At 69.9% G+C, this 108,774-nt stretch carries 113 protein-coding genes, 2 tRNA genes, 2 pseudogenes and 1 other annotated feature (2 of these 118 running past the window's edge); of the genes and pseudogenes, 61 read left to right on the top strand and 56 right to left on the bottom strand.

Going from position 1 to position 108,774, the window contains the following annotated elements; genetic code table 11:
* The 3 genes from DK427_RS08225 to DK427_RS08215 all read right to left on the bottom strand — a co-directional run.
* Positions 1–2,145 carry the 5' portion of a response regulator gene (locus DK427_RS08225; RefSeq protein ID WP_109950846.1) on the bottom strand. 264 nt of this gene lie to the left of the window's left edge, so 2,145 of the gene's 2,409 nt are visible here — the first part of the coding sequence; the start codon lies at positions 2,143–2,145; its stop codon lies off the left edge, out of view.
* Positions 2,146–2,220: 75 nt separating this feature from the next.
* Positions 2,221–3,078 carry an EamA family transporter RarD gene (gene rarD / locus DK427_RS08220; RefSeq protein WP_109950845.1) on the bottom strand — a complete coding sequence of 286 codons (858 nt, stop codon included), beginning with the start codon at positions 3,076–3,078 and terminating at the stop codon, positions 2,221–2,223.
* A 118-nt stretch (positions 3,079–3,196) separates the two neighbouring features.
* Positions 3,197–3,478: a hypothetical protein gene (locus DK427_RS08215; protein ID WP_109950844.1), complete on the bottom strand. Its 282-nt coding sequence runs from the start codon at positions 3,476–3,478 to the stop codon at positions 3,197–3,199.
* A gap of 91 nt (positions 3,479–3,569) precedes the next feature.
* On the opposite strand from DK427_RS08215, the gene DK427_RS26670 reads away from it, so the two are divergent.
* The 8 genes from DK427_RS26670 to DK427_RS08180 all read left to right on the top strand — a co-directional run bounded on the left by DK427_RS26670 (position 3,570) and on the right by DK427_RS08180 (position 11,628).
* A complete protein-coding gene (locus DK427_RS26670) occupies positions 3,570–3,734 on the top strand; it encodes a ribosome modulation factor (protein ID WP_204165288.1) in 165 nt (54 codons plus the stop codon).
* A gap of 807 nt (positions 3,735–4,541) precedes the next feature.
* Positions 4,542–4,895, top strand: coding sequence for a septal ring lytic transglycosylase RlpA family protein (locus tag DK427_RS08210; protein ID WP_109950843.1), 354 nt, complete (start codon positions 4,542–4,544; stop codon positions 4,893–4,895).
* A gap of 227 nt (positions 4,896–5,122) precedes the next feature.
* On the top strand, positions 5,123–5,437 hold the full coding sequence (locus tag DK427_RS08205; RefSeq protein WP_109950842.1) for a polyhydroxyalkanoic acid system family protein: 315 nt from the start codon (positions 5,123–5,125) through the stop codon (positions 5,435–5,437).
* 80 nt (positions 5,438–5,517) lie between these two features.
* A complete protein-coding gene (locus DK427_RS08200; RefSeq protein ID WP_109950841.1) occupies positions 5,518–5,730 on the top strand; it encodes a hypothetical protein in 213 nt (70 codons plus the stop codon).
* 63 nt (positions 5,731–5,793) lie between these two features.
* Positions 5,794–7,608, top strand: coding sequence for an ATP-binding cassette domain-containing protein (locus DK427_RS08195; RefSeq protein WP_109950840.1), 1,815 nt, complete (start codon positions 5,794–5,796; stop codon positions 7,606–7,608).
* Positions 7,609–7,686: 78 nt separating this feature from the next.
* Entirely contained in the window at positions 7,687–9,594 is a 1,908-nt protein-coding gene (locus DK427_RS08190; protein ID WP_109950839.1) for a hypothetical protein, read from the top strand.
* A 90-nt stretch (positions 9,595–9,684) separates the two neighbouring features.
* Entirely contained in the window at positions 9,685–9,954 is a 270-nt protein-coding gene (locus DK427_RS08185; RefSeq protein ID WP_109950838.1) for a hypothetical protein, read from the top strand.
* A gap of 73 nt (positions 9,955–10,027) precedes the next feature.
* Positions 10,028–10,083: a sequence feature (sul1 is cis-regulatory element that is thought to sense ions involved in sulfur or methionine metabolism; They are found in Alphaproteobacteria), on the top strand.
* Positions 10,084–10,146: 63 nt separating this feature from the next.
* A complete protein-coding gene (locus DK427_RS08180; RefSeq protein WP_109950837.1) occupies positions 10,147–11,628 on the top strand; it encodes a SulP family inorganic anion transporter in 1,482 nt (493 codons plus the stop codon).
* Positions 11,629–11,639: 11 nt separating this feature from the next.
* Here DK427_RS08180 and DK427_RS08175 read toward each other — a convergent pair whose 3' ends face one another.
* Positions 11,640–12,092 (bottom strand): OsmC family protein, encoded by a 453-nt coding sequence (locus tag DK427_RS08175; RefSeq protein WP_109950836.1) that lies wholly within the window; start codon positions 12,090–12,092, stop codon positions 11,640–11,642.
* A 200-nt stretch (positions 12,093–12,292) separates the two neighbouring features.
* On the opposite strand from DK427_RS08175, the gene DK427_RS08170 reads away from it, so the two are divergent.
* Entirely contained in the window at positions 12,293–12,667 is a 375-nt protein-coding gene (locus DK427_RS08170; protein ID WP_245930842.1) for a hypothetical protein, read from the top strand.
* Between the two features lie 158 nt (positions 12,668–12,825).
* Positions 12,826–14,238, top strand: a complete 1,413-nt coding sequence (locus DK427_RS08165) for a class II 3-deoxy-7-phosphoheptulonate synthase (protein WP_109950835.1) — start codon at positions 12,826–12,828, stop codon at positions 14,236–14,238.
* Positions 14,239–14,428: 190 nt separating this feature from the next.
* Here the strand turns inward: DK427_RS08165 and DK427_RS08160 are convergent, their stop codons facing one another.
* Positions 14,429–17,284 carry an EAL domain-containing protein gene (locus DK427_RS08160; protein ID WP_245930841.1) on the bottom strand — a complete coding sequence of 952 codons (2,856 nt, stop codon included), beginning with the start codon at positions 17,282–17,284 and terminating at the stop codon, positions 14,429–14,431.
* A 214-nt stretch (positions 17,285–17,498) separates the two neighbouring features.
* Here DK427_RS08160 and DK427_RS08155 point away from each other — a divergent pair, with 214 nt between their 5' ends.
* The 4 genes from DK427_RS08155 (at position 17,499) to DK427_RS08140 (ending at position 20,329) form a co-directional block, all read left to right on the top strand.
* Positions 17,499–17,855, top strand: a complete 357-nt coding sequence (locus DK427_RS08155) for a cupredoxin domain-containing protein (RefSeq protein ID WP_109950834.1) — start codon at positions 17,499–17,501, stop codon at positions 17,853–17,855.
* 348 nt (positions 17,856–18,203) lie between these two features.
* On the top strand, positions 18,204–18,515 hold the full coding sequence (locus tag DK427_RS08150) for an acyl carrier protein (protein WP_109950833.1): 312 nt from the start codon (positions 18,204–18,206) through the stop codon (positions 18,513–18,515).
* The gene (locus tag DK427_RS08145; RefSeq protein ID WP_109950832.1) at positions 18,512–19,702 is read left to right on the top strand and encodes a beta-ketoacyl-[acyl-carrier-protein] synthase family protein; all 1,191 of its coding nucleotides are present in this window, start codon (positions 18,512–18,514) and stop codon (positions 19,700–19,702) included. The genes DK427_RS08150 and DK427_RS08145 overlap by 4 nt, the downstream gene beginning before the upstream one ends.
* An 81-nt stretch (positions 19,703–19,783) precedes the next feature.
* A complete protein-coding gene (locus DK427_RS08140; RefSeq protein WP_109950831.1) occupies positions 19,784–20,329 on the top strand; it encodes a MaoC family dehydratase in 546 nt (181 codons plus the stop codon).
* A gap of 15 nt (positions 20,330–20,344) precedes the next feature.
* On the opposite strand, the gene DK427_RS08135 is transcribed toward DK427_RS08140, so the two are convergent.
* The gene (locus tag DK427_RS08135) at positions 20,345–21,619 is read right to left on the bottom strand and encodes an efflux RND transporter periplasmic adaptor subunit (protein WP_109950830.1); all 1,275 of its coding nucleotides are present in this window, start codon (positions 21,617–21,619) and stop codon (positions 20,345–20,347) included.
* A 179-nt stretch (positions 21,620–21,798) separates the two neighbouring features.
* Positions 21,799–21,873, bottom strand: a tRNA-Val gene (locus DK427_RS08130).
* A 219-nt stretch (positions 21,874–22,092) separates the two neighbouring features.
* Here DK427_RS08130 and DK427_RS08125 point away from each other — a divergent pair.
* From DK427_RS08125 to DK427_RS08115, 3 genes are all read left to right on the top strand, one after another.
* Positions 22,093–22,413 carry an Rdx family protein gene (locus DK427_RS08125; RefSeq protein ID WP_109950829.1) on the top strand — a complete coding sequence of 107 codons (321 nt, stop codon included), beginning with the start codon at positions 22,093–22,095 and terminating at the stop codon, positions 22,411–22,413.
* Positions 22,414–22,638: 225 nt separating this feature from the next.
* A complete protein-coding gene (locus tag DK427_RS08120; RefSeq protein ID WP_245930979.1) occupies positions 22,639–24,723 on the top strand; it encodes a sensor histidine kinase in 2,085 nt (694 codons plus the stop codon).
* A gap of 11 nt (positions 24,724–24,734) precedes the next feature.
* A complete protein-coding gene (locus DK427_RS08115; protein WP_109950827.1) occupies positions 24,735–25,589 on the top strand; it encodes an alpha/beta fold hydrolase in 855 nt (284 codons plus the stop codon).
* Positions 25,590–25,652: 63 nt separating this feature from the next.
* Here DK427_RS08115 and DK427_RS08110 read toward each other — a convergent pair whose 3' ends face one another.
* Positions 25,653–26,051 (bottom strand): DUF3775 domain-containing protein, encoded by a 399-nt coding sequence (locus tag DK427_RS08110; RefSeq protein ID WP_109950826.1) that lies wholly within the window; start codon positions 26,049–26,051, stop codon positions 25,653–25,655.
* Between the two features lie 305 nt (positions 26,052–26,356).
* Here DK427_RS08110 and DK427_RS08105 point away from each other — a divergent pair, with 305 nt between their 5' ends.
* The 5 genes from DK427_RS08105 (at position 26,357) to DK427_RS08085 (ending at position 31,593) form a co-directional block, all read left to right on the top strand.
* Positions 26,357–27,766, top strand: coding sequence for a hypothetical protein (locus DK427_RS08105; protein ID WP_245930840.1), 1,410 nt, complete (start codon positions 26,357–26,359; stop codon positions 27,764–27,766).
* A gap of 271 nt (positions 27,767–28,037) precedes the next feature.
* Positions 28,038–29,180 (top strand): GGDEF domain-containing protein, encoded by a 1,143-nt coding sequence (locus DK427_RS08100; protein ID WP_109950825.1) that lies wholly within the window; start codon positions 28,038–28,040, stop codon positions 29,178–29,180.
* A 29-nt stretch (positions 29,181–29,209) separates the two neighbouring features.
* On the top strand, positions 29,210–29,413 hold the full coding sequence (locus DK427_RS08095; protein ID WP_109950824.1) for a SlyX family protein: 204 nt from the start codon (positions 29,210–29,212) through the stop codon (positions 29,411–29,413).
* Positions 29,414–29,817: 404 nt separating this feature from the next.
* A complete protein-coding gene (locus DK427_RS08090) occupies positions 29,818–31,371 on the top strand; it encodes a 2-isopropylmalate synthase (protein WP_109950823.1) in 1,554 nt (517 codons plus the stop codon).
* A 146-nt stretch (positions 31,372–31,517) separates the two neighbouring features.
* Positions 31,518–31,593: transfer RNA gene (locus DK427_RS08085), tRNA-Lys, on the top strand.
* A gap of 95 nt (positions 31,594–31,688) precedes the next feature.
* Here the strand turns inward: DK427_RS08085 and DK427_RS08080 are convergent.
* The 3 genes from DK427_RS08080 to DK427_RS08070 are packed head-to-tail and all read right to left on the bottom strand — an operon-like array spanning position 31,689 to position 33,822.
* Complete coding sequence (locus DK427_RS08080; protein WP_109950822.1) at positions 31,689–32,171, bottom strand: GIY-YIG nuclease family protein; 483 nt, start codon at positions 32,169–32,171, stop codon at positions 31,689–31,691.
* The gene (locus tag DK427_RS08075; RefSeq protein ID WP_162559730.1) at positions 32,168–33,292 is read right to left on the bottom strand and encodes a site-specific integrase; all 1,125 of its coding nucleotides are present in this window, start codon (positions 33,290–33,292) and stop codon (positions 32,168–32,170) included. The genes DK427_RS08080 and DK427_RS08075 overlap by 4 nt, the downstream gene beginning before the upstream one ends.
* Positions 33,283–33,822 carry a hypothetical protein gene (locus tag DK427_RS08070; RefSeq protein ID WP_109950820.1) on the bottom strand — a complete coding sequence of 180 codons (540 nt, stop codon included), beginning with the start codon at positions 33,820–33,822 and terminating at the stop codon, positions 33,283–33,285. The genes DK427_RS08075 and DK427_RS08070 overlap by 10 nt, the downstream gene beginning before the upstream one ends.
* A gap of 218 nt (positions 33,823–34,040) precedes the next feature.
* Between DK427_RS08070 and DK427_RS08065 the strand changes: the two genes are divergently transcribed.
* Positions 34,041–34,361, top strand: coding sequence for a hypothetical protein (locus DK427_RS08065; protein ID WP_109950819.1), 321 nt, complete (start codon positions 34,041–34,043; stop codon positions 34,359–34,361).
* 14 nt (positions 34,362–34,375) lie between these two features.
* On the opposite strand, the gene DK427_RS08060 is transcribed toward DK427_RS08065, so the two are convergent.
* Together DK427_RS08060 and DK427_RS27000 are read right to left on the bottom strand one after the other, a co-directional pair.
* Positions 34,376–34,804 carry an HNH endonuclease gene (locus DK427_RS08060; RefSeq protein WP_109950818.1) on the bottom strand — a complete coding sequence of 143 codons (429 nt, stop codon included), beginning with the start codon at positions 34,802–34,804 and terminating at the stop codon, positions 34,376–34,378.
* Between the two features lie 3 nt (positions 34,805–34,807).
* Positions 34,808–35,035, bottom strand: coding sequence for a hypothetical protein (locus DK427_RS27000; protein WP_245930839.1), 228 nt, complete (start codon positions 35,033–35,035; stop codon positions 34,808–34,810).
* On the opposite strand from DK427_RS27000, the pseudogene DK427_RS27510 reads away from it, so the two are divergent.
* The 9 genes and pseudogenes from DK427_RS27510 to DK427_RS08020 all read left to right on the top strand — a co-directional run.
* Positions 35,036–35,143, top strand: a pseudogene (locus tag DK427_RS27510) (hypothetical protein); the annotation flags it as partial.
* A 4-nt stretch (positions 35,144–35,147) separates the two neighbouring features.
* A complete protein-coding gene (locus DK427_RS08050; RefSeq protein WP_109950817.1) occupies positions 35,148–36,209 on the top strand; it encodes a phage late control D family protein in 1,062 nt (353 codons plus the stop codon).
* Between the two features lie 86 nt (positions 36,210–36,295).
* Entirely contained in the window at positions 36,296–37,075 is a 780-nt protein-coding gene (locus tag DK427_RS08045) for a glycoside hydrolase family 19 protein (protein ID WP_109950816.1), read from the top strand.
* 3 nt (positions 37,076–37,078) lie between these two features.
* A complete protein-coding gene (locus DK427_RS08040; RefSeq protein ID WP_109950815.1) occupies positions 37,079–37,477 on the top strand; it encodes a 3TM-type holin in 399 nt (132 codons plus the stop codon).
* A gap of 124 nt (positions 37,478–37,601) precedes the next feature.
* Positions 37,602–38,198 (top strand): hypothetical protein, encoded by a 597-nt coding sequence (locus DK427_RS08035; RefSeq protein ID WP_109950814.1) that lies wholly within the window; start codon positions 37,602–37,604, stop codon positions 38,196–38,198.
* A complete protein-coding gene (locus tag DK427_RS08030; RefSeq protein WP_109950813.1) occupies positions 38,188–38,655 on the top strand; it encodes a hypothetical protein in 468 nt (155 codons plus the stop codon). Before DK427_RS08035 ends, DK427_RS08030 begins: the two co-directional genes overlap by 11 nt.
* A 4-nt stretch (positions 38,656–38,659) precedes the next feature.
* Positions 38,660–38,878, top strand: a complete 219-nt coding sequence (locus DK427_RS26145) for a hypothetical protein (protein WP_162559729.1) — start codon at positions 38,660–38,662, stop codon at positions 38,876–38,878.
* A complete protein-coding gene (locus DK427_RS26140; protein ID WP_162559728.1) occupies positions 38,868–39,074 on the top strand; it encodes a hypothetical protein in 207 nt (68 codons plus the stop codon). The genes DK427_RS26145 and DK427_RS26140 overlap by 11 nt, the downstream gene beginning before the upstream one ends.
* A gap of 570 nt (positions 39,075–39,644) precedes the next feature.
* On the top strand, positions 39,645–41,189 hold the full coding sequence (locus DK427_RS08020; RefSeq protein ID WP_109950811.1) for a DUF4214 domain-containing protein: 1,545 nt from the start codon (positions 39,645–39,647) through the stop codon (positions 41,187–41,189).
* Between the two features lie 291 nt (positions 41,190–41,480).
* Here DK427_RS08020 and DK427_RS08015 read toward each other — a convergent pair whose 3' ends face one another.
* Both DK427_RS08015 and DK427_RS08010 read right to left on the bottom strand, forming a co-directional pair.
* On the bottom strand, positions 41,481–41,732 hold the full coding sequence (locus DK427_RS08015; RefSeq protein WP_109950810.1) for a hypothetical protein: 252 nt from the start codon (positions 41,730–41,732) through the stop codon (positions 41,481–41,483).
* 15 nt (positions 41,733–41,747) lie between these two features.
* The gene (locus DK427_RS08010; protein WP_109950809.1) at positions 41,748–41,996 is read right to left on the bottom strand and encodes a DUF6894 family protein; all 249 of its coding nucleotides are present in this window, start codon (positions 41,994–41,996) and stop codon (positions 41,748–41,750) included.
* A 124-nt stretch (positions 41,997–42,120) separates the two neighbouring features.
* Here DK427_RS08010 and DK427_RS08005 point away from each other — a divergent pair, with 124 nt between their 5' ends.
* Together DK427_RS08005 and DK427_RS08000 are read left to right on the top strand one after the other, a co-directional pair.
* Positions 42,121–42,576: a LexA family protein gene (locus DK427_RS08005; protein ID WP_109950808.1), complete on the top strand. Its 456-nt coding sequence runs from the start codon at positions 42,121–42,123 to the stop codon at positions 42,574–42,576.
* On the top strand, positions 42,573–43,862 hold the full coding sequence (locus tag DK427_RS08000) for a Y-family DNA polymerase (RefSeq protein ID WP_109950807.1): 1,290 nt from the start codon (positions 42,573–42,575) through the stop codon (positions 43,860–43,862). Before DK427_RS08005 ends, DK427_RS08000 begins: the two co-directional genes overlap by 4 nt.
* Positions 43,863–43,882: 20 nt before the next feature.
* Here the strand turns inward: DK427_RS08000 and DK427_RS07995 are convergent, their stop codons facing one another.
* The 4 genes from DK427_RS07995 to DK427_RS07980 all read right to left on the bottom strand — a co-directional run bounded on the left by DK427_RS07995 (position 43,883) and on the right by DK427_RS07980 (position 45,101).
* Entirely contained in the window at positions 43,883–44,326 is a 444-nt protein-coding gene (locus tag DK427_RS07995) for a DMT family transporter (protein WP_109950806.1), read from the bottom strand.
* A gap of 87 nt (positions 44,327–44,413) precedes the next feature.
* Positions 44,414–44,623 (bottom strand): hypothetical protein, encoded by a 210-nt coding sequence (locus DK427_RS07990; RefSeq protein ID WP_109950805.1) that lies wholly within the window; start codon positions 44,621–44,623, stop codon positions 44,414–44,416.
* Entirely contained in the window at positions 44,620–44,829 is a 210-nt protein-coding gene (locus DK427_RS07985; protein WP_109950804.1) for a hypothetical protein, read from the bottom strand. The genes DK427_RS07990 and DK427_RS07985 overlap by 4 nt, the downstream gene beginning before the upstream one ends.
* A gap of 8 nt (positions 44,830–44,837) precedes the next feature.
* Positions 44,838–45,101 (bottom strand): hypothetical protein, encoded by a 264-nt coding sequence (locus DK427_RS07980; RefSeq protein ID WP_109950803.1) that lies wholly within the window; start codon positions 45,099–45,101, stop codon positions 44,838–44,840.
* A 146-nt stretch (positions 45,102–45,247) separates the two neighbouring features.
* Between DK427_RS07980 and DK427_RS07975 the strand changes: the two genes are divergently transcribed.
* The 3 genes from DK427_RS07975 (at position 45,248) to DK427_RS07970 (ending at position 50,620) form a co-directional block, all read left to right on the top strand.
* Positions 45,248–46,465, top strand: coding sequence for a flagellar hook protein FlgE (locus DK427_RS07975; protein WP_109950802.1), 1,218 nt, complete (start codon positions 45,248–45,250; stop codon positions 46,463–46,465).
* A gap of 255 nt (positions 46,466–46,720) precedes the next feature.
* A complete protein-coding gene (locus tag DK427_RS26135; protein WP_162559727.1) occupies positions 46,721–47,380 on the top strand; it encodes a hypothetical protein in 660 nt (219 codons plus the stop codon).
* A 279-nt stretch (positions 47,381–47,659) separates the two neighbouring features.
* Complete coding sequence (locus DK427_RS07970; protein WP_109950801.1) at positions 47,660–50,620, top strand: GAF domain-containing protein; 2,961 nt, start codon at positions 47,660–47,662, stop codon at positions 50,618–50,620.
* Positions 50,621–50,688: 68 nt separating this feature from the next.
* Here the strand turns inward: DK427_RS07970 and DK427_RS07965 are convergent, their stop codons facing one another.
* The 8 genes from DK427_RS07965 to DK427_RS07930 all read right to left on the bottom strand — a co-directional run bounded on the left by DK427_RS07965 (position 50,689) and on the right by DK427_RS07930 (position 57,157).
* A complete protein-coding gene (locus DK427_RS07965) occupies positions 50,689–51,063 on the bottom strand; it encodes a hypothetical protein (protein WP_245930838.1) in 375 nt (124 codons plus the stop codon).
* Between the two features lie 122 nt (positions 51,064–51,185).
* Positions 51,186–51,971 (bottom strand): N-acetylmuramoyl-L-alanine amidase, encoded by a 786-nt coding sequence (locus DK427_RS07960; RefSeq protein ID WP_162559726.1) that lies wholly within the window; start codon positions 51,969–51,971, stop codon positions 51,186–51,188.
* On the bottom strand, positions 51,965–52,378 hold the full coding sequence (locus DK427_RS27505; RefSeq protein WP_162559725.1) for a lysozyme inhibitor LprI family protein: 414 nt from the start codon (positions 52,376–52,378) through the stop codon (positions 51,965–51,967). The genes DK427_RS07960 and DK427_RS27505 overlap by 7 nt, the downstream gene beginning before the upstream one ends.
* 43 nt (positions 52,379–52,421) lie before the next feature.
* Complete coding sequence (locus tag DK427_RS07950) at positions 52,422–53,177, bottom strand: neutral zinc metallopeptidase (protein ID WP_245930837.1); 756 nt, start codon at positions 53,175–53,177, stop codon at positions 52,422–52,424.
* Positions 53,178–53,790: 613 nt separating this feature from the next.
* Positions 53,791–54,093: a hypothetical protein gene (locus tag DK427_RS07945; RefSeq protein WP_109950797.1), complete on the bottom strand. Its 303-nt coding sequence runs from the start codon at positions 54,091–54,093 to the stop codon at positions 53,791–53,793.
* Positions 54,093–54,563 carry a hypothetical protein gene (locus tag DK427_RS07940; RefSeq protein ID WP_162559724.1) on the bottom strand — a complete coding sequence of 157 codons (471 nt, stop codon included), beginning with the start codon at positions 54,561–54,563 and terminating at the stop codon, positions 54,093–54,095. Before DK427_RS07940 ends, DK427_RS07945 begins: the two co-directional genes overlap by 1 nt.
* Before the next feature lie 1,172 nt (positions 54,564–55,735).
* On the bottom strand, positions 55,736–56,059 hold the full coding sequence (locus DK427_RS07935; protein WP_109950795.1) for a winged helix-turn-helix transcriptional regulator: 324 nt from the start codon (positions 56,057–56,059) through the stop codon (positions 55,736–55,738).
* Positions 56,060–56,551: 492 nt separating this feature from the next.
* Positions 56,552–57,157 carry a recombinase family protein gene (locus DK427_RS07930; protein ID WP_109950794.1) on the bottom strand — a complete coding sequence of 202 codons (606 nt, stop codon included), beginning with the start codon at positions 57,155–57,157 and terminating at the stop codon, positions 56,552–56,554.
* A 152-nt stretch (positions 57,158–57,309) separates the two neighbouring features.
* On the opposite strand from DK427_RS07930, the gene DK427_RS26130 reads away from it, so the two are divergent.
* Complete coding sequence (locus DK427_RS26130) at positions 57,310–57,717, top strand: hypothetical protein (protein ID WP_162559723.1); 408 nt, start codon at positions 57,310–57,312, stop codon at positions 57,715–57,717.
* 113 nt (positions 57,718–57,830) lie between these two features.
* The gene (locus DK427_RS07925; RefSeq protein WP_109950793.1) at positions 57,831–58,415 is read left to right on the top strand and encodes a hypothetical protein; all 585 of its coding nucleotides are present in this window, start codon (positions 57,831–57,833) and stop codon (positions 58,413–58,415) included.
* 672 nt (positions 58,416–59,087) lie between these two features.
* Here DK427_RS07925 and DK427_RS07915 read toward each other — a convergent pair.
* Both DK427_RS07915 and DK427_RS07910 read right to left on the bottom strand, forming a co-directional pair.
* A protein-coding gene (locus tag DK427_RS07915) for an IS3 family transposase (protein ID WP_109950791.1) occupies positions 59,088–60,229 on the bottom strand; the annotation gives its coding sequence in 2 pieces (ribosomal slippage) (positions 59,088–59,962 and positions 59,962–60,229; 1,143 coding nt in all).
* A 235-nt stretch (positions 60,230–60,464) separates the two neighbouring features.
* A complete protein-coding gene (locus tag DK427_RS07910; protein WP_109950790.1) occupies positions 60,465–61,277 on the bottom strand; it encodes a tyrosine-type recombinase/integrase in 813 nt (270 codons plus the stop codon).
* Positions 61,278–61,716: 439 nt separating this feature from the next.
* Between DK427_RS07910 and DK427_RS07905 the strand changes: the two genes are divergently transcribed.
* Positions 61,717–63,078, top strand: coding sequence for an L-serine ammonia-lyase (locus DK427_RS07905; protein ID WP_109950789.1), 1,362 nt, complete (start codon positions 61,717–61,719; stop codon positions 63,076–63,078).
* Positions 63,079–63,098: 20 nt separating this feature from the next.
* Here DK427_RS07905 and DK427_RS07900 read toward each other — a convergent pair whose 3' ends face one another.
* Entirely contained in the window at positions 63,099–63,623 is a 525-nt protein-coding gene (locus tag DK427_RS07900) for a prolyl-tRNA synthetase associated domain-containing protein (protein WP_109950788.1), read from the bottom strand.
* A gap of 315 nt (positions 63,624–63,938) precedes the next feature.
* Here DK427_RS07900 and DK427_RS07895 point away from each other — a divergent pair, with 315 nt between their 5' ends.
* From DK427_RS07895 to DK427_RS07870, 6 genes are all read left to right on the top strand, one after another.
* Positions 63,939–64,739, top strand: coding sequence for a MetQ/NlpA family ABC transporter substrate-binding protein (locus tag DK427_RS07895; RefSeq protein WP_109950787.1), 801 nt, complete (start codon positions 63,939–63,941; stop codon positions 64,737–64,739).
* Positions 64,739–65,881: a methionine ABC transporter ATP-binding protein gene (locus tag DK427_RS07890; RefSeq protein WP_109950786.1), complete on the top strand. Its 1,143-nt coding sequence runs from the start codon at positions 64,739–64,741 to the stop codon at positions 65,879–65,881. The genes DK427_RS07895 and DK427_RS07890 overlap by 1 nt, the downstream gene beginning before the upstream one ends.
* A complete protein-coding gene (locus DK427_RS07885; protein ID WP_109950785.1) occupies positions 65,862–66,515 on the top strand; it encodes a methionine ABC transporter permease in 654 nt (217 codons plus the stop codon). Before DK427_RS07890 ends, DK427_RS07885 begins: the two co-directional genes overlap by 20 nt.
* A gap of 36 nt (positions 66,516–66,551) precedes the next feature.
* Positions 66,552–67,919 (top strand): LLM class flavin-dependent oxidoreductase, encoded by a 1,368-nt coding sequence (locus DK427_RS07880; protein ID WP_109950784.1) that lies wholly within the window; start codon positions 66,552–66,554, stop codon positions 67,917–67,919.
* A 36-nt stretch (positions 67,920–67,955) separates the two neighbouring features.
* Positions 67,956–69,080 (top strand): FMNH2-dependent alkanesulfonate monooxygenase, encoded by a 1,125-nt coding sequence (gene ssuD, locus DK427_RS07875; RefSeq protein ID WP_109950783.1) that lies wholly within the window; start codon positions 67,956–67,958, stop codon positions 69,078–69,080.
* Positions 69,081–69,174: 94 nt separating this feature from the next.
* Positions 69,175–69,384, top strand: a complete 210-nt coding sequence (locus tag DK427_RS07870) for a hypothetical protein (protein ID WP_245930836.1) — start codon at positions 69,175–69,177, stop codon at positions 69,382–69,384.
* A 138-nt stretch (positions 69,385–69,522) separates the two neighbouring features.
* Here the strand turns inward: DK427_RS07870 and DK427_RS07865 are convergent, their stop codons facing one another.
* Both DK427_RS07865 and DK427_RS07860 read right to left on the bottom strand, forming a co-directional pair.
* On the bottom strand, positions 69,523–70,974 hold the full coding sequence (locus DK427_RS07865) for a PepSY domain-containing protein (protein WP_109950782.1): 1,452 nt from the start codon (positions 70,972–70,974) through the stop codon (positions 69,523–69,525).
* Positions 70,975–71,041: 67 nt separating this feature from the next.
* Entirely contained in the window at positions 71,042–72,826 is a 1,785-nt protein-coding gene (locus DK427_RS07860) for a glucan ABC transporter ATP-binding protein/ permease (protein ID WP_109950781.1), read from the bottom strand.
* Positions 72,827–73,083: 257 nt separating this feature from the next.
* Between DK427_RS07860 and DK427_RS07855 the strand changes: the two genes are divergently transcribed.
* The 3 genes from DK427_RS07855 to DK427_RS07845 all read left to right on the top strand — a co-directional run bounded on the left by DK427_RS07855 (position 73,084) and on the right by DK427_RS07845 (position 75,826).
* Positions 73,084–73,857: a motility protein A gene (locus DK427_RS07855; RefSeq protein WP_109950780.1), complete on the top strand. Its 774-nt coding sequence runs from the start codon at positions 73,084–73,086 to the stop codon at positions 73,855–73,857.
* A 35-nt stretch (positions 73,858–73,892) separates the two neighbouring features.
* The gene (locus DK427_RS07850; RefSeq protein ID WP_109950779.1) at positions 73,893–74,723 is read left to right on the top strand and encodes an OmpA/MotB family protein; all 831 of its coding nucleotides are present in this window, start codon (positions 73,893–73,895) and stop codon (positions 74,721–74,723) included.
* Positions 74,724–74,836: 113 nt separating this feature from the next.
* Positions 74,837–75,826 (top strand): glycosyltransferase family protein, encoded by a 990-nt coding sequence (locus tag DK427_RS07845; protein ID WP_162559722.1) that lies wholly within the window; start codon positions 74,837–74,839, stop codon positions 75,824–75,826.
* Here DK427_RS07845 and DK427_RS07840 read toward each other — a convergent pair.
* The 3 genes from DK427_RS07840 to DK427_RS07830 form a co-directional block, all read right to left on the bottom strand.
* A complete protein-coding gene (locus DK427_RS07840; RefSeq protein ID WP_109950777.1) occupies positions 75,777–76,712 on the bottom strand; it encodes a TAXI family TRAP transporter solute-binding subunit in 936 nt (311 codons plus the stop codon). The two genes, DK427_RS07845 and DK427_RS07840, sit on opposite strands and share 50 nt — an antisense overlap.
* Before the next feature lie 72 nt (positions 76,713–76,784).
* Positions 76,785–77,279, bottom strand: coding sequence for a CAP domain-containing protein (locus DK427_RS07835; RefSeq protein WP_109950776.1), 495 nt, complete (start codon positions 77,277–77,279; stop codon positions 76,785–76,787).
* Between the two features lie 21 nt (positions 77,280–77,300).
* Positions 77,301–79,973 (bottom strand): DUF3772 domain-containing protein, encoded by a 2,673-nt coding sequence (locus tag DK427_RS07830; RefSeq protein ID WP_109954060.1) that lies wholly within the window; start codon positions 79,971–79,973, stop codon positions 77,301–77,303.
* Positions 79,974–80,588: 615 nt separating this feature from the next.
* Here DK427_RS07830 and DK427_RS07825 point away from each other — a divergent pair.
* Positions 80,589–81,137, top strand: a complete 549-nt coding sequence (locus DK427_RS07825) for an HNH endonuclease (RefSeq protein WP_109950775.1) — start codon at positions 80,589–80,591, stop codon at positions 81,135–81,137.
* A gap of 6 nt (positions 81,138–81,143) precedes the next feature.
* Here the strand turns inward: DK427_RS07825 and DK427_RS07820 are convergent, their stop codons facing one another.
* The 7 genes from DK427_RS07820 to DK427_RS07790 form a co-directional block, all read right to left on the bottom strand.
* Complete coding sequence (locus DK427_RS07820; RefSeq protein WP_109950774.1) at positions 81,144–81,401, bottom strand: hypothetical protein; 258 nt, start codon at positions 81,399–81,401, stop codon at positions 81,144–81,146.
* A 17-nt stretch (positions 81,402–81,418) separates the two neighbouring features.
* Positions 81,419–82,264, bottom strand: coding sequence for an outer membrane protein (locus tag DK427_RS07815; RefSeq protein WP_109950773.1), 846 nt, complete (start codon positions 82,262–82,264; stop codon positions 81,419–81,421).
* 170 nt (positions 82,265–82,434) lie between these two features.
* Complete coding sequence (locus DK427_RS07810) at positions 82,435–82,752, bottom strand: HPr family phosphocarrier protein (protein ID WP_109954059.1); 318 nt, start codon at positions 82,750–82,752, stop codon at positions 82,435–82,437.
* Positions 82,753–82,890: 138 nt separating this feature from the next.
* Positions 82,891–83,292, bottom strand: a complete 402-nt coding sequence (locus tag DK427_RS07805) for a PTS sugar transporter subunit IIA (RefSeq protein ID WP_109950772.1) — start codon at positions 83,290–83,292, stop codon at positions 82,891–82,893.
* A 140-nt stretch (positions 83,293–83,432) separates the two neighbouring features.
* Positions 83,433–83,954: an HPr kinase/phosphorylase gene (locus DK427_RS07800; protein ID WP_109950771.1), complete on the bottom strand. Its 522-nt coding sequence runs from the start codon at positions 83,952–83,954 to the stop codon at positions 83,433–83,435.
* Between the two features lie 4 nt (positions 83,955–83,958).
* Entirely contained in the window at positions 83,959–85,746 is a 1,788-nt protein-coding gene (locus DK427_RS07795; RefSeq protein ID WP_109950770.1) for a sensor histidine kinase, read from the bottom strand.
* A 50-nt stretch (positions 85,747–85,796) separates the two neighbouring features.
* Entirely contained in the window at positions 85,797–86,507 is a 711-nt protein-coding gene (locus DK427_RS07790; RefSeq protein ID WP_066925139.1) for a response regulator transcription factor, read from the bottom strand.
* Between the two features lie 315 nt (positions 86,508–86,822).
* Here DK427_RS07790 and DK427_RS07785 point away from each other — a divergent pair, with 315 nt between their 5' ends.
* The 4 genes from DK427_RS07785 to DK427_RS07770 all read left to right on the top strand — a co-directional run bounded on the left by DK427_RS07785 (position 86,823) and on the right by DK427_RS07770 (position 90,214).
* Complete coding sequence (locus DK427_RS07785) at positions 86,823–87,653, top strand: HugZ family pyridoxamine 5'-phosphate oxidase (RefSeq protein ID WP_109954058.1); 831 nt, start codon at positions 86,823–86,825, stop codon at positions 87,651–87,653.
* Positions 87,654–87,712: 59 nt separating this feature from the next.
* On the top strand, positions 87,713–87,913 hold the full coding sequence (locus DK427_RS07780; RefSeq protein ID WP_066923227.1) for a hypothetical protein: 201 nt from the start codon (positions 87,713–87,715) through the stop codon (positions 87,911–87,913).
* Positions 87,914–88,141: 228 nt separating this feature from the next.
* Positions 88,142–89,947: a translation elongation factor 4 gene (lepA, locus tag DK427_RS07775; RefSeq protein WP_109950769.1), complete on the top strand. Its 1,806-nt coding sequence runs from the start codon at positions 88,142–88,144 to the stop codon at positions 89,945–89,947.
* Between the two features lie 69 nt (positions 89,948–90,016).
* Positions 90,017–90,214, top strand: coding sequence for a nucleotidyltransferase family protein (locus tag DK427_RS07770; RefSeq protein ID WP_245930835.1), 198 nt, complete (start codon positions 90,017–90,019; stop codon positions 90,212–90,214).
* A 288-nt stretch (positions 90,215–90,502) separates the two neighbouring features.
* On the opposite strand, the gene panD is transcribed toward DK427_RS07770, so the two are convergent.
* On the bottom strand, positions 90,503–90,964 hold the full coding sequence (gene panD / locus DK427_RS07765; protein WP_109950767.1) for an aspartate 1-decarboxylase: 462 nt from the start codon (positions 90,962–90,964) through the stop codon (positions 90,503–90,505).
* A 174-nt stretch (positions 90,965–91,138) separates the two neighbouring features.
* On the opposite strand from panD, the gene DK427_RS07760 reads away from it, so the two are divergent.
* On the top strand, positions 91,139–94,189 hold the full coding sequence (locus DK427_RS07760) for an N-6 DNA methylase (RefSeq protein ID WP_109950766.1): 3,051 nt from the start codon (positions 91,139–91,141) through the stop codon (positions 94,187–94,189).
* 7 nt (positions 94,190–94,196) lie between these two features.
* On the opposite strand, the gene DK427_RS07755 is transcribed toward DK427_RS07760, so the two are convergent.
* Positions 94,197–94,505, bottom strand: coding sequence for a hypothetical protein (locus DK427_RS07755; protein WP_109950765.1), 309 nt, complete (start codon positions 94,503–94,505; stop codon positions 94,197–94,199).
* Positions 94,506–94,583: 78 nt separating this feature from the next.
* Positions 94,584–94,817: a hypothetical protein gene (locus DK427_RS07750; protein ID WP_109950764.1), complete on the bottom strand. Its 234-nt coding sequence runs from the start codon at positions 94,815–94,817 to the stop codon at positions 94,584–94,586.
* Between the two features lie 179 nt (positions 94,818–94,996).
* Here DK427_RS07750 and DK427_RS07745 point away from each other — a divergent pair, with 179 nt between their 5' ends.
* Together DK427_RS07745 and DK427_RS07740 are read left to right on the top strand one after the other, a co-directional pair.
* Positions 94,997–95,920, top strand: a complete 924-nt coding sequence (locus DK427_RS07745) for a methyltransferase domain-containing protein (RefSeq protein ID WP_109950763.1) — start codon at positions 94,997–94,999, stop codon at positions 95,918–95,920.
* Positions 95,917–96,276 carry a DUF427 domain-containing protein gene (locus DK427_RS07740; RefSeq protein ID WP_109950762.1) on the top strand — a complete coding sequence of 120 codons (360 nt, stop codon included), beginning with the start codon at positions 95,917–95,919 and terminating at the stop codon, positions 96,274–96,276. Before DK427_RS07745 ends, DK427_RS07740 begins: the two co-directional genes overlap by 4 nt.
* A gap of 16 nt (positions 96,277–96,292) precedes the next feature.
* Here the strand turns inward: DK427_RS07740 and DK427_RS07735 are convergent, their stop codons facing one another.
* From DK427_RS07735 to DK427_RS07725, 3 genes are read right to left on the bottom strand one after another with little or no spacing between them, the layout of a single operon-like run.
* The gene (locus tag DK427_RS07735) at positions 96,293–97,861 is read right to left on the bottom strand and encodes a DUF6880 family protein (protein ID WP_245930834.1); all 1,569 of its coding nucleotides are present in this window, start codon (positions 97,859–97,861) and stop codon (positions 96,293–96,295) included.
* 28 nt (positions 97,862–97,889) lie between these two features.
* Positions 97,890–98,129: a DUF2188 domain-containing protein gene (locus DK427_RS07730; RefSeq protein WP_109950761.1), complete on the bottom strand. Its 240-nt coding sequence runs from the start codon at positions 98,127–98,129 to the stop codon at positions 97,890–97,892.
* Between the two features lie 60 nt (positions 98,130–98,189).
* On the bottom strand, positions 98,190–98,417 hold the full coding sequence (locus DK427_RS07725; RefSeq protein ID WP_109950760.1) for a hypothetical protein: 228 nt from the start codon (positions 98,415–98,417) through the stop codon (positions 98,190–98,192).
* A 46-nt stretch (positions 98,418–98,463) separates the two neighbouring features.
* Here DK427_RS07725 and DK427_RS07720 point away from each other — a divergent pair, with 46 nt between their 5' ends.
* Positions 98,464–98,706, top strand: a complete 243-nt coding sequence (locus tag DK427_RS07720; protein WP_109950759.1) for a hypothetical protein — start codon at positions 98,464–98,466, stop codon at positions 98,704–98,706.
* A gap of 7 nt (positions 98,707–98,713) precedes the next feature.
* Here DK427_RS07720 and fabI read toward each other — a convergent pair whose 3' ends face one another.
* The 3 genes from fabI to fabA all read right to left on the bottom strand — a co-directional run bounded on the left by fabI (position 98,714) and on the right by fabA (position 101,833).
* A complete protein-coding gene (fabI, locus tag DK427_RS07715; RefSeq protein ID WP_109950758.1) occupies positions 98,714–99,544 on the bottom strand; it encodes an enoyl-ACP reductase FabI in 831 nt (276 codons plus the stop codon).
* 369 nt (positions 99,545–99,913) lie between these two features.
* Positions 99,914–101,140: a beta-ketoacyl-ACP synthase I gene (gene fabB / locus DK427_RS07710; RefSeq protein WP_109954056.1), complete on the bottom strand. Its 1,227-nt coding sequence runs from the start codon at positions 101,138–101,140 to the stop codon at positions 99,914–99,916.
* Positions 101,141–101,287: 147 nt separating this feature from the next.
* Complete coding sequence (fabA, locus tag DK427_RS07705) at positions 101,288–101,833, bottom strand: 3-hydroxyacyl-[acyl-carrier-protein] dehydratase FabA (RefSeq protein ID WP_109950757.1); 546 nt, start codon at positions 101,831–101,833, stop codon at positions 101,288–101,290.
* Between the two features lie 257 nt (positions 101,834–102,090).
* Here fabA and irr point away from each other — a divergent pair, with 257 nt between their 5' ends.
* On the top strand, positions 102,091–102,603 hold the full coding sequence (gene irr, locus DK427_RS07700) for a Fur family transcriptional regulator Irr (protein WP_109950756.1): 513 nt from the start codon (positions 102,091–102,093) through the stop codon (positions 102,601–102,603).
* A gap of 67 nt (positions 102,604–102,670) precedes the next feature.
* On the opposite strand, the gene DK427_RS07695 is transcribed toward irr, so the two are convergent.
* Positions 102,671–103,237: an SH3 domain-containing protein gene (locus DK427_RS07695; protein ID WP_109950755.1), complete on the bottom strand. Its 567-nt coding sequence runs from the start codon at positions 103,235–103,237 to the stop codon at positions 102,671–102,673.
* Between the two features lie 270 nt (positions 103,238–103,507).
* Between DK427_RS07695 and DK427_RS07690 the strand changes: the two genes are divergently transcribed.
* Positions 103,508–104,509 carry a 2-hydroxyacid dehydrogenase gene (locus DK427_RS07690; protein WP_109950754.1) on the top strand — a complete coding sequence of 334 codons (1,002 nt, stop codon included), beginning with the start codon at positions 103,508–103,510 and terminating at the stop codon, positions 104,507–104,509.
* A gap of 15 nt (positions 104,510–104,524) precedes the next feature.
* Here the strand turns inward: DK427_RS07690 and DK427_RS07685 are convergent.
* Positions 104,525–105,849: pseudogene (locus tag DK427_RS07685) on the bottom strand (flavin monoamine oxidase family protein).
* A gap of 137 nt (positions 105,850–105,986) precedes the next feature.
* Here DK427_RS07685 and DK427_RS07680 point away from each other — a divergent pair.
* Positions 105,987–106,712 carry a sulfate transporter family protein gene (locus DK427_RS07680; protein WP_109950753.1) on the top strand — a complete coding sequence of 242 codons (726 nt, stop codon included), beginning with the start codon at positions 105,987–105,989 and terminating at the stop codon, positions 106,710–106,712.
* On the opposite strand, the gene DK427_RS07675 is transcribed toward DK427_RS07680, so the two are convergent.
* The 3 genes from DK427_RS07675 to DK427_RS07665 form a co-directional block, all read right to left on the bottom strand.
* A complete protein-coding gene (locus DK427_RS07675; protein WP_109950752.1) occupies positions 106,709–107,899 on the bottom strand; it encodes a complex I NDUFA9 subunit family protein in 1,191 nt (396 codons plus the stop codon). The two genes, DK427_RS07680 and DK427_RS07675, sit on opposite strands and share 4 nt — an antisense overlap.
* A gap of 156 nt (positions 107,900–108,055) precedes the next feature.
* Positions 108,056–108,361, bottom strand: a complete 306-nt coding sequence (locus DK427_RS07670) for a plasmid stabilization protein (RefSeq protein WP_109950751.1) — start codon at positions 108,359–108,361, stop codon at positions 108,056–108,058.
* Between the two features lie 29 nt (positions 108,362–108,390).
* Positions 108,391–108,774: the end of a hybrid sensor histidine kinase/response regulator gene (locus DK427_RS07665; protein WP_109950750.1), read on the bottom strand. 1,239 nt of this gene lie beyond the right edge of the window; 384 of the gene's 1,623 nt are visible here — the last part of the coding sequence; the start codon falls outside the window, past its right edge — the gene reads right to left on this strand; it ends in the stop codon at positions 108,391–108,393.

Genomic DNA, 108,774 nt, shown 5'->3' with positions numbered 1-108,774 from the left:
CATCAGGTCGAGCAGGATCAGGTTCGGGCGCTCCGCGTCGATCCGGGCGAGCGCGCTGCGGCCGTTCTCCGCCTCGTCCACAGCCCAGCCGTCGCGCTGGAGGGTCCTGCGGAGGCGCTCGCGGGCGTCCGCGTCGTCGTCCACCACCAGCAGGCGGGCCTCGCGCCCCTCCGGCCGGTAGCGCTCCATCAGACCCTTCATCCGGTTCCAGTCGATCGGCTTGACGAAGTAGTCGGTGGCGCCGAGCGCCTGGCCCAGGCCCTGCTCGGCCACCACCGAGGTCATGATCACCGGGATGCCGGCCAGTTCCGGATCGCTGCGGACCGCGTGGAGCACGGCCCAGCCATCCATGCGCGGCATCTCGACGTCGAGCAGGATCGCCCGCGGCTTCAGGGCTCGGGCGAGCGTCAGCCCGGCCCGGCCGTCGTTTGCGGTGCGGACGCGAAACCCCTCGCGCTCCAGGAAGCGACCGAGAAGCTCCCGCGCGGCCGGGTCGTCGTCGACCAGCAGGATCACGTCGTGCTCCTCCTGCGCGCCGGCGGGCTCCGCCTGCGGCGCCTCGACAGGCGCGGCGATGTCCTCGGGCGCGAGCGTGGCCGGCAGCCGGATGGTGAAGGTGGAGCCCACATCCGGCTCGCTCTCGACCGCGACATCGCCTCCCATGGTGCGGCAGAAGGCACGGGTGATCGAGAGCCCGAGCCCAGTGCCGCCGAACTGGCGCGTGGTCGATTCGTCGGCCTGGGAGAAGCGCTCGAACAGGCGCCCGACCTGCTCGGCGCTCATGCCGATGCCGGTGTCCGCGACCGCGAAGGAGAGCCAGTCGGCCTCCTGCTCCCGGTGGCGGCGGACCGTGAGGGTGATCGCGCCGTCCTCCGTGAACTTCGCGGCGTTGCCGATGAGGTTCACGAGGCACTGGCGGATCTTGGTCTGGTCCTGATGCATCGTGCCGAGATCGGGCCCGAGATCGACCGCGAAGCGGTTGCGCTTCTTCTCGACGAGCGCCCCGATCGCGTCGGAAACGTCCGAGACCAGTTCCTCGACCCGGAAGGTCTCGGCCGAGGCGGTCATGCGACCGGCCTCGATCTTCGAGATGTCGAGGACGTCGTTGATCAGGCTCAAGAGGTGGCGGGCGTTCGCCTCGATCTTGCGCAGGTCCGGCAGCAGCTCGGACTGGCCGACATCCTCCAGCTCCTCGGCGAGCATCTCCGCGTAGCCGATCACCGCCGAGAGCGGCGTGCGCAGCTCGTGGCTCATGTTGGCGATGAACTGGCTCTTGGCGCGGTTGGCGGCCTCGGCCGATTGCCGCGCGCGCTCGATCTCGGCCTCGGCCTCCTTGCGGTCGGTGATGTCGACGTTGGTGCCGACCCATTCGCGGATCGCGCCCTCCTCGTCGAAGACCGGCACGCCGCGCACCTCCATGTGGCGCCACTGGCCGTCGTGGCGGCGCAGGCGGTACTCGACCGCGTAGGGCTTGCGCTCCTCGACCGAGCGGGCCCAGGTGTCGGCCGCGTGCGCGCGATCGTCCGGATGGACCGCGTCGACCCAGCCCCAGCCCTGGTAGGCCGCCTCGCCCTGGCCCGTATAGGCGCTCCAGCGCGGCTGCGGCGGCGTCAGCTCGCCGGTCGCGGTGGTGTTCCAGACCACCGCCGCGGAGGCGTCGACCAGCGCCCGGAAGCGCTCCTCGGAGTGGCGCAGGCGCTGCTCCGTGGCGCGTCGGCGCGAGATGTCGGTGTTGGTGCCGTACCAGCGCCGCACACGGCCGTCCGGACCGCGCAGCGGCATCGCCTGCGACAGGAACCAGCGGTACGTCCCGTCCCCGCCCCGCAGCGGGAAGGTGTCCTCCCAGGGCTCTCCGGCCGCGATCGCGGCCCGGTAGCGGTCGAGCACGCGGCCGATATGGTCGGGGTGGTGCACGTCGCGCCAGCCCCAGCCCTGCATCTCGGCCGGCGTCGTGCCGGTGTAGTCGTACCAGCGCCGGTTGTACCAGGCGATCGCGCCGTCGGCCCCGGCCATCCAGGCGAGTTGGGGCAGGGTCTCGGCCAGGGCGCGGTAGTCGGCCTCGCCGATGCCGTCCTGGCCGCTATCGGTCCCGTCCGTGCCGCCGATCGATTCCTCGGCCTGGCCGCCATCCTGGCGCTCGCTCATTCGGGGATCCGCACGCTGAAGCAACCCGCTCCATATAGGGCGAAGCGCGGGCCGGGGCGTTCCGGAAACCGCGGTTCAGGGCGCGCGGGCGGCGCGGCCCGTGCGGAAGGCGTCGAGGGCGTAGAGGCCGAGCGCCAGCCAGATCAGCGCCAGCATCACGATCCGCTGCGGCTCGACCTGCTCGCCGAAGACCAGCACGCTGAGAACCAGCAGGCATGTCGGGGCGATGTACTGCATCAGCCCGAGGGTCGCGAGGCGCAGGCGCTCGGCGGCGGCCGCGAACCAGATCAGCGGCAGCGCCGTGGTCACGCCCGTGAGCAGAAGCAGGCCGAGATCGCGCGGCGCGGGCGGGAGGAAGGGCTCCGGCGCCTGCCAGAGCCAGGCGGCGCAGAAGGGCGCCAGGATCAGCGTCTCGGCCAGCAGCCCCAGCGTCGGATCGACGCCCACCACCTTCCGGATCAGCCCGTAGAGCGCGAAGGTCACCGCGAGGGAGAGCGAGACCAGCGGCAGGTCTCCGGCCCAGACCACCGCGACCCCGACGCCGGAGGCCGCGATCGCGACGGCCACGAGCTGGATCGGGCGCAGGCGCTCGCCCAGCACCAGCCGGCCGAGCCCGACGCTGACCAGCGGGTTGATGTAGTAGCCGAGGCTGGCATCCAGCAGGTGGCCCGCCTGCACGGCCTGCAGGTAGAGCAGCCAGTTCACCGCGATCAGCAGGGCCGAGGCGACGAGGAGCGCGTGGCGCGGGCGAAGCGGGAACGGGTTGCGCAGGCGGGCGCGCCAGACGAGCACCAGCGCGCCGACGAAGAGGCCGGACCAGAGGATGCGCTCGGCCAGGATGTAGGCCGGGGTGAACTGCCCGAGCATCCGGAAATGCACCGGGACGACGAGGCCCCAGCTCAGATAGGCCGCGAGCGCGTAGAGGAAGCCCAAAGCACCTTCCCGAGTCACCTGCCCCCGCCCGCGAAGACCGGCGGGCCGGCGCCTCATAGACCCCGGGGTGCCGCGCCGTCAGGTGTGCGGGCGCACGCGGACGTGATCGGCGGGCGCCTCAGCGCCGGCCGGCGGGCAGGATGGGATCGCCGCGCATCAGGGCGTTGAGGCGCTCGGTGTCGAAGCCGCTCGGCACCTTGGGCGCCGCGACCTTCGGGGCGGCGGCGGGCTCGGCGGGCTTCGGCACGGCGATCGAGCCGGTGGCCGAGGGCTCCGGAACGGTGGCGCGCACCGCAGGGGGCGGCGCCATGTGACTCAGGCGGTCGGCGCTGACGAAGCCGACGACCAGGGCGCTGAGACCGACGACGCAGCCGCCGGTGAGGAGACGCAGGATACGCACGCGACAAATCCGATCACACCGGACGAGGCACCAGAACTAACCGGAGGCCGTTAACGAAGCGGAACCCAGAACCGAAGGAAGACACCTTTCCATGGACGCCAAAGCAACCGCGAGCGACAGCGCCTTCATCCAGGGCCGCAACGCCCGCCTCTACGGCAAGCCGGCCAGCGAATGTCCCTACACCGAGGGCACGGAGGAGCACGCCGCCTGGATGCAGGCCTACGAGGAGGCCACCGATAGCGAGGCGAACGGCTGAGGCGGAACCGTCCTCTCCCCTCGGCCGCGGCGACGGCCGAGGGCGTGCGGGCCGCTCGATCCGCCGTGCTTTCCGCGCTTCGGCGCCTGCCGGCCGTGCTGTGATGACGCCCGAACCGCGGGCTCGGTCACGCAGGAGCCGAAGCCGCGCAATCCCGGCAGGCCGTTAGCCTGCCGCCTCTCGATCGGCGCTCGAACCGCCGCGACGCGGCCCTCCCTCCGCGCGCCTCTCTTCCCTCGCCTTGCAGAATTCCGGTCACGGGTGCGACCGGCCGTGACGCCACCGTTAGCCGCGCGCGGCGGAAACCTTCTCCTGATCTGCGCGGACGACCCCGGCCCGCCACACCCGGCCGCCGAACGCCGACGCGCACGGCCGGACCCGAGGCGGCCTGCCTGGACGGACTACCCCTTGCGGGCACGAGTGGCGCCGCGCCCGGACGCGGCCTTGCCCGTCCGGGATGCACGCGACGGCCGCCGGCTTTCGAGCCATCCCCAACGAATGTTCCATCCGCGGCATCCCGTTCAGCGGGATGCAGGGTTTCGTCCTGCGCAGATCTCGAGGCCCGATAGGGAATTTTTCTGATCCCGGCGATTGTTTCCGAGCACTGACCTTGGACCGACCCAGGCACATCCTCGCAAGTGAAAGCCAAGTAAACAATACTTGCTTGCGCATTGCCTTAACGAAACCTGAACGCCTGTGTCCGTCACGCCCAAAATGTGCCGCCAATAGGGCAGCTCAGGCCTGCCTCATTTTGGCCGGGACCGGATTTGATTGGCGCCGCCGTCGCAAACAACAAAGGGAATGCGAATGGCCACGAAGCCTGTCTGCCGGACCGTCACAGCCATCCTCGGCACCGTCGCGGCGCTCGCCGCCAGCGTGCCGGCCTCCGCCCAGAGCGGAGCGGCCTCCTGGTACGGCAGCGGACATCGGACCGCGAACGGAGAACGCTTCAACCCCAACGGCATGACCGCCGCTCACCGCAGCCTGCCCTTCGGCACGCGGGTGCGGGTCGCCGACAAGCGCACCGGACGCTCCGTCGTCGTGCGGATCAACGATCGCGGCCCCTTCGTGCACGGGCGCATCATCGATCTCTCCCGCGGCTCGGCCCGAGCGCTCGGCATGGGCGGCACGACCTACGTCTCGCTCCAAGTCGTCAACTGAACGTCACGTCATCGATCGACGCTTCACGTCATCGATTGACACGTCGCGACCCGAGCGTCGGATCGATTTGACGCATGGACAATCACGGTCTCTCCGAGAGGCCCGCGTGCCGGCCCCATTCCCGTCCTTCGGTAGGGCCGGCACGCGCAGGCGCGGGCTTCATGCGCGGCGTTGCCGCGGGCGGCCCGCGCCCCCATCTGCGCCTCGTACAGCGAGGAGCGCGCGCGATGGCAAAACCCCTGATCGTCGATATCCCGCACGACCTCGGCCGCGAGGAAGCCCGCCGCCGGATCGAGACCGGCGTCGAGCAGGGCAAGGGCATGCTGGCGAAGAGCGGCGTCGCGATCGACCGCCTCGCCTGGACCGGCGACCGACTCGATTTCGGTCTCTCGGCGCTCGCCCAGAAAGTCGAGGGCGCGATCGATGTCGGGCAGGAGAGCGTGCGCGTCGAGGTGAAGCTGCCCTTCCTGCTCGCGATCTTCGCCGAGCGGATCCAGAAGTCGCTCGGCAAGGAAGGCACGCTGCTGCTGACCAAGAAGTAAGGGCGCGGAACCGCCCGCCGCCGCCTCCGTTAGCCGCGACACGCCGAGGCCCCTCGGCGGACCAGCGCAGGAGCGTGATCATGGCCAATCCCGGCGGCGTCCCCGAGGTGCCGGACCAGCCCGGTCCCCAGCCCGAGACGCCCTACGAGCCGCCGACCGTGCCGAGCCCCGGCCCCGGTCCGGAGATCCCCGGCAACACCCCGCCCGAGACGCCCGGCGGCCAGCCGACCGAGATCCCGGTCGTCGACCCCACCCCGTCCTCGCCGACCGGGCCGGCGAACCCGACCGCCTGAGCCCTCCCCGCCGGCGTCCCGCGGCGTTTGTGAAGGCCGGCGCGCGCTGTCATAAGCCCGCGCATGGCCGCCCCACCGCTCCTCACCCTCCAGGACATCGCGCTGACCTTCGGCGGCACGCCGCTGATCGAGCGCGCCGAGCTGACCATCGCGCCCGGCGAGCGCGCCTGCCTCGTCGGCCGCAACGGCTCGGGCAAGTCCACGCTGATGCGCATCGCCGCCGGCCTCGTCGAGGCCGATGCCGGCAAGCGCTTCGTCCAGCCCGGCACCACGATCCGCTACCTCGCGCAGGAGCCGGACTTCTCCGGTTTCGCGACGACGCTCGCCTTCGTGGAGGCGGGGCTAGCCCCCGGCGATGCCGGCCACCGCGCCCGCTACCTCTTGGAGAGCCTCGGCCTCACGGGCGAGGAGGATCCGACCAAGCTCTCCGGCGGCGAGGGCCGGCGCGCGGCGCTCGCCCAGGCGCTCGCGCCCGAGCCCGACGTGCTCCTGCTCGACGAGCCGACGAACCACCTCGACCTGCCGGCGATCGAGTGGTTGGAGGGCGAGTTGCGCGCGAGCCGCGCCGCTCTCGTGCTGATCAGCCACGACCGGCGCTTCCTCTCGGCGCTCTCGCGCGCCACCGTCTGGCTCGACCGCGGCGTGACGCGCCGCATCGACCAGGGCTTCTCCGGCTTCGAGGCGTGGCGCGACGCCTTCTTCGAGGAGGAGGAGCGCGACCGGCACAAGCTCGACCGCAAGATCGCCGCCGAGGAGGACTGGCTGCGCTACGGCGTCACCGCGCGGCGCAAGCGCAACGTGCGTCGGCTCGGGAACCTGCACGCCCTGCGGCAGGCGCGGCGCGAGGCGAGGCGCCCGGTCGGCAGCGTCAGCATGCAGGCGAGCGAGGCGGAGGGCTCCGGCACGCTGGTGATCGAGGCGCGCGAGATCACCAAGGCCTACGGCGCGCGCACGATCGTGGACCGGCTGTCGCTCCGCGTCACCCGCGGCGATAGGCTCGGCATCGTGGGCGCGAACGGGGCCGGCAAGACGACGCTGCTCAACCTGCTGATGGGCGGGCTCGCCCCCGATTCCGGCGCGGTGCGGCTCGGCACCAACCTGCAGCCGGTCATCCTCGACCAGGCACGGGCGAGCCTGGAGCCGACCCAGACGGTGAGCGACGTGCTCACGGGCGGGCGCGGCGATTCCGTCACCGTGAACGGCCAGAGCCGGCACGTGATCGGCTACCTCAAGGACTTCCTGTTCGCGCCCGAGCAGGCGCGCACGCCGGTCTCGGTGCTCTCCGGCGGCGAGCGCAACCGCCTGCTCATCGCGCGGGCGCTGGCCCAGCCCTCGAACCTCTTGGTGCTCGACGAGCCGACGAACGATCTCGATCTCGAGACTCTCGACCTGCTGCAGGAGATGCTGGACGACTACGCGGGCACGCTCCTCCTCGTCAGCCACGACCGCGACTTCCTCGACCGGGTTGTCGGCAGCGTGCTGGTCTCGGAGGGCGAGGGCCGTTGGGTCGAGTACGCGGGCGGCTACTCGGACATGATCGCCCAGCGAGGCGTCGGCGTGCAGGCCCGCACCACCGCGGGCCGCAAGGAGGCGAAGGCCGAGAAGGCCGAGCCGCGCGAGCGCGCCGCCCCCGCAGGCAAGCCGAAGCTCGGCTTCAAGGACCAGCACGAGCTGAAGACCCTGCCCGATCGCATGAGGAAGCTGGAGGCGGCAATCGCGCAGCTGCGCACGATCCTGGCCGATCCCGGCCTCTACGCCCGCGACCCCGCCCGCTTCGACAAGGCGAGCACGATGCTGGCCCAGGCCGAGACCGAGCTGGCGCAGGCCGAGGACCGCTGGCTGGAGCTGGAGATGCTGCGCGAGGCCGCCGGCGGCTGAGCGGCCGAACCGGCCTTCAAGATGCCGGAAAGTCGGGCTGAACTGACGTTTCCGCGCAGTGCTCCCGCGAGACCGCCCGTGCCGCTGCCCGATCGAAACACCCGCCTGCATCGCCTCGGCTGGCTCGCCGGCCTGCCGCTCCTCGCCCTTGCCTGGGGCGGGGCGACGCTTCTTGCCGCGCCCCGGATCGGCGAGCGGATCGAGGCGGAAGCGCGCGACGTCGCGCGTCTCACGGAAGACCGGGAGGGCGAGCCCTGGCTGCGGGTCGCCGCGCGGGGCCGCGATCTGGTGGCGCGGGGCGAGGCGCCGGGCGAGACCGAGCGCGCCGCCGTGCTGACGCGGCTGGCCGCCCTGCCGAGCCCGCGCCGAGTGGTCTCCGAGGTCGGCCTCGTGGAGACCGCCGCACCCTTCGTCTGGTCGGCTGAGCGGACCGGGATGGGCGTTGCGCTCTCGGGAAACCGCCCGGCTGAGATCGGACGCCGCGCCCTGGAAGCGACCGTTGTCGCCGCCCTGCCGGCCGGCGCCCGGCTCGACGACGAGGCCCGCGCCGCCCGGGGCGCCCCGCCGGATTTTCCCGCCGCCGCGGCCTATGCCGCCGCGAAGCTGTCGCGCCTTGCCCGCGGTGCCCGGGTCAGCCTCACCGACACGGTGATCTCGGCCTCCGGCGAGGCGGTGGACGTCGAGGCCTACGACGCGCTGCGCGCCGGCCTCGGCGAGCCGCCACGGGGCTACAGCATCGGGCGCATCGACATCCTGCCGCCGAGCGTGGCCGATTTCCGCTTCGCGATGGAGCGCCGGCCCGGCGGCGGCCTCGTGCTCACCGGTCACACGGTCTCGGAGACCGCGCGGGCCGAGATCCGCAAGGCGGCGACCGAGGCGGCGGGCGGTGCTTTCGTGGACGACCGTACGCGAACCGCGCGCGGCCTAGCCCCCGGGATCGACCCGCGGGCGCTCGTCGGGGCGATGCTGGCCCTCTCCGACCTCCTGCAGAGCGGGCGCGTCGCCTACGAGGGCGGCCGGGTCTCGGTCACGGGCGACGCCCTCGACGCGCAGGCTCTGGGCGAGGCAGAGGCCCTGATGCGCGTGCAGTTGCCGAAGGGCGTCGCGGCGGGCCCCGTCGCGCTCGCGGTGCGGCCGCTCTCGCCCTACCGGGTGAGCCTGCGCCGCGAGGCCGACAGCGTCGTGCTCGCGGGCCACCTGCCGGGCCCGGAGGCCCGCGAGCGGATCCTCGCGGCACTCCGCCCGCGCTTCTTCCGCGAGCGCGTCCTCGATCGCACCCGCTTGGCGGACGGCGCGCCGCCGAACCTCGTCGCCGCCCTGGAGGCGGCCGTGCCGGCGTTGGCGAACCTCGCCGAGGGCGAGGTCGCGGTGGCGGATGCGAGCCTCGTGCTCACCGGCGAGAGCCTCTACCGCGAGAGCGCCGCGCGCGTGGCCGAGAGCCTGCCCCGGGCGCTCCCCGCGGGCTGGACCGCCCGGGTCGCCGTGCAGCCGCGCGGGGCCGCGCCGCGGCGCGACGCCGAGTCCTGCCGCGCGGGCCTCGACCCCACCTGGAGCGAGCGCCTGCGCTTCGAGCCCGGCAGCACCGCCCTGACGGCGGCGATGTACCCCGTCCTCGACGCCGCCGCCGCCCTCGCCAGGACCTGCCCCACCCTGCGGCTCGCGGTGACGGGCCACGCCGACCCGCCGGGCGCCAAGCCGCCGAAGCCGCCGGAACCCGCGCCCGAGGCGAAGCCGGCCGAGGCGCTGGAGAAGGATCCGAAGGGCAAGTCGGCCAAGGGCAAGCCGCAGGCTGCGGCCAAGCCCGCGGCGAAACCCGCCGCGAAGCCCGAGCCGCCGCCCGAGCCCTCCGGCGAGGACCTCGCCCGGCTGCGTGCCCAGGTGCTGCTGGACTACCTGCTCCAGGCGGGCGCCGGCGCCGATCAGGTCGCGCTCGGCGACGGGCCGGCGGGCGAGCGCCGCAGCGCGGCCCTGGCTCCGAGACCCTGAACCGCCCGAGTGACCGACACCCTTGTTCCTGACACCTTGCGCCGGACGCGCCCGCGTGTTCAGCCGCGGGCCGCTGGGAGACGACGCCGCGTGATCGTTCTGTTGGCCGGCCTCTGGCCGGGACTGGCCGTGGCCCTCCTCCTCGGGCTCGGCATCGGCGCCCTCGCGGGCTGGCCGCAGGACCGCGCGATCCCGCTCGGTCTCGCCGCCGCCGCGGCGGGCCTCGGCGGGGTCACGGCCTCGGGGCTCGTCGCGGGGCCGCCCGGCCTCTGGCTGGAGAGCGGCGCGCTGATGCTCGCGGCCTACGCGGTGGGCTGCGCGCTCGGCGGCCTCGCGCGCCCCGGCCCGGACCAGGCCTGATGCCGCGTGGGCCAAGGCGTGTGGCTGGGACGTGTTGCGACGCAGCGAAACTCTGCTAGACGGGTGGCATCCGCCTGGACCCGGTGAAAGCCCGGGTGGCTCTTCCGGCCGCCGATCCGCCGGACCACGCAATCGAGACCTCCGGCAGACCCCACGCGGCGCGTGCGGGCCGTCGTCTCCTGCGGACATTCCATGACCCGTATCTCTGCTCACCCGCGCGCCGGCTTCACGCGCCTGCGCGCCGACATCCTCTCCGGCATCGTCGTCGCGCTCGCCCTGATCCCGGAGGCCATCGGCTTCTCGGTGATCGCCGGGGTCGACCCGAAGGTCGGCCTCTACGCCTCCGTCGTCATCGCCTGCGTGATCGCGTTCGCGGGCGGGCGGCCCGCCATGATCTCGGCCGCGACCGCGGCGACGGCGGTCGTGATGGTCGATCTCGTGCGCGACCACGGCGTCCAGTACCTGTTTGCCGCCACCATCCTGATGGGCGTGCTGCAGATCCTGGCGGGCCTCCTCAGGCTCGGGCGGCTGATGCGCTTCGTCTCGCGCTCCGTGATGACGGGCTTCGTCAACGCGCTCGCGATCCTGATCTTCCTGGCGCAGTTGCCCGAACTCACGGGCGTCACGCCCGCGACCTACGGGCTGATCGCGCTGGGGCTCGCCATCATCTACGGCTTCCCGCGCCTCACCCGGGCGGTGCCGGCCCCGCTCGTCGCGATCGCGGTGCTCACCGCAATCACCGCTCTGTTCGGCCTCGACGTCCGCACGGTCGCGCATCTCGGCGCCCTGCCCTCGGCCCTGCCGAGCTTCGCCCTGCCCGACGTGCCCCTGACCTTCGAGACCCTGCGCATCATCCTGCCCTTCGCGGCGACGCTGGCCGCGGTCGGCCTGCTGGAGAGCCTGCTCACGGCCCAGATCGTGGACGACATGACCGACACGCCGAGCGACAAGAACCGCGAGTGCGCCGGCCAGGGCGCGGCCAACATCGCCTCGGCCCTGTTCGGTGGCATGGGCGGCTGCGCGATGATCGGCCAATCGGTGATCAACGTCTCGTCGGGCGCGCGGGGGCGGCTCTCCACCTTCGTGGCGGGCAGCGTCCTGCTCGTCCTTCTGGTGGCGCTGCAGGACCTGCTGGCGATCGTGCCCGTGGCGGCGCTGACCGCCGTGATGATCATGGTCTCGCTGAACACCTTCCAGTGGCGCTCGCTCCTGTCGTTGCGCACCAACCCCCTGCCCTCCTCGGCCGTGATGCTGGCGACCGTGGCGGTCGTGGTCGCCACGAAGGACCTCGCCATCGGCGTCCTCGTGGGCGTGCTGCTCTCGGGCGTGTTCTTCGCCGGCAAGGTCTCGCGGCTCAGCCGCGTGACCTCCGACCTGTCGGCGGACGGGCGGGTGCGGACCTACCGTGTCACGGGCCAGATCTTCTTCGCCTCGGCCGGCGCCTTCGGCGACGCCATCGACGTGCTGGAGCCGGTCGAGCGCATCGTTATCGACGTGCACGCGGCGCATTTCTGGGACATCTCGGCTGTCGGCGCCCTCGACCGCGTGGTGACGAAGGCGCGCCGGCAGGGACGGCAGGTCACCGTGGTCGGCCTGAACGAGGCCAGCGCCACGCTGGTCGAGCGCTTCGGCACGCAGGACAAGGACGGGGTGCCGTCACAGCCGGCGCACTGAGGAGGCCGGGCTCAGGCCACCACCACCTCGGTCCTCACCGAATTCGCGATGAAGCACTCCGCATGCGCCTCGTGGTGGAGCCGGGCCAGCGTCTCGGCATCGGGTTCGGCGCCCGACCACACGATTTCCGGGCGCAGCGTCACCCGCGTCACCGCGCTTCGTCCGGGCGCAATCTCCGCCATCACGCCCTCCGCGCGGTCGCGGTAGGCGCTCACGGTGAGACCCGCCAGCCGGGCGCGGTGCAGGAAGGTCAGCATGTGGCAGCTCGACAGGGCCGCCACCAGCATCTCCTCGGGATCGACCGCCTCCGGCACCGCCCACTTGCCGACGACGTGGGGCGAGGCGGAACCAGCCACCTCGGCACCGCCGTCGAAGCGCAGGCTGTGGCCGCGCCCGTAGCGCCCCTTCGGGAAATCCTCGCCGGGCCGCAAGGCCCAGGCGATCTCGGCGCTGTGCGTCGACATGGTCGAATCTCGCTTTCATCCCGCCTCGGGTCCCCCGCGCGCTCGCAGCGTGACACCGGACACGGCAGGCGTTGGCTCTTGCGGCTTCGGGCATCGCGGGCGCCGTCGCTGCGGGAACCGGACCACGCGCGCGCCGCGTTCTGATCTTCGAGCAGGAGCCGATAGGCTTCCCCACCCGAAGACTGACATGGTGCAACCCGATGCTTCATCCTGACAACCAGTCCCCGCGGGAGCCGCGATCCCATCGGGGACTGCGGCCGCGCGCCGGCGGCCCGGCGGCCGCGCTGTTCCTCTCCGGCCTCGCCGTCGCGGCCGTCGCGCCCCTCGGCGCACGCTTCGTCGCGCCGGCCGCCGCCCAGTCGGCCGCGAGCCGGATCGACCAGCCCACCGCCGGGACGCTCCCGCCGGGCACCACCACCGTGAAGGACGCGCATCCCTACGCCCCTCACAAGCCGAACGACGGCGTCTCGGCGCCGCGCGCGCTCAAGCCCTCGACCGCCGTGGTCCCGGAGGACGGCGGCGGCCGCGTGAACCCGAAGGACCATCTTCCGAACGCGATGCGCCGGGGCGGCTGACCGGAGCGACCGCGCGCCTCCGCCCGGTATCGCCCGCGTGCGACGCCGGGCGGAGGCGCGCATCGAACACTCGCAAAGCCCTCCGAACCTCCCTATAAGCGCCGCTTCGCGCGAGGATTCGCGCCAGACGACGCCGCGAGGTGGCGGGAGTTACGATTATGGGCGAGCGTTCGACGTCAAAGACTTGGTCCCCCAAGGGCTGGTCCCCGAAGAGCTGGCGCGGCCTGCCGATTCAGCAGGTCCCGGCTTATCCGGATGCGACCGCGCTGAAGGCGGTCGAGGACCAGATCGCGAGCTTTCCGCCCCTCGTCTTTGCAGGTGAGGCCCGCAAGCTGAAGGCGTCGCTCGCGCGCGTCGCCGCGGGCGAAGCCTTCCTGCTCCAGGGCGGCGACTGCGCCGAGAGCTTCGACGAGCACTCCGCCGACAACATCCGCGACTTCTTCCGCGTCTTCCTGCAGATGGCGCTGGTGCTGACCTTCGCGGGCGGCTCCCCCGTGGTGAAGGTCGGGCGCATCGCGGGCCAGTTCGCCAAGCCGCGCTCCTCGCCGACCGAGACGCTCGACGGCGTCTCGCTGCCGAGCTACCGCGGCGACATCGTCAACGGCATCGGCTTCACGGACGAGGCCCGCGTGCCCGATCCGCGCCGCCAGCTCGAGGCCTACCGGCAGTCGGCGGCGACGCTGAACCTGCTGCGCGCCTTCGCGACCGGCGGCTACGCCAACCTCGACAACGCGCACCGCTGGATGCTGGGCTTCGTGAAGGACAGCCCTCAATCCTCGCGCTACCAGGACGTGGCCGGCCGGATGTCGGACGCGCTGCACTTCATGCAGGCGATCGGGATCAATCCCGAGACTCACCAGGAGGTGCGGACCACCGACTTCTACACCAGCCACGAGGCGCTGCTGCTCGGCTACGAGGAGGCGCTGACCCGCGTCGATTCGACGAGCGGCGACTGGTACGCCACCTCGGGCCACATGCTCTGGATCGGCGATCGCACCCGGCAGCCCGACCACGCGCATGTCGAGTACGCCCGCGGCATCAGGAACCCGATCGGCCTGAAGTGCGGCCCATCGATGACGGCCGAGGGGCTGATCGGCCTGATCGACCAGCTCAACCCCGAGAACGAGGCGGGGCGCCTCTCGCTGATCTGCCGCTTCGGCGCGGACAAGGTGGGCGAGCACCTGCCGCGGCTCGTCCGGGCAGTCGAGCGTGAGGGTCGCACCGTGACCTGGGTCTGCGACCCGATGCACGGCAACACCGTCGCGGCCGGGCGCTACAAGACGCGTCCGTTCGAGCGGGTGATGCAGGAGATCGAGGGCTTCTTCGGCGTGCACCGCGCGGAAGGGACGGTGGCGGGCGGCATCCACCTGGAGATGACCGGCAAGGACGTCACCGAGTGCACGGGCGGCGCCCGGGCACTGACGGCCGACGACCTGCAGGACCGCTACCACACCTACTGCGACCCGCGCCTCAACGCGGAGCAGGCGCTGGAGGTGGCGTTCCTGACGGCCGAGCTGATCAAGCGCGAGCGCGCCGAGATCGAGCGCCCCCGCCTCGACGCGGCCGAGTGATGCGACCGGCCGGCGACGGGTCTCGCCCGCCGCCGGCCCGGCTCAGCGCAGCCAACCGGTGAAGAAGTAGATCAGGAGGATGATCGGCAGCGGAATGCCGATCAGCCAGAGAAGACCACCTTTGAGCATCGCGGAACTCCTACAACTGCAAGCTGCACTCAACGGTGCGGCTCGCGGCAGGGTTCCCGATTCAGGCGATGGCACGGTGGATGGCGCCGTTCCAGCGCCGGATGACCGCCGGCACGTCCTCGACCGGCACGGGGCGGCTGAACAGGTAGCCCTGGACCTCGTCGCAGCCCTCGGCGCGCAACGTGGCGAGCTGCGCCTCGGTCTCCACGCCCTCGGCGGTCGTCGTCATGCCGAGGCTGTCGCCGAGCCCGATCACCGCACGCACGATGAAGTCGGTGCCGTTCGGGCCGCCGAGGTCGCGCACGAAGGATTGGTCGATCTTGATCTTGTCGAACGGGAACGAGCGCAAGTAGCTCAAGGACGAGTAGCCGGTCCCGAAATCGTCCATCGAGACCCGCACCCCTAAGCCCTTCAAGCTGTGCAGGATCGCGGTGGTCGCACCGGGATTGGCCACCAGCACGGACTCGGTGATTTCCAGTTCCAGGCGACGTCCCGGCAGGCCCGAGTTGCGCAGCGCGTCGCGCACCGCGGTCACGAGGCTCGCCGAGGTGAACTGCACCGCCGAGACGTTGACCGCAACCTTCAGCCCGTCCGGCCAGCGGCTCGCCTCGGCGCAGGCCCGGCGCAGCACCCACTCGCCGAGCGGCACGATGAGGCCGATCTCCTCGGCGACCGGGATGAACTCGGCCGGCGAGATTCGCCCGCGCACCGGATGGTTCCAGCGCAGCAGGGCCTCGAAGCCGCAGATCCGATCCGAGGCGAGGTCGTAGATCGGCTGGTAGTGCAGCTCGAAGGCCTCGGCGGCGAGCGCAGCGCGCAGGTCCTGCTCCAGCAGGCGCCGGGCCTGTATCTGGGCGTCCATCTCCGTCTCGAAGAAGCGGAAGGCGCCGCGCGCCTCGGCCTTGGCCCGATTGAGGGCCATGTCGGCGCTCTTGAGCAGCCGGTCGCAGCTCGACCCGTCGCTGGGCGCGAGCGCGATGCCGAGGGTGAGCCCGAGCGTGACGCCATGGTTCGACAGGCGGTAGGGCGCGCTCACCACGTCGAGGATGCGGCGGGCGAGGATGGCGGCCTCCTCCGGCCGCTCGACCCCGCGCTGAAGGATGGCGAACTCGTCCGCGCCGACGCGGGCGACGCCGTCGATCTCGCGCACGCAGGCCGAGAGGCGGTTGGCCACCGCCTGCAGCACCTCGTCCCCGACCGCGCGCCCGAGCGTGTCGTTGATCGGTCGGAAGCCGTCGATGTCGAGGGAGAACACCGCGAAACCGCCGCCGTCGCGGCCCGCCTGCGCCATCGCGGCATCCACCTGCTCGGCGAACTTCACCCGGTTCGGGAGACCGGTCAGGGCGTCGTGATGGGCCAGGAAGGCGATGCGCGCCTCGGCGCGGCGCTGCTCCGTCACGTCCTCGTAGGTGGCGACGAAGCCGCCCTCCTCCGTCTCGCGCGCCGCGATGGCGACGACGCGGCCGTTGCCGAGTTCCTGGAACAGGGTGCTAGCGAAGGCCCTGCGCGCCTGGCGCAGGATCTCGGTGACGCTGCGTCCCGGATGATTGCCGGCCTCGATGCTGCGGGCCACCACCTCGCCGGCCGTCATGCCGGGCACGATGGAATCGGGCGGCAGACCGTAGATCTCGCAGTAGCGGCGGTTCACCACCATAACGCGGCGATCGGAATCGTACAGGCACAGGCCCTGGGACATGTTGTCGAGGGCCGCGTCGAGACGGTTGTTCGTTGCCGTGAGCCGGTCCTCCTGCTCGCGCACCAGGCTGACATCGGTGCAGACGGCGACGAAGCCGCCGCTCTGCACGGCGCTGCGGCTGACCCGCAGGCGGCGGCCGTCGGGCAGGAGCGTCTCCCCGTCCTGGGAGAGGGCGCGGCTGTAATCCGCGGTCGGGGCCGCGCCCGGCCCCGGCATCAGGGCAGAGCCGTCTTGGATCGCGGTACCGAGACCCGAGAAGAAATCGAGTGCCTGCGCGTTGGCGAGGACGATGCGCCCCTGCCCGTCCACCACCACGATACCTTCGCGCGAGCTCTGGAGCGCGTCGGCGAGCAAGGTCTCGGCCGAGCGGCGCTGGCTGACCTCACGCTCCATCATGGTGTGGATGTTGTCGCGCATCTGCGCCATGGCGATGAGCAGGCGGCCGAGCTCGCCCCGGCCGCCTGCAGGAACCGCCACGTCGAGCTGACCCGCGGCGATGCGCTGGGCAACCGAGGAGGCCGCCGTCAGCGGGCCGACGATGCGCCGGTGCAGCAGCCAGGCCACGAATCCCGCGAGCACCAGCGCGGCACCTGTGGCGGCGGCGTTGAAGCGGATCTGCTCGTCGACGATGGTGCGGGCGGCCTGCCGGAAGGTGAAGCCGTCGCCGGCCGTGTAGTTGACTAGAAGCTCGATCTGCGCGTCGACGGCCGCGGCCTGACGGTCGAGGGCGGCCCAGGTCTCGCTGCGGCCGGCGCGCGGGCCCGGCGCGATGGCACGGCGCATTTCCTCCCAGGCGGCGACCGCCGTCTGCACGGACTCGCCGGCGCGCGCGGCCCGCTCCGACTGCGCGCGCTCGACCGCGATGGCGAGATCCTCGGCCAGAGCGGTGGCGAGGTCCGTGATCTCGCCGTCGAGGTTCGCGACCGTGGCGGGGTCCGCGACCAGGCTGCGCCGGACGAAGGCGGCGCGCATCTTGGCGAAGTCCGCCGCGGTGGCGCGCGCGTAGTTGATGGACATCAGCGACTCGTCATAGGTCCGATGGACGAGGTCGCCGACGCGCTGGATACCGCCGATGGCGTAGAGGCCGAGCGCTCCGGTGAGCAGGCTCATGGTGAGGAAGGCCAGCAGGATGCGGCCACGGATCGTCGCCGCAGCTCCCGTGATCCGCAGCCAAGCCCGCCCGCCGCGCGGCGGGCTCGTCGGCGGCCCTTGCCGTTCCACGTTCCGTTCCAAGGCAACCCTGCCGAGTTGATACCTGCTCGCCGTGCAGGTTCCGGCAGGATGCAAGGAAGATCTTAAGAGGCGATTAGCCTCGGCCGCGCCGTGACCTCGCACTCCGTCTCGTTCACAGCGCGCGGGATCGCAGCACGACAACACTTCATCAATCGCGCCTCGCCTATGCTATCGCTCCCGTCAGGTCTTGTCGGAAAACCGTATGCGCGCTCCGCTGCTCCCGCGCCGCCCCATCCTCGCGCTCGCCGCCGGCATGCTGACGGGCGCCCTCGCGACCGGTGCCCTCGCGGTGGTGGGACCGGAGGGTTACGTGGTGTCGCAGAAAGGGCGCGCCTTCCAGCCCGGCAGCCTCGTCGTCGGACGCGGCGACACAGTCACGATCGTCAACGACGACAGTGATCTGCTGCATCACGTCTACATCGAGTCCGAGGCCTTCACCTTCGATTCCGGCGATCAGGCACCTGGCAGCCGCACACCCGTCGTCTTCCGGAAGAGCGGGACCTTCCTGGTGCTCTGCGGCATACACCCGAAGATGAAGCTCCTGGTCCGGGTGAACTGAGCGGAACCCGCACGGTCCGGACAGGGTCGTGACCGGCGGCCCGGATACGGCGGATCCACGCGAAGCTGTTCGCGCGGCATGACGCCGATCCCCTCGCGCCGCGAACTCGGGCGCGCCAGCACCGCAGCAGAGCGGAACCTCGAGGGACCAAGACGCCGGAACGCGCCGAGGCCCTGGGCCCGTCGCCGCCATCGGCAGTCACCGCACGCCTCGAACGGCATTGCAACCGAGGGTTGATCGTTTACGTTTACTATGAATACTCTTCAACAGTCAAGATCAGACCGATCCCTTGCGGATCGTCCAGCGAATATTGAAGACTTATCTCGTTCTTCAGAGAGGAGATGTCACATGGCCGCTTCCGCCGCGATCCCCGCCGCCGCCCAGTTCGGCACTGCCGCCGGCGACACGGTCGTGTCCAGCGTCTTCGAGATCGCCAAGAAGTATCTCAAGGCGACCGACGCGACCTGGAACACCGAGACGCGTCTGGAGGAGGCTCAGATCGACTCCCTCGACTTCGTCGAACTGGTCTTCGAGATCGAGGATAAGTTCGGCATCGAGCTGAACTTCAATGCCAACGCGCAGCCGGTGAGCGAGATGACGTTCGGCAACGTCGTCGAGCTGATCCGGACCGCCCTGGCCCGCAAGGCCCGCACCGCGTGAGCGCCGTCGTCGTCTCCGGCCTCGGCGTCGCGGCCCCCTGCGGCCTTACCGTCGCGGATTTCTGGGCGAGCCTCGTGGCGGGCCGCCCCGCCTTCACGCCGGCGCGGGCGCTGCCGGATGCCGGCATCATCGCCGCCGAGATCCCGGAGAGCGCGGATTTCGCCGGCCTGCCGATCCCGGTGCCCGGGGCCTGCGACCGCAATGCCCTGCTGGCAGTCGCTGCCGCGCGCGCGGCCATGGCGGATGCCGGCCTGACGCCGGGCTCCGTGGCGCCTGAGCGCGTCGCCGTCGTGATCGGCAACGGCGGCGGCGGGCTCACGAGCCTCGATACCCAGTACGAGCGCCTGTTCGTGGAGAACAAGCGCCCCCACCCCTTCGCCGTTGTGCGGGCGATGGGCAGCTCCTCGGCGAGCTGGGTCTCCATCGCGTTCGGGGCGCAGGGCCCGTGCTTCGTGGTGGCGAGCGCCTGCGCATCCGGCACGCAGGCGATCGGCGTGGCGGCCCAGCTCGTGCGCGCCGGCGTCGTGGACGTGGCGATCACCGGGGGAACCGAGGCGCCGCTCTCGCGCGGCACGCTGCAGGCCTGGAACGGCATGAAAATCATGAGCCGCACGGGATGCCGTCCGTTCTCGCGCGACCGCGACGGTCTGGTCGTCGGCGAAGGGGCCGGCATCGTGATCCTGGAGCGCGAAGCGCATGCGCGGGCGCGCGGGCGCATCCCGCGGGTGGCGGTGGCGAGCCTGGGCGCGGGCGCGGATGCGGGCGACATCGTCGCCCCCTCGGCCGAGGGCATGGCCCGGGCGATGCGCGCCGCCCTGGCGGAGGCGGACCTCGCGCCAACCGACATCGCCTACGTCAACGCGCACGGCACCGGGACGCGGGCGAACGACCTCACCGAGGTCCAGGCCCTGCGCGCGGTCTTCGGGGCCACGCCGCCGCCGGTCTCCTCGACGAAGGCGGTGACCGGGCACGCACTCGGCGGGGCCGGCGGCCTGGAGGCCGTCGCGACCGTGCTGGCGATGACGCACGGGCTAGCGCCGCCGACCGCCCAGCTGACCGACCCCGACCCGGACCTCGACATCGACGCCATCCCGGTGGAGGCGCGCGCCATGCCGATCCCGGCGGCGATCTCGAACTCCTTCGCGTTCGGCGGGCTCAACGCGAGCCTCGTGCTCCGGCAGGTCTGAGACGGCTCCCGGATCGATCCAGGGAGCCGGGGCGATGCGAACCGCCGCCACGGCGGCGACAGCGAAGGGATACCCGCACCGATGACCGCGTCCCCCCTCCGTGGGCCCGATCCCGGACCTTGCGATCCCGCGCCCCCGGACGCGGCGGCGTTCCTCGCCGGGCTTCGGGCCCGGACCGGGACCGAGGTCGGGGCGTCCGCCTGGACGCTCGTGGACCAGGCGCGGATCGACCGCTTCGCCGAGGCCACTGGGGACCGCCAGTTCGTCCACGTCGATCCGGTGCGGGCGGCGACCGAGACGCCCTTCGGCGGAACGGTGGCGCACGGCTACCTCACGCTGTCGCTGCTCGGCGGCGCGGTCGGCGAGGTCCTACCGGCGCACCCTTGTGTGCGGGCCGTGCTGAACATGGCGGCCGACAAGGTGCGCTTCCTCGCCCCCGTCCGGGTGGACACGCGCGTCCGCGCGGTCTTCACCCTCACCGGGGTCAGCGCGCTGCCGGAGGGCAAGGCGGCGCTGCGGCTCGGGGCTGCGGTTCAGGCGGAGGGGGGCGAGCCGGGCAGGCCGGTTCTCACCGCGGAGCTGACCCTGATGCTCGTCCTGGACGAGACGGCAGGCGCCGACACATGACCGCCGAGCCAAGCCTCATCGCGTCGCCGCCTGCATGGGCCGGTCGCGCTCCGGCTCGTCGCCGCGCTCGTAGGGCTGGCCGTCGCGCAGGTCTGCCGGCGGGCTCAGCACCACGCGCTCGCGCCCGTCGAGGCCCTGATCAACCTCGATGGTCTGGCCGAAATCGCGCTTGACCCGGACGGTGCGCCACGCGACCCGCCCATCCTCACCGGCCAGCGCCACCTGCGTGCCGCGCTGGTTGAACACCAGCGCCTCGGACGGGAGGGTGACGCCCGGCTCGACCCGGGGGATCTGCAGCGTGACGTAAACGTAGAGGCCGGCCCGCAGCGCGCCGTCCGGGTTCGGCACGTCCACCTGCGTCGTCAGGGTGCGGGAGGCGGTGAGGAGCGCGACGGATGAGCGCTCGACCTCTCCGCGGAATGTGCGGTCGGGGATCTGCGGCACCCGGATCGCGGCCTCGACGCCGGGCTTCACGCCGACTGCCGCGTTCTGGGGGACGTTGACGCTGATGCGCAGCACGTCGTCCCGATCCATGCTGAGGAGCGGCGTGCCGCCGCCATCGGCCCGGACGAGATCGCCGACCTCGACGCTGCGGGCGGTGACCACGCCATCGAAGGGCGCGACCACGTCCTTGAACCCGGTGAGCGCCTTGAGGCGGTCGACGGTCGCCTCCTGGGCCTTCAGGTTCGCCTCAGCGACCTTCACACCGGCCTCGGCGGCGGCGAGGTTGGCGGTCTGGCTCAGCACGCTGGCCTGGGTGTTGTCGGCCGTCTGGCGCGAGGCCCATCCTTGCGTCGCCAGCGTCGAGGTGCGGCTGTTCGTGGCGTTGGCGAGGTTCACGTTGGCGCGGGCCTGATCGACCTGCGCCCTCGCCTGGAGCAGCTGCGCCCGCATCTGCCCAACCTGCGCCTCCGCCTGGGCGAGCTGCTGGTCGAGGTCGGGGGCGGCGATGCGCAGCAGCACGTCGCCGGCCCTCACCCGCGAGCCCAGATCGACCCGGCGCTCGGCGACGTAGCCGGTGGCGCGCGCCGCGATCGCCGCGCGGGCATAGGCCTGGATCTCGCCCGGCAGGGTCAGGTCCATCGGCTTGTCGGTGCGCGTCGCTGAGGCGGTGCGCAGCCGCGGCACGAAGCTCTTCACCTTGCGCTGGGTCTCGGCAGCGGCCTCAGCCCGGCGCCAGTGGCCGTAGCCGCCCCAGCCCACGAGCCCAAGCACCACGAGCCCCGCCAGCAGGAAGGGCCCCTTGCGCGGAGGGGGCGGGATATCGCGCGCGTCGCCGTGGGCCTTCATGATCCTCGGGCTCTCAGCGGCCGGTCGGGCACACGGTATACCGGGACGGCGGACGCGAACAGCGCGCCGCGGAGCCGCAGCGCGACGCGGAGGGAAAGCTGTGGGTGGCGGCCAGCACGATCATGAGCCCGCCTCTATCGGCGAGCGGTTTCCGCTTTGTGTCGACGCTGGAGAGAGAGTGGTGGACGGTGCAGGGATCGAACCTGCGACCTTTCCCGTGTGAAGGGAACGCACTACCGCTGTGCTAACCGTCCGTACCGGAGCCGTCGGCACCGGGGCCGAGGCTTGCCGGAGCCGCCGTGCGGCTCGGGTGGCGGCCTTCTAGGGCGCGACGGGCGGTGCCGTCAAGGCGTCTCGTGGTCTCGGCGTCTCGTGCCTCCGTGCGCCGCCCGCTTGCGCCTCCTTGCGCGGCCCGGCGGCGGTCGAGGCGTCCGGTGGTTGACAATCCGGTCGCCGCGAGGCGCATTCCCCGCATGGAGCCTCAGGAGACACCGGCGGTCGCCCTACCCGAGCCCCGCCCTGCGGGACCGCGCATCGCCATCACCTACTGCACCCGCTGCAACTGGCTGCTGCGGGCGGCCTGGATGGCGCAGGAGCTGCTGTCGACCTTCCGGGACGACCTCGGCGAGGTGGCCTTGGTCCCGGCGACGGGGGGCGCCTTCAGCATCGCGGTCGGCGAGGAGGTTGTGTGGGAGCGCGTGCGCGACGGGGGCTTCCCGGACGTCAAAGCCTTGAAGCAGCGCGTGCGCGACCGCCTCGACCCGGGTCGCGATCTCGGTCATATCGACCGCTGACCAACCGGCGGGGCCGGCAATGACACGTGAGGGCGGAACGCGAGCGATGCTGGCGCCGGTGAGCGGGCCTGACGCGCGGGGGCGTGCTTGAGCCCGGAGGCCGACCCGACCCCGGCGGCATCCGGGGATTCCTCCGCGGAGACGCCACCCCCGCGCCGGGCCTGGCTCGGGCGGCGGCTCGGCCGCAACGGATTCTCGACGCAGTTCTACCTCGTCGCGCTGGTCGTGGCGCTGATCGGGCCCGGCCTCCTGTTCACCGGGATCCTGCTGATGCGCTACGCCGCGGCCGAGCGCGCTCGTTTCGAGCAGGACGCGCGCGAGAACGTGCGCGGCATCGCCCTCTCGGTCGATCGCGACACCGCCGGCCTCGTCTCGGTGCTGCAGACGCTGGCCACCTCGCCGCGGCTCAAGGCCGGCGACTTCGAGGCCTTCGACGCGCAGGCGCGCCTCGTGCGCGACGCCATCGAGCTCGACATCGTGCTGCGGAAGCCGGACGGGCAGCAGCTCGTCAACACCGGCGTGAAACGCGGTGCGCCGCTACCCATGACCCCGATGCCCTTCGACGCCGAGGTCGCGAGCGGTAGCCAACGCGCGATGGTCTCGGGGTTCCTCGCCGGGGCGACGCCCGACCAGGCAGGCTACGCCGTGGCGGTGCCGGTGCAGGTTGACGGCGAGGTGACCTACATCCTGGGCTTCCGGGCGCCGCTCTCGCGGCTGCAGGGCATCCTCGCCCGCGAGGTGGTGGAGGGCTGGACCACCGGCATCTCCGACCGCGACCAGCGGGTGCTCGCCCGCCTGCCCGATCCCGCCGCCGTGGTGGGTCGCCCGCGGCTCGCCACGCTCCGCCAGGTGCAGAGCGACACGCCCGGCGTCTGGGAGGGCAAGGACCGTCAGCACCGGCCGGTGGTGGTGGTCGAGGCGCGCTCGCGGCTGACAGGCTGGACGGTCGGTGCCAGCATCCCCAAGAGTCTGGTCGACGCGCGCACCCGCCGCTGGACCTGGGCCTTCGGCGGCTTCGGGCTCCTCGTCCTCGCCACCTCCTCGCTGCTCGCCGTGAACCTCTGGTCGCGGGTCTCGCGGCCCCTGCGCCAGCTCGCTGCCTCCGGACCCGCCCTGGCGCGGGGGCAGGCCATCCCCCGCATCGCCTCGCCGGTGCACGAGATCCGCCGCCTCGGCGACGTCCTCTCGGACGCCTCTCTGCGCCTGCGCACCCGCGAGGCGGAGCGCGACCGGGCGCTCGACGAGACCCGGCGCGGCCTCTCGGCGCTGCGCGAGAGCGAGGCCCGCTTCCGCCACATGGCCGATTCCGCACCGGCCCTGATCTGGATGACGGACGAGCGGGCCGAGGTCAGCTTCGTCAACATGCATTTCGACCACCTCTTCGGCATCCCGGCGGCGGAACTCGCGGATGCCGGCTGGCACCGCATCGTCCACCCGGACGACCTCGAGAGCTTCTCCGCCACCTTCGCGGACGCCTTCGCGGCCCGTCAGACCTTCCGCACGGAGATGCGGGTGATCGACCGCGACGGGGCGACGCGCTGGCTGCGCTGCGAGGGCGTGCCGCGCCTCGACGATGCGGGCCGCTTCCTCGGCTACACCGGCTGCAACGTCGACATCACCGAAGCCAAGCTCGCCGAGGAGCACCTCTTGCTCCTGATCCACGAGCTGAACCACCGGGTGAAGAACACGCTCGCCACCGTGCAGTCGATCGCCAGCCAGTCCCTGCGCGGCCTCGACGGCCCGGCGGCGGACGCGGCGCGCGCGGCCTTCGAGGCGCGGCTGCTCGCGCTCGCCCGCGTCCACGACGTGCTCACCCGCGAGAGCTGGGAGGGCGCGGAACTCGGCACCGTGGTGGCCGACGCGATCCGCCCGCTCGACGCGAGCGAGCCCGGCCGCTCGCGCTTCGACGTGGAGGGGCCGCCCCTGCGCCTGCCGCCGCGGGTCGCCCTCTCGATCGCCATGGCGCTGCACGAGCTCGGCACCAACGCGGTCAAGTACGGCGCCCTGTCGAACGAGAGCGGACGCGTCTCCATCGCATGGTCGGTCGCGCGCGGGCCCGAGACCCGCCTGACCCTGCGCTGGTCCGAGAGCGGCGGCCCCCCGGTCACGAAGCCCACCCGCACCGGCTTCGGATCGCGCCTGATCGAGCGGGGACTGGCGCGCGAGCTCGCCGGCGAGGTGCAGCTCGCCTACGAGGCGGCGGGCGTCGTCTGCACCATCGCGGCGCCCGTGCCGCCGCCGAGCCTCCTGGAGCGCAAGGCGGGCGCGACGCCGCCGCCGCGCATCGCGCCGCTGCCGATGCCGGGGTGAGGAGACGGAGCATGGTGGAGACCGATTTCCGGACGATCGATCTGCCGGGCGCGCGCATCCACCTCGCCGAAGCAGGACCGGCTGGCGGGCCGCCCGTGATCCTGCTGCACGGCTTTCCGGAGTTCTGGTACGGCTGGCGCCACCAGATCGGCCCGCTCGCGGAAGCCGGCTTCCGGCTCGCGGTGCCGGACCAGCGCGGCTACAACCTGAGTTCCCGGCCGGAGGGGATCGCCGCCTACCACCTCGACCGGCTCGCCGCCGACGTCGCGGCGCTCGCCGATGCGCTGGGCCACGCCCGCTTCCGCCTCATCGGGCACGATTGGGGCGGGCTCGTCGCGTGGTGGGTGGCGAGCCTCTATCCCGACAGGGTCGAGCGGCTGGCGATCCTCAACGCGCCGCATCCCGGCATCGTCGGACCTTACGCCCGGCGCCATCCCGGGCAGTGGCTGCGCAGCCTCTACGTCGCCCTGTTCCAGATCCCCCGCCTGCCCGAGCGGCGGCTTCTGGCCGACGACGGCGCGGTGCTGCGGCGGGCGCTGGCCGACACCGCGCGGCCCGGCACCTTCACGGCCGCCGAACTCGACCGCTACGCCGAGGCCTGGGCACGACCCGGCGCCATGACGGCGATGCTGAACTGGTACCGGGCGCTGCGCCTGCCCCGGCGTCCCGCCCCCCGGGTGCGCGCCCCGACCCTAATCCTCTGGGGCCGGCGCGACCACGCCCTGCAATCCGGCCTCGCCGAGGCGAGCCTCGCGCTCTGCGACCGGGGGCGCGTCCAGTGGTTCCCCGGGGCAACCCACTGGCTCCAGCACGAGGAGCCGGCGGCGGTGAACGCCGCCCTGATCGCGTTCCTGCGCGCGGGCTGAGGAAGGCCGGCCTCCTGCCCGCGCGACCGGATCCGTCCGAGAGCCTCAACCCTCCGGCAGGTCTCAATCCTCCGGCAAATCCTGGGCGATCCCCAGCCGGTCGAGCCCCTCGGACAGCAGGTCGCTGGCGTTCGGAACGCCGAGCAGTTCGCGCGCGGCGCCCTCCCCTGCGGCCTCGCGGTCGCGGGCGAAGCGCACCGCGTCGGCCCACTCCTCCGGTTCCATGTCGCCGCGGCCGACATAGAGCAGGGCCAGGAGGTCGGCCCGCTCGTCGTCGTTGAGGCCGGCCAACACGTCGCGGATCTCCCGCTCGGTCTGGTCGTCGGTGCCGCCGACCAGCACGTCGGTGGCGCCGTCGTCGATCGCGTTCGAGCCCGAATCCGGGTCGGTCGGCCCCTCCTTCACCTCGACGGCCCTCAGGCGCACGATCATCTCGCTGACCTTGTCGACGGCGATATCCATTGAGCACTCCGATGCGGCGGGCCGCGCGGCCCTACTGACCAGCGACAACTTGCGAGGGGCGGCCCGGTTCGCGCGGCCGGGCGAGCCGGGCCGCCGGGGCTGCGTGCTCTGCCGGGCTTCCGGGCGCCCTGCGGCGCGTCCACAAGCTCTGCGGATCGCGATGCCGGTGCGGATCGTTAGAGGGCCGCCCCCGCGATCGGGACGCGGCGGCGCGGAGTGACGGCGGCAGGATGAGCGCATCGACAACAGAGATCACGATTCATCGGACGGGCAGGCCTGGCGGCCCGTCGGCGCGGCATCACGGCGTGCGCCTCGCAATCGCCCTGCTCCTCGGGACGGGCGCGCCCGCGCTGGCGCAGACGGCCGAGGGTTCGGCCCCGGCCTGCTTCCGCACCGGCGGCGGGGCGCTGGAGATCTGCCGGGACGGGTCCGAAGCGGAGGGCGTCTTCTGGGCACCGCCGGCCTGCGCCTTCGCCCGCGGCGTGCAGGTCCTGCGCCTCGCCAGCGGCAGCGCCGCCGGGCCCCTGCAGGTGATCTACCACGGCGAGACGCCCCCTGCGGCCCGCCGCGGGCGCGAGGCCTGCGCGGAGCGGCGGGCCACCGATCCGATGGATTCCGGCGCCGTGCACGCGGGCCGCGGCCTCGACCAACTCGCCACGACGATGCCGCCGGCCGAGCCCCGCCTGTGGGAGGCGCAGCCCGAGCCGCCCCGGCCCGCCGCCCGGCGGGGCCGGCGCGGGCGCGAGACGGCGGACGAGCCCGAGACCGAGTTCGGCGTCGCGGCCCGCAACCCGATCGCGGTGGCCGGCCGCGACTGGGCGGGCGAGGCCTATCACCACGTCTTCCTGATCTCGACGGTCGGCAGCGGCGACGCGGCGCGGCGGGTGCAGATCCAGGCGCGCACCACCGATTTCGAGAGCTTCGAGATCCGTGGCCGCGGCCCCGACGGCTCCGGCGTCGTCTGGACGCCCTTCGGCGCGGGGCAGGACAGGCGCCGCGGATCCGACGCGGGCACGGCCGCCATCCCCTCGGCCGTGATCGACGAGACCGGCCGCCCGGTCGTCGGCAACTGCGCCTCGGAGCGGCTGGACGCGCAGGGTCTCAGCGGCTCGATCAGCGTGATCGACCAGACCTACCACTACATCTACACCGACGCGATGCCGCAGGATTGCGGCGAGCCGTCGGCGCGGCGACGCACCGCGCTCTATCTCCGCACCGCCCGCGACCTCGGCGCCCCGCGGGTCTGGTCCGCGCCCCGCACCCTGATGGAGGGGCTGCCGCCCGGCATCCAGGTGCGGGCTGCCAGGGCCAAGGGCATGGACCGCTGGGTGCTCTCCTACAGCTGCCTCCGCCCGGCCAACGCCCCCGGCGGCCCGGTGCCCGATATCTGCGCGCAGTACAGCACCGACCTCTCGCCCGAGTCGCTCGGCGCCCTGAAGCTCTTCGCCGAGCCGGTCTCGGCCCAGCGCTCGCCAGCCTATCTGGGCCTGCGCTCCGGCGGCGACGGCAGCGGGCGTTACGGCCGGGTTGCGCATTACTGGATGACCGACCGCTACGGCAATCTCGACCTGCCGGGCTCTCTGTCGGCCAAGTCCGGCTTCCTCACCTGGCTGGATCGGCTCGCCCCGCGCCGGGACGGCAGCCGCGCCTCGGCCCTCTACGGTCGCCCCGTCTACTGGGCGACCTGGACGGTGCGGGCGGTCGCCCCGCGCTGACGCTGAGCCCGGCTCGCCACGACGAAGCATGCGCGGAGCATAGTCGTCCTCAACCCAAGTGAGTGCAGGCTGGAGAGAGCCCCGCAGCAGAGACGGGCCGGCGCTTTATCGCGGCTGAGCTTTGCTGTACGATCGGCTACATTGGTGATCCGTGCAGATGCAGCGGTTGCGGCCGTCGGTCCGGCTCGGTGCGGATGTGCGGCGCGGCGGACCCGCGAGGCCGGGTCGTCCGGCGTACCGATCGTCGTTCCGGGAGCAGGCACCGCCAGCGATGCAGCTCGACATCACGACCCTGCTGATCGTGACCTTCGTGCTGACCGTCATGGTCGGCATCCTGTTCCTGTTCGCGTGGCGCCAGCAGCGAGAGACCCCGGCCCTGCTGATCTGGGGGCTCGCCCATCTCCTCGGCGCGCTCGGCTCGGCCGGCCTCGCCCTGCGGGGCCTGATCCCGGATTCACTCTCGATCGTCCTCGCCAACGCCGCGATCCTCACCGGCTACGGCCTGATCTGGAGCGGCGTCGAGGCCTTCGAGGGGCGCCGCTTCCGGCCTCTCCTCGCCTTCGGCGGTGCGCTCGTCTGGCTCGCGCTCTGCTGCCTGCCCGCCTTCTACGCCGCGATCGGCGCGCGGGTGGTCGTCGCCTCGGCGCTTGCCGCCGCCTACTGCACGGCCAGCGCCCTCGCCCTCCGGGCGGGGCGCGCCGAACCCCTGCCCTCGCGCACCGTGACCGCGCTGGTGCTCGCCGCCTACGCCGCCTGCTACGCCCTGCGCATCCCGGCGGCGGTGCTGGTCCCCTTCCGGGAGACCCGAAACCCGCTCCAGTCCGGCTGGGTGACAGGCCTCTGCTTCGCCGCCATGCTGTTCACGCTCGCGATCGCCTTCGGCTTCATCGCCCTGGTGAAGGAGCGGGCCGAGCACCGGCAGCGGATCGCCGCCTCGACCGACGGGCTGACCGGCGTCGCCAACCGGCGCGCCTTCGTGGCCGAGGCCGAGGCGCGGCTCGCCCGCGGCGAGCCGGTCGCCCTGCTGCTGTTCGACCTCGATCACTTCAAGGCCGTCAACGACACGCACGGCCACGCGGTGGGGGATGCGGTGCTCGTCGCCTTCTGCGCGCTCGCCCGCGCGCTCATGCCCGAGGCCGTGATCGGCCGGCTCGGCGGCGAGGAATTCGCCTGCCTGATCGCCGACGACGGCCCGGCCGCGGTGCTCGCCCGGGCCGAGCGGGTGCGCGGCGCCTTCGCGGCGGTCGCCCTGCCGGAACTGCCCGAGTTGCGCCTCGCCGTCAGCGCCGGCGTCGCGCGGGCGGCGGGCGGGGCCTTCGACACGCTGATGCGCCGGGCCGACAACGCCCTCTACGCGGCCAAGCGCGCCGGCCGCGACCGCGTGGTGGCCGCTCCCCTGCCCCGCGCGGCGTGATAGACCCGGGCACGAAACCCGGAGACTGCATGAGCGACGAGGCCCGCCTCACCCGCCTCGAGATGCGCCTGAGCGAGCAGGACGCCACGATCGAGGACCTGAACCGCGTCGTCACCGAGCAGTGGCGCCTGATCGACCGCCTCACCCGGCAGGTCGCCGCCCTGCACGAGCAGGTGGAGACCGTGGCCGAGCGCGTGCCCCGTGGGCCGGAGCCGCCCCCGCCGCATTACTGAGACTGCGGAACGCTCGCGGGCCCCGGCCGATCTCCCGAAGCTTCCGCAGGGCTCCGCCCTGCACCCGCGAAAGGTCCCGGACCTTTCGAAACCGGGACTCGCTTGCCTTGTGGGCGCGCAGCGGATACCTGTGCCGGCTGATTGTGGGCGGCCCGTCGGGCCGCGATGCGGAGAGAGGCGAGCCTTGGCCGGAGCCGGCTCAGCAGCGTACGGGATCGGGCGGGCCGCCACGGCGGTCGTTCGCGCGCGCGCGCTTCTCGCCAGCCTTCTCCTTACCCGCCCCTGAGGGCCGTCCGGGCGCGCGCCTGGGCTCTCAGGGGATCGCACGACGCCTCCTCCGTTCAGGCTTCGGCCGCTCTCGACCGCACGGCGCGGCGGGCGGCCCGCGACAGGGTAGATTCTCCATGACCACGACCACCTCCGGCGCCCGCGACCGCGTCCTCATCTTCGACACCACCCTGCGCGACGGTGAGCAGTGCCCCGGCGCCACCATGACGCTCGACGAGAAGCTGGCGGTGGCCGAGCTCCTCGACACGATGGGCGTCGACATCATCGAGGCCGGCTTCCCGATCGCCTCGAACGGCGATTTCGAGGCGGTCGCCGAGATCGCCCGGCGCTCCAAGCGCGCGGTGATCGCGGGCCTCGCCCGCGCCATCCCCGCCGACATCGCCCGGGCCGGCGAGGCGGTGCGCCACGCGCGAGCCGGCCGGATCCACACCTTCGTCTCGACCTCGCCGATCCACCTCGCCCACCAGATGCGCAAGAGCGAGGACGAGGTCGTCGAGATCATCCTGAAGACGGTGGCGCAGGCCCGCGACCTCGTCGACGACGTCGAGTGGTCGGCCATGGACGCGACCCGCACCGGGATCGACTACCTGTGCCGCTGCGTTGAGGCGGCGATCAAGGCCGGCGCCACCACGATCAACCTGCCGGACACGGTGGGCTACGCCACGCCGTCCGAGTACCGCGCCATGTTCGCCGCCGTGCGCGAGCGCGTGCCGAACGCCGACAAGGCGGTCTTCTCAGTCCATTGCCACAACGACCTGGGGCTCGCCGTGGCCAACACGCTCGCGGGCCTGGAGGGCGGCGCGCGGCAGATCGAGTGCACCATCAACGGCATCGGCGAGCGGGCCGGCAACGCGGCGCTGGAGGAGGTCGTCATGGCGATCCGCACCCGCGGCGACGTGATGCCCTTCGAGACCGGCATCGAGTCCACGCTCCTGACCCGCGCCTCGAAGCTGGTGAGCCACGCCACGAACTTCCCCGTGCAGTTCAACAAGGCGATCGTCGGCCGCAACGCCTTCGCGCACGAGAGCGGCATCCACCAGGACGGCATGCTCAAGAACGCCGAGACCTACGAGATCATGACCCCGGCCTCGGTCGGCCTCGCCAAGACCTCGCTGGTGATGGGCAAGCATTCGGGCCGCGCCGCCTTCCGCTCGAAGCTCGGCGAACTCGGCCTGCACCTGACCGACAACCAGTTCCAAGACGTGTTCGAGCGCTTCAAGGCCTTGGCCGACCGCAAGAAGCACGTCTACGACGAGGACATCGAGGCGCTGGTGGACGAGAACCTCGCCACGGCCCACGACCGCATCCGCCTCGTCTCGCTCTCGGTGATCGCCGGCACGCACGGCCCGCAGCGCGCCACGCTGAAGATCATGGTCGACGGGCGCACCGTGACGGAGGAGGCCGACGGCAACGGGCCGGTGGACGCGGTGTTCAACGCCATCCACGCCCTCGTCCCGCACGAGGCGGTGCTGGAACTCTATCAGGTCCACGCCGTGACCGAGGGCACGGACGCGCAGGCCGAGGTCTCGGTGCGGCTGAAGGACGGCGAGCGCAGCGTCACGGCGCGCGGCGCCGACCCGGACACGCTGGTGGCCTCGGCCAAGGCCTATCTCTCGGCCCTGAACAAGCTCTCGGCGGCGGCCCGGCGGCTGCACGCACAGGCGATCTGACCGCGATCCGACCCCGAGCCGACCGCGGTGCACACATTTCCGGAAAAACCTGCGGCCCGGGGGTGGACAGCCCCCGGGCCGCTTGATATCAGCCCCTCCATCGACGGCGGACTTGGTGGCCGCCTCGCCATCGCTGAGAAGCGATCGGGCGCATAGCTCAGTTGGTAGAGCAGCTGACTCTTAATCAGCGGGTCCTAGGTTCGAACCCTAGTGCGCCCACCAAATATCTCTAATCGAAACAATCGGTTAGGAAGACACAGCCAAAAACATTGGAATCCGTTGGAGAAAGCGTTGGAACGCGTTGTTCGGCGCGTGTTCTACGCGGCCGATTGGATCGCGGCGGCTAGGCCGTCCGTGTAGCGGAACCACTCGCCCCGCACCCTCAGCTTCTTGAAGCGCGCGTGCCACAACCGCTCGTCGAGGGCCGTTCCGGACACGTGGCCGATGACCTCATAGCCCTGCGGGGTTGCGGTGGTGAACGCTTCGAGCCGGCGCTTGAGATTGTTCGTGAAGCCGATCTTCACGAGGTCGGCCGACCTGATAAAGTAGATGATTCCAAGCCGTTTGCTCCCAAGACCGCGCCGGCTCTCCCTTCGTTTCATCCAGTCGAGAAGCTCGGCCTGCAGCACGAGGCATCGCGTCCGGATCGTTTCGAGATCGGCGGAGGCCTTGTCGAGACCTGACCACAGCTGGACGGTTCGGGGCGTGAAGCCTTGGGCGGCTTTGGCCCGCGGGCACACCCAGTAGGCGACGACACCAGCTTTCCGCTGGCGCCACTCCAGATTGAGAGTTTCCCTCATCTCGCCCTCCTGCTCAGAACTCGCAGCTCAGCCACCTTTCTGGACTTCGACAGGGCATCCCGGTTGTAGCGGCTCGTCGTCACCGTGTTGGTGTGCGTTGCGGTCTTGCTGAGATGCGCGATGTCCGCCCCCGCGTCCGACCCTTCGGTGATGCCGCCTGCGCGGGCGTCCATGCACCACACCTCATCCGGCACGCCGGCCTCGCGTGCGCACTCGCGCCAGATCTCGCGGAAGTGGCGGGCGCGCCAGGGCCGGCCCGTCGTCTCGCAGACGATCATCGGGCCGATGCGCTTCAGCGCGGGCACGTGCGCCAGCTCGGCCACCACCATGGGCATGAGACTGAGATCGTGCTCGGCCGAGCGTCGGCCTCGGCTCTTCGAGGTCGGCTTGATCATGATGAGCGTGCGCGGATCGACATGTTCCCCCCAGCGCAGACCCGTACCCCAGACACGCCCCCGGTCGGTCAGCGCGCCCGCCGGATCGGCAGTCGCGTCGGCAACCCACTCGCCGATGACGTCCTTCTGCCGCAGCACTGCCTCGAACATCAGGGCGGTGGCCAGCGCGATCGAGGGCAGGCCGCGCTTGTGCGCGACGGCGCGCACAGCCTCGACCTGCTCCGGAGCGATGAAGGCCTCCCGCTGCGGCGCGGTCGCGAACTCCATGTCGTCCATGACGGACCGGAGCGCTCGCGCGTCGGCGATGTTGAGCACCTTGCCGAACTTCAGCACGATCCGAACCATCGTCATCAGGGCGTGGGCGAAGCGGATCCGCGGCTTGCCCCCTAGCTTGCTCGGCTTCGCGAACTCGCGGTGCCAGCGCAACAGATCCTCGCCTGTCACCCGATCGAGCCGCCGGGCGCCGACCCGCTTCGTCAGCACGCCGAGATTGTAAACGTAGCTCCGCCGTGTCTCGGCCGTGATGGCGTGGAACGGGCTCAGCTCGTGCACCTGGTAGAGGTCCATCAGGGACTTCAGCGTGCCGTCGTAGCGGGCCTTCGGCGGGTTGTGCTGGCCCGACAGCCACTCCTTCGCCTCGGCCTGCAATCGCCGGCAGGTCGAGGCCAGCGCCGCGCGCTCGGTCTTGTTCGGCTCGACCGCGTAGGCCTCGGAACTCAGTTGCACGGTCGCGGGCGTGAAACCCTGCCGTCGCGCCTCGGCCGGCGCGACCCAGACCGGCACGCGTCCATGTTTGCGCGTCCGCCATTCGCGTCGAGCGGGTAGGCCTCCAGCACGGTCCGGGCGGTCGCGCCGCGCGCCCGGCCGACCTCGGCGAGCAACAGCTCGCGCCACTGCCCGCAGGGCCGGCCCATCAGACCGAGCAGCACGAAGGTCGAGACCGGCGCGAGCCAGACATCGACCGAACCGCCGGGGATGAAGTGGCCCGCCATGACATGGCCGATCGCGGAGAGACACGCCTCGCGCTCGTGGCAGTCTTCCGGGAGCGCCGTGCCGACGACGAAGAAGCCCTGACGCTCCAGGATGACGGTGCGGCCGTCGTTGAGCGTGACGGAGACCTTCGCGCCGTGCGTCAGGAGGTCGAGCGCGATGTCCCGGCCGTGGGCGTCGGTCACGGCATGCTCGGCCAGGAAGGTGGCGAGCGTCACGGGCGTGAGGTCGGGGATGCGCACGAGGCAGTGAGAGACACCGTTCACGCGGGCAGCTCCGTGCTGCAGGGGGTGAGACGAGCGTGCGAAGCGGAGTGTTGAGAGCCTGGCGGGGTGCGAACCGCTGAGCGCCGAGGCCGAAGCCGGTATGCGCAGGCGCGTCCGGCCTGACCCGGTAGTTCCAACCGTTGAAGGTGTGCGGTTTTGATGCAGGAGCCCTGCCGCCCACCCCTGATTGTCTTGATAATGTACGAAAGCGGACGATCATGGTGGAAATGATGCCTCAAGCCAGGCGGCTTAAGTTTTCGGAGCTGGATGCTGACATCGATCCGCAGATCGCTGAGTCGGAGATTGCGTTCGACCTTCTTGAGGCTGTCGTTCGGTCTGTTACGGCCGTGATGCTTGATGCTGTGCCGGCCGAGGGACCACGGATTGTGACCCTGCTGCACACGGAAATTGTAGCTGCGGCGCGCCAGATTGAGGCCGCCCGCCCCGACTGGTCGCAACTCGGGATCGTCGCAGGAGCCGAGCGCCGCGTCTGCGCGATCCTCGAGGAACTCGGCGACGAGCAAAAGCCTCTCGCCTGAGGGGACGGCAAGCGTCACAGCGACCTCACGTCGATCACAGAGGGGTGGGAGAGGACGCGGCCGGTGCGCCGGCAGCGGGTGAGACCATCGAGGCCACGGCTGACGCCAGAGGCCTTGGAGCCGGGCATAGGGCGCTTCGGGGTGACGAAGCCGAGGCCGCGACGCTTCCGGCGCTTGGCCTTAGCCGTCAGGGCAAGGTCGCCCTCCGGACCGTGGGTCTTGGCGAGCGCACAGGCCCGGTGGACGATCGCGCGGTTGTCCGGATCGTTCGAGCCGCCGAGGCCGAGGGCGCGCATGTGCTCGTCGGTCAGGGCCTCGCCCTGGACCATGACGCGGCCGCAGAGCGGGCAGAGCCCCTGTTGCGCCTCGTAAAGCTCGAGCTTCTCGCTGTCGGTGAGCCGGGTGCGGGGCGTGGTGCCGACGTCGGTGCAGGCGAAGGCCACGGCTCACGCCTCCGCGCGGGCGTCTAGACGCCCGATGGCGACCTGAAGCTGGGTGACGATGTCCCGCGCCCGCTCGGCGAGCGCTGCCGCATTGGCCGGAGTGTCAGCCTCGAACTGCGCCTCGCGGGTCATCACCAGTCCGACCATGAGGTCGGAGGCGGTGTTGAGGGCGCGGTCGGCGTCGCGACGGCCGGTGCGGTCTACGAAGCGGACGGTGGCCTCGCCGACCACGGACCCATCCTGCCGGTCGGCACGAAGGTCGTGGTCGAGATCCCCGACGCCCGCTCCCCGGCCGCCGCGCGGGCCCGCCCCCTCATCACCCTCTGGTCGATGGAGTGAGCCGATGCCGCACACGGAGTTCTGGGTCTCGGTCAACGGCACCGAGATTTCGCGCACGCTGGCGCCGATCCTGATCTCCATGTCGATCACGGACAACGACGGCGGCGAGGCCGACAGCCTGGAGATCGAACTCGACGACGCCGGCGGCTCGATCGCGCTGCCGCCGACAGGCGCCCCGATCCAGGCCGGCATGATGCTCGTCGACGACGGCGGCGCGGCCGGCCCGCCCGTGATGTTCGAGGGCAAGGTCGATCGGCCGACCTCGACCCTCGCCCGCGGCGGCGGCCTGACGCTCCGGATCTCGGCCAAGTCCGTCGATCAGAAGGGCAAGCCGAAAGAGCGCCAGCACAGCCACCATGACAAGGGCAAGCTCTCGGCCGCCGCCAAGAAGTTCGGCGGGTCGGCGGGCCTGCAGGTCGAGGTGCAGGGCGACGACGTCGAACGGCCCTACTGGGCGATGCAGGGCGAGAGCTTCCTCGAATGGGGCATGCGCGTCGCCCAAGAGGCCGGCAAGACCTTCAAGGTGCGAGGCAGCCGGGCGATCTTCGCCGACCGCTCCGGCGGCCAGTCGGTCGGCGGGCGGGGGCTGGCCTCGGTCCGCGCCCATCGGGAATTCGATCCGGACGGCACCCGCATCGGCAACATCATCTCGGGCGATCTCAGCCCCGTCGATGACCGTCACAGCTGGTCGGAGTTCGAGGCGCGATACTACGACACCGAGGACGCCAAGTATAAGACCAAGACCGTCAAGGCCCGGCGCCGCCCGGGCAGCGCCACACACCGCGACCGCTTCACCCGAGCGGACGAGGGCGCCGCGCAGTCCCGCACCAAGTCCACCGGCGCCGAGGCCGAGCGCGAGCAGGGGGGCGGCACGGTCACCATCGACGGCGATCCGTCCGCGCAGGCCGAGGCCTCCTGCATCGTCTCGGGCGTGCGGCCCGGCATCGACGGGACCTACCGCATCAAGACCGCCCGGCACCGCCTGACCCGGCGCGAGGGCTACACGACCGAGCTGACGCTGGTGCAGCCCGGCGGCGAGGCCGGCAGCGACACCCGCAAGGGCTGAGCCCGGCCGCCTGGTCACGCACGCCCGTCAGCCTTCACCCCGCCCGCCCTCACCCGGCGGGCTTTCTCATGTCCGGAGCCCGACCCATGGCCACGTCCCCCGACGCGGGCGCCTTCGCGCGCCTCGACCGGGCGCGCTTCTTCGCGTCCATCCGCCCCCTGTTCGGCACGCTCTCGCTCGCGCAGGTCGCGGGCATCGAGCGCCTGCTCGACGCCTTCCTGGCCTACGCCTTCCTGCTCGACCGGCGGCATCTGGCCTACATCCTGGCGACCTCGTTCCACGAGACGGGCCAGCGCATGCAGCCCGTGCGCGAGGGCTTCGCCACCTCGACGGCGGACGCCATCGCCCGCCTAGACCGGGCCTTCGCCGCCGGCCGGCTCAAGTCGGTGAAGACGCCCTACTGGCGCGCCGGCTGGTTCGGGCGCGGCGACGTGCAGCTCACGCACGAGGCGAACTACCGCGCGATGGGCGCGCTCATCGGCCTCGACCTCGCGGGCAACCCGGATCTGGCACTCGACCCGGCGATCTCCGCCCGCATCCTGATCGAGGGCGTGACCCGCGGCGCCTCGACCCGCGGCGACTTCACGGGCCGCGCGCTCGAGGACTTCATCGCGGGCGCGCGCTGCGACTACGAGGGCGCGCGCCGCACCGTGAACGGCACGGACCGCGCCGCCGACATCGCCGGGTACGCCCGCCGCTTCGAGGCGGCGCTCACGGCCGGCGGCATGCCGCTCACCGCCGCCCGCCTGCCCGCGGCGCTCGGCGCGCCCGCGAGCCCGGCCGCGGTCGCCGCGCTCACCGCCCCGCCCACGGGTCTTGCCGGCCTCGTCTACGCCGTCCGTCGCAACATGCAGAAGGGGCTTTGAGCCATGGGCTTCCTCACGATCCTGCCCGCCCTCCTCTCGACGGTCGGGCCGATCCTGCAGCGGATCATCCCGGACGAGGGCCAGCGCGCCCAGGTGCAGGCCGAGCTGCAGCGCGCGGCGCTCGACCAGCAGTCCGACCTCAACAGGGCCATGGCCGAGGTGATGAAGGCGGACGCGGCCTCCGAGAGCCCGTGGGCCAGGAACGCCCGGCCCGCCACGGTGTTCTGGGCGCTCGCCATGATCACGTGGGTGGGCGTGATCTCGCCGATGCTCGGCCTCCAGGCCGAGGTGGTGGCGGCCCTCAAGGGCGTGCCGGCCGAGCTGTGGTCGCTCCTGTCCGTCGGGATCGGCGCCTACATGCTCGCCCGCTCCGTCGACAAATTCATCGACACGAAGAAGTAGGCCTGCCGCCGGCCGGACCGCGCTCTGGCCGGCGAGCGCCCCGTCTAGACGCTCCCGGTCGCGCCTGCCGGCTGCCCGTCTAGACGCCCTGCCTCCCCGCATTTCCCGCCCCTTGGGACGCCCCATGCACGCCGCACTGCCCGACCCGGCGCCGATGCCGCCCGGCTTCGGGCCCCGCGAGCCGGTCGACCGCTCGCCAGCCCTGGAAGCCGCCATGGTCCTGACCGTTCTGCGCCTGCACGCCAGCGCCCGCACCGTGCGCCCGCCGCTCTGGCGGCGCCTCTGGCGCGGCGTCATCGGCCACTTCCGGCTGCGATTCCCGGAATGGTGGGCGATGGGCGAGCTCCTGCTCTTCGGCTGGACGCTCTACTCGGCGGTGCCGGTCTTTGCCGTCTCGCCCAACATGACCGTGATGGCGGCGTGGATGAGCGAGGAGACCTGGGGTGAGTGCTTCCTGGCGGTCGCCGCGATCCGCTTCGCGGCCCTGGCCGTCAACGGCACCTTCCGGGGCTTCCGCTTCTCGCCCCACATCCGCGCGGCCTCGAGCTTTGTGGCGATCTTCCTCTGGCTGCAGGTGAGCTGGGCGATGCTCCTCTCCGGCGTCGGCGGCACGGGCCTGCGCACCTACGCCTGGGTGGCCGCGCTCGAACTCTTCAACTTCATCTGTGCGATCCGCGACACGGGCCGCGTCGAGGGCAGGAGAGCGGGCGATGCCGGGTGAGCTGACGGACTACATCGCCCAGCTCTCCCCCTCGGGCCAGTTGGTGGCCAACGTCGCGATCGGGCTCGGCATCGCCGCCTGGGGCGTGTGGCAGTACGTGTCGCAGCACCGGGCCGGCAAGGCCGCCGTCAAGGCGGAGAAGGGCGCGGAGGCGGGGCCGGTGGCCCTCCCGACCGAGCCCGGCCACGAGGCCTTCGACGCGCAGGACCTGCTCACCTCGGCCGCCGTCCTGCGCTTCCTCACCGCCCACGACACGATCGCCGCCCACATGGTGATCCAGTCGGAGGCGCTGAAGACGATCTCGGCCGCCGCCACCGTCTGGGCCAAGGCGCAGGAAGACGACTTTCAGGAGTGGCGCATCGCGGCCGCGGTCGAGCGGCGCTGGAACGAGCTGATCCGGCAGCGCGGCGCCCCGCCCGCGCCGCCCGGCGGCTGGGGCGGCGGATCGGGAGGATAGGCGCATGTCGGAGGCTCCATCACCCACGCCGCTCGCGGCCGACGAGGTTGACCTGCGCGCGGCCTTTGCGCGCCTGTGCGCGGCCGAGCCCGCGAGCGAGGCCGCGGGCGAGCCCTACGGTCAGGCGCTCGGCCGGGCGCTCGGCCGCTGCTTCGGCCGGCCGGCGCTCGCGCTGCGCGGAATCACCCCCGCCGACCCCGAAAGGACGCCCGATGCCGGATGACGCCGCCCTAGAACCCCCGATGCTCCCGCCCTGGATCGGCTGGCTGGAGGACGGGCGCGCCGCCCTGTTCTACACCGACCCGCGCGGCCAGCTCGTGCGCGTGCCCCTCGACCCGCTGGCGCTCGCGCGCCTCGGCCTGTCGATCGCCGAGGCGCAGGTGATGCTCGGCCGGGCCCGCCCAGCGCTGGGCGCCTAAACCTTTTTCGCGGCAGCTCGGGAACAACCGGCCAGCTCGTGGATTCCACGTTCCGAAGAGCCGGCCGGCACAACCCCCGCCGCTGCAGGCTCGAACCTTCGCCCGGTCGCGTGCGTGATGCCGCGACCGGGCTTTTTGCGCACAAAGTGGCCCTGGCGCGGCCCCTCGCATGTCACGCGACCTTTGCGCAGCCTCTGGCTGACTGTGCACCTTTGACAATACGCTTCAGTGAGCGATTGCCGGGGAACACGGCTTAGCGGGCGCCAAGCCGCCTGCAGCGTATTGACGATGCACATCTACAGAATGCCACTGCATTTCTGCGGAACGCTACCCGAATGATTGCAGCCACTTTACATATGAATATCAAAATAATTGGGAATTTCACGCGATACCGCCGGGACGAAAGATGCATTTACTCTGTTCTCCAGATCCAATTTTTTACCGTGGGCGCTGGGCAATGTAAGCAATCTGTCGCTCGGAACAATCAGTGGCAATGGGTTTCCCTTTGCATACTTTCCGGCTACCGTTTTGGCTGAAACCGATTTACTGATTCGGCCTCCGGATTCGCTCATGACTAAGACGCTTTACGCCGAAATCAAGTTCGTATCGCTGCATCAGAAGCGGCCTAGCGACTACGGAGCCAAGCTTACAGTCGATGGATATGCTGTAAGAGACAAGTATGGTTTGGAATTCGGGTACGGCGATCCAGGCGAGCCACGGGGCTACGATAACTTTGACTATGCAGAGTTCCAGATAACTGGCATCTATAACAAGTATCCCGGGTCTGTAAGGGAGACTTATGAAATCGAGTCCCTTAGCGGCGCGCCCGGGACAGGATGGTATTATAAATATTCTGGCTTTAGCGTGCCCGACGATTTTGCGATCCCTTTCGGACTGTCCAAAAGCTACACAACAACATCTGATATTCAACAAAAGACTATTAACGCAGATGGTTCATGGTCTTTTGATTGGCGAGTTGCGACATCCGACGTCGCCGGCTCAATTGTTACAACAGCGATCAACACAGGCTTAGAAGCAGCCTCACAATTCGCAGCAAAGAAACTAGTTCCGCAATATGCTGCGGCCATCGGAAACGCCGTCAGCCTTGGACTTACTCTATATGACATTCAAAAAAACGGTACCGATCTCATATCAAATCTCCTAACCAACTTCGAGACGATGGATCCCGGCACAGCCGACCGGCTGATCGATTCATATATCATTTCGACGTCGGGCAGCGTGACCGCAAAGTTGATGGAGCAGCTTGGGGTTGGCAATACCACCGCCTCATCGATCGTAGAGGCTTCCTATGAAACGTTGGGCATTGTGATCAAAAATATCAAGCCCAATGACAAAACATCTGGCACAGTAGAAATCGTAAAATCTTATGAATACAAACCTCAATACGACTCTAGTTCACAGATTTACATCGGTAGCAAAGGCAACGACTACCATATCGGAAGCCAGCAACGAGACGTGATGGGCGGCGGCGATGGGAACGACCTCTTCGACAGCGGTGGCGGGAATGACTTGATCGCAGGCGGCGCAGGAACCGACACAGCCGCTATGAGCGGATCGCGCAAGGAGTTTAAAGCAACTTCCTTCGTGACCCAGGATCAAAAGAGGGTTGTAACTATCACCGATAATGACCTCAATCGGAATGGTTCGGATACGTTGATAAATGTCGAGCGCGTTAAATTTTCAGATGGAACATTGGCTTTTGATATTGATGGCACTGCGGGGCAGGCCTACAGATTATATCAGGCTGCCTTGAACCGTTTACCTGATGCGGCCGGCCTTTCCTGGCACGTAAGCCGCGCAGACAGAGGCACGAGTTTACATGATGCGGCTGTGAACTTCCTTTCTTCACCCGAGTTTGCTCAACGCTACGGCGCAACACTGAGCGATCAGTCCTTCGTAACGGCGCTTTATGCCAACGTCCTCAAGCGAGCCCCGGATGCTGGCGGCCTAGCCTTCTGGCTAGGCCATCTCGCAGATCGCTCTTTCGATAGAGCAACCGTTCTTGCCGGTTTCTCGGAAAGTCCGGAAAACCATGCGAGAGTGGACCCAACGTTGACGTCCGGTATCCAGCTCGATTACAGTGTCTTCTGGTGATAAAACCCAAATAACGACTGATATAAATAATCATGCCTGCTCGGCGTAACGCCATGGCGGGCAATTCCATCTGCCTTGTTCGGGTTGTTTTCTCGCTGTGTCCTTTTGGGCCTCGGCCGGGCGCCTCCGAAGCAGGGTGCCGAAGCGCGCCAGGATGAGCCGGCGCTCGCGATAGGTTGGCGCGTCGTAGTCCGAGCGCCACGCGGCCAGGGTCTCTTCCAAGGTGCGGCCGCGCAGGTAGCCCTCCGCGGTCGCACGCCGCCTTTCGTCTGGCTCCCCCACGACGCCCCCTCAGCTCTGCAGGCTCTCGGCGAAATCGTCCGGCACCTCGCCGAACTGCCCGAGGATTGTCGCGCTCTCCAGTTCGCCCGTCTCGTCGTCGGCTACGATCCGGATGGCGGCCGTGCCGGGCATCCGGGCTGACATGGCTTGCGCCTTCTTCAGCGCTCCGCTCTCGGTCGAGGCGAGCTCCGGCCGGTCCGGCTTCAGCCGCTTCCGGTGGATGCTGAAGGTCTGCACCATGAAGCTCGTCTTCAGGGCCATGCTCTGGGTCCTCTCTCAGGCCGCCCGCAGTGCGGGGCCAGCTTCCGTGAACTTCAGGGTGAGCACGTGGCGGCCCGCGCCGTCGTGCACGTCCACGATCCAGGCCGACCAGTCGAGCCGGCCGGCCACCCGGTCCATGATCGCGCGCGCTGCCCGTGCGGCTTCCGCGCGCAGGTCGTCGCGGGCACGCAGGTACCGGCCTGCGTGATCGAGCACCGCGTGCTCGCCGTCGGTACAATGGAAGCGGTAAGTGCCGGGCTGCATTCGCCTTTCGCCTCATCATCCACACGTCTTCACAACCGCAGCGGAATCTGCGCGCGCTCGGATTGTGCTGCGTCGGCCAGCCGTGCTTGTTCTCTAAACGTTCTAGCAGGGGTGAGGCGCTGGCGTGAGTCTGCATCGGGTCGCAGAACTGCCGGACGACGGGTTGTCCACGGTGCGCGTGCCGCTGCTGGGACAGCGGCTCTGCGCCGGCTTCCCCTCGCCCGCCGACGACTTCATGGAGGGGGCGATCGAGCTGCCGCGCTGGCTGGTACCGAACCCACCCGCCACCTTCCTCTGGCAGATCAGCGGCGAGTCGATGCGCGGCGCCGGCATCTTCGACCGCGACCTCGCCTGTGTCGATCGCAGCCTGAAGGCGGGGCACGACAGCGTGGTGGTCGCGGTGGTCGCCGGGCAGATGTCGATCAAGCGGCTCGTCATCGAGGGCAACCGCGCGCGCCTCGCCTTTGACAACCCGGACCTGCCCGCCTTCGCGGTCGAGGATCTCGAGGAGGCTGCGATCTGGGGCGTGGTGCGCTTCACGATCCGCTGGCACTTGATCCGCGGGCGGCTCGGCCGATGAGCCGTGCCCTGGCGCTGATCGACGGCAACTCGTTCTACTGCTCGTGCGAGCGCGTGTTCGACCCGAAGCTCGCGGGCGTGCCCGTCATCGTGCTCTCCAACAACGACGGCTGCGCCATCGCCCGCACGGCCGAGGCCAAGGCGCTCGGCATCCGCATGGGCGAGCCCTTCTTCAAGATCCGGGAGATGTGCCGGGCCCAAGGCGTGCGGGTGTTCTCCTCGAACTATACGCTCTACGGCGACATGAGCGCCCGCACCAATGCGGTGTACCGGGACTTCTCACCCCGGGTGGAGATCTACTCGATCGACGAGAGCTTCCTCGATCTCTCCGATGTGCGAGCGGACCGGCGTGTCGAACTCGCCCGCGACCTGCGCGCCACCGTGCGCGCCTGGACCGGCATCCCGACCTGCGTCGGCATCGGCCCGACAAAGACGCTGGCCAAGCTCGCCAACCACATCGCCAAGACGGTGCCGGACCTGCAGGGCGTGTGCGATCTCACCGACCCAGTAGCCTACGATCACTGGCTCTGCCGGATCGGCGTCGAGGAAGTGTGGGGCATCGGCCGGGCCTCGCTGGTGAAGCTACAGGCGCTTGGCGTGGACACGGCGGCGGACCTGCGCGACCTCGACCCGCGGCCGGTGCGCAAGGCCATGACGGTGGTGGGCGAGCGCATCATCCACGAGCTGCGCGGGCTGGCCTGCCTGCCGCTCGAGCTGATGCCGGCCCAGCGCAAGGGCTGCGCCGTCACCCGCTCGTTCTCGCGCCGGATCACCGACCGGACCGAACTGGAGCAGGCGGTCTCGACGCATGCCACGCGCCTGGGTGAGAAGCTGCGCCGGGGCGGGCTCGCGACCAACCACGTCAGCGTCTTCTATCACACCAGCGAGCACGACCGCGGCGACCCGATGCGCTCGGTGTCCACCACCGTGACGCTGCCGGAGGCGACGAGCGACACGCTGGCGCTGATCAAGGCGGCGCTGCTGGGCGTCGCCAAGACCTGGCGCGAGCCAGGCGAGCGGCCCTGGCGCTATGCGAAGGCCGGGGTGATCACCACGGACCTGATGCGGCTGGAGGACAGCCCGCGGGCGCTGATCGGGCAGATGGACCGGGAGCGCTCCGGGCCGCTGATGGCGGCGATCGACGCCTGCAACGCGCGCTGGGGCGCAGGCGCCGTCGTGCCAGCGCGGGCCGGCGTGCTGGAGAAGCGGGACTGGAGCACGAAGTTTGAGATGCGGACCCCGCGCTACACCACGCAGGTGAGCGAGCTACCGGTCGCGGTGGCTTGAGCCTGGGGCGTAGGAGGCCGTCAGGATCTGGCAATCAGCGCGACCCCGCCAATCATCAGCAACCCGCCGAGGATGCGCGGAAGATTCGCGCTGTGCTGCTCGAAGCCGACCCAGCCGAAATGGTCGAGCGCAATTGAGGTGACGACACCGGCCGTCACCAACAGACCTGTGAACGCAGCCGCTCCGACCGTCTGCGCGACCAGAAGTTGTGTGGCGACGATGCCGCCTCCCAGAACGCCGCCGAACCACGCCCACCAGGGTATACGTGCCGCCTCCTCGTAGGTCGGCAGCGCGAGGCGACCCGACACCAAGCCGGCAACCAAGACCGTCAGGAAAGTCCCAAGGCCCACGACCAACCCGGCCGTGAGCGGCTGGGGAAGACCTTTGGCCAGCGCACCGTTCTGTCCTGGCTGGATCGCGTTGGCGATCCCTGCGAGGAGGACGATGGCGTAGAGATACCACATGTTGGGATCCGATCCGCACGACCACTTGCGGTAGAACGTGCGAATGGGTCCTCTGCCGCAAAGCGCCTCCGTGACGGATTGCCCGCCTCACGGCCAGCCGAACACCGCTCGCGACAGCCCGGCGAGGATCACGGCCCAGAGCGCCAGGCCGAGCGCGAGAGCGACCGCGAGTTGCAGCCATGTCGAGCGCGGACGGGTAAGACGACGAGGCTTCGCCGCTTCACGCGCATCAGCTTCGCGCAACGCGGCCTCGAACTGGTCGGCCGGCGTCGGCTTGTGGAACTCAGGCGGGATCACGCCTGGCTCAGGAGCGTGACGGCCGCCGTGATCTTGCCACCGCGGTCCTGCTGAACGGTGACGGTCCAGGGCCCGTCTTGCGTGACGACCTCGCCTACGATGCCGTGGCCGGACACGCGCTCGCCCACCGCGAACATGAACCGTGGCGGCAGTCCCGGCGCCGGGGTCATCTCGTCAACGGCCTCATCCTTCTTCGCCTTCGCCATGGTGCTCCTCACGCCTTCTCAGGCCGCCCCATCAGGATCGCGGTGCGCGCCATCGTGCGCCGCCACCCGGGCTTGGCCTCGGGATCGGCCAGAGCCTTCGCGGACGGCTCGTGCGCCTCGATGGCCGCGGCGAGGTCAAGCAGGTAGCCGCCGCCGATCGGGTACTGGCCCGTTTCCGGCTTCGCCAGCACCGCGTCGACCGCGGCGTTGATTTCGTCGTCGGTGACCTCGGCGGCCTTGCGGAGTTCGCCCGTGGTCTTGGGATCAGCCATACGATCTGACTAGCAGGCGCTCGGATTGATGACCACGTACGCCTTTCACCACGGCAGGACCAACCTAAGGGCGGGCAGCGGCACAGCCTGGCACAAGCTACCGGAGGCTGTGTGCAGCTGCCACGCGTGTCCAACGGGTTCCAAGTATGAGTCTCACCGGCGTGCTCCGCACCGGCGTCTCGGGCATGAACGCCCAGACCAACCGCATCTCGACGGTGGCGGAGAACATCCAGAACGCCTCGACCACGGGCTACAAGCGCACCGCGACGGAGTTCTCGTCGCTGCTGCTCGAATCCTCCGGCACCGGCAACTACAATTCGGGCGCGGTGGAGACCACGGTCCGGCGCAGCGTCGGCGAGCAGGGGCCGACGAGCTTCACCACCTCGGACACGGACCTCGCGATCAACGGCAACGGCTTCTTCCTGGTGCAGGACGGCAGCGGCAGCCAGTTCCTGACCCGCGCCGGCAACTTCGTGAAGGACGGCACCACCGGCAATCTCGTGAACGCGGGCGGCTTCACCCTGCTCGGCTACGCGCTCAATGCCGACGGCTCGCTGCCCGCCACCCCGAAGCTGACGGAGATCAAGTCGGGCGCGACGCAGCTGCAGGCGCGCCCGTCCAGCACCATGACCCTGCAGGGCAACCTGAAGGCCGGCTCCGCGACGGTCACCACGCCCAGCGCCACGAGCTTCACCACCAAGACGCCAGTCACGACCTACGACAGCCTCGGCAACAAGGTGACCCTCGACGTCGTCTTCTCGAAGGTGGCCGACACCGCCGCCGAGCCGAACAAGTGGTCGGTCAGCGTCTACACCCAGGACGCGACGCCCGCGCTCGTCGGGACCGCGAACACGATCAGCTTCGGGCCGACCGGCCAGATCACCGGCACCTCGACCTTCGCCCTTCCGGCGGACGGGAGCCGCCCGGCCCTGACGCTCGACCTCGGGGCGATGACCCAGCTCGCCCCCGACAACAGCCCGAAGGGCGTCGCGGACGGCTCGGCCCCGACCAGCAGCACGGGGGTGGCCTTCGGCGACGACGGCACGGTCTACACGATCTACGCCGACGGTACCCGCGCGGCGACCTACCGGGTCCCGGTCGCCGACGTCGGCAGCCCGGACCAGCTCCAGCCCCGGGCCGGCAATATCTTCGAGGCGACCTCGACCTCGGGCAACATCGAGCTCGGCTTCGCGATGCAGAACGGGCTAGGCACCATCAAGTCCAAGGCGCTGGAGCAGTCGAACGTCGATGTGGCCACGGAACTCACCACGATGATCGAGTCGCAATCGGTCTACACCGCCAATTCGAAGACGTTCATGGTCGGCAAGGAACTGTTAGACACCCTCATGCAGCTGAAGCGCTAGGGCCTCAGCCCTTGAACGCCCAGGTCAGTCCGATGTGGGAAGTCGTCTGGGATAATCCTAGCGAGTCGCCCTGATGACCTGGCCTCAAGCGAAGGTTGGTCGACGGATCAAGCGTCACTGCCTGCGATCGCTGGAGAATGTGCCCGCCGGCACAATGCCTGATGCCGGTCCACGGCAGCTTTCACCGAATGGCCACGATCAAGTCGGCAAGATCCGTACTTCCTCGTTCCTCTGCTGACCGAAATTGGACCTCGCATGGCTTTATTCTGGAAGGGAGATGATTATGGGAACAGCTGCAGCCTGCTCGGGGACTTCAGGCTACTAATTCTCGGTGAGTCGAACTACTCCGACGCACCTATCGGCACATATGACGATCAGATCACCCAAAACGTGATGAAACGCGTCCTCGCTGGTGAGAGATTCACCTTTTACAATAAACTTAGCCGACTGGTCGTGAACGGCGGCCAAACCTGGCTTACGCAAACTGAGTCAGTGAAGTTCTGGCAAAGTGTGGCCTTCTACAACTTCGTCCCCATGATCGCGGCGAATAAGCCCCGGCAGCGGCCACCTGCGCAGCTCTGGGTCGGCGATGCTCCTCGCCTATTCCTCGAGGTCGTCCGCGAGTTGCAGCCGGAGGGTATTCTCGTTTGTGGCAGCGACACCTGGCACCATTTACCGCCGGGTATCCCGAGCGATCGCCGGTATCAGTCGAGCGAACAGTGGTGGTCCACAAAAGAGTTCGACACGGGGGCGGAACATCCTGCGATAGCATTGCCGATACATCACCCGAGCAAGCCCGGTTGGAGCTACGGCCCCTGCGTGCCCATCCTCGATCAGCTCTTCGCGCTTGTTGCAGAGCTTCGGCGTCACTCTCGTCGTCCGCCCCTTTCGCTTCTGCCCATAGGTCGGGCTTGAGTCGTCGCTTCCCACGTGGTCTGCCAGCGACGGACGCATCCCGCGATCACGCTTGCGTGTATCCCGACTGTTGACGGGCAACCGCAAGGCCGCCCCGCATAAGACCGGGGCGCACCCCGAGATGTGATTCGTCTTTCATGTCAGGATGCACGCTCGTCCCTTGAATGCCCGGATCGGTTTGGGGGCAAGGACCGCTCAGGGTGGGGAGCCGTCATTGGGCAGGCGCCCGAAAGCCGACGTCTGGTTGCGCTTCGAAGCCTCGCCGTGCTCACTCGACCCATGAACGAACGTACGATCATCGCCGATCTCCAGCGTCGCCTCGCGTCGGCGGAGGCGTCTTTGTCGGAGAAAGCCGACATCGTCGCCCGAAAGCGTGCCGAAGACGCTCTCCGAGACAGCGAAGCCCGCCATCTAGAACTATTCGAACGCATGGCCGAGGGCTTCGCCGAGTTGGAGGCGGTGCGCGACGATGAAGGAAACCTGAAGGATTTCCGCCATCTAGCACGAAATCCAGCAAGCGCGCGCGTGACAGGACTTCTCGACGAACAGGTCCTTGGCCGCCTAGTCGGCGAGGTGCTACCGCCTGAGGATGCGCGCTATTGGATAGATGCTTATTCGCAGGTCTTCGTCTCTGGCAAACCCTCGCATTACGAGAACTTCATCCCGGCTTTAGATCGCTGGTTCGCCATCAACGTCACTCCCTTTGGGAGGAGTGGTGTTGGCGTGTTCTACGAAGACATCACGGAGCGCAAGCGCGCGGAGGCTGCGTTGCGCCAGAGCGAGGAGCGGCAGGCGTTCCTGCTCACACTCGGCGACGCGATGCGTGCCCAGACCAGCGCGAATGGCCTGATTGAGGCCGCAGCCCGCCTGATCGGCGAGCGGCTGGGCGCGTCGCGGATCATGTTCGCTGAGTTCGACGAGGCCAGAGGCATCGCCGACATCTTCTTCGGATGGTTCGCGGATGGCGCCAAGCCTTTCCCAACTGTCATGCGGCTTGAGGAGTACGAGGGACCAATCCTGAGTGATCTTCGCGCCGGACGGGTGGTGCGGATCGACGACACGTGCGACCCCGCGCTCGCACGCCCCGACCTGACGGCCATCGCCGAACTCGGTGTGATGGCGCTAATCAGCGTCCCCTTACTCGTTAGCGATCGGCTGCTGGTGAACGTGTCCGTTCATCAGGACACAGCGCGCTCTTGGACCGACGACGAGGTCGCGCTGGTGCAAGAGGTTTCGGAGCGACTTTGGGCCGACCTCGTGCGCGCGCGTGCCGAGGCGGCGCTGCGCAGGAGCGAGGAGCGTCAGGCGTTCCTGCTAAAGCTAAGCGATGCGCTGCGGCCACTCGCCGAGGCGGAAGAGATACAGGCGACTACGACGCGGCTCCTCGGTGCGCATCTGGGTGTCGACCGCGCGATGTACGGGGAGGTGACGGGCGAACCCGGCGCGGAAACAGGGGTGATCCGTGGCCAGTTTGTCCGGCGGGCGGCTGAGGGCCGCCCTGCACCAGCCCCCTTCCCGGATTACTTCACATTCGAGACTTTCGGCGCGGGTGTGATGGCGAGACGCTACAGCGGCGAAGGCCTCGCCGTTGCAGACGTGAATACCGACCCGGATTTCGCCCCGACCGAGCGCGTGGCTTGGGCCGGGGCTGGCGTTCAGGCGGCAATCGTCGCGCCGCTCATCAAGGGGGGCCGGTTGGTCGCCGAACTCGGCGTACACTCCCAGACATCGCGCACATGGACGGACGCCGAGATCTCGCTGGTGCGCGAGGTCGGCGAACGCACGTGGGCCGCGGCCGAACGCGCCCGTGCCGAGGCGGCGCTGCGCAAGAGCGAGGAGCGCTTTTCGCAGTTTGCCGCGTCGTCGTCTGACGTCCTCTGGATCAGGGACGTTGAGACCCTGGAGCTGGAGTTTCTGAGCGCGGCAGCCCGTGACATTTACGGCGTAAAGCCCGAGACCCTGCTCGGCGATCCCAAGCCCGGCATAGCCATGATCGTGCCGGACGATCGGCAGGACGTGTTCGACAACATCGCCCGGGTGCGCAACGGCGAGGCCGTGGTCCACGACTACCGCATTCAGCGCGCCGATGGCGCCTTCCGCTGGATGCGCAGTACCGGCTTCCCCCTGGTCGACGCTCAAGGCCATGTCGATAAGATCGGAGGCATCTCCGCCGACTTCACAGAGCGCAAGCTTCTCGCCGAGCATCAGGCCGTGCTGCTGGCCGAGCTTCAGCACCGCGTGCGCAACATCATGGCCCTGCTGCGCTCGATCACGAACCGGACCGGCGAGCGCGCCGAGAGCGTGCCGGAGTACCGCGACCTGATGATGGGCCGGTTGCTGGCCTTTGCCCGCGTCCAGGCGCTGCTCACCCGCGCCGCAAACGTCAGCGTCGGCGTCGCGACCATCGTGCGCGACGAGATCAGCGTGCAGGCTCAGCACGAGGGCCAGTACGTCCTCGATGGCCCCGACGTCGCCCTTGCGCCGAAGGCCGCCGAGGTGCTGACGCTGGCGATCCACGAGCTGGCGACCAATGCAGTGAAGTACGGAGCCCTCTCCGCTGCGGACGGCCGGGTCACGGTGCGCTGGTCGACCTTCGAGAAGCGCGGCGGGCCGTGGCTCGCCTTCGACTGGACCGAGGAAGGCGCCCCGGCACGGCCACAGCCCCCGGCCGATGCATCGCGACGCCGCGGCTTCGGTACGGAGCTGATCGAGGGGCGCATCCCCTACGAGTTGCGCGGCCGCGGCGAGGTCACGATCGAGCCGGGCGGCGCCCGCTGTCACCTGGAGTTCCCGCTTCAGGAGGGCGCCAGCATCCTGGATACGGGCGCCCCGCAGCGCGCGAGCGTGTTTGGAGGAGCGATCGACATGACGGGTGAACCGGACCTGACAGGCCGCCGCGTCCTGGTGGTCGAGGACGACTTCTACCTTGCCACCGACGCCGCGCGGGCGCTGCGCGGCGCCGGTGCGGAGGTGATGGGTCCGTGCGCGACCGAGGAGGACGCTCGGGTGCAACTCGACGAGCAGCGGCCTGACGTGGCGGTGGTCGACATCAACCTCGGGCCGGGCCCATCGTTCAAGCTGGCCGAGGCTCTGAAGGATCGCGGCATCCCGTTCGTGTTCATGACCGGCTACGACGCGGAGGTCATCCCGGCGGAGTTCGCGGGCGTGGAACGGTTGGAGAAGCCCCTTCAGCTTCGGCAGATCGTTGGTGCCGTCGCGAAGCTGACGATACCCGCGTAGCCCGGAAGCGGACCCTCCCAAGGTCTTAGAAGGGTCGCAAGCAGCGGTTCCGCCCCGGCGGCGCTGGATCAGCCCCTGAACGCCCAGATCGGGATGCCCCGCGGTTTGTGCGGCTTGTCCCGGCGGTAGGTCAGGTTCCCGTAGCGTATCGTCATCGCGTCGATCGCCTCGACCTGCCGACCGGTGAGCACCAGCGCGCCGCAATAGTCCGCGCGGCCCGTGCCAATCTGCGAGTGGATCCCGAACAGGTCGAGGTCGGTCCAGCCGAGGTCCGCCGCCTGCGCGCCGAACCGCTCCAGGAAGTCGATCATTGCGGCGTGCGTCTTCTGCCACGGCTCGCCGTAGAGGCCGGGGCACGGGCTCTTCGCCGGACTCAGGCTCTCGACGCCGGAGCGCCAGGTGTAGAGATCAGAGGTCGGGACGGGGGCAAGGTGCGCAGACATTCCGCCCCTCTGCCGGCTCGATCTTGCGCAGGCGTTACCTCGCGGACTGGCGCGAGCCGGGCGAGCGGCCGTGGGGCTACAGCAAGGCCGGCTTCATCACGATCGACTTAATGGGACTCGGTCTATCCACGCAGGCAGTATTCGTAAGCTGCTTCTGCAATGGATTTCGCCAGGATATTTCGACGCTCGGATCCGGACAGGGCCTCTTCCTCGTCCCGGTTCACTATTATACCCGCCTCTACTAACACGGCAGGGCTATTGGTCATCTTGAGGACGGCAAGGTTGTCATACCTATAAATTCCAAAATCTGCGCGGATAAACTGTCTATTCTCACCCGAAATTGGTTCGGCATGATGCTTTGAAAATGGAAGACCGTGGGATAATAATCTATCTGCGATTTTCTCTGCCAGGACAATACTCTGCATCGAACTGGCGTTTGAGGTAGATACCAATAGGGACCATCCATTGTATATATCACTGTACTTAAATGGGCGTCCATTATAGTTCCATGGCTTTTGGTAAGCACCGACTACCGAGTCGTGGTGTATGGAAATGACGAAGTCCGGCTTATACGAATTCAGCGACGCTACTCTGAAAGCTAAGTTTTCTCGTCCATCGAGTCGATTGACAAACAGGTTAACGAACCCCTTCGATCTCAAATGAAGGACAAGCACCTGAGACAAACTCTGATTGAATGAAAACTCCGTCTTTCCACGTGCGCTCGTCGCTCCTGGACTCATTGGAGTATGACCAACGTCAATCGCTATGCGGGCGGTGTTCAACTTGCATGATGCCAGCGCAAAAGATCCGGATGCGGCCAGTAGCACAGAAGCTAGGAGAATGGCGAGTGCAAACACTTTTTTGATCTTCTCCCATGAAGCAGTTTGTAGTACGGAAATGTTCAGCAAAGCCCAGGGAATCGCTTACAATCACTGCTCTCAGTGGGGGCTGGTGAGCGGCCTCCACCGCTTCCAGGTCGCTCTACTTCTGTTGTGTCCCTGTTTGGGGCTGACAGTAGCGACCGAAGTTCATTCACGCGAGACTTATAAATTATATTCAGACAGCCATGATTTTGGCCGCATGAATCTCTTTGCGCAATCCAGCGCTTTTGTTGATCTCTTATTCCCGGCAATGCCTTCAAATTGATATAAAGCTGATTGAGCGTCATGTCTAAACTTGAGAGGGACTTATTACCACATACTGTGAATTCGGCATCTGAACGAGCCAAAGAGCAATCGAAGCCCTGAGCTTGTGCCTCTTGATGCACTGCATAGATAACAATAAAAACACACGCTAAAAGCCACTGGCATCTCATCGCATACCCCAATACGGCGCTAACTTACAGTTGTAGAACCACTTTATCCACGTTTCACGTAGCTGATCCCTGCCTCAATTGCTTCCGAAAGTGTTTGACGCATATGAAAAGCTGAAGAAAATCCGGCTACTACGGCAGCTCCCCTTTCCTCGGCGGTTCCGTGGTGCTGAACGCTACCAAAACTATTATCGCCGATTGAATGCTGCATCGATGCAAATGCAGCGGCAGGGAAGTCCCGCGACTCTTTTTTTCTGATGCCGGCAAAGTAACCTGCGAGAAAATCTGCATGTAGCTCCAACTTTTTGACTCGATTGTCAGGTCCTACCAAACGTTGGCGTATTCCTGTTTTGAATTGGAGGATATGAGCAAATTCATGAGCGCAAACCGCCGCCACGCAGATGTGGGGATTTTCGGGACGATTCATAATGCTTTTGTAGAGCGAGCGACCAAAAATGACTGTTCCATCATCACGATTCCCGAACTTATCATGTGACGTGGCGTATGCGTTCTCTTCATCGAGTTCTTGGAAGGCAAAGCCAGGAAGAACCTCAAATAAGTCGCTGAGTCGAACGAGGGTTTTTGCGAGAGCGCGGTCGAAGCCCTTATCGCCAGAACTCAGGCTTCCATCCAAAGCCGATTTGTAGCCAAAGCGTGCTGAGCTACTAGCTATCAAGTTTCTAGCTTGTCTGCTTGGGAGCGTACAGCCAGCATAGAAATCGTTTGCTGAAGCTCCGAATCCATGCGCGGCACAGGCGCATATACCAGCAGCATTACCCAGAAATGATCGTCGACTGATCATACCGCCCAAGCCTCCTTGAGGCTCCCAGTTAACTGCGAGCGGATTTGATGTTCATTCGGAGCACAGATGTCAATGGATTCTTGCTGCCAATGCATGTGGTTCACTGCGCAGAAATTATCTCACGTCCGCGAGCAAGCCGCACGAGATCTTGTCGACATATGCAGCGCAATCCGAAGATCTCTGTCAGTCTAACGTCGGTTACGGGTGCAAAATATTTGAAATAGATTGATTTTAATCGTGTCTAGAGTCGCGCCTGCGGGTGTTGCGGGGAGGCGACGGCTGGAGCGTTGACGGATGAGGGAGCCTGCAATGCCGTGACCGTCGTCCGTTGATTTGCGCAAGCGCATCGTGGCTGCCGCGGCTGTCCGGTCGCTCGGCTCGCCCCTTCCTCCTCTTGGTCGGCCTTCTTCCGGCGACCACGCTTGGACGCCTCGGGCGAGAGGGCGGGCGTCTCGGGCTCAGCAACGGGCGCAGCAGCACCTCGGTTGCGACGCTGCTGACCTAAAGACTTTCAAAAAATGGCTGCGAGAGAAGCGGCCCTTTTTGATCATGAGGCAGCGCAGCGTAGGCGGGGATCGGCGCTTCCGGCGGGAGAAGGCCAGGACCTCGCCGCTCATGGGCAGCCCCACGATCGGGCGATTCGGGTGAACTCCGCGTAGCCCGCTGCCCCAGGCCGGCCGGACAGGGCCGAGACCGGCGTGCCGATCTGGCGCCCGACCTCGGCGAGCGGCACGGTGACGGTCTTCAGCTCGCTCAGACTTCCGATGCCCGGCACCCACGGACGCGCCACGTAGGCCGCGACAGTGCAGGCCTCGCCGTCGATGGCGGTGACCGTGCCCGTGATGCTGATGCAGCCGGACTCGAAGCGCTGGGGCTCGCGCACGTAGACGTCGACGCCGACCTCGATCCGCGGCATCAGACCCTCCCCGGGGTCATTGAGGCGTCGTCGGCGTACCAGCCGCACGCCTGCCCGAACCGACGGCGCATTACGGCGGGATCCTCGCCGTAGAGCTGCTCGCGGACGTGGGCGTGCACGTTCGGGTAGCGCCGCCAGTTCGCCTCGTGGTGCCAGAAGTCCCGCGGCACCTCCGCGTTGAGGTCGGCCAGATCGACGTCGTAGAACTGGACCGCCCGGCCGGGCGGACCGAACCCGCTGTCATCGAGCGTCACGGGATATCGGGCCGCGTCCCACGCGCCGATCGCCACGACGGTGAGCGTCCCAATGAAGGTCGGGGCCGGGTGCAGAGCAAGCCCCACGGAGGACACGAACTGCCGGACCCGCACGCAGGGTTCTCGCGGTGGCGTGAAGGCCGGAATGACGATGCGGGCGGCGGACGCTGCAGCCAGAAGGCCGAGGAACGAGTGGCGTGAGGCAACGGCTGACATGGAACCCTTCAGCAGAGACGTTGGCGGGGTGACTTCCAACGCTTCTCTTTGGGATCAATGGGTTGGCTGAGCCTCTTAATCAGCGGGTCCTAGGTTCGAACCCTAGTGCGCCCACCAAGACTTTCAAAGACTTAGGATGATCATGCGGACACGGCCAGAACGCCGTATCCGCACTATGTCCGCAGGGGTGAGAGGCGCTCCAGCCGCCCAACTTTTCCCACCGCTAGGCGGCTACAGCCTCGCAAGCTATGCCGAGAGATGCCAAGCGACGGCTAGACCGCATCGGGAGCACGATGACGGCGCGGCCAGTGCGAGTTCTGGCCTTGGCCATCCTCCACCTGTCGTCCTGATTGTCGGATGGGGTGCCGGCGTAGACATGTCCGTCAGCGACGTTCACGCACTGCGTGTTCAGGCATCGGTGGCACCCATAGTGGGCGAAGGGTATTGGGCCTTCTCCGATTAACAGGGCCAAGCGGTTGCTGGAAATCCGATGCCTTCGACCTTCCGCATCCTTCCAGGTCAGGATGGGGTACTTGGCCCGTAGCTTGCGGCCGTTCTTGCCGCGGAATTCCACACATCCAGAAGGCAATCTGACAAGGCGTCGGTGGTACTCTCGGACCGTCTTATCCGACACAAGGATCGCGTCTGGCACCTCTGGGTGATGCGCTAGCCGGTAGACCTTAAGGCTATCGAGGAAAGCACTGCCGGAGCCTTTTCTGTACTGGTACCTGTGGCGCCGACCTAGGTTGTTGGACATTGTCGCTCTCCATTGCCGCTCGGTGGGTGGCGAGGTGGTGCGCGAGTGCTGTCCGGATGACATCAGACACCGTTATGGCCCGGAGAGCGTTCCCGGGATCGGTCGCTGCCATCGTTTCAATTTCCCGCCTCATGGTGGCCGGCATGCGGAAGTTGACGTTCACGTACTCGGGCATGTGGCCTCCTACTAAACGGAAAGCGGCGTGCCCCTGGAGGAGCACGCCGCGATGGGTGGAGCGACGGACACGGTGGTTGCAACACCCCGCCGCCCCGGCCGGATAGTGGAGGGTAAGCCACCGGCCGGCATCTGAACGGGGCGGCAGACCCGGCCGAGGAAGCCCCGCCGCCCCCGCCAACTCCGGTGAGCACCACCTCCCGAAGCCGGCATCCCAAAAACTCTGCACCCGGGAGCAAAATTACGAACCGAGGAAGGTGTAGGACGCTACGGTCACAGAGGAGTTCACAGCTTCCAGGCGAGTGCCACCAAAAGCATCGGTGTGGCTCCGGACCAAGTTGCGGTCCCGAAGATCATTGATCGCGCGCCGGACAGGCTCCTCCGGCAGCTTCAAATCCCGCGCGATGGCTTCTGCACTTACCTGCGGAGAGCGGCGCAACAGCGACAGAATGCGATTTTCAATCTCGCCTCGGGCTCCGGGCTCCAAAATTGCAGACTTGCGGGAGCGTCCTTGACCATCATGTTTCAGCGATGGATGGATGTCATTCAGGATAAGCAAACTCATCTGTCAGCCCCTTATGTTGAGGCTGAACATACACGCATAGACTTGCATTGCAAGTGTAAAATGCTGTGTCTTTGACACGTAATCTAGGTGCAGCTATAAATTCTGATATGAATACTTTAATTTACTTGTGTATCAATGACTTACGCCAGACGCGTGGATGAGCGCGCTGCGGACGGTGGCTCATAGAATCGAGTTCGGGCACCGCATGGCCGGTCCACATCGCCAGCCATCGGGCAACGGCATCTCGCCAAGACACATCATGCCCAGCCGCTATCAGCACGGGCTCGGCCGGGTACGTCAGGGCGTGAAGCTCGGCCCATACGGTGCCAGGATCTAGCCGGGACAAGCGGGCTTGAAGCTCGGCAGCCGGCAGGGGCTTCCGGTGCCGGAGAGCGCGAGGGGCAAGTCGGTAGCACCGTGGCGTCCCGGCCGGCGCCGGGGTCAGGATGATGCGCCCAGGGCCAGCGTAGGTCGTGTGGTTGGCGGTGCGCATCACTCGCCCCCCTTCTCGCCAAGGAGCCGGTAGACGGAAGCCCGGCCGATCCCGAGCTTGGCAGCGATGGCACTGGCGCCGAGCCCTTCCGCCTGGAGCGCCCGGACCTGCGTGGCATCGATCGATGGGGGGCGCCCCTTGTACTTCCCTTCCTCCTTCGCCTTGGCGATGCCCTCCAGTTGGCGTTCCCGGCGGATGTTGGTCTCGAACTCGGCGAACACACCGAGCATGTCCAGGAACGCCTTGCCGGCCGCGGTGCTCGTGTCGATTGGCTGTTCGGTCGCCTTCAGGTGAGCGCCCTTCGCCTTCAGAGTGCGGACAATGTCCTGAAGGTCTCCGATCGAGCGGGCGAGCCGGTCAACGCGGGTGACCATCAGCGTGTCACCGGCCCGAATGAAATCCAGGAGCGTAACCAACTCGGTCCGGCCGTCCCGGCTCGTGCCGCTGCGCTTCTCGGCCCGCACGATCTCACAGCCGGCGGCCCGTAGCGCATCCTCTTGGATGGAGAGGTCTTGATCCGTCGTGGAGACGCGGGCGTAGCCGTACAGGTGGCCGGTCGGGGCTGCATCCGAGGCACTGACAGCGGTGCGGGGACGGACGGTCATTCGTTGCCTCGAATGTCTCGTTAGGATCTAGACCCTCGCAATCTGCTGCCTCGAAAATTCGAAGTCAACCCTTATGAGACGCGAAATGCGTCTCATGCCACTGCCTTGTCGGGGTTTACCCTATTGATACAAAAGGGCTGCCGGTTGGGTGGGTGTCCACCTTCGGGCAGATTTCTCCTTGGTGTCTTGAAACCATTGCCGACACCAACCGTTCATGGTGTGCAAACACCAATGAGAGCACTATGGCTTACATCAAGGCTGAAGACGTTCACTCCCCCAGGGGTGCCTGGACACTCCTCCACGTCCTCTATGACGGAGGACCCAGCACCACGGATGAGGGTGCTTGGTCCCTTGCTGTCGGACGGTGGTATGACAAGGTGAGGCTGGCCGCTCGTTGGAACGGGAATGACGAGGGTGGCTCTGCTGCTGGCAACCCGAGCGCCCGCGGCTTCCCGACCTGGTTCATCATGCCGCCGGAGTTTGAAGAGCCATTGCTGACCCAAAAGGTCGTTCCTGCTGACAAGCTGGCACTCGCGAAGGCGCTCCTCAGCAAGAAGTGACGGCGGCCTACACGAAGGGCGGGTCGAGTACCCGCCCCGCTCTGCGCAATCGGTTGCACTTCCCGGCGGAACTCGCCGGACGGCATACCTTCCGAGGCAGGGGGGGAGCGCGGATGACAGACGCAGCCCGGTTCTTCGACAAGCAGGTAGCACCCGAGTTCCGCCGCTTCATTGCGGCCGAAGGCGCACTCACCCAAGCGGCGTTACACGGCACGCCAGATGAGCTTGAGGCGGCGCGCGATGATGTGATGCAAGCTGCATGGAATGCTGCGACCAAGGCCCATCAGATGGGCGACTACGCATGGGCGGAGCAGCCACGCCCATCATGGATGCCGGCGAACCTCGCCGGCTTAGATCGGCTACGTGATTGGCTCCAGGCGAACCACTGCAAGATGCTCCGGGGCATCGCACAGCCCGACGACGTGCACCTGTTGGGTGATGTAGCTGATGCTTTCAAGCACGCAGTGCTAACGCAAGGGCGACGGGTACCCCGCCGGATCACATCGGCCGCGGCTACCGTCACCAGTTCCACCGGCTTCGGCAAAATGGCGTGGGGTGAAGGCAAGTTCGGCGGGGTGGAGCAGGTCATTGTGACCCTGAACGATGGGACCGAACGTGCCCTATCGTGCATCCTTCAGAACGTGGTCGATGCGTGGCGCGCCGCGATGGGCCGCCCGCTGCCTCCTATGGGAGAGTAGCCTTTTGCGCCCGGGTGCAAATTCCGGGACGCGGGCACTTAAGCACCATGGTGCTACGGTACGTTTTGACCGGCTTGGACGGTAATGCCTGCACTCTGGTGCTTTGGTACCGTGGTACTGAGGCACAGTGGTGCTGCCGCATCTTCGTGCTGAGATGCCAAGGTGCAAAGGCGCAACGGTGCGTTAACGCCAAGGTGGGATGGTGTCAGATTGCATCGGTGCGCCAGCACCATCGTGCGGAGATGTCATGGTGCGGGTGCAGCGGTATGAGTTGGGCGCCCTATCACGCACCTGCTAAGGTTGTTTTGTTATGATACGTCTGATCCGAGCCAGTAGCGCGAACGAGAATGCAGGGCAGAGCTGATGGTACCACAGCACAATCGTGTGCGAGGCACCCAAGAGCCTGGGCCAGTCGTCGCTGATATAGCTGCAGCCCTTAACGCGGTTGATTGGAGCTTCGCTGGCCGAAAGCGGCTGAGCGAACTTGAAGCCATTCACCCTTATCCCGCCAAATTCATTCCGGACATTCCAGGTACGCTCCTCGATATCCTGCCCATACCACCTGATACGGCCGTGCTAGATCCGTTTGTCGGGAGTGGCACAACCCTGGTTGAATGTCAGAGGCGCGGCATACTGACCTGACCGGTATTTTGGACCGAGCCAATTGAGAGGCTACTGCATGGCCGCTGCCATGGGTAGCCGGAAGGCCAGATCAGGGAAGCTGACAGGCGCGGGCGGCCGGTAGCCCAGGGACGAGTGCGGCCGGACGCGGTTGTAAGTGTTTTGCCACAGCCCGATCACGATCTGCGCTTCTCTCAATGAGTAGAAGATTTCCTGCCGTAGGCACTCATCGCGCAGCTTGCCGTTGAAGCTCTCACAGTACCCGTTCTCCCACGGCGAGCCGGGCGCAATGTACTGGATCTGGCAGCCTGCCTTGGCGACCCACTTGCGCAATGCCTTCGCGATCATCTCCGGACCATTGTCGCAACGGATGTGTTCCGGGATGCCGTGCAGGCACATCGCGTCGGCCAGCGCCTCGATCACGCCCAGGCTGTTGATGCGCCGAGCCACCTTCAGCGCCAGGCACGCCCGGCTGTGCTCATCGATCAGCGTCAGGATGCGCAAGCTCCGCCCGTCGTGGGTCTGAGCCTGCACGAAGTCGAAGCTCCAGACGTGATTGCGGCGGAGCGGCCGTAGGCGCACGCAGGACCCGTCGTTCAGCCAGAGGCGGCTGCGCGGGCGGTGCTTCTGCGGGACCTTCAGCCCCTCACGACGCCAGATACGCTGAACCCGATCTTTGCCCACCTGCCAGCCCGCTGCCTGCAGCAGGGCGGTGACGCGGCGGTAGCCATAGCGCCCGTACTCGGATGCCAGGGCGACGATGGCGCGGGTCAGCCCATCCTCGTCGGCCAACACGGTGGGCACGTAGCGCTGCGTGCCCCGATGCTGGCCGACGATCCGGCAGGCGTGACGTTCCGAGAGGCCGTACTTCTCTTGGATGCCGTCAACCGCCTGCCGGCGTCGCTCGGGGGCTACAAGTTTCCCGCCGCGACGTCCGCCAACACCTGCTTCTCCAAGGACAGGTCGGCCACAAGCCGCCGCAACCGAGCGTTCTCGCGCTCCAGATCCTTCATCTTCCGCGCCTGATCGACCTGCAGGCCGCCGTACTCTTTGCGCCAGCGGTAGTAGCTTTGCTCAGAGATCTCTGCCTCCTTGCACGCTAGCGCTAAGTTCTTGCCCTGCGCCGTCTGCACCTCGATCTGGCGCAGCTTCAGCACCACCTGCTCCGCGCTCGTCTTCTGTCCTCGTCGCATGTCCGACTCCTTCGGTCCTGGCTGATCCTCTCAATCAGCTCGGTCCAAAGCCAGCCGGTCACGTCACCTCCTTGCACGCTAGCGCTAAGTTCTTGCCCTGCGCCGTCTGCACCTCGATCTGGCGCAGCTTCAGCACCACCTGCTCCGCGCTCGTCTTCTGTCCTCGTCGCATGTCCGACTCCTTCGGTCCTGGCTGATCCTCTCAATCAGCTCGGTCCAAAGCCAGCCGGTCACGTCATGGCACCCGGTGCTCGCGCTTTTGCTTCGTATTCGTCTTTGGCTTGGTCCAGGCGCCCGCCTCTAAGTCAAAGTGCGCCCACTGCGCACTCAGCACCTCCATGCGGCGGGCTCCAGTGAAAAGGAGCAAACGGATGGCCGATGCGACGTTCTGATTGGCGTATCCGTCGAGCGCGTCAGCGAGACGCCCAAGCTCGATCCGGCTCAGGTATCGTGAGCGGGAATTCTCGGGGTTTCGATCGATGCCCTTCACAGGGTTATCCGTTCGGTAGCCCCACTTTACGGCGAGGCTGAACATCTTGCTCAGAAGAGCAACGACCCTGTTCGCTCGAAAGGGTGCACGCTTTGAAATGTCCCGGTGTAGCGTCTCAACATCCGAGTGACGCAGCAAAGCGACCTTCGTCGTGCCGAGCTTCGGCTTGATGATCTTTTCGATGGCGGACAGATCGTCTCGCTGAGAGGCCGGGCGTTTCTTTGGCAGATGGCGCAATATGTAGAGGTCGCAAAGCTCGGCGATGTTTGGGCTGGCCCGCTCTTCATCCCTCGCGGTCATGGGATCGTGCCCCATGTCGATTTTGCGCTTTAACGCCTCGGCTTCTTTCCGAGCGGCGGTGGCCGACCATTCCGGGTAGGAGCCGATTGTGAGGCGGCGCTCGCGACCAGCGGAGCGATAGTTGAGGATGAACGCGCGGGCTCCCCCTGCCGTCAGCCGCAGGCCGAACCCTTTCAGATCGGCATCATAGACAATCCGCGAACCCGTCTCAGGCCGGGGTGCTGACTTGACGAAGGTCTCAGTTATCCGTTGCACCATGCAACCCGCCGCCTTCGTGTCCGCACTGTGTCCGCACTGTGTCCGCACTGTGTCCGCACATCTGCGGACTTCGACCAAGCGTCAGCGTACACGAATGTCAGCCAATGGCAACATTAACCTCCTGCTTCGAAACGCGTTTTTCGCCCAACCTACTGACCTTTCTAGCGATTGGAGCAAGCTTCGCCACGTACTCTTCAGCGGGTCCTAGGTTCGAACCCTAGTGCGCCCACCAAAACTTCCAAGATCATCTCAGCGTTCGGGACAGTACGGTCACACGCCGTCCCCGGCTGATCCCGTGACCGCATCATCCGACGATCCGCCGCGCCGGCCCGGTTCCGTGCTACGGTGTCGCGTGCCGGCTTCCCCATTTGGGCCAGCGCGCGCCTTGCTGGCGAAGGCCTGCCGCGGAGTGGGGCTCGGCGGAGGGAACCACCGCGCGATGATCAGCGCCTTCGACCTGTTCAAGATCGGGATCGGCCCGTCCAGCTCGCACACGATCGGCCCGATGGTCGCCGCGCGCCGTTTCCGCGAGCGGGTCGCGGCCCGGCCCACGGGCACGGTCGTGCGGGTGGACGCGGAGATCTACGGCTCGCTCGCCTGGACCGGGCGCGGCCACGGCACGGACACGGCGATCTTCCTCGGGCTGCTCGGGCACGACCCGGCGACCGTCGATCCGGACCGTGTCCCGGACTATGTCCGGGCACTCGCTGAGACCGGCGACGTCGGCCTGCCCGGGATCGCCTTCGATCCCGAGCACGACCTCGTCTTCAACTTTACCGAGATCCTGGCGCGCCACACCAACGGCATGCGCTTCCGCGCGCACGGCGCCGCCGGCGCGCTGGTCGACGAGATGGTCTGCTACTCGGTCGGCGGCGGCTTCGTGGAGGAGGCGGGCGCCGCCGAGGAGGCCGGGATCGAGGCTGTCGCGGTGCCCCATCCCTTCGAGAGCGGGGCCGACCTGCTGCGGATCTGCGCCGGGACCGGCCTGACGATCGCGCAGGTCCAGATGGCCAACGAACGCGCGCTTCGGTCCGAGGCGGAGATCGACGCCGGGCTCGATGCCATCCGCGACGCGATGCTCGCCTGCATCGCGCGGGGCCTGCGCATGGAGGGCGAGCTGCCCGGCGGCCTGAAGGTGCGCCGCCGGGCGCGCCGCCTGCACGAGGCCCTGGAGGCGGCCCGGCGCGGCGCCAACGACCGGCCCGCCCACGAGATCATGGACTGGATCAGCCTGTTCGCGCTGGCGGTCAACGAGGAGAACGCCTCGGGCGGGCGTGTCGTCACCGCGCCGACCAACGGGGCCGCCGGCATCGTGCCGGCGGTGCTGCGCTACGGCGTCGACTTCTGCCCCGGCTGGTCGGAGGCGCACGGGCGCGCCTACCTTCTGACGGCCACCGCGGTCGGCGGGCTGATCAAGCGCCGCGCCTCGATCTCCGGCGCCGAGGTCGGCTGCCAGGGCGAGGTCGGCTCGGCGGCCGCCATGGCGGCGGCAGGGCTCGCCGCGGTGCTGGGCGGGGACGCCCGCCAGGTCGAGAACGCCGCCGAGATCGCGATGGAACACCATCTCGGCATGACCTGCGACCCGATCGGCGGGCTGGTGCAGATCCCCTGCATCGAGCGCAACGCCTTCGGGGCCAACAAGGCGGTCGCCGCCGCCTCCCTGGCGCTGCGGGGCGACGGCGTCCACTTCGTCACCCTCGACGAGGTCATCGAGACGATGCGCCAAACCGGCCACGACATGCAGGCGAAGTACAAGGAAACCTCGCTCGGCGGCCTCGCCGTCAACGTCGCGGCCTGCTGAGGCGGATTCCGGCCGCGCCCTCAGGCGGCCGGCGTGCCCGCGGGTGCCGTGTCCGGCAGCGCGAAGGCGACGGGCTCGTGGCCCGCCGCGCGCAGGACGTCGAGCAGGTCGCCCGGGACGAGGTTGAGGGTGCGCGTGCTCACCAGCGGGTGCACGTTCACCAGGGTCTGCGCCAGCAGGCTGTCCTGGATGAAGACCCGCACGCTGCCCGGCGCGGCGTTGAGAGCGGCCAGCGGCGAGACGGCGCCGCCCGCGACGCCGAGCTGCTCGTGCAGCGCCTCGGCACTCGCGAAGGACAGGCCGCCGCGGGCACCGAGCACGGACCGGAACGCCTTGAGATCGACCCGCGCGTCGTGGCGGAGCGTGACGAGGAAGTACGTCCGCTTCCCGTCGCGGAGAAACAGGTTCTTAGTGTGGGCGCCCGCGATGTCGCCGCAGGCCGCCAGCATCGCCTCGACGGTCGGGACCGGCGGGTGCTCGTAGAGCCTGTAGGTGATGCCGCGGGCTTGCAGCCGGGCCAGCAGGTCGTCGGAACTCAGGGGCATGGATCGTCTCGCGGGTGGATCGCGACGCCGTCCGGAGGACAGGCCACGATCTCGGTGCTGAGCCTGTACCCGCGGTGGGAGCCGGAACGAAGTTTCCTCCATGCCGCGGCGCGAGAGGTCGTTTTCACCCGACATCTCGGATCTTTGGAATGTCGGGCCAGGATCGTTCGCTCTAGCATGGCATAAGTATCGATCCTCGCTCTACAGGTCCGCTCGTCTCCAGATCGGGCGATGTGCACGATCGGGCGCGCCCGGATCGATGCGCCCTGCCGACAGGCCGGCTCCGCCGAGCCGCCAGACCTACGAGTTCCACAGATGCGTGTTCCAAGACTGATCGCCGTCGCCGCCCTGGTGCTCGGCGGGTTCGCCGCGCGGGCGGAGAGCCTGACGGTCGGCGTGGTGCCGGGCGCCTACGCGGATGCGGTCAACGTCGCGGCGCAGGAGGCCAAGGCGAAGGGCCTCGACGTGAAGGTGGTCGAGTTCAGCGACTGGACGACGCCCAACGTCGCGCTCGACGCCGGCGACATCGACGTGAACTTCTTCCAGCACCGCCCCTTCATGGAGAATACCGAGAAGCAGAAGGGCTACGATTTCGAGATCGTCGGCGCCGGGATCCTGCAGAATCTCGGCCTCTACTCCCTGAAGCACAAGAGCCTCGACCAGATCCCGGTCGGCGGGCGCGTCGCGATCGCCAACGATCCGGTGAACCAGGGCCGCGGCCTGCTGCTGCTCCAGAAGGCAGGGCTGATCAAACTGAAGGACGGCGTCGGCTTCCTCGGCACCCTCGACGACATCACCGAAAACCCGAAAAAGCTGAAATTCACCGAGGTCGAGGGTCCGCAGCTCGTGCGCGTCACCGGCGACGTCGACCTCGCGCAGGGCTACCCGCACTTCATCGTCGCGGCCAAGGCCTTCGATCCGAAGAGCGGCCTGATCTATTCCGGTATCGAGGACAAGCTCTTCGCGGTGAGCTTCGTCACCAAGGCCAAGCGCAAGGACGACCCGACGATCGCCAAGTTCGTCGCGCTCTTTCAAGGATCGGATGCGGTGAAGGCGCAGATCCACAGGTCCTTCGCCGACAGCGACAAGCTCTACCTGCTGGCGTGGCTCAACTGATGCCCGGCCTCGCCTTCGACAGTCTCCGCGACGCCGGCGCCTGGATCGCCCGCAGCGGTCCGGCCGCCCGTCACACGACGATCGATCGGGCTGCCGGTGAGGACATCCGCCCGGCCGCCGGCACCGTGCGGTTCGAGGGGGTCTCGAAGATCTACCATGCCGCCTCGGGTGCGGTACGGGCGCTGGATGGCATCGACCTCGCGATCCCCGCTGGCGCGATCTTCGGCATCATCGGCCGCTCGGGGGCCGGCAAGTCGAGCCTGCTGCGCACCGTGAACCGGCTGGAGCAGCCGAGCGCCGGCCGGGTGCTGATCGACGGTGAGCCGATCGGGGCGCTGGACGCGGCCGGGCTCGTGGCGCTGCGGCGGCGCATCGGCATGATCTTCCAGCACTTCAACCTGCTCTCGGCCAAGACCGTGCGGCAGAACGTGGCGTTGCCGCTCGCCGTGGCCGGGGTGCCGCGCGCCGAGATCGGGCGGCGGGTGGAGGAGGCCCTGCGCCTCGTCGGGCTGGAGGACAAGGCGGAGGCCTATCCCTCGCGCCTCTCGGGCGGGCAGAAGCAGCGGGTCGGCATCGCCCGCGCGCTCGTCAGCCGTCCGGAGATCCTGCTCTGCGACGAGGCGACCTCGGCGCTGGACCCCGAGACGACGCTCCAGATCCTCTCCCTGCTCCGCGACATCAACCGCCGCCTCGGGATCACCATCGTGCTGATCACCCACGAGATGAGCGTGATCCGCGAGATCTGCACCGACGTGGTGGTGCTGGACCAGGGCCGCGCCGTCGAGACCGGGCCGGTCTGGCGCGTCTTCGGGGCCCCGGAGCATCCGGCGACCCGCGCGCTCCTCGAACCGCTGACCCGCGGCCTGCCCGAGGACCTCGCGGCCCGGCTGCGCCCGGCGCCCGCGCCGGGGGCGCAGGCCCTGCTGCGGATCACCTGCGCGGGCGAGGCCCCCGACCTCTCGGCGCTGACGGCGGCCGCGGGCGCGCCGGTGCGCCTGCTCCAGGCCGGCATCGAGCGGATCCAGGGCCGCGCGGTCGGCCGGATGCTGGTCTGCGTCGCGGGCACCGAGCCGGCGGAGCGCCTCGCCGCGCTCGACGGGATCACGATCGAGAGGATCGGCTATGTCGCCGCAGATGATTGACCGCCTCTCCCAAGCCTGCCTCGACACGCTCTTCATGGTTGGCGTCTCGGCGGGCATCGCCGTGCTGGCGGGGCTCCCGCTCGCGCTCTTCCTCGTCACCTCGGGGCCGGGCGGCATCTTCCCGGCGCCGCGGGCGAACCGGGTGGTCGGAACCCTCGTCAACGGCTTCCGGGCGGTGCCCTTCATCGTGCTGCTGGTGGCGCTGATCCCGTTCACCCGGCTCGTCGCCGGCACCACGATCGGCGTCTGGGCGGCGATCGTGCCGCTCTCGGTCAGCGCTACGCCGTTCTTCGCCCGGATCGCCGAGGTATCGTTGCGCGAGGTCGATGCGGGGCTGATCGAGGCTGCGCAGTCGATCGGCTGCCGCCGCCGCCACATCCTCCTCCACGTCCTGCTGCCCGAGGCGCTGCCGGGCATCCTCGGCGGGCTCACCATCACCGTCGTCTCGATGATCGGCGCCTCCGCCATGGCGGGCGCGGTCGGCGCCGGCGGGCTCGGCGATGTCGCCATCCGCTACGGCTACCAGCGCTTCGACACCACCGTGATGCTGGCGGTGATCGCGATCCTGATCGCGCTCGTCTGCCTCGTGCAGTTCGCGGGCGACAGCGCCGTGCGGCGCCTGCGCGCCCGCTGACGAACGGCGCGCACCCGCTTGCTCTCCAGGGGACCGATGACGAAGCAGATCCTCCTCAACGCGTTCAACATGGCTTGCATCGGCCACATCAACCACGGGCTCTGGACCCATCCGCGCGACCGCTCGACCGCCTACAACACGCTCGCCTACTGGACCGACCAGGCGAAGCTCCTGGAGCGCGGCCTGTTCGACGGGCTGTTCATCGCCGACATCATCGGCGTCTACGACATCTACGGCGGGGACATCGACGTGACCGCGCGCGAGGCCGTGCAGCTGCCCGTCAACGACCCGACCGTGCTGGTCTCCGCCATGGCGGCGGTGACGGAGCACCTGGGCTTCGGCATCACCGTCAACGTGCACACCGAGGCGCCCTCGACCTTCGCCCGGCGCTTCTCGACCCTCGACCACCTGACGGGCGGCCGCATCGGCTGGAACATCGTGACCGGCTATCTCGAGAGTGCCCATCGCGGCCAGGGCAGCGGCGCGCTTCCCACCCACGACCGGCGCTACGACTACGCCGAGGAGTATCTGGAGGTGCTCTACCGGCTCTGGGAGGGGAGCTGGGACGACGCGGCGGTGCGGCGCGATCCCGCCGCCCGCGTCTTCGCCGACCCCACCCGCATCCGCCCGGTCGCGCATCGCGGGGAGTTCTTCGAGGTCGCGGGCTACCATCTCTGCGAGCCCTCTCCCCAGCGCACGCCGGTGCTCTACCAGGCCGGCGCCTCGGGCCGCGGCCGGGCGTTCGCGGGCCGCCACGCCGAGTGCGTGTTCATCTCCGCACGCGACCGCGCGAGCGCCCGCGAGGCCGCCCGCGCCGTGCGGGCCGAGGCCGCGGCGGCCGGCCGGAACCCCGAGGACGTGAAGGTCTTCGTCGGCATCGCGATCATCCCGGGGCGGACGAAGGCGGAGGCCGAGGACAAGCGCGCCGAGTACCTGCGCTACGCCAGCCCCGAGGCGGGGCTGGCGCACTTCTCCGCCTCGACCGGCATCGACTTCGCCGCCTACGGCCTCGACGACCCGATCCCCTACGCGCCCGGCAATGCCATCCAGTCCGCGACCTCCGCGGCGGCCAAGCGCGGTCTGACCAAACGCGACCTGCTCGCCGAACTCGGGCTCGGCGGGCGCTACGCCGTGCTCACGGGGGACGCCGCCACGGTCGCCGACGAATTGCAGGCCTGGATCGAGGAGGGCGAGATCGACGGGTTCAACCTCAGCCGCATCGTCGTGCCGGAGAGCTTCGAGGACTTCATCGCCCTCGTGATCCCGGAGCTTCAGGACCGCGGGCTCTACAAGACCGCCTACGCGGAGGGCTCGCTGCGCCAAAAGCTCTTCGCTGCGGGGGACCGCCTGCCGGCTCGCCACGCTGCCAGCGCCTTCCGCTCCGGTGCCGCCCCGGCGGCCTGACGAACACGCCCAGGAAAGCCCCCACCAGGACAACCCATGGCCTACGACGTCTTCTGGTTCCTGCCGACCTCCGGCGATACGCGCTATCTCGGCACGTCCGACTCCGGCCGGGCGCCCAGCAACGCCTATATCCGGCAGATCGCCGAGACCGCGGACCGGCTCGGCTACGACGGGTTGCTGATTCCCACCGGCGCCTCCTGCACCGATCCCTGGGTCACCGCCGCGAGCCTCGTCACCGTCACCCGGCGCATCAAGCTCCTGGTGGCCCTGCGCACCTCGATCACCGGCCCGACGCTCGGCGCGCGGCAGGCCGCGGCGCTGGACGAGGCGCTGGGCGGGCGGCTCCTCCTCAACGTGGTGGTGGGGGGCGATGCCACCGAACTCGCCGCCGACGGCGCCTTCTACGACCACGCCGAGCGCTACGCCGCGGCCGACGAGTACCTCACCGTCTGGAAGCGGCTGATGGCGGGCGAGACGGTCGATTTCGAGGGGCGTCACGTCCGCGTCCAGGGCGCGCGGAACTTCCACCCCGCCGTGCAGACGCCCTGGCCGCCACTCTATTTCGGCGGCTCCTCGCCCGCCGCCCACGACCTCGCGGCCCGGCACGTCGACGCCTACCTGACCTGGGGCGAGCCGCCTGAGGCGGTAGGGGAGAAGATCGCCGACGTCCGCGCCCGGGCGGCGCGCGAGGGTCGCAGCGTGCGCTTCGGCGTGCGCCTCCACGTCATCGTGCGCGAGACGGAGGACGAGGCCTGGGCCGCGGCCGACCGCCTGATCAGCCGGCTGACCGACGAGGACATCGCCCGCGCCCAGGCCAACTACGCCCGCATGGACTCGGTCGGGCAGGCCCGGATGGCGGCGCTGCATGGGGGGCGCCGCGACCGGCTCGTGGTGGCGCCGAATCTCTGGGCCGGCGTCGGGCTGGTGCGCGGCGGCGCGGGCACGGCGCTGGTCGGCTCGCCCGAGCAGGTGGTGCAGCGGCTCAACGACTACGCGGCGCTCGGCGTCGACACCTTCGTGCTCTCCGGCTACCCGCACCTGGAGGAGTCGATCCGCTTCGCCGAACTCGCCTTCCCGCTGATCGCCGGCAAGGTGCCCGTGACGCTGCACGACTCCGCCCAGACCGGCGGCGCCTTCGACATCCGCGCCACCCGGCGCTGAGCCGCGGTACCGTTCTGTCAGGGCTCCGGCCGGCTCCCGAGCGCTTCCCCGGGGCCGGGAACCCGTTTATCGGCCGATCTGCGGGAGGTGGGCGATGATGCGGATCGCTGCACTGTTCTTCGGCCTCGGCCTGCTCGTGGCGACGGCCGTGTGGTTCTTCTACCTCGTCCCCCTGGGATGCGCGATGAACACGACCGGCTGCGGCGAACGGTTCACCGTATGGAGCGGCACGGGCCTGGTCCACTTCTGGACCCCGCTCCTCGTCGCGCGGTCGGCCATGGCATACGGCGCGGGGCGGTCCTGAGCAGTCTCTGCGGCCCCGGCTACCGTGCGGGGCGGCCCTAGAGCCATTCCCGATCACGTTGCAATCGGGACGGCTCTAAGTCCTTGTTTTGACGTGCTCTCTTGCGCCGAACCGGCGTCCACTTCGGCGGAGAGCGCTCTAGCGCATCGTCAGCCCGAGCCGCCGCCAGCCGATGACCACGCCGGAGGCCGAGATCAGCAGGCCGCCGAGCAGCAGGACGATCAGGAGGAGATCCCAGGCCGGCCGATGCCGGAGGAGCGGCCCGAAATCGAAGCTGTGGGGGGCGTTGAACAGCCAGCGGTAGACGCGGTTCGAGCGGTCGGTCCGGTTCAGGATCTCGCCGGTCGCCGGGTCGATGTGGAACCACGTCGCGGCCGCATCCGCGAAGCGGACGCGCAGCACCGGCAGCACCCGCGCGTCGCGGTGATGGCCGTACCAGTAGAGATCCTCGGAGACGAGCCGCTCGACGATCGGTGCCGCGGCCCCGGGCACGAGCCGGGCCGCGGCTGAGGCGATCCGCGCCGGGTCCGGCGCCGCCCCGCAGCAGGGGATCACCCGCCCGTCCGCGCAGGCGAGGAGCATCTGCGCCTGCCCGTCGAGGCGGGCGAGGCGCGCTTCCCGCGCATCCGGGCAGGCTGCGGCCAGGGCCGCGCGGTCGATGTTCGGCCACGGCTCCGCGGGTCCGGCGTAGCGCTCGAGCGCCGCGCGGTCCGGCTCGCGCGGCGAGAACCAGCGGTTGGGGTTCATCGAGATCCAGCCGCTCGCGACGAAGGTGACGAGCGTCGTGCCGGCCACGAGGCCGCCGATATGGTGCCACGCCATCCAGCCCCGGTAGGGCGTGACCCGGCTCCGGGCGTAGCGCCGCCGCAGGCGCACCCGCATCACGCCGACGACGAGGCCGGTAACGGCCCCGACGATCCCGATCCCGGAGAGCCAGAGCACCACGTCGCGCCAGAGATCGACCTGCGCCCGCAGCGGCGTGAAGTAGATCCAGTGCGGCACCGCGCCGAACCAGTTCCAGAACCGCTCGTGCCCGGTGGCGTCCAGCGCGATCTCGCCCGTCGCGGCCGAGACGTACAGGTGGGTGTCGGCCGCGTCTCCCAGCGCCACGCGGTGGAAGGGGCGCAGCGGGTCGAAGCGCTGCGGCACTGTCCACTGATCGCGCTCGACGAGGCCGAGATCGGTCACGGTGGCGGCGGCCGGGTGGTGGCGCGCAGCCGCCAGGGCCTGCTCGGCCGGGACGGCCTCGATCGCGCGTCCATCGAGGGCCGAGAGCGTGCGGCGCGGGCCCTCCCAGGGCGTCAGGCGCCAGACCGGCTCGTCCGCCAGCATCGCGAGGTCGAGGCGGCGCACCGCCGCACGTGCCAGGCTGGCCCGGTCCAGGGCCGCCTTGGGCTCGATCGCCACGCGGTCCCAGGCGATCGGCGAGAGCGCCGCGCGGCGCTCGGCGTCGCTCAGATGCGGGAAGCCCACATACATCATCACCACGCCGGAGACGAACCAGGTGGCGAAGAGCAGGCCGGTGAGGATGCCGAGCCAGCGATGGCCGAGGTAGAGCCACCGCCGCAGGCGCTTTCCGAGCGCGCTCATGTCGGGCGTTTACGATCGGCGGGCCGTCCGCGCGCGGGAGCCCTCCCCGTGGGGAGGGCTCGCCGGGTCACGCCGCCATCGCCATCTCGACGCCGGTCTCCTCCGCCTCGGCGGCCATGAACTGGGCCCGGGCGAGTTCGGCGAAGCGGCCGCCCTCGGCCACCAGCTCGTCGAAGGTGCCGGCCTCGACGATCCTGCCCTCGTGGAAGACCAGGATGCGGTCGGCGTTGCGGATCGTGGCGAGGCGGTGGGCGATCACGAAGGTGGTGCGGCCCTCCATCACGGTCTCCAGCGCGCCCTGGAGCTTGCGCTCGGTGGCGGCGTCCAGCGCCGAGGTCGCCTCGTCGAGGATCAGGATCGGCGGGTTCTTCAGCAGAGCCCGGGCGATCGAGAGGCGCTGGCGCTCGCCGCCCGACAGCGAGCGGCCGCGCTCGCCGATGATCGTGTCGAGCCCGTCGGGCTGGCGCGCCATGAAGGCGGAAGCCTGGGCCCGCTCCAGGGCGTCGAGCATCTCGGCGTCAGTCGCCTCGGGGCAGCCGACCTGCAGGTTCTCGCGGATCGAGCGGGCGAAGAGCATCGGCTCCTGGAAGACCACGCCGATGTTGTGCCGGAGCGAGGCGAGACCGATGTCGCGGATGTCGAGCCCGTCGATCCGGATCGCGCCGGCCGCCGGGTCGAAGCTGCGGTGCAGGAGGCCGAGCGTGGTCGACTTGCCCGAACCCGTGGTGCCGACGAGCGCCACCGTCTCGCCGGCGCGCGCCGAGAACGAGACCCCGTCGAGCGCCTTGCGGCGACCGTCGTAGGAGAACTCAACGCCCTCGAAGCTGACCTCGCCCTCGAAGCGGGCGACCTGCTTCGCGTGCGGCCGGTCGCGCACCGCCGGAACCGTATCGAAGATTGCGAAGAACTCGGCGATCTTCGGGGCCTGCTGGAAAACGCCGTTGACGAAGCCGACCACGTGGTCGAGGCGCGCCACGAGGGCGGTCGCGAGCCCCATGAAGGCCACGACCTCGCCGACCGTCGTGGTGCCGGCCTGGTACAGGAAGATGCCGGTGACGAAGATCGCCGTCATGGTGATGGTGGCGGAGGCGCGCGTGGCGACGTTGGCCAGCGCCCACCAGGACAGGACCGGGATCTGCGCGGCGAGCAGATTCTGGATGATGTCGCGCATCGCCTCCTTCTCCGCCTTGGCGCGGGTGAAGGACTGGATGACCGCGACGTTGCCGAGCGCGTCAGAGGCGTGGGCGGCCAGACCCGAATTGTAGGCCTCGACGCGGCCCTGCAGCGTCTCGGTGCGGCGCATCACGAACGTGGTGAGCGCGGTGAACACCATCACCAGCACCACCAGGATGAGGCCGAGCTTCCAGTTCACGAACAGCGTCATCGGCAGGAGCACGCCGAGCGAGATCAGCGCCGCGAGGTGGTCGCGGAAGAAGCCGAGCCAGAAGCTGTTCATGCCGTTCGTGCCCTCCAGCATCGCCTTGAGGACGGTGCCGGAATGGTTCGAGGCGTGGAAGGCGAGCGGCAGGTCGAGCACGTGCTCGAAGTAGCGCGCCATGGTGCCGAGGCGGTTGCGGTGCGCCAGTCGGTCGGCGTGGAGGGCGATCGCGACGCCCGCCGCGATGGTGAAGAAGCCGAAGCCGACCCAGGCGAGGATCAGGGGCAGCATCGTGCCCATGGCGTCGCCGCCGCGCTTCAGGTGGGTGAGCTGGTCGATGATGCGGCCCATCAGCAGCGGCTCGGCGAAGGCCGCCACCGCCAGCGTCACATTCGCGCCGGCCAGCGCCCACGCCAGCCTGCGGTCGGTGCCGAGCAGTCCCAGCACCCGCGCGTAGAGACGAACCAGCGACATGCGAACTCCGATGCTCCCCTCGGTGGCGGGCAGGGCCCGCCGACCGCTCCCAGGGTCCGCGCGCCGCTCTCTCGGCGGGCCGTGGCACCTCGGCATGGGAGGCTTATGAGGCCTCCCGGCTGAACGGCGCATGACGGCCGAGTTCAGGGCCCGGCTCTTTACGGTTCGTTCAGCACGATTTGCTACCGCTCGGGAGGCGCGTGCCGCAAGCGCCGCGGCGCCGCGCCCTCCGATATTCCGCGCCGGGTCGTCACATCATGGATCTCGCAACCGGTATCGGGCTGCTCGGCGGCGTCGGCGTGGTGTTCACGCTGATCATGATCGACGGCGGCAACTTCGCCGCCTATTTCGACAAGCACGCGGTCATCGTGATCTTCGGCGGCGCCATAGCGGCGACCACCATCCGCTTCCCGTTCTCGACCATCGCCCACGGCCTGCCGATGGGCCTGCGCTACGCCTTCACCATGCGGGCGGTGAAGCCGCACGACCTGATCGAGGAGATCACCAAGATCGCCGAGACCGTGCGCAAGAGCGGCCCGATGGCGTTGGAGAACATGGACATCTCCGACCCGTTCCTTGCCCAGGGCGCGCGCTACATCGCCGACGGCTACGACCGCGAGTTCATCCGCGACACGATGGAGCGCGACCGCGACAACTTCCTGATGCATCTCGACGAGGGCTCGAAGATCTACCGGGCCTTCGGCGACTGCGCGCCGGCCTGGGGCATGATCGGCACCATCCTCGGCATGGTGACGATGTTCGCCAACATGTCGGACCCCTCCAAGCTCGGCCCCGCCATGGCGACCGCGCTGCTCGCCACCCTCTACGGCGCGCTGATCGCCAACCTCGCCGCCCTGCCGATCGCCGACAAGCTGCACGTGAAGCTGGAGGAGGAGGACGTCTCCCGCTCGCTTATCATCGACGGCATCCTGATGATCCGCGACCAGAAGAGCCCGACGCTGGTGCGCGAGATGCTGGTGGCCTACCTGCCGCACAACCACCGCGAGCCGCTCGAGGAGGCGGCGGCGTGACGATGGCCGGGGATCGGTAGCGGAGGGCCCGCACGGTGGCCAAGAAGAAGCGCGGCGGGGCCCATGGCGGCCACGGCTGGTTCGTCACCTTCGCCGACCTGATGGCGCTCCTGATGAGCTTCTTCGTGATGATTGCCGCGTACTCGACGCAGGATCAGAAGAAGATGCAGGCGGTGGCGGGCTCGATGCGCGACGCCTTCGGCGTCAACAAGGAATCGAAGTTCGCCGGCATCATCGAGTACAAGGGCCTGCCGGCCGCCGACCACGTCCGCTACCTGCGTGACATCCCTCCCGACCGCGCGACGGACCGCACCACCCCGCCGCGGCCGGATTCGGACGCATCCTACGGCGTGAACAGCGCGAGCGAGCCGGACAGCTTCGGGCTGGCCGCCGCCTCCCTGCGCCAGGCGCTGCAGGACCTGCCCGACATCTCCGAATTGTCGAAGCACGTCGTCGTCGCCAAGACCGAGCAGGGCCTCGACGTCTCGATCGTCGACCAGGACGGCCGCGCGATGTTTCCGGACGGGTCGAGCCGCCCGACCGAGCAGACCCGGCGCCTCCTGGAGAAGCTCGCTCCCCTGCTGCGCCAGATGCCGAACCGCATCGCGGTGACGGGCTTCACCGCGACCGACCGACCCGGCCGGCGCCCGCTCGCGCCGCCCTGGGAAATCTCGGCCGGCCGCGCGATCAGCACCCGCGAGATCCTGGCCGGCGCAGGCGTGCCCGACGACCGCTTCGCCTCGGTCTCGGGCAAGGCCGACACCGAGCCCCTGTTTCCCGACAATCCCTACCTCGCGGCCAACCGCCGGGTGACGGTGACGCTGCTGAAGGAGGCGCCGCCCGTGCCGGTCCGGGGCCTGCCGTAGCGGGCGACCACCGAAGGCGGCGCCCCCTCCCCATCGGCGCGCTTGGCCCGGCACCGCGCGCGCGGAGGAACAGTGCGCCCGCCGCGCGTCCGGCGCGGTGCCAAGGGCGGCGGATGCGGGTACTGGAAATCAGCCGGGTCGGCGTGTTCAAGGCGCCCGCACCGGAGCGGACGATGTGGCTGCGCTGGGGCGGGCCGCTGACCGCCTCCGAATCGCAGACGCCCGAGGCACTCGGCGCGCGCACCGCCGCCCGGGTCCTGCTGCGGCTCCTTCTGCGACGCTTCTATCTCGTCGTGGTGGCGGCCCTGCATCCGGGCCATACCGACCGGCAATCCCGCGCCAAGCTCCTCCTGAAGGCGGCCCTGCTCCCCGGAAGCCGCCGGCCGCGCCTGGTTGGGGCGCTCGGCCGTCTCGTGCTGGGGCGGACGCGCTGCGTCATCCTCGACATCAGCGACACCCGCGCGGCCTATTTCAAGCGCGAGTTGGAGCTGCCGCAGGCCGGGCGCGACCCGTGGCTGCGGCCGACCGGCCTGTTCATCCCCGAGGCAGCGCGCCGGCCCGCCGCCTTCATCAAGGACACCGACGTGTTCTTCGCCGGCTGGCTCTGCAACGCGGCCCGGCGCTGGGCGATGCAGGATCTCTGCGTGCTGCAGGCGGCCGGCTACCGGATCCACCTGCCGGACGATCCCCTGCCCTACCCCGCCTACCTGGAGGCGATCGCCCGCGCCTGGCTGGTGGTCTCGCCCGACGGTTTCGGCTGGGATTGCTACCGGCACTACGAGGCGGACTTTGCCAGCTTCGTCGCGCTGACCAGCCGGCCGGCCTACCCGCGCGCGCTGCCGCTGCGGCACGGGGTCCACTGCTTCCACTACGAGCCCGGACCCGGCGCACTGCTCGGCGCGATCCCGGCGCTGCTGGTGGACAAGCCCCGCCTGGAGCGGATGGCCGCGGCCGCACAGGCGCGCGTGCTGGCCCACCACACCCGCGCGCGGGTCGCCGAGCGGATCCTCGCCGAGAGCTTTCGCGATCGCTCGGGCACGATCCCGAAGCGGACTAGGGTGTCCGCGCGAGGTCCGCGAGCGCCCGCCTTGTCCCGGGATTGAGCCAGGCCGGCGGCACCGCCTCGGCGAGGTTGCGCGGGTCGCTGCCCGTGCCCTGGCCGGTTGCCCGCGCGAGTACGTCGCGCGCGCCGTCCATCGCCCGGACGACGCGCTCGGCCGCCTCCGGCGGCAGGTCCGCGCGGCCGAGGATCAGGCTCCAGGAGCCCACCGTGTCGATCGGCTCAGCCTGTCCCGGGAAGGTCCCGGCCGGCACGCGCATCCGGCGCAGCTCCGGCTGCTCGGCCACGAGCCGGGCGACCGCCTCGGGTGTAGGCGCGAGGAAGCGGGCGCCGCCCGGATCCCCGGCAAGCGCCATGAAACCCGGCCAGCGCAGGCCGCCGCCCCAGAGAGCGGCAACCTTTCCGGCGCGCACGAGGTCCGGCCCGTCGCCCGCCCGGGCCAGGAGGACGGGCTCGACATCCCGCTCGGGGTCAAGGCCCGAGGCCACGAGCACCGCCCGGCCCATGGCGGTCAGGCCCGAATCCCGCGTGCCGAGCGCGACGGGGCGCCCGCGCAGGTCCGCCACCTGCCGCACGGGGCTGCCGGGCGGGAGCACGAAGAGGCCGGGGGTCGGGTACATCGCGGCGATGACGCCGAGCCGCGGAGTGTCGCTGCCCGCGAGCGCCGGATAGGCGTAGGCCCCCTGCACCAGCGCGAGGTCGAGCGCGCCGCGGCGCAGGAGGTCGAGGTTCTCGACCGAGCCGCCGGTCGGGCGCGTCTCGATCACGAGGCCGGGATCGACCGTCCGCATGGCGCCGACCAGCGCCTCCGCGTAGGCCGGGAAACCGCCGCCGGGCGTCGCGGTGCCGAGGCTGAGGCGCAGTTCCCCGGCCCGGGCCGCGCCCGCGAGAAGGAGCAGCGTCAGCAGGAACCGCACCGCGCACCGCATCGTCCCCTCCCCCGGCTCGGCTGGCGACCCGCCCGGCTACTTGGACCGCTACTTGGACTGCTACTTGCCCGGCTACTTGGCCGTGAGCAACGCCCAGTAGACCTTGTATTTCGAGCCCGGCGCGAAGGCCGTGGCGATGCCCATCCGGGTCGCGGCTGGGTCCAGCATCACGGCGTTATGGGGCGGGCTGTCGCGCCAGCCCGAGAAGGCCTCGGCCAGCGTGTGGTATCCCGCCGACAGGTTGGCGTTGGCCTGGTCGTAGCCGAGGCGCGTGACCGCGGTCTTCACGGTCTGGGCCTTGCTCGGCCGGTCGGCCAGCGCCATCGCGGCGGCCTCAGCCTCGGCCAGGCGCTGCAATTCCGGGTCGATCACCAGGGGCTTCTCGCCGCGGTTGCGCCGGTAGGCCGAGATCATGTCCCGCGCCGCCGCCGCGTCCACCTGCGCGGCGGTGCTGGCGAGCGGCAGGTAGAGGGTCGGCACGGCCGCGACCGGCGCGCCGGTATCGCCCGCGCAGCCCCCGAGCAGCGCCGCGGCGCAGATGCCCCCGAATAGACCGATCCCCCGCACCCCTAGACCTCCCGACCCCGCCTACTCGGCCGCCTCGCGCTTGGCCGCGCCATCCTGGGCGGCATCCTTGCGCGGACCGCCCTGCCCGAACCGGCTCGCGATCTCCGACATCGCGGTCTGCATCCCGTCGAGGCCCTGCACCGTGACGAAGCTTGAGGGCGGACCGGCGATCGGGATGAATCCGGCCTCCGATAAGGTCTTGAAGACCGCAAAGTTCAAGTCGTTCGTCACCTTCAGGGAGAGCGAGACGTCGACGATCATCACGATCAGCTCGAAATCGAGGTTGGCGTCGCCGATCTTGCGGAACACCACCCGGGGCGCCGGGTCCTTCAGCACCTCGGGCAGCGCGGCGGCGGTCTCGATCATCAGCTCGGCCGCCCGCACCGGGTCGAGGGCGCGCGGGATGCTCACCGTGATCGAGGTGCGCCCGACCCGGTCGCCGCGCACCCGGTTCTTCACGATGCCCGAGATGAGGTTCGAGTTCGGCACGATCACGGCCGAGCGGTCGAAGGTCTGGATCTCGGTGGAGCGCACCGAGATGCGCTTCACGATGCCCTCGCTGTCGCCGATCAGAACCTGGTCGCCGACGCGGATCGGGCGCTCCCAGAGCAGCAGCAGGCCGGAGACGAAGTTGTTGACGATCGATTGCAGGCCGAAACCGATACCGACCGAGAGCGCGCCGGCCACGATCGTCAGCTTTTCCAGGCTGAGGCCCAGATACGAGAAGGCGATGGCGAGCGCGAGCAGGAAGCCGCAATAGCCCGACACCGTCGAGATCGAGTTGCGCAGGCCCGCGTCGAGGTCGGTCGCCGGCAGGTAGGTGTTCTCCAGCCAGCGCTGGATGCCCCGCGTGATCGCGACGCCCACCACCATGATGCCGATGGCGAAGGTGATGGTGGAGAGCGAGATCGTGACGTCGCCGACCTTGAAGCCGAAGAAGGCCGAGCGCACCGAGGAGACGATGTCGGTGGAATCGAGGCCCCAGGGCGCGAGCGCCAGCAGCGCGACCAGCAGGTAGAGCACCACCCGCGCCGCGCCGGTCGTCAGAACCGCGATCTGGTTGAGCGAGCGCTTGCGCAGGCCCGTATTGGCCTGGAGCGCGGTCGCGAAGCGGGTGTCGTCGGAGAGCGTGCCGCCCACGAACGAGTCGATGCTCTGCACCATGAGGTAGAGCAGGACGAGGAGGGAGGCGCTCCAGACGAGCTGGTCGATCAGGAAGCTCGCGAAGGCGACGTAGCCGCTGAGCGCCGCGCCGACGATCACGATCACCGACGCCCAGCCGAGCAGGCGGGCCGGGCCGCCGATGCCGGTCGTGGTCTTGGTCGGCACGTAGGGGCCGAAGCAGGCCTCCTCCTCCTCCTCGCGGTCGGCGAAGCGGTGCAGGCCGATCGCCAGCATGGCCGCCATGGCGAGCGCGCCGATGCCGCGGGTGGCGATCGAGATCGGGAGCGCCGCCGAGATGCCGGTGTTGAGCGCCTCGATCGCCTTGACCACGGTGATCACCGTGGCGATGCCGACCGCCAGCCGCTTCACGCGGGTGGCCGCCGCGTCGCTCACGGGGGCAGGCCGCCAAGCCGGCTTGTCGGGCGCGAGCAGGCCCTCGCACAGCGCCTCCACGAAGGCGATGAAGGCGAGCCCGCCGAGCACCGCGCCCGCGAAGGGCAGCAGGCGCGAGGGCAGGAGGTCGGTGGCGTCGAGCGCGTAGTAGATCGCGTAGCTGCCCGCCACCGCCGGCAGGGTGCCGACGAGGATCACCCGCCAGGCGCCCAGCAGGGTCTCGCGCCGGGTCGGATCGGTGCGGGCGGCATCCCGCCGCCCGAGCCGCGGCGCGATGTTGCGGCGCCCGAGATAGAGCGCCGCCGAGATGCCGAAGGCGAGGCCGAGCAGCAGCAGGTTCCAGATCGTGCCGTTGCGCGAGAAGAGGAGGCCGATATCGGAGAGCGCGCTCTGGAGCGAGCGGGTGTCGCGCGGGATGTCGGCGGCGACGCGGGTCCACAGGTTCGGGCTCAGCAGCGACAGCGAGCGCTCGAACAGCCCCTTGGTGAAGGAGGCGCGGCGCTTGTTCGAGACCCGGTCGATGATCTGGTCGCCCTGGACGAGCGTCGCGCGGGCGAGGCGCTGGAACTCGTCGATGCGCGCCACCGCCGCCTCGCGCTCGGCCCGCTCCTCCACGACTTCGGGGCTCTCGGGCGCGTCCTTGGGCTTGGGACCGAGCTGGTTGAGGCGCTCGCGCGCGGAGACGAGCGGCGCGTCGATCTGAGAGACGAGCGTGCGCATCTCGTCGACGATCGGCGCGACGGATTCGCGGATCGCAGCGAGTTCGGTGGCCGAGACGTCGGTCTTGCCGAGCTCCTTCTCGCGCCGGTCCAGCACGTCCTTGGCCTCATCGAGCTTGGCCTTGACCTGTTTGGCCTGCTCGGACAGCTCGGGCGCCGGCTTGGGCTTCGGGGCCGGCTCGGCGGCGGGCGCGGGCTGCTGGGCCGCGGGCGTCTGCTGGGCCGCCGGTGGCTGGGCCGCGGGCGCTTGCTGAGCCGCGGGCGCTTGCTGGGCCGCGGGCGGCTGGGCGAGCGCCGCGGGGATGGCGATGAGGGCCGCTAGCAGCGTCAGAAGGGCTATGCGCGGTCCGCGGCGCGTCTCGGACGGGCCGCGCGGGGGCAGGCCTCGGCTCGGGGGGCGGCTCGGACGTCGGCTCATCAGCATCCTTCCGGGGCATCCTTCTGCGGAGCAGGCCGATCGCCACGGGCGGCGCGGCCGGCGGGGACATCGGCGGTGTGCGGGGGCGCGGCGCCCTCCCCGGCGCCGCCTCGCGGGCGCGACTCGGCACCCGGAACTTTGGGCCCGCCTCAGCGGCGGACCGGCGCCTGTCATAGTGCGAAAGGCGGCGGATGCCCACCCGGGGCGGCGCGGCCGGTTCGGCCTTGCCCGTCAGGATCGAGAATGCGCTCGCCTGTGGGTGCGTCCCCAGGTTTCGCGAACGCGGCTTCACAACCCTGTCACCGTGATATTAGACTAAGCACCGATGGACAGGGCCTTTTCGTCACCACGCGAAGGGGCGCGGCCGGGCGGCGAGCCGCCGGCGCCCCGCCAAGCGGCGGTCGTATCCGCCCCCTCGGGTGCCCTCGGGCGCCCGCCGGCCCTTCCTATACCCCAATGTCCGCGGCTCTCCCGCACGGCGGCGGCGCGTGCCTGTCACGCGCACGTCAGAGTGGGCCGCGACACATCCGATCCCGTCGTTCCCCGCCCGGAGGCTGCGCGCCGCATCTGGCCCGCGCAACGCGCTGCCGGGCCACCGTTCGAAGCGTGGTGCCGATGATGGACCTGCAGACCCTCGTGCTGAACGCGGATTACCGGCCGCTCTCCTACAATCCGCTCTCGCTCTGGTCCTGGAAGGACGCCTTCACCGCCCTGTTCCTCGACCGGGTGACCCTGGTGGCGAGCTACGACGTCGAGGCGCGCTCGCCGAGCCGCGCGCTGCGGGTGCCGAGCGTCGTCGCCCTCAAGAACTACGTCACGCTGGCGCGCAGCCCCGCCTTCACGCGCTACAACATCTACCTGCGCGACGGCTTCAGCTGTCAGTATTGCGGCCTGCGCCTGCCGTCAGGCGGCCTGACCTTCGACCACGTGGTGCCCCGCTCCCGCGGCGGCCTGTCGAGCTGGGAGAACGTCGTCGCGGCCTGCAGTCCCTGCAACCTGCGCAAGGCGAACCGCACCCCGGACGAGGCCGCGATGCCGCTCCTCAACGAGCCCCGGCGCCCGACCCGGTACGAGCTGCACCACCGCCAGCCCGAATTCGACCACCGGCAGTACCATCACACCTGGCTCGACTACCTGTACTGGGACAGCGAGCTGGAGAGCTGACGCGCCTTACCAGGAGGGCGGGCGAGCCGGGGGCTCGTTGTACATCGGCAGGTTGTTGTTGCGCGGCAGGTAGCCGCTGACGATTGCGGGCGGCGGTCCGTAACGGAGCCCGGGCGGCGGAGGGGGACGGCGGCACGGCGCGGGCGCGCAGGGGCGCGGCGGAACCCCGTAGCCCTCGGCCAGGACCGGCCGAGGCGCGGTGAGCAACGCGACGCCGAGGGCGAGAGTGCCGAGCGTCGGGCAGATTGTGTGACGAGCGTTCATCGCGCGGCTCCGCAGGTTCAGAACTTCACCGCGAGCGCGCTGCGGACGGTGTTCACGTTCATCAGGTGGTCGCCGAACTTGCTGAACAGGATGTACTGGTACTCGGCCCGCAGGAAGATGTTCGAAGTGATGGCGTAGTCGATGCCGGCACCCAGTGCCGCGCCGACCGCGAACTTCTCCTTCAGGGAGGCGGTCGACTGGTAGCCGCTGCCGCCTACGGGAACCGAGGTGGGTGTCGGAATCGCGCTGTACTCCAAGCTGGTCACATCGACGGCGTTGCCGATGACCGCACGGCCGACAGCTAGACCGCCTGTCACGAACGGCAGGAGAGGACCGAAGGCGTAGCCCAGACGTGCGCGCACGGTGCCGTATTCGACGAGCGATGCACGCGACAAGGTATGTGCGGCCACAGAGTAGTAACGCCCAGTCGATCCCTGCATGTAGCGGGACACCGCATCCTCAGAATACGCCTTCTGGTTGATACTGGTGTAATCACCTTCCAAGCCGAAGACGACATCTCCGTACTGCACATTGTAGCCGCCGAATGCGCCGTAGGAGAGACCACTTCGACGCTTGTCGTTCAGCTTGTTCCAGGTTGAGACGCCGAACTCCTTCTCGACCAGCGTCTGCCGGAGGATATGGGCAATCTCTGTCCGGCCCGCGTTCTTGAAGCCGAAATTCGTGGTGCTCCAGCCCACATGGCCGCCGGCATAGACGCCGCTCCAGTCGATCAGCTGCGTGGTCACGATGGCCGGCTCGTCGTATTCGGCGCCGCGCAGGTAATCGTATCCGAGGTCCGCGGCTCGTGCATCGACGGCCGTCAGGCCAAGGAACGCCAGCATTGCCAGGGATCGGTTACGCATCGCAGTGATCCTCGGGGCGGTCGAACCGCCGGGATACGGAACAATGCAAACAGATCTAAGACGGTAACCTTAACCTTCCGTTGCGGAGACCCGGAGCAAGCGAGGGCTCACTGTTCCGGAGCCGGACAGCGTCCGCGCGTGGCACCCTCCCGTCGAAACGAGCCGCGCGCCTACTCGTCCTCGCCGAAGCGGTTGGCGAGCAGCGCCTCGATGGCATCGAGACAGGCCTCGGCATCCGCGCCGACGGCGGTGACCGCGACCGAGGTGCCCTGGGCGGCGCCGAGCGTCAGCAGGCCCATGATCGAGCGCCCGCCCACCGTCTCGCCGGCCCGGGTCACCGTCACGGCGGCGCCGAAGCGCTCCACCGTCTGCACGAACTTGGCCGAGGCCCGGGCGTGCAGACCGCGCCGGTTGATGATCGGCAGCGTGCGCAGGAACCCGCCCTCCGGCACCGGCGGGTTGTCGTCCGTCTCGTAGAGGTCGTCGATCGGCACGGGGCGCTCTCGGTTCCGCGCGGGCGACGGCTCGGGACCGTCCTGATCCGTGCCTAGCCGTTTCGGAGAGAGGACGGAAGTCCGGATCGGCCGGCCCGAATCACGGACGCGTCACGCATCGCCACGTCGGCGTCATTTCCCGGCGAGCACCCGGGAGGCGACGTTGATGTACTTGCGGCCCGCCTCCTGGGCATGGAGCACCGCGTCGCCGAGTGATTCCTCCTCGCGCACGCTGGCGAGCTTGATCAGCATCGGCAGGTTGATCCCGGCGACCACCTCGACGGTTCCGCCGTTCATGCACGAGAGCGCGAGGTTCGAGGGTGTGCCCCCGAACATGTCGGTGAGCACCACCACGCCGGTGCCGGTATCGACCCGGCAGACTGCCGACATGATGTCCCGACGGCGCAGCTCCATGTCGTCGTCGGGGCCGATCGTGATGGTCTCGATCTGCTTCTGCGGGCCGACCACGTGCTCGAGCGCGGCCTTGAACTCGGTCGCGAGCAAACCGTGGGTGACGAGCACCATGCCAATCATCGACGCACGTTCCGACGTCCTGTGAACCGAGCCGCCATGTTGTGCATCGCACACCCCTGACACAAGGCAGTCGCGACGTTTTGCTCAAAACAGCGTCATCATCATGCCACGACCGTCACGAACGCGCTACGCCCCCCGCTCTAAAGCGCGCGCTCGGTCGCGCTGTGCGGCTGCGAAGCAACGCCCGGACGCCCCGCCGCGCCTGCGAAGAGCGCCGCAAGTACCAGCACGGGGGCGAGACCCGAATCACGCAAGTCCCGGTCCACGACGAGCCGCGGCAGGTCGAGGCCGAGGATGCGGGCCGGCTCGGGCCCCGCCTCCGGCAGGCGTGGGCCGGCGGGGACGAGATCGACCACGAGCCGCGGCACGCAGGCCGGCAGCGCCTCGTGGCCGAGATCGGCGACCGCGAGGATGCCGAGGCCCCGCACCTCGATCAGCCCCGCAAGGCGCGGGTGCGCGCGGCCGACGAGGCGATCGTGATGCCGCTCCAGCCGCACGCGGTCGTCGGCAACGAGGGCGGCGAAGCGCCCCGAGAGCCCGGCCCGGTCGAGCAGCGCCAGCGCGAGGCTCGACTTGCCGGCGCCCGCTTCGCCCCGGATCAGCACGCCCGCCTCGCCCAGGACCACGCAGGCGGCGTGGAGGGTGAGGCGCGCGGCCGTCACCGGCTCAGGCGGCGAGCTGCCGGGGCGCGGCCGGCAGGCGCACGATGAAGCGGGCGCCGCGCACGGTCGGCTCGCCGTCCTCGTTGGCCGGGCCGGGGCGGTTCTCCGCCCGGATGGTACCGCGATGCGCCTGCACGATCTGGCGCGAGATCGAGAGGCCGAGACCCGAATTCTGGCCGAAGCCCTGCTCCGGGCGGTCCGTGTAGAAGCGCTCGAAGATCCGCTCCAGGGCGTGCTCGGGGATGCCCGGCCCCTCGTCCTCGCAGATCATCTCGACCTCGCCGCGCACCCGCCGGAGCGCCACCCGGACCTTGGCGTCGGAGGGCGAGAACGAGCGGGCGTTGTCGATCAGGTTGTTGACCACCTGCCCCAGGCGGCTGTCGTGGCCGATGATGGCGAAGGGGGTCTCGTCGCCGCCCGGCGGCTTCTCGATGTCGAGCTGGATCAGGCAATCCTTCGGGCGCCGCCGCTCGTTGGCGACCGAGATCACGGTGGTCAGGAGCTTGCGCATGTCGACCCGCCGCGCCTCGGCCCGCGCCAGCTCCGCGTCGAGGCGCGAGGCGTCGGCGATGTCGCTGATCAGGCGGTCGAGCCGCTTCACGTCGTGCTGGATGATCGCCATCAGCCGCGAGCGCGAATCGTCGGTCTTCGCCAGCGGCAGGGTCTCGACGGCGCTGCGCAGCGAGGTCAGCGGGTTCTTCAGTTCGTGGCTGACGTCGGCGGCAAAACTCTCGATCGCGTCGATGCGCCGGTAGAGCGCCTGGGTCATGTCGCGAAGCGCGCCCGAGAGGTGGCCGATCTCGTCGGTGCGGTCGGTGAAATCGGGGATCTCCTCGCGGGTCTTGATGCCCATCCGCACCTTCTCGGCGGCCTCGGCGAGGCGCCGCACCGGCCCCGCGATGGCGCCGGCGAGCAGGATCGAGAGCACCACCATCACCAAGGCGGCCACGATGAAGACCTGGAACAGGCCGAAGCGCTCGGAGGCGATGACGCGGTCGATCGCGTCGCCCTGCGTCGAGATCAGGAGCGCGCCGCGGACCTGGCCGCCCTTGTGGATCGGCACCGCGACCGAGACCGTGGTCTCGCCGACCGCGTTGCGGCGGACCAGCGAGCCGCGGGCGCCGGAGAGCGCCGTCTGGACCTCGCGCAGGGAGTGGCCGTTGGCGGGTCCCACCTCCTCGGCTGCCTTCCGGCGCCCGCCAAGCAGGGACGACAGCTGGGCGTGGACCCAGGATACCGCCCGCTCCAGCACGTTCGGCTGGTGCTGGGGCACCGGATCGCCTCGCCCCTCGCGGCTGAACAGCGAGCGGGTGTCGAAGAGGAGGCCGCCCTCGCGGTCGTAGACCCGGGCCCGGTTGCCGGTGGGCGTGACGAGGCGGGAGAGGAGCGGCGCGACCCGCTCGGGATTCAGCGAGAAGGCGAGCGGGGCGGATTCCTCCTCGGGCGCCTCGCCAGCCTGATCCTGCAGCAGCTTGTCCGGATCGACCCGGATCGTGTCCGTGTCGACGGAAGCCGAGGAAGCGATGGCGCTCGCGATGATCTCGCCCTGGATCGCGAGGCTCTGGACGCGCGCCTGGATCAGCCCCTGGCGGAACTGGTTCAGGTAGAGGAAGCCGACGAGCAGCGCGATCAGCCCGACGAGGTTGAGCACGACGATGCGGCGCGTCAGGCTGGAGGCCGCGCGCTGGCCGATCCCGTCCCAGAGGGCGCGCGGCCAGCCGAAGGGCGTGGGCAGCGGCCGGCCGAGAAGGGAGCGGCGCGGAGCGGAATCTTCGGAGGTTGCGGGCGGCACGGCTCGGGACGTCTTCGGACTTCGGGGGGATCGTCTCGGGAGCCCGCGCCTCAGCCTTCCTTGAAGCGGTAGCCGACCCCGTACAGAGTCTCGATCATGTCGAAGTTCGTGTCCGTCACCTTGAACTTCTTGCGCAGCCGCTTGATGTGGCTGTCGATGGTGCGGTCGTCCACGTAGACCTGATCGTCGTAGGCCGCGTCCATCAGGGCGTTGCGGCTCTTCACGACGCCGGGGCGGTGGGCCAGGGCCTGCAGGATCAGGAACTCGGTCACGGTCAGCGTCACCGGCTCGCCCTTCCAGGTGCAGGTGTGGCGCTCCGGGTCCATCATCAGGGCGCCGCGCTCCAGGGAGCGGGCGGCGGCATCCGCCTCGCGGGGCGGCGCGCCCGGGCCGTCCTTCGGGGCGAAGCGGCGCAGCACGGCCTTCACGCGCTCGACCAGCAGGCGCTGCGAGAACGGCTTATGGATGAAGTCGTCCGCGCCCATCTTCAGGCCGAACAGCTCGTCGATCTCCTCGTCCTTGGACGTCAGAAAGATCACCGGAAGGTCCGATTTCTGCCGCAGGCGCCTGAGAAGCTCCATCCCGTCCATGCGCGGCATCTTGATGTCGAAGATGGCCAGATCCGGCGGCGAGTGCCGCAGCCCGTCGAGCGCCGAGGCGCCGTCCGTGTAGGTCTGGATCCGGTATCCTTCGGTCTCCAGGGCGATCGACACGGAGGTGAGGATGTTGCGGTCGTCGTCGACGAGGGCGATGGTCGGCATGCGCGTTCCCTGACTGAAACGGCGGCGGCAGGGCTCAGGGCAAGCGGCCCGAGTCCGGCCCCGGTCCGGGGCAGGCGGTGACGCGAGGCGGTCGGGAGGGGCGGCTTCCCGGCACCGCTTCGCGCAGAAGGGTCAGGTGCTTTAGTATGAAGCTTTGAAAAAAGCGAGCGCCGGGCGTAGCTTGGCCGTATCCGACGCGGTCGGGGCAAAAAGCCCGCGGGCCGATGTCGCCCTCGCCCGGCCGGCCGGAAAGCCTATGATCGGAGCAGGATCCCCGAAACGGGCGTGTCCGGCGAGACGGCGAGCGGAGGCACGATGGGCGGGACGGATCAGGGCGGCGGCGAGAAGCGCGGGCCGGCGCGGCCGCTGCCGGCGGCGGAGGCGGGATTCGACGCGGTGGGGCTGGCGCGCGACCTCCTGCGCACCGTCCGCTCGGGCGCGCTCGCCACGCTGGAGCCGGACGGCACGCCCTTCGCCTCGCTGGTGACGATGGCGACCGACGCGGACGGCACGCCCTTGCTGCTGCTGTCGCGCCTCTCGGCCCACACCCGCAACCTGCTCGCCGAGCCGCGCTGCTCGCTGCTCTTCTCGGGCGGCGGCAAGGGCGATCCGTTGGCCCATCCCCGCCTCACGGTGGTGGGCCGGGCGGTGCCCTCGCAGGATCCGCGCGTGCGCGAGCGCTTCCTCGCCCGGCACCCGAAGGCGAAGCTCTACGCGGACTTCCCCGATTTCGGGTTCTTCACCCTCGACCCGACCGCCGGCCACCTCAACGGCGGCTTCGCCAAGGCCGCGACCCTGACGCGGGACGAGCTGCTCCTCGATCTCGGCGGCGCCGAGGGCGTCGTCGCGGGCGAGCGCGGGGCGGTGGAGCACATGAATGCCGACCACGCCGACGCGCTCGCGCTCTACGCCGCCGGGGCCGGCGGGGGCGAGGGGCGCTGGCAGCTCACGGGCCTCGACCCGGAGGGGATGGACCTCGTGGCGGGCGAGCGCGCGGTCCGGGTGACCTATCCGGAGCGGATCTCCGACATGGGAGGCTTGCGCAAGGCGCTCGTGGCGATGGCCGCCCAGGCGCGGGCGCAGGGGGATGCGCAAGAGGGCGCGCAAGGTGGCGCGGGCGCGCAAGAGGGCGCGGGCGCGCTCTGAACGCTTCGGCAGCGGTTTCGTGCCCTGGCAACGACGATGCGGCGCACCATATAGGGCGGATGAGCGACATCCAGACCGACACCTACCCCTTCAGCCTCGACGTCGAACCGGTCGGCGAGTCCGGCAGCCTGTTCCAGTGGAGCATCCGCAAGAACGGCAAGCTCCACCAGCGCTCCGACCGCAAGCACCCGACCGAGGCGAAGGCCCGCGCCCACGGCGAGGCCGAGATCGAGCGCCTGATCCGCGATCGCGGACGCTGAGCGCGGCCTCATCCAGGGCTTGACGTTCCTCGGGCGCGGGCGGCCTCCGGAGCCGCCCGCGCCCGCGCGCGTTCAGGGACCGGGTTTCCGCCCCTGCGTCCGGCGCGACGCTTGGCGCGGCTACGCCCCCCTGCTATCCCGCGCCTCACAGATCGAGATTTCCGTCCCTGACACGGCGCGGAGCGGCCGCCCCCGGGCTGCGCCGCCGCGCGCCGGAGACCTCCGCCGATGACCGCTGCGCCGATCGACAACATCCGCAACTTCTCGATCGTGGCGCATATCGACCACGGCAAATCCACGCTCGCCGACCGGCTGATCCAGGCCACCGGCACCGTGGCGCTCCGCGACATGGGCGAGCAGATGCTCGACTCGATGGACATCGAGCGCGAGCGCGGCATCACCATCAAGGCCAACACCGTCCGGCTGGAGTACAAGGCCGAGGACGGCCGGGACTACGTCCTCAACCTGATGGACACGCCCGGCCACGTCGATTTCGCCTACGAGGTGTCGCGCTCGCTCGCCGCCTGCGAGGGCTCGCTCCTGGTGGTGGACGCCTCCCAGGGCGTCGAGGCGCAGACGCTCGCCAACGTCTACCAGGCGCTCGACGCCAACCACGAGATCGTGCCGGTCCTCAACAAGGTCGACCTGCCGGCCGCTGAGCCCGACCGGGTCAAGGAGCAGATCGAGGAGGTGATCGGGCTGGACGCCTCCGACGCCGTGCCGATCTCGGCCAAGACAGGCCTCAACATCGAGGCGGTGCTGGAGGCGATCGTCAAGCGTCTGCCCCCGCCGAAGGGCGACCGGAGCGCGCCGCTCAAGGCGCTGCTGGTCGATTCCTGGTACGACGTCTATCTCGGCGTCGTGGTGCTGGTGCGCATCGTGGACGGCGTGCTCAAGAAGGGCATGACCATCCGGATGATGGGCGCGGACGCCGTCTACGGCGTCGACCGGATCGGCGTGTTCCGCCCGAAGATGGCCGATATCGGCGAACTCGGCCCCGGCGAGGTCGGCTTCCTCACCGCCTCGATCAAGGAGGTGGCCGACACCCGCGTCGGCGACACGATCACGGAGGACAAGCGCCAGACCACCGAGATGATGCCGGGCTTCAAGGAGGTCCAGGCGGTCGTCTTCTGCGGCCTCTTCCCGGTCGATGCCGCCGAGTTCGAGAACCTGCGCTCGGCCATGGGCAAGCTCCGGCTCAACGACGCCTCGTTCTCCTACGAGATGGAGACCTCGGCCGCGCTTGGCTTCGGCTTCCGCTGCGGCTTCCTGGGCCTGCTCCACCTCGAGATCATCCAGGAGCGTCTGGAGCGCGAGTTCAACCTCGACCTGATCTCGACGGCGCCTTCCGTGGTCTACCGCCTCGCCATGCGCGACGGCGAGATCAGGGAGCTGCACAACCCGGCCGACATGCCCGACCCGATGAAGATCGAGACGGTCGAGGAGCCCTGGATCCGCGCCACCATCCTCACGCCCGACGAGTATCTCGGCGGCGTGCTGAAGCTCTGCCAGGACCGCCGCGGCGTGCAGATCGACCTCAACTACGTGGGCAAGCGCGCCATGGTCGTCTACGACCTGCCGCTGAACGAGGTGGTGTTCGACTTCTACGACCGCCTGAAGTCGATCTCGAAGGGCTACGCCTCGTTCGACTATCACGTCTCCGATTACCGCGAGGGCGACCTCGTGAAGATGTCGATCCTGGTGAACGCCGAACCCGTCGACGCGCTCTCGATGCTGGTCCACCGCACCCGGGCGGAATCCCGCGGCCGGGCGATGTGCGAGAAGCTGAAGGACCTGATCCCCCGCCACCTGTTCCAGATCCCCGTCCAGGCGGCGATCGGCGGCAAGATCATCGCCCGCGAGACCATCCGGGCGCTCTCGAAGGACGTGACCGCCAAGTGCTACGGCGGCGACATCTCGCGCAAGCGCAAGCTCCTCGACAAGCAGAAGGAGGGCAAGAAGCGCATGCGCCAGTTCGGCCGGGTCGAGATCCCGCAGGAGGCTTTCATCGCCGCGCTGAAGATGGACGATTGAGCCCGATCGTCCACGCGGCGCGGATATGCTAGGCCTGGGCTCATGCGCCGGGACGATGTCATTGCGTGGTTGCGCGCCTCCGAGGCTGAGTTGCGCCGATCCGGCGTCCAGCACCTCTGGCTCTTCGGCTCGGTGGCGCGTGACGAGGCGCGGGACGGCAGCGATGTCGACGTGTTCGTCGATCCCGATTGCGAGCGCTTCGGCTTCGTGGAGTTGATCCGCGCGAGGACCGACTCTCGCGCGATCTCGGATCGGCGGTCGATCTGACGACGCGGGATGGCCTGCATCCTCACCTGCGCCCCGCGATCGAGCGCGAGGCGATCCAGGTGCTCTGACGCATTCCTGGGCGACCGAAGTTGCCGCGCTATCCTACCCCGCGGTCCGAGTGAATGATCGCAGAGGACAGGTGGCCCTGCGCGTTGGAAGGCCCGTCAAAGAACCCAAACTGCACCGCGCGCCCTCTCCGGATCAAAGATACGGGACCTGATAGCGAGGTACGCTGCCCACAGGCGATCACCCTGTTCCGCGGGGAAGGATCGACGCGCCTTCCGAACCTCACACCACCCGGATCTGCGTCGCCACCCGCGGCGCCTCTTCCACACCCGTGTCCGCCTCGATGATCCGCATGTCGAGGCGCCCCGCCTCGTCGCGGAACACGTCGTAGAGCACACGGTCCACGACCCGGTTGCCTTCGCCGAAGATCAGCACCCGCGGCTTGTGACTGATCACGTCGTCCACGCTGCCGTAGCTTGCCGAGGCGATGATCACCTCGTCGCCAACCTGGCAGGTGCGCGCCGCCGCCCCGTTCAGCACGCAGCAGCCGGAGCCGGCCGGGCCGTACAGCACGTAGGTGCTGATCCGCGCGCCCGACATCTTGTTCCAGATCTCGACGAATTCGAGCGGGTCGAGTCCCGCCTCGCGGCAGAGGTCGGCGTCGAGGGTGATCGAGCCGTGATAGTTGAGGTCGGCCCCCGTCACCCGGATGCCATGCAGCTTGGCCCGGACGAAACTCTGCATCTGATCCCCCCGGCCGCCCGTGAACCGGGCGTGTTCGCCGCCCTTGTACCGGCTCGCGCGGCAAGGGGCTACCGCCGGCCAAGATATTTAACCTCAGGTATGAAGGGCGCCGAACTCGGCCTTGAAATATAACCTCAAGTGAATTTAGCTGCCTGTACGCACCTGAGGTAGCCGATGCCCATCACCCAAGCCGAACTCGATGCCGTCGTCGCCGAACTCGCCCGCCGGCCCGGTCACGAGAAGGTTCGGGCGCTGCTGCACCGCCTGCTCACCGGGGCGCTCGGCGCCCGCAGCGAGCAGATCGCCTTCGAGCGGGCGCTCCCCGAGGTGCGCGGCCGGGTGGACGCGCTGCTCGGCCGCACGCTCATCGAGATCAAGGCGGACCTGCGCCGCGAGGCGGCGGCGGCCGAGGCGCAGCTCGCCCGCTACCTGCCGGAGCGCGAGGCGGCGACCGGGCAGCGCTATGTTGGCCTCGCGACCGACGGGGCGTGTTTCGTGGCCTATGAGATGCGGGCGGGCGCCCTCGTGCCGCTCGGCGCCTGCGATGCGCGCCCCGCCGAGGCGCGCGACCTCACCGCTTGGCTCGAAGGCGTGATCGCGGTGCGCGATTGGCTGCCGGCCGACGCGGTGGGCATCACGAACGAGCTCGGCCGCCGCAGCGTCGCCTTCGCCCGCACCCACGCCCTGCTGCGGACCGCCTGGGCGGCGGTGGCGGCCGATCCCGAGGCGTCGCTCAAGCGCCAGCTCTGGGAGCGGCATCTCGGCTTCGTCTACGGCAAGGCGGTGGGCGGCGACGACCTCTGGCTGCAGCACACCTATCTGGTGATCCTCGCCAAGGCGATCGCGGCCGGGGCCATGCGCATCCACGGGCGCTCGCCGGAGGATCTCCTCGACGGGCGCGCCTTCCGGGATGCCGGAGTGCATGGCGCCGTCGAGGAGGATTTCTTCGGCTGGATCCTGGGCGCGCCGGAGGGCCCCGGGATCGTCGCGAGCCTCGCCGGCCACGCCGCCCGGTTCGACCTCGGCAGCGTCGACGTCGATCTCCTGAAGGTGCTCTACGAATCGCTGATCGACCCGGAGCAGCGCCACGACCTCGGCGAGTACTACACGCCCGACTGGCTCGCCCGGAAGGTGGTGCGCCGCGCCCTCGACGCCCCGGCGACGCAGAGCTGCCTCGACCCGGCCTGCGGCTCGGGCAGCTTCCTGTTCCACGCGGTGCGGCTGAAGCGGGCGGCTCTCGCCGAGGCCGGCGTGCCGGCAGGCGCGGTGGCGGCCGCCTGCTGTGCCGCGATCACCGGCTTCGACGTGCATCCGGTCGCGGTGATCTTCGCCCGCGTCACCTACCTGCTGGCGCTCGGCGAATCCCTGCTCGCGCGCGAGGACGCCATCTCGCTGCCGGTCTATCTCGGCGACGCGCTGCAGTGGAACGTCCGGCGCGACGCGGTGGAGCAGGATCTCGTCATCGCGGTGCCGCCGACGGGCGCGCGGCGGAGCGGCGGCTCGGTTCTGCGCTTCCCGCTAGCGCTCTGCGCCGACCCCGCCCTGTTCGACGCGGTCGTGGCCGCCCTCCACGACGCCAGCGAGGCGGGGCGCGAGGCCGACGCCTTCCTGGGCAGCCTCGCGGGACTCGGGGTGCCGGCCGAGCACCGCGACACGCTGCGGGCGACCTACCTCACCTACGACCGCCTGCGGCGGGCCGGCCGCGACCATGTCTGGGGCTTCATCGCGCGCAACCTCAGCCGGCCGGTCGCTCTCTCGGACGGGGCGCGGGTCGACGTGGTGCTGGGCAACCCGCCCTGGCTCTCCTACCGCTTCATGTCGCGGGACATGCAGGAGCGCTTCCGCGAGACGGCGCGGCGCCTCGGCGTCTGGGTCGGGCCGGACGAGGCGCGCCTCGTCACGCAGACCGACCTCTCGGGCCTGTTCCTCGTGCGCTGCGCCGAGCTCTACGCCAAGCCGGCTGACCGGCGGCGCCGGGGCGGGCGGCTCGCCATGGTGCTGCCGTTGGCTGCCCTCAGCCGCGGCCAGTACCGCGCCTTCCGCACTGGTGACTGGGAGGGCGTGCGCGCCGCCTTCACGGAGGCCTGGATGCTCGACAACCAGGCCGTGGCCCCGCTCTTCCGGGTGCCGACCTGCGTGCTCTTCGCCGAGGTGTCCGAGCGGGCACGGCCGACGCCCGCGCGGGTCACGGCCTTCGCGGGCCGCCTCCCCTTCAAGGACGCGCCCGAGGAACTGGCGGACCGCCACGTCGTCTCGGCCCTGGCGGAGGCGCCACGCGCGGTCGGCTTCGCGGCGGCCTCGCCCTACCGGGACCGGTTCCGCCAGGGCGCGACCCTGGTGCCGCGGATGCTCTGCCTCGTGGAGCGCCGCGATGGGGGCCGCCTCGGCGCCAGCCGGGCCGCGCCGGCCGTGCGCAGCCGGCGCTCGAACCTCGAGGATCCCCGCTACCGCGCCCTCGACGCCCTGGAGGGCGCGGTGGAGGGCCGCTTCCTGCGGCCGGTCCATCTCGGCGAGACGATCGCGCCGTTCCGCGCCCTGCGGCCCTTCGAGGGGATCGTCCCGGTGGACGCGGCCGGCCAGGTGCTCGACGCAAACCAGGCCGGCAATCGCGGCTTCGGCCGCCTCGCCGACTGGATGGAGCGGGCGGAAGGCATCTGGCAGCGTACGAGCGCCGGCCGGATGACGCTGGGCCAGCGCTGGAACTTCCACAACGGCCTGACCAGCCAGTTCCCGATTCGGGCCTTGCGCGTCGTGTTCTCGAAGGCGGGCCGGCAGCCGGCGGCATGCCTCCTGCGCGACGGACAGGCGATCATCGATCACAAGCTCTACTGGGCGGAGGTCGAGACGGAGGCGGAGGGCCTCTACCTGCTCGCGCTCCTCAACAGCGAGACGGTCCGCGCCCGCATCGCACCGCTCCAGGCCCGCGGGGAGCAGGGCGAGCGCGACTTCGACAAGCTGATGTTCACCCTGCCGATCCCACATTTCGACGCGCGCAGCGGGCTCCACGCGGATCTGGCCGCCGCCGCGGCCGAGGCCGAGCGGGTAGCCGGCGCGGTCCCGGTCGAGCCGGGCACGCCGTTCCAGCGCGCGCGCCGGGCGATCCGCGAGGCGCTGCGAGGCGACGGGATCTCCGCCCGCATCGATGCGCTGACAGCGGATCTGCTCGGACCGGACCCGTTCGCCGCCGCGGTCGCGCCGGCCGCGCCGGAACTGGAGGACGCTTGAGACCCGCTCACCAATCCCGGTAGCGGCGCGGCTGCGGCGCCCGCTGGACCCGGTCGTAGACGCCGTGGCCGGTGCGCGCCCTGTACGCGGCGCCCGCGTAGTCGCCGGGCGTCGGCGGCGTGCCCGGCTGCGAGAAGCTGGTCTCGGGCCGGTAGGCCGGGCCCCAGCCGATGGCGTCCTCGCCCGCCGGGTCGCGGCCGGGCAGGCCGGTGGCGAAGCCGACGCCCTGCGCGTCGGCGGCAGCGGGGAGGAGGACGGCGAGCGCGGCCGAGGCCGCGAGGAGGCGGAGGAACGGCGGACGTGCGGAAAGTCGCATCGGTGCTGGATGTCCTGCTGCGGGCCGGCTGCCGGCCCCGATAAGGGGAAACCGGCAGCCCAACCGCGCAGTTTCGCCTCAGCGCCCGGCGGGCTGCGCCTGACCCGCGGCCTCGTTGTCCTGGCGCGCCTGTTTGTTGGCGCGGTGGCGACCGACCGCGCAGCCGGCGGCGGCCCCCAGGAGGCCGTGATGGCCGGCATAATGGCCGGCGACGCCGCCGACCACGGCGCCCTTGATGCAGCCCTTGGCCTCGGCGGCCCCGGTCCAGGCAAGGGCCGTGAGCGCGAGGGCGCCGACGAGGATGCGCGTCATCGTGGTGTTCTCCTGTCTGTCGTGGCACGAAGAACGGCCTGCCGTAATCCGGCGTTCCGGGCTCGCGCAGGTGTGAAGCGCCCGCGCAGGGCCGCGCGCAGGCGTCCGTCCCGAGCCATGCCCGCTGCGCGGCGGAGAGCGCTGGCGCTGGGGCCCGGCGGGCGCCATCTAGGCGGCGCATGGACACGCCCCTCTTCGACACAGCCCTTGCCCGCAGACGCCTCGCCCGGGCGCGCGCGAACGGCCGCGGAGGCGGCTACGCCGACTTCCTGCTCGCCCGCGCGGCGGAGGATCTCGACGACCGGCTAGGCACGGTCCTGCGGAGCTTCTCCAGCGCGCTCGATCTCGGCACGCCGACCCCGGCCGCGGCGCGGATCCTCGCCCGGCGCCTCGGCGGCGGCCGGATCCTGCGTCTCGCGCCGCTGCCGGAAGCATCCGAGCCCGGCATCGCGGGCGCCGTCGCCGACCCGGAGGCGCTGCCCGTGGCGGTGGGCAGCCTCGATCTCGCGGTCTCGCTGCTCGCCCTTCAGGGCGTGAACGACCTGCCGGGTGCCCTGGTGCAACTGCGGCGGGCCCTGAGGCCGGACGGGCTGTTCCTCGGCTGCCTGCTCGGCGGCGCGAGCCTGACCGAGTTGCGCCAGAGCTTCGGCGCGGCCGAGAGCGAGATGGAGGGGGGCATCAGCCCGCGCGTCGCCCCGTTCGCGGCGGTGCGCGAGGTCGGCGGCCTGCTGCAGCGGGCGGGCTTCGCCCTGCCGGTGGTCGACAGCGAGACGCTGACCGTGCGCTACGCCGATCCGTTCGGCCTGATGCGGGACCTGCGGGCGATGGGGCTGACCAACGCGCTCAGCGAGCGCCGCCGCACGCCCCTGCGCCGCGCCACCCTGCTCCGGGCAGCCGAGATCTACGCGGCCCGCTTCGCCGACCCGGACGGCCGGGTGCGCGCCACCTTCGAGCTGCTCTGGCTCTCCGGCTGGGCCCCGCACGAGAGCCAGCAGAAGCCCCTGCGGCCGGGCAGCGCCCAGGCGCGGCTCGCCGACGCGCTCGGCACGCGGGAGATCACCCCCGAGACCATCCCAGATCCAGACGACAGGAGCCCGCGATGAAGCTGCCCGGTCCCGACCATCCGATCGCGATCCTGCCGCATCCGGGCCGTATCCGGGTGGTGCTGAACGGCGCGGTCGTGGCCGAGACGCGCGCGGCGCTGAGCCTGCAGGAGGGCGGATACCTGCCGGTCCTCTACATCCCGCGGGCCGACGCGCGGCTGGAACACTTCACGCCGTCGTCGCGGCGCAGCCACTGCCCCTACAAGGGCGATGCGCGCTACTACGACCTGCAGGTCGGGGAGGCGCAGCGCGGCGACGCGGTCTGGAGCTACGAGGACCCATTCCCGGCCGTGGCGGCGATCCGCGGACACCTCGCCTTCTACCCGGACCGGGTCGACGCGATCGAGCAGGACTGAGTGCCGAGCCGGCGGCTCAGCCGCCCTCGACCAGATCCCAGAACCCGTACTTGCGCCCGTGCCGCCGCTTCAGGCCCTCCCGGTACTCCGATGGGTCCGGCTTCAGGCCGCCGAGATCGGCGCGCTCGGCGATCAGGTCCAGTTCCAGCAGGTAGGCGGCGCCGTGGGTGTAGGCTTGGCTGCGCCCACGGGCCAGGATGTCGTCGAGGAGCGCCCGGTAGAGTATCGTCGCGGCGAGCGGGTGGGCTTGCGCCAACGCCTCCGCGGCCGGCGCCAGGATGGTGTAGCGCTCGCCCGCCCAGATCTCGGGCCGCCCGGTCACCAGCCGGGCCGCCCGGTCGAGGTCCGGCCATCGCACCAGGAAGCCCAGCGCTCGGTGCGGATCGGGAAAGGCCTCGACCACCGCGAAGGCGCGCCGCAGGGCCTCGTCGTCCTCGAAATCCGGCAACTTGGCGAGATAGGCCCGCAGCATATCGGCGTCGAGCCGCTGCGCGAAGCCCCGCCAGCGCAGATCCTGCGCCTCCGCGCCCCGCCCGAGGGCGTCGAGCGCCTGGATCTCCAGAACCGCGCGCTCGCGCTCCATCGCCGTCTCGTCGAGGCCGGCGATCAGGTCGGCGCGGGTGAGCGGCTGGGGCGTCTTCCGGCGCAGCCAGTCGAGCGCCTCCGCCGGACGATCCGCCCCGAGCAGGCGCGTGGCGATGTCGACCCGGTCGGGCGAGCCCGGCACCGCCTCCACCTCAAGGGCGATGAAGGCGTCAATGTCGCCGCGGCGCTCGGCGATGTCCTGGCGCAGGCGCAGGAGCAGGCGCCGCTGCAGCCGGCGCAGCGTCTCCGTCTCGCGCCGGCCCGCCCGCGCCCCCGTCTCCGCCGCCAGCCCGGTCACCTCGGCGTCGAGCGGCGCCAGCGCCGCCGGGTCGAGCCGCCCGATCAATCCGCGCAGGAGCACGGTGAGGGCGCCGGTCGGGTCGGCGAGCACGCGCGGCAGCAGCGCGCTCGCGAAGCGGGCGGCCGTCGCGGGTGGCAGTCCTGCGCCGATCTCGACCGCCGCTTCGGCGGCACGGTCGTAGACGCCCTGCACGGTGCCAGTCCCGTCATCGACGCGCGCGAACACGTCATCCGCGCCGCCGAGAAAGCGCAGGAGCCGCTCCAGGGCGGCCTCCGCGTCGAGCGGGCGCAACTCGTTCAGGATCACCGAGACGGTGGTGTCGAGGTCGAGGGCGAAGGCGCGGCGCTTCTGCCAGTCGATGTAGCCCCGCGCGCCCTCGAGGGCGGCGAGCCGCCGGTCGACGATCCTGGCCACGGCGTCCGGACCCTGGCGGGCCGCGAGCGCGGCGCTCACCAGCTTGCGGAAGGCCGGGTTGCGCCGGGTCTCGTCGAGGACGAGGCCGATCAGCCGCTCATGGTCGAGGGCGGCCAGGGTCTCGACGGAGGGGGTGGTGCGCCGCGCGCCCTTGGGAAGGCTCCTCGGAGCAGCCTTTGGAGCGGCCTTGGAGGACGCCTCTGCCGAGGACTCGGCCACCGGATCGCCCACCGCCGGAGCGGCCTCGGCCTCGGCCTCGGCGGCCCGAGCCTTTCGACGCGCCATCGTCCTCCGAAGCCTCCCCGGACCGCCGTCAGTCCTCGACCTTCGTCACCGGGCGGTCGTTGCCCTGCGCGGTCTCGTCGTGCCAGGCGCCCGCCCCGTCCTGGTAGCGGATGCCCTCGGTCGAGCCCGGCACCTGCTGCTCGGCCGCCGCGGCCTGAGCCGCCTGCAGGGCCTCCTCCCGGCTCGGAAAGGTCTCGGAGAACACGTCGCCGACCTTGTAGGCGAAGCCGCCGTCGTGCTCGACAATGTGGTAGGTCACCTCGGTCATGGATGCTCCTCGACGCGTGTCACTGTTGAGCGCGAACACGGGAGATCCGGGGGCGGTTCCTCAGTGCCGGGTCGGCACGCGCTCCGCGAAGCGCATGGCCGCGGCCTCGCAGCCGGCGACGAGCGAGCCGCGGACATCGTCGGCGGCGTAGCCGACACCGTCCGGGAAGGCGAGGCTGCGCACGGCGTCGTCCGCGATGCGCCGGATATGGGCGACCCAGCCCCCGTCCACGCGCTCGAAGCGGGCTTCGTAGGCCTCGCCGTCCTGCTCGAACCGGTGCGGTTCCATGCGCCTCACCCTACTGGCGTCACGATTCAGGCCTCAGGAGGCGCGCATGCGCATCCTCCTCTCCGCCACGTTCCTGGCCGGCGCCATCTGCGCCCTCTGCCTGCCCGCACCGATTGCGCGGGCGCAGGGCGTGCCGCCGAACCCCTTCGCGTCGAACTATCCCTCCGCTCCGCCCCCGCCCCACCTCGCCGAGCGGCGCGAGCGCAGGGTGGTGCGCGGGGCGCGGCGCCAGCGTGTAGAACCAGCGGCGGAGCCGGGCCTGCTGCCGCCCGGCCGGATCCCGGACTGAGCGCGCCTCAGGCGTCGCCGACGACGCCGGCCGCGTCCTGGGCCTGGAGCACGTCGGGCCGCGGCATCGAGATGATGTTGTAGCCCGAATCCACGAAGTGGACCTCGCCGGTCACGCCACCCGAGAGGTCGGAAAGCAGGTAGAGGGCCGAGCCGCCGACATCGTCCAGGCTCACCGTGCGCCGCAGCGGCGCGTGCGCCTTCTGGTGGTTGAACATCAGGCGCGCGTCCGCGATGCCGGCGCCGGCCAGCGTGCGCATCGGGCCGGCCGAGAGCGCGTTGACCCGGATGCCGTCCGGACCGAGGTCGGAGGCGAGGTAGCGCACCGAGGCCTCCAGCGCGGCCTTGGCCACGCCCATCACGTTGTAGTTCGGCATGACCCGGGTCGAGCCGCCGTAGGTGAGCGTGAGGAGGGAGCCACCGTTCCGCATGCGCCGCGCCGCCCGCTGGGCGATCTCCGTGAAGGAGAAGCACGAGATCGTCATGGTGCGCACGAAGTTGTCGCGCGTGGTCACGTCGACGTAGCGGCCCTTGAGCTGCGCCTTGTCGGAGAAGCCGACCGCGTGGACGACGAAGTCGAGGCCGCCGTCGAAGGCCGCGTCCAGCCGCTCGAAGGCGGCGTCCACGGAGGCGAGGTCCTCCACGTCGCAGGGGATCACCACGTCGGAATCGAGCTTGGCGGCGAGCGGTCCGACCCGGCGGCCGAGCGCCTCGCCCTGGTAGGTGAAGGCGAGGCGGGCGCCGTGCTGGTGCAGCATCCGGGCGATGCCCCAGGCGATCGAGTGATCGTTGGCAACGCCCATGATCAGGCCGCGCTTGCCCGCCATCAATGCCGTCATGCGATCCGCTCGTCCCTGGTACCGTCAGGCCCCCGGAAGGGGCGTCGAATTGGGGGCGAGCCATAGCGCGCCGGTCGTCGCGCTGTCCAATGCGGCAGGACTATCCGTAAGGGCGCCTGGGGATGGAAGGCCGGCGCCGCGGCGCACTCAGAAATAGCCGCGGGTCTCCTCGCGGGCGGCCTCGATCAGGCGCTGGCGGACGAAGACCATGCCGGCGCCGGCACAGACGGGCCCGGCCAGGATGGCGATGAGGAAGGGGACCACGCGCTGTCTCCGCCGGAAGTGCGGAGACAGCGTTTACGAAACGGAAACGTTCCGGGCCAGCAGGATTCCGCCAGTGGCCGAAAGGTCGCGGCCCGGATCAGGCCCTCAGGCGTCGACGTGCTTGAGCACCAGCGTCGCGTTGGTGCCGCCGAAGCCGAAGGAGTTCGACAGGACGTGGCCGAGCTGGGCGTTGTCCCGGCGCTCGCGCAGGATCGGCATGTCGGCGAAGGCCGGGTCGAGCTCGTCGATATGGGCGCTCTCGCAGATGAAGCCGTTGTTCATCATCAGGAGCGCGTAGATCGCCTCCTGCACGCCGGTGGCGCCCAGCGAGTGGCCGGTGAGCGACTTCGTCGCCGCGATCGGCGGGCAGTCCTCTCCGCGGCCGAAGACCTCGCGGATCGCCTCGATCTCCTTGTCGTCGCCGACCGGCGTCGAGGTGGCGTGCGGGTTGATATAGTCGATCTTCGCGCCCTTCAGGCCGGCGATCGCCTGCTTCATGCAGCGCACCGCGCCCTCGCCGGAGGGGGCCACCATGTCGTGCCCGTCCGAGGTCGCGCCGTAGCCCGCGACCTCTCCGTAGATGCGGGCACCGCGCGCCTTGGCGTGCTCGTACTCCTCCAGCACCAGAACGCCCGCGCCGCCCGCGATCACGAAGCCGTCGCGGCCCGCATCGTAGGCGCGCGACGACCGGGACGGAGTGTCGTTATACTTCGAGGACATGGCACCCATGGCGTCGAACAGGACCGAGAGGGTCCAGTCCAGCTCCTCGCAGCCGCCCGCGAAGATCACGTCCTGCCGGCCCGCCTGGATGATCTCGGCGGCGTTGCCGATGCAGTGGTTCGAGGTCGCGCAGGCGGACGAGATCGAGTAGTTCACGCCGCGGATCTTGAACCACGTCGCGAGCGTGGCGGAGGCCGTCGAGCACATCGCCTTCGGCACCGCGAAGGGCCCAACGCGCTTCGGCCCCTTCTCGGTGGCGATGGCGGCCGATTCCACGATGGCGCGGGTCGAAGGGCCGCCCGAGCCCATGATGATGCCGGTGCGGTCGTTCGAGACGTCGCCGGCATCGAGACCCGCGTCCCGGATCGCCTGCTCCATCGCGACGTGGTTCCAGGCGGTGCCGCCGCCGTGGAAGCGCATGGCGCGCCGGTCGACCACGCCCTCCGGGTCGAGGCTCGGCGCACCCGAGACCTGGCAGCGGAAGCCGTGGGCGGCCTGCGATTCGTCGCGCGCGATGCCCGAGCGCGCCTCGCGCAGGGAGCCGAGGACTTCCTGCGTGTTGTTGCCGATGGACGAGACGATGCCCATCCCGGAGATGACGACACGGCGCATGTAGAACACTGTCTCCGCGGCGGCCCGTGAGCCACGGGCCACGCTCATTCTCGGTCAGCTAGGACGAAGCCCGCCTGATCGCAACTGCCGGGGCAACGGCCAGAGGTCACCGACCGCTCCCGCCGGCCACCCCCGGGTGCGAAAAAATCAGCTCTGGAACAGCGCGACGCGCAGGTCCTGGGCCTCGTAGATGCGCTTGCCGTCGGCCTCCAGCCAGCCGTCGGCGATGCCGAGCACCAGCTTGCCCTGGCGCACGCGCTTGAGATCGACGCCGTAGACCACCTGCTTGACGGTGGGCAGCACCTGATCGGTGAACTTCACCTCGCCGACGCCGAGCGCCCGGCCGCGGCCCGGCGCGCCGAGCCACCCGAGATGGAAGCCCACGAGCTGCCAGAGCGCATCGAGCCCGAGGCAACCCGGCATCACCGGGTCGCCCTTGAAATGGCAGGGAAAGAACCAGAGGTCGGGGCGGATGTCGAACTCGGCCCGGACCAGCCCCTTGCCGTAGGCGCCGCCCTCGCTGCTGATCTCCGTGATGCGGTCGAACATCAGCATCGGCGGCAGCGGCAGCTGGGCGTTGCCCGCCCCAAACAGCTCGCCGCGACCGCAGGCCAGGAGATCCTCGTAGGTGTAGCTCGACGCGCGGGCTCTCGCCTCGGATGCGGTCTGGTGCGCGTTGGTGTCGGAGGACATGGGGGCGTTTAGGTTCCCTGATCGAACGTGGTCGCTCGGCCGCGGCGGCCGGCTCGGAGCGCCGCCGGAGGCTCTCGCTGGCCCGGCGGGCGGGCCCGGCATTCGGCGCCTCGTTAACACGGGCTCGGGCGCCTTCAAAATTTCGCCCGCCGCCTCACCCGCGAGCGCTGACGGCCGATCGGGTTGCGGCTGCGGTCGCGGTTCCGTATAATCCATGCTCAAATTTACAGGTATTCCAGAGAGCGTCCCGTCCGCCGATGTCCGAGCTGTCGTCCCTGCAGGCCGTCCTGAACGGCCGGACCGCCCCGCTCTCCGCGGAGATGTCCGCCGCCGGCCGCCGCGGCTGCCCGCTCTCGGACCTGCGCGACCGCCTGCGCCGCGCGGGCCTGCGGCCCACGCGCCAGCGCCTCTCGCTCGGCTGGCTGCTCTTCGGCCGCGGCGACCGCCATCTCACGGCCGAGATGCTCTACGACGAGGCCATGCGGGCGAAGGTCCCGGTCTCCCTGGCCACCGTCTACAACACGCTGCACCAGTTCACCGAGGCCGGCCTGCTGCGCCAGCTCGCGCTGGACGGGTCGAAGGCCTATTTCGACACCAACCCGACCGAGCACCACCACTTCTACCTCGAGGACGAGGCCAAGGTGATGGACATGCCCGATTGCGGCATCACCGTCGATTCGCTGCCTGAGGCGCCCGAGGGCATGGAGATCGCGGGCGTGGAGGTCATCGTCCGCCTGCGCCGCCGCGCTGGGGCGCGCCGTCAGGGCTGAGCGGCCGGAACATACGGATCTGGTGAGAGGCCCGGGTTGATCCCCGGGCCTTTCGCGTTCCGGGCGCCTACTCCACCCGCTCGTTCGGGTAGACGCCCCAGAGGCGGTTCTGCCGGATGTAGCCGTCCACGTCGCCGCGCTTGCCCGGCAGGGCAACGACGAGGCGGCACCATGTGCCCGTGCAGCTCTTCACGCTGCCGATCACGCCGGCCTCCAGCCGCGCCTCGTCGCGGGCGTCGTCGGCGGCGCTCGCCCGCAGCGGCACCGCATTGCGGTCGTTCTTCGGGGCCGTGACGAGGGCGGTGCGGCGGCCCGACAGCAGCGAGTGCAGCACCCAGCCCTCGGTGCCCTCCGAGTCGCGGATCCGGCGCCAAGTCTCGAACTCACCGATGATCTCCACCGGCAGGCCCGCCCGCTGGAACACCCACAGGGTGCGATGGTCCTTGGAGGGCCCCTCGCGCAGGTTGACCCGGTCCGTCTTCAGGCTGGCGTAGCGCGGCAGCGGCAGCTTGGTGACCGGACCGAGCGCGGTCTCGGGCGTGGAGGCCGCGGGCGCCGCCAGGGCCGGCGCGGCGGAGGCCAGCCCGGCGAGCAGCAGGACGGCGCCCGTCAGGAGCGTTCGGGCCATGCGCATCGTGCGGTCTCCCATCCTCATGGCTGTGCGTCTTGATGGCTGTGCGTCTTGCCTGTGCGTCGCGACCGGCCGTCCCGATTGTGTTCCGCCCTCGCTCTGGTAAGGAGGCCAAAGGCCCGAAACCCGCCCGTCTGGGCCCCGCACGACGCCCGATCGTACTGGCGGAGTTCGGTTAACGGACGCTTGCGCCCGCCGGAACCCGGCGGGTCCGCACCGCGTCGAGGGACGGACAAGAGGCCGGACCATGCGCCCTGGCGCGAGGGAGGACAGATGACGTCGAAGCGCAAGCCGCTCGTGGTGGTGACGCGCCGCCTGCCGGACGCCGTCGAGACGCGCATGCGCGAGCTCTTCGACGTGCGCCTCAACGCGGACGACAAACCCATGGGCGCCGAGCAGCTGGCCGCGGCGCTCCGCGATGCCGATGTCCTGGTCCCGACCGTGACCGACGAGATCGATTCGGGGCTCCTTGCGCAGGCCGGACCGAACCTTCGCCTCATCGCCAATTTCGGCAACGGCGTGGACCACATCGACGTCGGAGTGGCGCTGGAGCGCGGCATCACCGTGACGAACACGCCCGGTGTGCTGACCGAAGACACCGCCGACATGACCATGGCGCTGATCCTCGCGGTCGCGCGCCGGGTGGCCGAGGGCGCGCGCATCATCCCGGACGACGAGTGGAACACAGGCTGGTCGCCGACCTGGATGCTCGGCCGCCGCATCACCGGCAAGCGCCTCGGCATCGTCGGCATGGGGCGGATCGGCCAGGCGCTCGCCCGCCGCGCCCGCGCCTTCGGCCTGCAGATCCACTACCACAACCGCCGCCGGGTCCCGGCCGCAACCGAGAGCGCACTCGACGCGACCTACTGGGAATCCCTCGACCAGATGCTGGCGCGGGTCGACATCGTCTCGGTCAACTGCCCGCACACCCCGGCCACCTACCACCTGCTCTCGGCCCGCCGCCTCAAGCTCCTGAAGCGCGAGGCGATCGTGGTGAACACCGCCCGCGGCGAGGTGATCGACGAGAACGCGCTCGCCCGCCTGATCGAGGGCGGCGACGTCTCGGCGGCCGGCCTCGACGTGTTCGAGCAGGAGCCGGCGGTGAGCCCGCGCCTCGTCAAGCTCGCCCGCACCGGCAAGGTGGTGCTGCTGCCGCATATGGGCTCGGCCACCCACGAGAGCCGCATGGACATGGGCGAGAAGGTCATCATCAACATCAAGACCTTCATGGACGGGCATCGTCCGCCGGACCGAGTGCTGCCGAGCATGCTCTGAGGGCGCAGGGCGCGCTCACGTCGCCCCGTTGCTCACCCGCGCCGCCACTGCCTCGGCGGCGCGGGTGCCCTCCTCGTAGGCGCCGCCCGCGGTGCCCCATTGCAGGCGCGAGAGCGCCTCGCCCGCGAACCAGATCCGGTCGCCGACCGGCGCGTGCAGGGCCTGGCGTGCCCCCGCATGGCCCGGCGGCACCACCGCCCAGGACCCGCGCGACCAGGGATCGTGCCGCCACGCGCTGATTGCCGGGATCGAGAGGTCACGGATGGCGGCGATCCCGAAATGCTCGGCCATCACCGCGCGGACATGGCGGCGCGCCCGGTCGGCATCGCCGCCGGCCGCGTCGATCGCCGCCGCCTCGTGGATGTCGAGTTCGTAGAAGTGAAACGGCGTGCCGTCGATCCGGGCGAGAAGGCCCGAGGGGACGCGGCGCCCGCCCGCCATGGCCACGAGCCGGTCGGCGCCCCGGAAGGGGCTCGACGGCCAGTGCAGCACCGCATGCTCGTAGAGGCCTCGGCTGAACCCGTCGATCGCGGCGCGCACCGGCACCGGCAGGGTCGGGGTGAAGGCGAGGGATTCCCACAGCACCATCATGGGCACCGTCACCACGACGGCGCGGGCCCGCAACGGCCCCTGCGGCGTCTCGACCGCGACGCCCGCACCCGACCAGTCGATGGCGGTGACCGGCCGCCCGAGGGCGATCGGCAGCCCCTGCGCCAGCCGGGCCAGATAGGCGCCGTAGCCGCCGGCGAGGAAGAAGTTGTCGCCGTACTCCATGCTCGGGAAGTCGTGCAGCGAGACCTCCGTGAGCGGCCTCCCGGAGACCAGCCCGTGCACCTGCGCGACGCGCGCCCCCAGGGGCCGAGCGCGGGCGGCAGGGCGCTCGCGGCCGGGCGGTCGGGCCCCGGCCCGGCGGCCCCCCGCGTCATGGCCCGGTCGGCCCGGTCGAAGGCGCGGGCGGAAGCCTGCCGCTCGGCCGGGCGGCCGGGCCGGCCGGAGACCCAGGCGTGGCCGTCCTGCGGGGCCCGGCGGAGCGGCTCGCCCCGGGCGTGGCCGAGCCGCACCAGCGGGTTGATCGGGCCGGCATGGAGCCAGTGCGCGCCGAGATCGACGGCGTGGCCACGTAAGGTCGTGGTGAAGGTGCGCCCGCCGACCCGGTCGCGCGCCTCCAGCACCGCGACGCGGATGCCGCGCTCGATCAGGGTGCGGGCCGCCGCGATGCCGGCCGCGCCCGCGCCGATCACGATCACCGCCGGGTTGTCGGGCAGCGGCGCGAGGTGGGGGACGAGGCTCGGGCGGTGATGGGCGTGGGCCGGCGTGCCGGCGGGACCGGTGGGACTCATGGGCGGGACTGCCTGTCGGCTCGGGGTCGAGGGCTGATCTGGGGCCGACGCCCCGCGGGTGAAGCCTTGCGGCGCGCGATCACGCGCCCCACACCTGCCGGGCGCCGAGGATGCGGCGCGGACGATTCGAAACCGGCATGCTGATCCAGTCCGCCTTCGCGGCGTTCCGCCAGACCCTCTCGCCGCCCCTGCGGGCGATCCTGTGGAAGTCGCTCGGGCTCACGCTCGGCCTCCTCGTGCTGGTCTGGTTCGGGCTGACGCGGCTGATCCAGTGGTTCCAGGCGAGCCACCACATCTCCGAGCAGTACCCGCTCCTCGACACGCTGGCCTATTTCCTGGCCGGGTTCGGCCTGTTCGTGGCGCTGGCCTACGTGATGCCCGCGGTCTCGATCCTGGTGGCGGGCTTCTTCCTCGACGACGCGGCCGAGATCGTGGAGCGCACCGACTTCCCCGGGGATTCGCCGGGCCGCGCCCTCCCCTTCGGCACCGCGATGCTTTACGCGGCGCGCTTCGCGGGGCTGACGCTCCTCGTCAACATCGGCGCGCTGATCATCTTCTTCGTGCCTGTGGTCGGCATCGCGGCCTTCTTCGCGGCCAACGCCTACCTGCTCTCGCGGGAGTATTTCGAGATGGCGGCAGCGCGCTTCCGGCCCCTGCCGGAGGCCGCCGCGATGCGGCGCGACCACGCCGCCACCACGCTGGCGGCCGGCTGCCTGCTCGCGGGGATGATGGTGGTGCCCGTCCTCAACCTCGTGACGCCGCTCTTCGGCATCGCCCTGATGGTGCACGTGCACAAGCGCCTCGCCCGGCGCCTGCCCGCCCCGGCGGAGCCGGGGCGGCTGCGTCAGGGTCCGCTGCCCTAGCGGCGCGAGCCCCAGCGGGTGCCCATGCGGCCGGGCGGGCCGCCGGGATCGGCGGCGAGTGCCGGACCGGAGGCGCGCTGCGGGCGGTGCTGCGAGCCGGGGTCGAGCGGCTCGGCGGTGAGCAGGTCGGGGACCTCGGCGAGCGCCTCCGAGCCGCGGCCGGTCGCGAACTGACCGGCCTTGCGGAAGGTCCAGAGATAGCCCGGCACCACAGCCTCGGCCGCGGTCGGCTGGATGCCCAGCGCCTCGATGGTGCGCCCCTCCGCCTTCGCCGCCTCCGAGACCACGTTGTCGTGCTGGAGCTGGGCCACCTGATCGCGGGTGAGCTTCAGGTCGGCGGGCAGGAGGCCGAGGGTCAGGGTGTCGGCGATCTCGAGCGCGCTCGCCTGGAGCCGGGCGAGCGGCAGCGGCAGGTCCACGACCAAGCGCTTGCGCTGCGTGACCTCCAGCATGTAGCGCACGAGGTGCTCCAGCGTCGCGACCTCGGGCCCGCCGAGCTCGTACACCTTGCCGCCCGGCACGCCGCCGTCCACCGCCCGGGCGATCGCCTCGGCGACGTCGCCCACGAAGACGGGCTGGAAGCGGCTCCCGGCGCCCGCGAGCGGCAGGACCGGCAGGGCCCGGGCGAGGCTGGCGAAGCGGTTGAAGAAGCTGTCGCCGGGGCCGAAGATCAGCGAGGGGCGGAACACCACCGCGTCGGGCACCGCCCGGAAGACGGCAGCCTCCCCTTCAGCCTTGGTGCGGGCATAGGCCGAATCCCCGTTCGGGTCGGCGCCGATCGCCGAGACGTGGATCATCGCGGCGCCCTGGGCGGCGGCGGCCCGGGCGATCAGGCCCGGCCCCTCCGCCTGGAGCCGGCGGAAGCTCTGGTTGCCGCTCTCCTGCAGGATGCCGACGAGGTTGATCACCACGTCCGAGCCCGCCACCGCGCGGGCGACCGAGTCCGGGTAGCGCAAATTCGCCTGCACGGCGACGATCTGGCCGACCTTGCCGAGCGGCTGCAGGAACAGGGCGAGGTCGGGCCGGCGAACCGCCACCCGGATGCGGTAGCCGCGCTTGGCCAGCGCCCGCACCACGTGCCGCCCGACGAAGCCCGAGCCGCCGAAGATCGTCACCAGCTGGGAGGCCGGCCGGACCAGGCCTCGATGATCCGTGGGGCTGCTGGGCGGGTTGGTTGGGCCTGTCATCGCCGGGCGATCTCGCATTCACGTCGCTGGGCCCGCGCGCGGCGCAGGCCCGTCGGAGCCGCTACTTATCTCAATTCTCGGCAGAGGGGAGCCGGGTCCGACGCGCAATCGTGACAGGAAATCACCGACGACGGGGCACCGCCGCGGGCAGATCTCCTAATGGCCCCGCGCCTTGCGGGTCTCGGCCGCCTTCTTCGCCGAGGCCGAGCGCTCGGCCGCACTGCGCTGCGCCGAGGCTTCGCCGCCCGCCTGCCCGCCCTTGTGGGCTGCCGGGTGGCCGGTGTTGCGGCCGCGCCCGGATCCGCCGGGCTTCTTGCCGCCCCCGTCGTCCTTGTTGACGGTCGCCCAGGCGCGGGCCTCGGCCTGCTTCTCCGGCACGCCGCGCCCCTCGTAGGATTCGGCGATGTGCTCCGCCTTGCGGATCTGCTTGTCGGTGTATTTCGACTTGTCGCCCTGGGGCATGCTCGGACTCCCGCTCACCGCCCCGCCCCTCAGCCGACGCCGGTCGGACCATCGAGGATCGCGCGCACCCGCCGGATCAGGTCGGTGCGCCGATAGGGCTTGTTCAGGAGATCGAACTCCGAGCCGCCGATATCGGTTCGCTCCAGGCTCGCCTCCGCGTAGCCCGTGGTGAGCAGGACCTTCAACCGCGGCTGGCGGCGGCGCGCCTCGCGGGCCAGCACCACGCCGTTCATGCCCCCCGGCATGATCAGGTCCGAGAACAGGAGGTCGATGCGCTCGCCGCCCTCCAGGATCTCCAGCGCCTCACGGCCGTTGGCCGCCATCAGGGTGGTGTAGCCGAAATCGCGCAGGATGGTGCGGGCCAGCTCCGCCACGTCCTCGCGGTCGTCCACGATCAGGATGGTCTCCGTGCC

Source organism: Methylobacterium radiodurans (assembly GCF_003173735.1).
In the GTDB taxonomy this organism is placed as follows: Bacteria; Pseudomonadota; Alphaproteobacteria; order Rhizobiales; family Beijerinckiaceae; genus Methylobacterium; species Methylobacterium radiodurans.
This window is presented reverse-complemented; position numbering and strand designations above follow the sequence as displayed.

Excerpts from the sequence above, each read along its gene's own strand:
- fabI (WP_109950758.1), bottom strand. The coding sequence starts at position 99,544 with ATGACGGCATTGATGGCGGGCAAGCGCGGCCTGATCATGGGCGTTGCC.
- DK427_RS07670 (WP_109950751.1), bottom strand. The coding sequence starts at position 108,361 with ATGCCCCAGGGCGACAAGTCGAAATACACCGACAAGCAGATCCGCAAG.
- DK427_RS27505 (WP_162559725.1), bottom strand. The coding sequence starts at position 52,378 with ATGAGATGCCAGTGGCTTTTAGCGTGTGTTTTTATTGTTATCTATGCA.
- DK427_RS07935 (WP_109950795.1), bottom strand. The coding sequence starts at position 56,059 with ATGAGTTTGCTTATCCTGAATGACATCCATCCATCGCTGAAACATGAT.
- DK427_RS08110 (WP_109950826.1), bottom strand. The coding sequence starts at position 26,051 with ATGGATATCGCCGTCGACAAGGTCAGCGAGATGATCGTGCGCCTGAGG.
- DK427_RS08200 (WP_109950841.1), top strand. The coding sequence starts at position 5,518 with ATGGCCAATCCCGGCGGCGTCCCCGAGGTGCCGGACCAGCCCGGTCCC.
- DK427_RS26140 (WP_162559728.1), top strand. The coding sequence starts at position 38,868 with ATGCCGGATGACGCCGCCCTAGAACCCCCGATGCTCCCGCCCTGGATC.
- DK427_RS07880 (WP_109950784.1), top strand. The coding sequence starts at position 66,552 with ATGACGAAGCAGATCCTCCTCAACGCGTTCAACATGGCTTGCATCGGC.
- DK427_RS07840 (WP_109950777.1), bottom strand. The coding sequence starts at position 76,712 with ATGCGGTGCGCGGTGCGGTTCCTGCTGACGCTGCTCCTTCTCGCGGGC.
- DK427_RS26145 (WP_162559729.1), top strand. The coding sequence starts at position 38,660 with ATGTCGGAGGCTCCATCACCCACGCCGCTCGCGGCCGACGAGGTTGAC.
- DK427_RS08205 (WP_109950842.1), top strand. The coding sequence starts at position 5,123 with ATGGCAAAACCCCTGATCGTCGATATCCCGCACGACCTCGGCCGCGAG.
- DK427_RS07830 (WP_109954060.1), bottom strand. The coding sequence starts at position 79,973 with ATGAGCCGACGTCCGAGCCGCCCCCCGAGCCGAGGCCTGCCCCCGCGC.
- DK427_RS08180 (WP_109950837.1), top strand. The coding sequence starts at position 10,147 with ATGACCCGTATCTCTGCTCACCCGCGCGCCGGCTTCACGCGCCTGCGC.
- DK427_RS07780 (WP_066923227.1), top strand. The coding sequence starts at position 87,713 with ATGAGCGACATCCAGACCGACACCTACCCCTTCAGCCTCGACGTCGAA.
- DK427_RS08155 (WP_109950834.1), top strand. The coding sequence starts at position 17,499 with ATGCGCGCTCCGCTGCTCCCGCGCCGCCCCATCCTCGCGCTCGCCGCC.
- DK427_RS07730 (WP_109950761.1), bottom strand. The coding sequence starts at position 98,129 with ATGACCGAGGTGACCTACCACATTGTCGAGCACGACGGCGGCTTCGCC.
- DK427_RS07690 (WP_109950754.1), top strand. The coding sequence starts at position 103,508 with ATGACGTCGAAGCGCAAGCCGCTCGTGGTGGTGACGCGCCGCCTGCCG.
- DK427_RS07890 (WP_109950786.1), top strand. The coding sequence starts at position 64,739 with ATGCCCGGCCTCGCCTTCGACAGTCTCCGCGACGCCGGCGCCTGGATC.
- fabA (WP_109950757.1), bottom strand. The coding sequence starts at position 101,833 with ATGTCCTCCGACACCAACGCGCACCAGACCGCATCCGAGGCGAGAGCC.
- ssuD (WP_109950783.1), top strand. The coding sequence starts at position 67,956 with ATGGCCTACGACGTCTTCTGGTTCCTGCCGACCTCCGGCGATACGCGC.
- DK427_RS07995 (WP_109950806.1), bottom strand. The coding sequence starts at position 44,326 with ATGTGGTATCTCTACGCCATCGTCCTCCTCGCAGGGATCGCCAACGCG.
- DK427_RS08175 (WP_109950836.1), bottom strand. The coding sequence starts at position 12,092 with ATGTCGACGCACAGCGCCGAGATCGCCTGGGCCTTGCGGCCCGGCGAG.
- DK427_RS07965 (WP_245930838.1), bottom strand. The coding sequence starts at position 51,063 with ATGTCTGCGCACCTTGCCCCCGTCCCGACCTCTGATCTCTACACCTGG.
- DK427_RS07745 (WP_109950763.1), top strand. The coding sequence starts at position 94,997 with ATGGACACGCCCCTCTTCGACACAGCCCTTGCCCGCAGACGCCTCGCC.
- DK427_RS07870 (WP_245930836.1), top strand. The coding sequence starts at position 69,175 with ATGATGCGGATCGCTGCACTGTTCTTCGGCCTCGGCCTGCTCGTGGCG.
- DK427_RS08100 (WP_109950825.1), top strand. The coding sequence starts at position 28,038 with ATGCAGCTCGACATCACGACCCTGCTGATCGTGACCTTCGTGCTGACC.
- DK427_RS08020 (WP_109950811.1), top strand. The coding sequence starts at position 39,645 with ATGACTAAGACGCTTTACGCCGAAATCAAGTTCGTATCGCTGCATCAG.
- DK427_RS07820 (WP_109950774.1), bottom strand. The coding sequence starts at position 81,401 with ATGAACGCTCGTCACACAATCTGCCCGACGCTCGGCACTCTCGCCCTC.
- DK427_RS26670 (WP_204165288.1), top strand. The coding sequence starts at position 3,570 with ATGGACGCCAAAGCAACCGCGAGCGACAGCGCCTTCATCCAGGGCCGC.
- lepA (WP_109950769.1), top strand. The coding sequence starts at position 88,142 with ATGACCGCTGCGCCGATCGACAACATCCGCAACTTCTCGATCGTGGCG.
- DK427_RS08135 (WP_109950830.1), bottom strand. The coding sequence starts at position 21,619 with ATGAAGGCCCACGGCGACGCGCGCGATATCCCGCCCCCTCCGCGCAAG.
- DK427_RS07720 (WP_109950759.1), top strand. The coding sequence starts at position 98,464 with ATGCGCATCCTCCTCTCCGCCACGTTCCTGGCCGGCGCCATCTGCGCC.
- DK427_RS07985 (WP_109950804.1), bottom strand. The coding sequence starts at position 44,829 with ATGGCGAAGGCGAAGAAGGATGAGGCCGTTGACGAGATGACCCCGGCG.
- DK427_RS07970 (WP_109950801.1), top strand. The coding sequence starts at position 47,660 with ATGAACGAACGTACGATCATCGCCGATCTCCAGCGTCGCCTCGCGTCG.
- DK427_RS07855 (WP_109950780.1), top strand. The coding sequence starts at position 73,084 with ATGGATCTCGCAACCGGTATCGGGCTGCTCGGCGGCGTCGGCGTGGTG.
- DK427_RS07940 (WP_162559724.1), bottom strand. The coding sequence starts at position 54,563 with ATGTCAGCCGTTGCCTCACGCCACTCGTTCCTCGGCCTTCTGGCTGCA.
- DK427_RS08050 (WP_109950817.1), top strand. The coding sequence starts at position 35,148 with ATGCCGCACACGGAGTTCTGGGTCTCGGTCAACGGCACCGAGATTTCG.
- DK427_RS07905 (WP_109950789.1), top strand. The coding sequence starts at position 61,717 with ATGATCAGCGCCTTCGACCTGTTCAAGATCGGGATCGGCCCGTCCAGC.
- DK427_RS07785 (WP_109954058.1), top strand. The coding sequence starts at position 86,823 with ATGGGCGGGACGGATCAGGGCGGCGGCGAGAAGCGCGGGCCGGCGCGG.
- DK427_RS08170 (WP_245930842.1), top strand. The coding sequence starts at position 12,293 with ATGCTTCATCCTGACAACCAGTCCCCGCGGGAGCCGCGATCCCATCGG.
- DK427_RS07950 (WP_245930837.1), bottom strand. The coding sequence starts at position 53,177 with ATGATCAGTCGACGATCATTTCTGGGTAATGCTGCTGGTATATGCGCC.
- DK427_RS07790 (WP_066925139.1), bottom strand. The coding sequence starts at position 86,507 with ATGCCGACCATCGCCCTCGTCGACGACGACCGCAACATCCTCACCTCC.
- DK427_RS07805 (WP_109950772.1), bottom strand. The coding sequence starts at position 83,292 with ATGATTGGCATGGTGCTCGTCACCCACGGTTTGCTCGCGACCGAGTTC.
- DK427_RS08090 (WP_109950823.1), top strand. The coding sequence starts at position 29,818 with ATGACCACGACCACCTCCGGCGCCCGCGACCGCGTCCTCATCTTCGAC.
- DK427_RS07680 (WP_109950753.1), top strand. The coding sequence starts at position 105,987 with ATGCTGATCCAGTCCGCCTTCGCGGCGTTCCGCCAGACCCTCTCGCCG.
- DK427_RS08195 (WP_109950840.1), top strand. The coding sequence starts at position 5,794 with ATGGCCGCCCCACCGCTCCTCACCCTCCAGGACATCGCGCTGACCTTC.
- DK427_RS08080 (WP_109950822.1), bottom strand. The coding sequence starts at position 32,171 with ATGAGGGAAACTCTCAATCTGGAGTGGCGCCAGCGGAAAGCTGGTGTC.
- DK427_RS08150 (WP_109950833.1), top strand. The coding sequence starts at position 18,204 with ATGGCCGCTTCCGCCGCGATCCCCGCCGCCGCCCAGTTCGGCACTGCC.
- DK427_RS07860 (WP_109950781.1), bottom strand. The coding sequence starts at position 72,826 with ATGTCGCTGGTTCGTCTCTACGCGCGGGTGCTGGGACTGCTCGGCACC.
- DK427_RS07825 (WP_109950775.1), top strand. The coding sequence starts at position 80,589 with ATGATGGACCTGCAGACCCTCGTGCTGAACGCGGATTACCGGCCGCTC.
- DK427_RS08030 (WP_109950813.1), top strand. The coding sequence starts at position 38,188 with ATGCCGGGTGAGCTGACGGACTACATCGCCCAGCTCTCCCCCTCGGGC.
- fabB (WP_109954056.1), bottom strand. The coding sequence starts at position 101,140 with ATGCGCCGTGTCGTCATCTCCGGGATGGGCATCGTCTCGTCCATCGGC.
- DK427_RS07755 (WP_109950765.1), bottom strand. The coding sequence starts at position 94,505 with ATGCGACTTTCCGCACGTCCGCCGTTCCTCCGCCTCCTCGCGGCCTCG.
- DK427_RS07760 (WP_109950766.1), top strand. The coding sequence starts at position 91,139 with ATGCCCATCACCCAAGCCGAACTCGATGCCGTCGTCGCCGAACTCGCC.
- DK427_RS08045 (WP_109950816.1), top strand. The coding sequence starts at position 36,296 with ATGGCCACGTCCCCCGACGCGGGCGCCTTCGCGCGCCTCGACCGGGCG.
- DK427_RS07725 (WP_109950760.1), bottom strand. The coding sequence starts at position 98,417 with ATGGAACCGCACCGGTTCGAGCAGGACGGCGAGGCCTACGAAGCCCGC.
- DK427_RS08065 (WP_109950819.1), top strand. The coding sequence starts at position 34,041 with ATGGTGGAAATGATGCCTCAAGCCAGGCGGCTTAAGTTTTCGGAGCTG.
- DK427_RS07815 (WP_109950773.1), bottom strand. The coding sequence starts at position 82,264 with ATGCGTAACCGATCCCTGGCAATGCTGGCGTTCCTTGGCCTGACGGCC.
- DK427_RS26135 (WP_162559727.1), top strand. The coding sequence starts at position 46,721 with ATGGCTTTATTCTGGAAGGGAGATGATTATGGGAACAGCTGCAGCCTG.
- DK427_RS08115 (WP_109950827.1), top strand. The coding sequence starts at position 24,735 with ATGGTGGAGACCGATTTCCGGACGATCGATCTGCCGGGCGCGCGCATC.
- DK427_RS07980 (WP_109950803.1), bottom strand. The coding sequence starts at position 45,101 with ATGGCTGATCCCAAGACCACGGGCGAACTCCGCAAGGCCGCCGAGGTC.
- DK427_RS07735 (WP_245930834.1), bottom strand. The coding sequence starts at position 97,861 with ATGGCGCGTCGAAAGGCTCGGGCCGCCGAGGCCGAGGCCGAGGCCGCT.
- DK427_RS07750 (WP_109950764.1), bottom strand. The coding sequence starts at position 94,817 with ATGACGCGCATCCTCGTCGGCGCCCTCGCGCTCACGGCCCTTGCCTGG.
- DK427_RS07895 (WP_109950787.1), top strand. The coding sequence starts at position 63,939 with ATGCGTGTTCCAAGACTGATCGCCGTCGCCGCCCTGGTGCTCGGCGGG.
- DK427_RS08015 (WP_109950810.1), bottom strand. The coding sequence starts at position 41,732 with ATGGCCCTGAAGACGAGCTTCATGGTGCAGACCTTCAGCATCCACCGG.
- DK427_RS08125 (WP_109950829.1), top strand. The coding sequence starts at position 22,093 with ATGGAGCCTCAGGAGACACCGGCGGTCGCCCTACCCGAGCCCCGCCCT.
- panD (WP_109950767.1), bottom strand. The coding sequence starts at position 90,964 with ATGCAGAGTTTCGTCCGGGCCAAGCTGCATGGCATCCGGGTGACGGGG.
- DK427_RS08035 (WP_109950814.1), top strand. The coding sequence starts at position 37,602 with ATGCACGCCGCACTGCCCGACCCGGCGCCGATGCCGCCCGGCTTCGGG.
- DK427_RS08000 (WP_109950807.1), top strand. The coding sequence starts at position 42,573 with ATGAGCCGTGCCCTGGCGCTGATCGACGGCAACTCGTTCTACTGCTCG.
- DK427_RS07885 (WP_109950785.1), top strand. The coding sequence starts at position 65,862 with ATGTCGCCGCAGATGATTGACCGCCTCTCCCAAGCCTGCCTCGACACG.
- DK427_RS08095 (WP_109950824.1), top strand. The coding sequence starts at position 29,210 with ATGAGCGACGAGGCCCGCCTCACCCGCCTCGAGATGCGCCTGAGCGAG.
- DK427_RS07910 (WP_109950790.1), bottom strand. The coding sequence starts at position 61,277 with ATGGTGCAACGGATAACTGAGACCTTCGTCAAGTCAGCACCCCGGCCT.
- DK427_RS07675 (WP_109950752.1), bottom strand. The coding sequence starts at position 107,899 with ATGACAGGCCCAACCAACCCGCCCAGCAGCCCCACGGATCATCGAGGC.
- DK427_RS08010 (WP_109950809.1), bottom strand. The coding sequence starts at position 41,996 with ATGCAGCCCGGCACTTACCGCTTCCATTGTACCGACGGCGAGCACGCG.
- irr (WP_109950756.1), top strand. The coding sequence starts at position 102,091 with ATGTCCGAGCTGTCGTCCCTGCAGGCCGTCCTGAACGGCCGGACCGCC.
- DK427_RS07900 (WP_109950788.1), bottom strand. The coding sequence starts at position 63,623 with ATGCCCCTGAGTTCCGACGACCTGCTGGCCCGGCTGCAAGCCCGCGGC.
- DK427_RS08210 (WP_109950843.1), top strand. The coding sequence starts at position 4,542 with ATGGCCACGAAGCCTGTCTGCCGGACCGTCACAGCCATCCTCGGCACC.
- DK427_RS08165 (WP_109950835.1), top strand. The coding sequence starts at position 12,826 with ATGGGCGAGCGTTCGACGTCAAAGACTTGGTCCCCCAAGGGCTGGTCC.
- DK427_RS08040 (WP_109950815.1), top strand. The coding sequence starts at position 37,079 with ATGGGCTTCCTCACGATCCTGCCCGCCCTCCTCTCGACGGTCGGGCCG.
- DK427_RS07845 (WP_162559722.1), top strand. The coding sequence starts at position 74,837 with ATGCGGGTACTGGAAATCAGCCGGGTCGGCGTGTTCAAGGCGCCCGCA.
- DK427_RS08140 (WP_109950831.1), top strand. The coding sequence starts at position 19,784 with ATGACCGCGTCCCCCCTCCGTGGGCCCGATCCCGGACCTTGCGATCCC.
- DK427_RS07740 (WP_109950762.1), top strand. The coding sequence starts at position 95,917 with ATGAAGCTGCCCGGTCCCGACCATCCGATCGCGATCCTGCCGCATCCG.
- DK427_RS07695 (WP_109950755.1), bottom strand. The coding sequence starts at position 103,237 with ATGCGCATGGCCCGAACGCTCCTGACGGGCGCCGTCCTGCTGCTCGCC.
- DK427_RS07975 (WP_109950802.1), top strand. The coding sequence starts at position 45,248 with ATGAGTCTCACCGGCGTGCTCCGCACCGGCGTCTCGGGCATGAACGCC.
- DK427_RS07930 (WP_109950794.1), bottom strand. The coding sequence starts at position 57,157 with ATGACCGTCCGTCCCCGCACCGCTGTCAGTGCCTCGGATGCAGCCCCG.
- DK427_RS07865 (WP_109950782.1), bottom strand. The coding sequence starts at position 70,974 with ATGAGCGCGCTCGGAAAGCGCCTGCGGCGGTGGCTCTACCTCGGCCAT.
- DK427_RS07945 (WP_109950797.1), bottom strand. The coding sequence starts at position 54,093 with ATGCCGCGGATCGAGGTCGGCGTCGACGTCTACGTGCGCGAGCCCCAG.
- DK427_RS07925 (WP_109950793.1), top strand. The coding sequence starts at position 57,831 with ATGACAGACGCAGCCCGGTTCTTCGACAAGCAGGTAGCACCCGAGTTC.